The sequence below is a fragment of the Kitasatospora sp. NPDC091276 genome, from assembly GCF_040684355.1.
Taxonomy (GTDB): domain Bacteria; phylum Actinomycetota; class Actinomycetes; order Streptomycetales; family Streptomycetaceae; genus Kitasatospora.
This window is the reverse complement of the sequence record NZ_JBFBFU010000016.1, coordinates 1-114,535: the sequence shown is the minus strand read 5'-3', so window position 1 is coordinate 114,535 and position 114,535 is coordinate 1. Positions and strand designations below refer to the sequence as shown.

98 protein-coding genes, 1 tRNA gene and 2 pseudogenes (1 of these 101 cut by a window edge) are annotated in these 114,535 nt (G+C 71.6%); 37 read left to right on the top strand and 64 right to left on the bottom strand.

The annotated features are described in order from the left end of the window. From AB0O19_RS21350 to AB0O19_RS21265, 18 genes are all read right to left on the bottom strand, one after another. Positions 1-283: the 5' portion of a dipeptide ABC transporter ATP-binding protein gene (locus AB0O19_RS21350; protein ID WP_363621427.1), read on the bottom strand. It extends 929 nt beyond the left edge of the window; only the first 283 of its 1,212 coding nucleotides appear in the window; the start codon lies at positions 281-283; its stop codon lies off the left edge, out of view. After that, entirely contained in the window at positions 273-1,325 is a 1,053-nt protein-coding gene (locus tag AB0O19_RS21345; RefSeq protein ID WP_363621425.1) for an ABC transporter ATP-binding protein, read from the bottom strand. Before AB0O19_RS21345 ends, AB0O19_RS21350 begins: the two co-directional genes overlap by 11 nt. A gap of 16 nt (positions 1,326-1,341) precedes the next feature. Next, positions 1,342-2,256: an ABC transporter permease gene (locus AB0O19_RS21340; protein ID WP_363621502.1), complete on the bottom strand. Its 915-nt coding sequence runs from the start codon at positions 2,254-2,256 to the stop codon at positions 1,342-1,344. Between the two features lie 76 nt (positions 2,257-2,332). Then, positions 2,333-3,259, bottom strand: coding sequence for an ABC transporter permease (locus AB0O19_RS21335; RefSeq protein ID WP_363585423.1), 927 nt, complete (start codon positions 3,257-3,259; stop codon positions 2,333-2,335). Between the two features lie 117 nt (positions 3,260-3,376). Then, positions 3,377-5,002: an ABC transporter substrate-binding protein gene (locus AB0O19_RS21330; RefSeq protein ID WP_363621423.1), complete on the bottom strand. Its 1,626-nt coding sequence runs from the start codon at positions 5,000-5,002 to the stop codon at positions 3,377-3,379. Between the two features lie 172 nt (positions 5,003-5,174). After that, positions 5,175-6,191, bottom strand: coding sequence for a dipeptide ABC transporter ATP-binding protein (locus AB0O19_RS21325; protein ID WP_363621421.1), 1,017 nt, complete (start codon positions 6,189-6,191; stop codon positions 5,175-5,177). Continuing rightward, positions 6,184-7,236 (bottom strand): ABC transporter ATP-binding protein, encoded by a 1,053-nt coding sequence (locus AB0O19_RS21320; RefSeq protein ID WP_363621419.1) that lies wholly within the window; start codon positions 7,234-7,236, stop codon positions 6,184-6,186. Before AB0O19_RS21320 ends, AB0O19_RS21325 begins: the two co-directional genes overlap by 8 nt. A 19-nt stretch (positions 7,237-7,255) precedes the next feature. Further along, positions 7,256-8,200, bottom strand: a complete 945-nt coding sequence (locus tag AB0O19_RS21315) for an ABC transporter permease (protein WP_363621417.1) — start codon at positions 8,198-8,200, stop codon at positions 7,256-7,258. After that, positions 8,193-9,119 (bottom strand): ABC transporter permease, encoded by a 927-nt coding sequence (locus AB0O19_RS21310; protein WP_363372519.1) that lies wholly within the window; start codon positions 9,117-9,119, stop codon positions 8,193-8,195. The genes AB0O19_RS21315 and AB0O19_RS21310 overlap by 8 nt, the downstream gene beginning before the upstream one ends. A gap of 141 nt (positions 9,120-9,260) precedes the next feature. Then, the gene (locus tag AB0O19_RS21305) at positions 9,261-10,898 is read right to left on the bottom strand and encodes an ABC transporter substrate-binding protein (protein ID WP_363621415.1); all 1,638 of its coding nucleotides are present in this window, start codon (positions 10,896-10,898) and stop codon (positions 9,261-9,263) included. 429 nt (positions 10,899-11,327) lie between these two features. Beyond that, a complete protein-coding gene (typA, locus tag AB0O19_RS21300; RefSeq protein WP_350879930.1) occupies positions 11,328-13,232 on the bottom strand; it encodes a translational GTPase TypA in 1,905 nt (634 codons plus the stop codon). Between the two features lie 272 nt (positions 13,233-13,504). After that, positions 13,505-15,340 carry an ABC transporter family substrate-binding protein gene (locus AB0O19_RS21295; protein WP_363621413.1) on the bottom strand — a complete coding sequence of 612 codons (1,836 nt, stop codon included), beginning with the start codon at positions 15,338-15,340 and terminating at the stop codon, positions 13,505-13,507. Between the two features lie 92 nt (positions 15,341-15,432). After that, complete coding sequence (locus AB0O19_RS21290; protein ID WP_363621500.1) at positions 15,433-17,928, bottom strand: SpoIIE family protein phosphatase; 2,496 nt, start codon at positions 17,926-17,928, stop codon at positions 15,433-15,435. A gap of 368 nt (positions 17,929-18,296) precedes the next feature. After that, complete coding sequence (locus AB0O19_RS21285; protein ID WP_363621411.1) at positions 18,297-21,050, bottom strand: SpoIIE family protein phosphatase; 2,754 nt, start codon at positions 21,048-21,050, stop codon at positions 18,297-18,299. A gap of 179 nt (positions 21,051-21,229) precedes the next feature. After that, positions 21,230-21,646: an NUDIX domain-containing protein gene (locus AB0O19_RS21280; RefSeq protein WP_363585429.1), complete on the bottom strand. Its 417-nt coding sequence runs from the start codon at positions 21,644-21,646 to the stop codon at positions 21,230-21,232. A 10-nt stretch (positions 21,647-21,656) separates the two neighbouring features. Then, positions 21,657-21,839, bottom strand: coding sequence for a hypothetical protein (locus AB0O19_RS21275; protein ID WP_363621409.1), 183 nt, complete (start codon positions 21,837-21,839; stop codon positions 21,657-21,659). 162 nt (positions 21,840-22,001) lie between these two features. Further along, on the bottom strand, positions 22,002-23,426 hold the full coding sequence (locus tag AB0O19_RS21270) for a DUF4190 domain-containing protein (RefSeq protein ID WP_363621407.1): 1,425 nt from the start codon (positions 23,424-23,426) through the stop codon (positions 22,002-22,004). A 231-nt stretch (positions 23,427-23,657) separates the two neighbouring features. Further along, complete coding sequence (locus AB0O19_RS21265) at positions 23,658-24,476, bottom strand: methyltransferase domain-containing protein (RefSeq protein ID WP_363621405.1); 819 nt, start codon at positions 24,474-24,476, stop codon at positions 23,658-23,660. A 159-nt stretch (positions 24,477-24,635) separates the two neighbouring features. On the opposite strand from AB0O19_RS21265, the pseudogene AB0O19_RS21260 reads away from it, so the two are divergent. The 3 genes and pseudogenes from AB0O19_RS21260 (at position 24,636) to AB0O19_RS21250 (ending at position 26,840) form a co-directional block, all read left to right on the top strand. Further along, positions 24,636-25,783 (top strand): annotated as a pseudogene (locus AB0O19_RS21260) (dihydrofolate reductase family protein). A gap of 57 nt (positions 25,784-25,840) precedes the next feature. Beyond that, complete coding sequence (locus AB0O19_RS21255; protein WP_363621403.1) at positions 25,841-26,506, top strand: HAD-IA family hydrolase; 666 nt, start codon at positions 25,841-25,843, stop codon at positions 26,504-26,506. A gap of 58 nt (positions 26,507-26,564) precedes the next feature. Further along, positions 26,565-26,840 (top strand): type II toxin-antitoxin system prevent-host-death family antitoxin, encoded by a 276-nt coding sequence (locus tag AB0O19_RS21250; protein WP_363621401.1) that lies wholly within the window; start codon positions 26,565-26,567, stop codon positions 26,838-26,840. Positions 26,841-27,039: 199 nt separating this feature from the next. Here AB0O19_RS21250 and AB0O19_RS21245 read toward each other — a convergent pair whose 3' ends face one another. From AB0O19_RS21245 to AB0O19_RS21220, 6 genes are all read right to left on the bottom strand, one after another. Next, entirely contained in the window at positions 27,040-28,908 is a 1,869-nt protein-coding gene (locus tag AB0O19_RS21245) for a hypothetical protein (RefSeq protein WP_363621399.1), read from the bottom strand. A 228-nt stretch (positions 28,909-29,136) separates the two neighbouring features. Next, a complete protein-coding gene (locus AB0O19_RS21240; RefSeq protein ID WP_363621397.1) occupies positions 29,137-29,535 on the bottom strand; it encodes a hypothetical protein in 399 nt (132 codons plus the stop codon). Positions 29,536-29,682: 147 nt separating this feature from the next. Beyond that, positions 29,683-29,796 carry a DUF4241 domain-containing protein gene (locus AB0O19_RS21235; protein WP_363621396.1) on the bottom strand — a complete coding sequence of 38 codons (114 nt, stop codon included), beginning with the start codon at positions 29,794-29,796 and terminating at the stop codon, positions 29,683-29,685. 1,699 nt (positions 29,797-31,495) lie between these two features. Then, positions 31,496-32,050, bottom strand: a complete 555-nt coding sequence (locus AB0O19_RS21230; protein ID WP_363621394.1) for a peptide deformylase — start codon at positions 32,048-32,050, stop codon at positions 31,496-31,498. Positions 32,051-32,192: 142 nt separating this feature from the next. Continuing rightward, positions 32,193-33,515 carry a hypothetical protein gene (locus AB0O19_RS21225; protein WP_363621392.1) on the bottom strand — a complete coding sequence of 441 codons (1,323 nt, stop codon included), beginning with the start codon at positions 33,513-33,515 and terminating at the stop codon, positions 32,193-32,195. Positions 33,516-33,526: 11 nt separating this feature from the next. Beyond that, complete coding sequence (locus tag AB0O19_RS21220) at positions 33,527-34,288, bottom strand: hypothetical protein (protein ID WP_363621390.1); 762 nt, start codon at positions 34,286-34,288, stop codon at positions 33,527-33,529. 26 nt (positions 34,289-34,314) lie between these two features. On the opposite strand from AB0O19_RS21220, the gene AB0O19_RS21215 reads away from it, so the two are divergent. Continuing rightward, positions 34,315-35,178 (top strand): glycosyltransferase family 2 protein, encoded by an 864-nt coding sequence (locus tag AB0O19_RS21215; protein ID WP_363621388.1) that lies wholly within the window; start codon positions 34,315-34,317, stop codon positions 35,176-35,178. On the opposite strand, the gene AB0O19_RS21210 is transcribed toward AB0O19_RS21215, so the two are convergent. Beyond that, a complete protein-coding gene (locus tag AB0O19_RS21210; protein ID WP_363621387.1) occupies positions 35,175-36,182 on the bottom strand; it encodes an NAD-dependent epimerase/dehydratase family protein in 1,008 nt (335 codons plus the stop codon). The two genes, AB0O19_RS21215 and AB0O19_RS21210, sit on opposite strands and share 4 nt — an antisense overlap. A gap of 41 nt (positions 36,183-36,223) precedes the next feature. Further along, entirely contained in the window at positions 36,224-36,349 is a 126-nt protein-coding gene (locus AB0O19_RS21205; protein WP_363621385.1) for a hypothetical protein, read from the bottom strand. Positions 36,350-36,851: 502 nt separating this feature from the next. Here AB0O19_RS21205 and AB0O19_RS21200 point away from each other — a divergent pair. Beyond that, complete coding sequence (locus AB0O19_RS21200) at positions 36,852-38,258, top strand: hypothetical protein (RefSeq protein ID WP_363621383.1); 1,407 nt, start codon at positions 36,852-36,854, stop codon at positions 38,256-38,258. 23 nt (positions 38,259-38,281) lie between these two features. Beyond that, positions 38,282-38,857, top strand: a complete 576-nt coding sequence (locus AB0O19_RS21195) for a GNAT family protein (protein WP_363621381.1) — start codon at positions 38,282-38,284, stop codon at positions 38,855-38,857. 372 nt (positions 38,858-39,229) lie between these two features. Here AB0O19_RS21195 and AB0O19_RS21190 read toward each other — a convergent pair whose 3' ends face one another. Both AB0O19_RS21190 and AB0O19_RS21185 read right to left on the bottom strand, forming a co-directional pair. Next, positions 39,230-39,895: a hypothetical protein gene (locus AB0O19_RS21190; protein ID WP_363621379.1), complete on the bottom strand. Its 666-nt coding sequence runs from the start codon at positions 39,893-39,895 to the stop codon at positions 39,230-39,232. Positions 39,896-40,394: 499 nt separating this feature from the next. After that, positions 40,395-41,558 carry a DUF3631 domain-containing protein gene (locus AB0O19_RS21185; RefSeq protein WP_363621377.1) on the bottom strand — a complete coding sequence of 388 codons (1,164 nt, stop codon included), beginning with the start codon at positions 41,556-41,558 and terminating at the stop codon, positions 40,395-40,397. Positions 41,559-41,653: 95 nt separating this feature from the next. Here AB0O19_RS21185 and AB0O19_RS21180 point away from each other — a divergent pair, with 95 nt between their 5' ends. Continuing rightward, complete coding sequence (locus AB0O19_RS21180; RefSeq protein WP_363621375.1) at positions 41,654-42,145, top strand: site-specific integrase; 492 nt, start codon at positions 41,654-41,656, stop codon at positions 42,143-42,145. Positions 42,146-42,352: 207 nt separating this feature from the next. On the opposite strand, the gene ychF is transcribed toward AB0O19_RS21180, so the two are convergent. Then, positions 42,353-43,426, bottom strand: a complete 1,074-nt coding sequence (ychF, locus tag AB0O19_RS21175; protein WP_363621373.1) for a redox-regulated ATPase YchF — start codon at positions 43,424-43,426, stop codon at positions 42,353-42,355. A gap of 254 nt (positions 43,427-43,680) precedes the next feature. Between ychF and AB0O19_RS21170 the strand changes: the two genes are divergently transcribed. Next, positions 43,681-44,316, top strand: coding sequence for a DUF6542 domain-containing protein (locus AB0O19_RS21170; RefSeq protein ID WP_363621372.1), 636 nt, complete (start codon positions 43,681-43,683; stop codon positions 44,314-44,316). A gap of 22 nt (positions 44,317-44,338) precedes the next feature. Here the strand turns inward: AB0O19_RS21170 and ppgK are convergent, their stop codons facing one another. Both ppgK and AB0O19_RS21160 read right to left on the bottom strand, forming a co-directional pair. Further along, the gene (ppgK, locus tag AB0O19_RS21165; RefSeq protein WP_363585437.1) at positions 44,339-45,085 is read right to left on the bottom strand and encodes a polyphosphate--glucose phosphotransferase; all 747 of its coding nucleotides are present in this window, start codon (positions 45,083-45,085) and stop codon (positions 44,339-44,341) included. Between the two features lie 167 nt (positions 45,086-45,252). Continuing rightward, positions 45,253-46,227: a 4-hydroxy-3-methylbut-2-enyl diphosphate reductase gene (locus AB0O19_RS21160; RefSeq protein ID WP_363585438.1), complete on the bottom strand. Its 975-nt coding sequence runs from the start codon at positions 46,225-46,227 to the stop codon at positions 45,253-45,255. A gap of 87 nt (positions 46,228-46,314) precedes the next feature. Here AB0O19_RS21160 and AB0O19_RS21155 point away from each other — a divergent pair, with 87 nt between their 5' ends. Both AB0O19_RS21155 and xseA read left to right on the top strand, forming a co-directional pair. Then, a complete protein-coding gene (locus AB0O19_RS21155) occupies positions 46,315-47,679 on the top strand; it encodes an APC family permease (protein ID WP_363621370.1) in 1,365 nt (454 codons plus the stop codon). A 53-nt stretch (positions 47,680-47,732) separates the two neighbouring features. Continuing rightward, complete coding sequence (gene xseA / locus AB0O19_RS21150; protein WP_363621367.1) at positions 47,733-48,953, top strand: exodeoxyribonuclease VII large subunit; 1,221 nt, start codon at positions 47,733-47,735, stop codon at positions 48,951-48,953. Positions 48,954-49,063: 110 nt separating this feature from the next. Here xseA and AB0O19_RS21145 read toward each other — a convergent pair whose 3' ends face one another. Further along, positions 49,064-49,558 (bottom strand): GNAT family N-acetyltransferase, encoded by a 495-nt coding sequence (locus tag AB0O19_RS21145; protein ID WP_363621365.1) that lies wholly within the window; start codon positions 49,556-49,558, stop codon positions 49,064-49,066. 163 nt (positions 49,559-49,721) lie between these two features. Here AB0O19_RS21145 and AB0O19_RS21140 point away from each other — a divergent pair, with 163 nt between their 5' ends. Both AB0O19_RS21140 and AB0O19_RS21135 read left to right on the top strand, forming a co-directional pair. Beyond that, a complete protein-coding gene (locus AB0O19_RS21140) occupies positions 49,722-49,979 on the top strand; it encodes an exodeoxyribonuclease VII small subunit (protein WP_363585442.1) in 258 nt (85 codons plus the stop codon). Positions 49,980-50,092: 113 nt separating this feature from the next. Next, on the top strand, positions 50,093-50,695 hold the full coding sequence (locus AB0O19_RS21135; RefSeq protein ID WP_363585443.1) for a malonic semialdehyde reductase: 603 nt from the start codon (positions 50,093-50,095) through the stop codon (positions 50,693-50,695). Between the two features lie 155 nt (positions 50,696-50,850). Here AB0O19_RS21135 and AB0O19_RS21130 read toward each other — a convergent pair whose 3' ends face one another. After that, positions 50,851-51,366 (bottom strand): DUF4245 domain-containing protein, encoded by a 516-nt coding sequence (locus tag AB0O19_RS21130; protein WP_363621363.1) that lies wholly within the window; start codon positions 51,364-51,366, stop codon positions 50,851-50,853. 236 nt (positions 51,367-51,602) lie between these two features. On the opposite strand from AB0O19_RS21130, the gene glpX reads away from it, so the two are divergent. Continuing rightward, positions 51,603-52,643: a class II fructose-bisphosphatase gene (gene glpX / locus AB0O19_RS21125; protein WP_063347979.1), complete on the top strand. Its 1,041-nt coding sequence runs from the start codon at positions 51,603-51,605 to the stop codon at positions 52,641-52,643. Positions 52,644-52,730: 87 nt separating this feature from the next. On the opposite strand, the gene AB0O19_RS21120 is transcribed toward glpX, so the two are convergent. Continuing rightward, positions 52,731-53,165 (bottom strand): WhiB family transcriptional regulator, encoded by a 435-nt coding sequence (locus tag AB0O19_RS21120; RefSeq protein ID WP_350879949.1) that lies wholly within the window; start codon positions 53,163-53,165, stop codon positions 52,731-52,733. Positions 53,166-53,427: 262 nt separating this feature from the next. Then, positions 53,428-54,213, bottom strand: a complete 786-nt coding sequence (locus AB0O19_RS21115) for a DUF1707 domain-containing protein (protein ID WP_363585444.1) — start codon at positions 54,211-54,213, stop codon at positions 53,428-53,430. A 145-nt stretch (positions 54,214-54,358) separates the two neighbouring features. Here AB0O19_RS21115 and AB0O19_RS21110 point away from each other — a divergent pair, with 145 nt between their 5' ends. Continuing rightward, a complete protein-coding gene (locus AB0O19_RS21110; RefSeq protein WP_063347981.1) occupies positions 54,359-56,026 on the top strand; it encodes a fumarate hydratase in 1,668 nt (555 codons plus the stop codon). A gap of 66 nt (positions 56,027-56,092) precedes the next feature. Here AB0O19_RS21110 and AB0O19_RS21105 read toward each other — a convergent pair whose 3' ends face one another. Further along, entirely contained in the window at positions 56,093-56,851 is a 759-nt protein-coding gene (locus AB0O19_RS21105; protein WP_363585445.1) for a GntR family transcriptional regulator, read from the bottom strand. A 197-nt stretch (positions 56,852-57,048) separates the two neighbouring features. Between AB0O19_RS21105 and AB0O19_RS21100 the strand changes: the two genes are divergently transcribed. Further along, positions 57,049-57,249, top strand: a complete 201-nt coding sequence (locus tag AB0O19_RS21100; protein ID WP_363621361.1) for a hypothetical protein — start codon at positions 57,049-57,051, stop codon at positions 57,247-57,249. 254 nt (positions 57,250-57,503) lie between these two features. Here AB0O19_RS21100 and AB0O19_RS21095 read toward each other — a convergent pair whose 3' ends face one another. Further along, complete coding sequence (locus tag AB0O19_RS21095; RefSeq protein ID WP_363621359.1) at positions 57,504-57,788, bottom strand: hypothetical protein; 285 nt, start codon at positions 57,786-57,788, stop codon at positions 57,504-57,506. A 214-nt stretch (positions 57,789-58,002) separates the two neighbouring features. Here AB0O19_RS21095 and AB0O19_RS21090 point away from each other — a divergent pair, with 214 nt between their 5' ends. From AB0O19_RS21090 to AB0O19_RS21080, 3 genes are all read left to right on the top strand, one after another. After that, a complete protein-coding gene (locus AB0O19_RS21090) occupies positions 58,003-60,966 on the top strand; it encodes a BTAD domain-containing putative transcriptional regulator (protein ID WP_363621357.1) in 2,964 nt (987 codons plus the stop codon). Positions 60,967-61,439: 473 nt separating this feature from the next. Next, the gene (locus AB0O19_RS21085; protein ID WP_363585449.1) at positions 61,440-62,204 is read left to right on the top strand and encodes a class I SAM-dependent methyltransferase; all 765 of its coding nucleotides are present in this window, start codon (positions 61,440-61,442) and stop codon (positions 62,202-62,204) included. A gap of 80 nt (positions 62,205-62,284) precedes the next feature. Beyond that, positions 62,285-64,150 carry an ATP-binding SpoIIE family protein phosphatase gene (locus AB0O19_RS21080; RefSeq protein WP_363621355.1) on the top strand — a complete coding sequence of 622 codons (1,866 nt, stop codon included), beginning with the start codon at positions 62,285-62,287 and terminating at the stop codon, positions 64,148-64,150. Positions 64,151-64,244: 94 nt separating this feature from the next. On the opposite strand, the gene AB0O19_RS21075 is transcribed toward AB0O19_RS21080, so the two are convergent. Then, the gene (locus tag AB0O19_RS21075; protein WP_363621353.1) at positions 64,245-66,425 is read right to left on the bottom strand and encodes an MMPL family transporter; all 2,181 of its coding nucleotides are present in this window, start codon (positions 66,423-66,425) and stop codon (positions 64,245-64,247) included. A 155-nt stretch (positions 66,426-66,580) separates the two neighbouring features. On the opposite strand from AB0O19_RS21075, the gene AB0O19_RS21070 reads away from it, so the two are divergent. Further along, positions 66,581-67,204, top strand: a complete 624-nt coding sequence (locus AB0O19_RS21070; protein WP_363621351.1) for a TetR family transcriptional regulator — start codon at positions 66,581-66,583, stop codon at positions 67,202-67,204. Between the two features lie 28 nt (positions 67,205-67,232). Here the strand turns inward: AB0O19_RS21070 and AB0O19_RS21065 are convergent, their stop codons facing one another. Further along, complete coding sequence (locus AB0O19_RS21065) at positions 67,233-68,258, bottom strand: LysR substrate-binding domain-containing protein (protein ID WP_363585453.1); 1,026 nt, start codon at positions 68,256-68,258, stop codon at positions 67,233-67,235. Positions 68,259-68,375: 117 nt separating this feature from the next. Here AB0O19_RS21065 and AB0O19_RS21060 point away from each other — a divergent pair, with 117 nt between their 5' ends. Together AB0O19_RS21060 and AB0O19_RS21055 are read left to right on the top strand one after the other, a co-directional pair. Further along, positions 68,376-68,927 carry a peroxiredoxin gene (locus tag AB0O19_RS21060; protein WP_063347991.1) on the top strand — a complete coding sequence of 184 codons (552 nt, stop codon included), beginning with the start codon at positions 68,376-68,378 and terminating at the stop codon, positions 68,925-68,927. Between the two features lie 3 nt (positions 68,928-68,930). Further along, positions 68,931-69,473 carry an alkyl hydroperoxide reductase gene (locus AB0O19_RS21055; protein WP_063347992.1) on the top strand — a complete coding sequence of 181 codons (543 nt, stop codon included), beginning with the start codon at positions 68,931-68,933 and terminating at the stop codon, positions 69,471-69,473. A gap of 75 nt (positions 69,474-69,548) precedes the next feature. Here AB0O19_RS21055 and AB0O19_RS21050 read toward each other — a convergent pair whose 3' ends face one another. From AB0O19_RS21050 to AB0O19_RS21035, 4 genes are all read right to left on the bottom strand, one after another. Next, positions 69,549-70,940: an AI-2E family transporter gene (locus AB0O19_RS21050; RefSeq protein ID WP_363585454.1), complete on the bottom strand. Its 1,392-nt coding sequence runs from the start codon at positions 70,938-70,940 to the stop codon at positions 69,549-69,551. A gap of 473 nt (positions 70,941-71,413) precedes the next feature. Continuing rightward, positions 71,414-72,172, bottom strand: coding sequence for a transglycosylase SLT domain-containing protein (locus AB0O19_RS21045; RefSeq protein ID WP_350879965.1), 759 nt, complete (start codon positions 72,170-72,172; stop codon positions 71,414-71,416). Positions 72,173-72,605: 433 nt separating this feature from the next. After that, positions 72,606-73,940: a PhoH family protein gene (locus tag AB0O19_RS21040; protein WP_063347994.1), complete on the bottom strand. Its 1,335-nt coding sequence runs from the start codon at positions 73,938-73,940 to the stop codon at positions 72,606-72,608. A 206-nt stretch (positions 73,941-74,146) separates the two neighbouring features. Then, positions 74,147-74,941 (bottom strand): isoprenyl transferase, encoded by a 795-nt coding sequence (locus AB0O19_RS21035; protein WP_208869076.1) that lies wholly within the window; start codon positions 74,939-74,941, stop codon positions 74,147-74,149. 443 nt (positions 74,942-75,384) lie between these two features. On the opposite strand from AB0O19_RS21035, the gene AB0O19_RS21030 reads away from it, so the two are divergent. Further along, positions 75,385-77,004 (top strand): glycosyl hydrolase family 18 protein, encoded by a 1,620-nt coding sequence (locus AB0O19_RS21030; protein ID WP_363621349.1) that lies wholly within the window; start codon positions 75,385-75,387, stop codon positions 77,002-77,004. A gap of 204 nt (positions 77,005-77,208) precedes the next feature. Here AB0O19_RS21030 and AB0O19_RS21025 read toward each other — a convergent pair whose 3' ends face one another. Next, positions 77,209-77,922, bottom strand: a complete 714-nt coding sequence (locus tag AB0O19_RS21025; RefSeq protein WP_363621347.1) for a prepilin peptidase — start codon at positions 77,920-77,922, stop codon at positions 77,209-77,211. A gap of 96 nt (positions 77,923-78,018) precedes the next feature. Between AB0O19_RS21025 and AB0O19_RS21020 the strand changes: the two genes are divergently transcribed. Next, positions 78,019-78,738 carry a hypothetical protein gene (locus AB0O19_RS21020; protein ID WP_363621346.1) on the top strand — a complete coding sequence of 240 codons (720 nt, stop codon included), beginning with the start codon at positions 78,019-78,021 and terminating at the stop codon, positions 78,736-78,738. 100 nt (positions 78,739-78,838) lie between these two features. Continuing rightward, positions 78,839-80,053: a pyridoxal phosphate-dependent aminotransferase gene (locus AB0O19_RS21015; RefSeq protein ID WP_350879977.1), complete on the top strand. Its 1,215-nt coding sequence runs from the start codon at positions 78,839-78,841 to the stop codon at positions 80,051-80,053. Between the two features lie 196 nt (positions 80,054-80,249). Here the strand turns inward: AB0O19_RS21015 and AB0O19_RS21010 are convergent, their stop codons facing one another. Then, on the bottom strand, positions 80,250-82,076 hold the full coding sequence (locus AB0O19_RS21010) for a phosphoenolpyruvate carboxykinase (GTP) (RefSeq protein WP_363621344.1): 1,827 nt from the start codon (positions 82,074-82,076) through the stop codon (positions 80,250-80,252). A 285-nt stretch (positions 82,077-82,361) separates the two neighbouring features. Between AB0O19_RS21010 and AB0O19_RS21005 the strand changes: the two genes are divergently transcribed. Then, positions 82,362-83,057, top strand: a complete 696-nt coding sequence (locus AB0O19_RS21005) for a hemolysin III family protein (protein ID WP_363621342.1) — start codon at positions 82,362-82,364, stop codon at positions 83,055-83,057. On the opposite strand, the gene AB0O19_RS21000 is transcribed toward AB0O19_RS21005, so the two are convergent. The 3 genes from AB0O19_RS21000 to AB0O19_RS20990 form a co-directional block, all read right to left on the bottom strand. Further along, positions 83,028-83,510, bottom strand: a complete 483-nt coding sequence (locus tag AB0O19_RS21000; protein ID WP_363621340.1) for a hypothetical protein — start codon at positions 83,508-83,510, stop codon at positions 83,028-83,030. The two genes, AB0O19_RS21005 and AB0O19_RS21000, sit on opposite strands and share 30 nt — an antisense overlap. 326 nt (positions 83,511-83,836) lie before the next feature. After that, positions 83,837-84,685, bottom strand: a complete 849-nt coding sequence (locus AB0O19_RS20995) for a hypothetical protein (protein WP_363585459.1) — start codon at positions 84,683-84,685, stop codon at positions 83,837-83,839. Between the two features lie 8 nt (positions 84,686-84,693). After that, positions 84,694-85,368 (bottom strand): papain-like cysteine protease family protein, encoded by a 675-nt coding sequence (locus AB0O19_RS20990; protein WP_350879985.1) that lies wholly within the window; start codon positions 85,366-85,368, stop codon positions 84,694-84,696. A 265-nt stretch (positions 85,369-85,633) separates the two neighbouring features. Here AB0O19_RS20990 and AB0O19_RS20985 point away from each other — a divergent pair, with 265 nt between their 5' ends. Then, positions 85,634-86,566: a hypothetical protein gene (locus tag AB0O19_RS20985; RefSeq protein ID WP_363621499.1), complete on the top strand. Its 933-nt coding sequence runs from the start codon at positions 85,634-85,636 to the stop codon at positions 86,564-86,566. An 11-nt stretch (positions 86,567-86,577) separates the two neighbouring features. Here the strand turns inward: AB0O19_RS20985 and AB0O19_RS20980 are convergent, their stop codons facing one another. Together AB0O19_RS20980 and AB0O19_RS20975 are read right to left on the bottom strand one after the other, a co-directional pair. Next, positions 86,578-87,198: a hypothetical protein gene (locus tag AB0O19_RS20980; RefSeq protein WP_363621338.1), complete on the bottom strand. Its 621-nt coding sequence runs from the start codon at positions 87,196-87,198 to the stop codon at positions 86,578-86,580. Beyond that, positions 87,195-88,874 carry an alpha/beta hydrolase gene (locus AB0O19_RS20975; protein ID WP_363621336.1) on the bottom strand — a complete coding sequence of 560 codons (1,680 nt, stop codon included), beginning with the start codon at positions 88,872-88,874 and terminating at the stop codon, positions 87,195-87,197. The genes AB0O19_RS20980 and AB0O19_RS20975 overlap by 4 nt, the downstream gene beginning before the upstream one ends. A gap of 89 nt (positions 88,875-88,963) precedes the next feature. Here AB0O19_RS20975 and AB0O19_RS20970 point away from each other — a divergent pair, with 89 nt between their 5' ends. Continuing rightward, complete coding sequence (locus tag AB0O19_RS20970) at positions 88,964-89,320, top strand: hypothetical protein (RefSeq protein ID WP_363621335.1); 357 nt, start codon at positions 88,964-88,966, stop codon at positions 89,318-89,320. Here AB0O19_RS20970 and AB0O19_RS20965 read toward each other — a convergent pair. From AB0O19_RS20965 to mca, 4 genes are all read right to left on the bottom strand, one after another. Beyond that, positions 89,311-90,186, bottom strand: a complete 876-nt coding sequence (locus tag AB0O19_RS20965; protein ID WP_363621333.1) for a GNAT family N-acetyltransferase — start codon at positions 90,184-90,186, stop codon at positions 89,311-89,313. The genes AB0O19_RS20970 and AB0O19_RS20965 overlap by 10 nt on opposite strands. 40 nt (positions 90,187-90,226) lie before the next feature. After that, positions 90,227-92,335: a thioredoxin domain-containing protein gene (locus AB0O19_RS20960; RefSeq protein ID WP_363621331.1), complete on the bottom strand. Its 2,109-nt coding sequence runs from the start codon at positions 92,333-92,335 to the stop codon at positions 90,227-90,229. 78 nt (positions 92,336-92,413) lie between these two features. Further along, on the bottom strand, positions 92,414-92,605 hold the full coding sequence (locus AB0O19_RS20955; protein WP_063348010.1) for a hypothetical protein: 192 nt from the start codon (positions 92,603-92,605) through the stop codon (positions 92,414-92,416). 49 nt (positions 92,606-92,654) lie between these two features. Next, positions 92,655-93,560 carry a mycothiol conjugate amidase Mca gene (gene mca / locus AB0O19_RS20950; RefSeq protein ID WP_063351176.1) on the bottom strand — a complete coding sequence of 302 codons (906 nt, stop codon included), beginning with the start codon at positions 93,558-93,560 and terminating at the stop codon, positions 92,655-92,657. A 240-nt stretch (positions 93,561-93,800) separates the two neighbouring features. Between mca and AB0O19_RS20945 the strand changes: the two genes are divergently transcribed. Next, on the top strand, positions 93,801-94,217 hold the full coding sequence (locus AB0O19_RS20945; protein ID WP_363621330.1) for a DUF4307 domain-containing protein: 417 nt from the start codon (positions 93,801-93,803) through the stop codon (positions 94,215-94,217). A 401-nt stretch (positions 94,218-94,618) separates the two neighbouring features. Beyond that, positions 94,619-95,119 (top strand): transcription elongation factor GreA, encoded by a 501-nt coding sequence (gene greA, locus AB0O19_RS20940; RefSeq protein ID WP_363621328.1) that lies wholly within the window; start codon positions 94,619-94,621, stop codon positions 95,117-95,119. A gap of 137 nt (positions 95,120-95,256) precedes the next feature. Here the strand turns inward: greA and AB0O19_RS20935 are convergent, their stop codons facing one another. The 3 genes from AB0O19_RS20935 to ilvA form a co-directional block, all read right to left on the bottom strand. Continuing rightward, positions 95,257-96,114: an ABC transporter permease gene (locus AB0O19_RS20935; RefSeq protein WP_363621326.1), complete on the bottom strand. Its 858-nt coding sequence runs from the start codon at positions 96,112-96,114 to the stop codon at positions 95,257-95,259. A 1-nt stretch (position 96,115) separates the two neighbouring features. Then, positions 96,116-97,192 carry an ATP-binding cassette domain-containing protein gene (locus tag AB0O19_RS20930; RefSeq protein WP_363621325.1) on the bottom strand — a complete coding sequence of 359 codons (1,077 nt, stop codon included), beginning with the start codon at positions 97,190-97,192 and terminating at the stop codon, positions 96,116-96,118. Between the two features lie 303 nt (positions 97,193-97,495). Continuing rightward, positions 97,496-98,707, bottom strand: coding sequence for a threonine ammonia-lyase (gene ilvA, locus AB0O19_RS20925; protein WP_363621323.1), 1,212 nt, complete (start codon positions 98,705-98,707; stop codon positions 97,496-97,498). A 122-nt stretch (positions 98,708-98,829) separates the two neighbouring features. Between ilvA and AB0O19_RS20920 the strand changes: the two genes are divergently transcribed. Both AB0O19_RS20920 and AB0O19_RS20915 read left to right on the top strand, forming a co-directional pair. Then, positions 98,830-99,312: a MarR family transcriptional regulator gene (locus AB0O19_RS20920; protein ID WP_363621321.1), complete on the top strand. Its 483-nt coding sequence runs from the start codon at positions 98,830-98,832 to the stop codon at positions 99,310-99,312. 191 nt (positions 99,313-99,503) lie between these two features. After that, positions 99,504-102,062: a SpaA isopeptide-forming pilin-related protein gene (locus AB0O19_RS20915; protein ID WP_363621319.1), complete on the top strand. Its 2,559-nt coding sequence runs from the start codon at positions 99,504-99,506 to the stop codon at positions 102,060-102,062. A 172-nt stretch (positions 102,063-102,234) separates the two neighbouring features. Here AB0O19_RS20915 and AB0O19_RS20910 read toward each other — a convergent pair whose 3' ends face one another. Next, positions 102,235-103,389: a cystathionine gamma-synthase gene (locus AB0O19_RS20910; protein ID WP_063348017.1), complete on the bottom strand. Its 1,155-nt coding sequence runs from the start codon at positions 103,387-103,389 to the stop codon at positions 102,235-102,237. Positions 103,390-103,560: 171 nt separating this feature from the next. On the opposite strand from AB0O19_RS20910, the gene msrA reads away from it, so the two are divergent. Together msrA and AB0O19_RS20900 are read left to right on the top strand one after the other, a co-directional pair. Further along, a complete protein-coding gene (gene msrA / locus AB0O19_RS20905; protein WP_363621317.1) occupies positions 103,561-104,226 on the top strand; it encodes a peptide-methionine (S)-S-oxide reductase MsrA in 666 nt (221 codons plus the stop codon). A gap of 138 nt (positions 104,227-104,364) precedes the next feature. Next, on the top strand, positions 104,365-104,727 hold the full coding sequence (locus AB0O19_RS20900; protein ID WP_350880013.1) for a cupin domain-containing protein: 363 nt from the start codon (positions 104,365-104,367) through the stop codon (positions 104,725-104,727). Between the two features lie 27 nt (positions 104,728-104,754). Here the strand turns inward: AB0O19_RS20900 and AB0O19_RS20895 are convergent, their stop codons facing one another. The 3 genes from AB0O19_RS20895 to AB0O19_RS20885 form a co-directional block, all read right to left on the bottom strand. After that, positions 104,755-106,050 (bottom strand): Ig-like domain-containing protein, encoded by a 1,296-nt coding sequence (locus AB0O19_RS20895; RefSeq protein ID WP_363621315.1) that lies wholly within the window; start codon positions 106,048-106,050, stop codon positions 104,755-104,757. Between the two features lie 191 nt (positions 106,051-106,241). Continuing rightward, on the bottom strand, positions 106,242-106,577 hold the full coding sequence (locus tag AB0O19_RS20890; protein ID WP_063348021.1) for a hypothetical protein: 336 nt from the start codon (positions 106,575-106,577) through the stop codon (positions 106,242-106,244). Positions 106,578-107,086: 509 nt separating this feature from the next. Continuing rightward, positions 107,087-108,487, bottom strand: coding sequence for a cystathionine beta-synthase (locus tag AB0O19_RS20885; RefSeq protein WP_363585474.1), 1,401 nt, complete (start codon positions 108,485-108,487; stop codon positions 107,087-107,089). A 254-nt stretch (positions 108,488-108,741) separates the two neighbouring features. On the opposite strand from AB0O19_RS20885, the gene AB0O19_RS20880 reads away from it, so the two are divergent. The 3 genes from AB0O19_RS20880 to AB0O19_RS20870 all read left to right on the top strand — a co-directional run bounded on the left by AB0O19_RS20880 (position 108,742) and on the right by AB0O19_RS20870 (position 112,381). Next, the gene (locus AB0O19_RS20880) at positions 108,742-109,824 is read left to right on the top strand and encodes an SGNH/GDSL hydrolase family protein (protein ID WP_363621313.1); all 1,083 of its coding nucleotides are present in this window, start codon (positions 108,742-108,744) and stop codon (positions 109,822-109,824) included. A 62-nt stretch (positions 109,825-109,886) separates the two neighbouring features. Beyond that, a complete protein-coding gene (locus AB0O19_RS20875) occupies positions 109,887-111,107 on the top strand; it encodes an acetyl-CoA C-acetyltransferase (protein ID WP_363621311.1) in 1,221 nt (406 codons plus the stop codon). Positions 111,108-111,397: 290 nt separating this feature from the next. Then, entirely contained in the window at positions 111,398-112,381 is a 984-nt protein-coding gene (locus AB0O19_RS20870) for a hypothetical protein (RefSeq protein WP_363621310.1), read from the top strand. Positions 112,382-112,474: 93 nt separating this feature from the next. Here AB0O19_RS20870 and AB0O19_RS20865 read toward each other — a convergent pair whose 3' ends face one another. The 3 genes from AB0O19_RS20865 to AB0O19_RS20855 form a co-directional block, all read right to left on the bottom strand. Then, the gene (locus AB0O19_RS20865; RefSeq protein ID WP_363621308.1) at positions 112,475-112,843 is read right to left on the bottom strand and encodes a hypothetical protein; all 369 of its coding nucleotides are present in this window, start codon (positions 112,841-112,843) and stop codon (positions 112,475-112,477) included. Positions 112,844-112,923: 80 nt separating this feature from the next. After that, positions 112,924-113,796 carry a Bax inhibitor-1/YccA family protein gene (locus AB0O19_RS20860; RefSeq protein WP_363621306.1) on the bottom strand — a complete coding sequence of 291 codons (873 nt, stop codon included), beginning with the start codon at positions 113,794-113,796 and terminating at the stop codon, positions 112,924-112,926. Between the two features lie 139 nt (positions 113,797-113,935). Beyond that, a tRNA-Leu gene (locus AB0O19_RS20855) sits at positions 113,936-114,017 on the bottom strand. Between the two features lie 393 nt (positions 114,018-114,410). Here AB0O19_RS20855 and AB0O19_RS20850 point away from each other — a divergent pair. Further along, positions 114,411-114,535 (top strand): annotated as a pseudogene (locus AB0O19_RS20850) (ABC transporter ATP-binding protein); the annotation flags it as partial.

The window sequence follows — 114,535 nt, the reverse complement described above, 5'->3', positions numbered from 1 at the left end:
CGGTGGCCGGCTCCAGGTTCATCAGCACCTTGGCCAGCGTGGACTTCCCGCAGCCGGACTCGCCGACGACGCCCAGCGTCTCGCCCTGCCTCAGGTCGAAGGAGACCCCGTCGACGGCCTTCACGGCGCCGACCTGCTTCCTGAACAGCACGCCCTTGGTCAGCGGGAAGTGCTTGACCAGGTCCCGGACTTCGAGGATCGGCTCGCCGCGCGGCACTTCCTGGGCGAAGGCGGCCTCCTCCGGCACCGCGGCACCCAGTGCGGTGGACCCGTTAGCGGCCATGGAGGGTCTCCTTCCAGAAGAAGCAGGCGCTGCCCCGCCCGGCCAGCGGGGCACCGTCGTCCTCGGCGACCGGGTACAGCTCCGGCACCTCGGCCCGGCAGCGGTCCTGCGCCCGCGGGCAGCGCGGGTTGAAGGCGCAGCCCTGGGGGATCCGCAGCAGGTTGGGCGGCAGGCCCTTGATGGCGTAGAGCTCCTGGCCCTTCTGGTCCAGCCGCGGGATGGAGTCCAGCAGGCCGCGGGTGTACGGGTGCGCGGGGCGCGCGTACAGCTCGTGCACCGGGGCGGTCTCGACGATCCGGCCGGCGTACATCACGGCGATCTTGTCCGCGACGTCGGCGACCACGCCGAGGTCGTGGGTGATCAGGATCAGGCCCATGTTGTACTCCGCCTGGAGCTCCGCGAGCAGGTCCATCACCTGCGCCTGGACGGTGACGTCCAGCGCGGTGGTGGGCTCGTCCGCGATGATCAGGTCCGGTTCCAGGGCCAGCGCCATGGCGATCATGATGCGCTGGCGCATGCCGCCGGAGAACTGGTGCGGGTAGTCGTTCACCCGCTGCTTGGCCGCCGGGATCCGCACCCGGTCCATCAGTTCGACGGCCCTGTCCTTGGCCTCCTTGCGGGACGCCCCCCGGTGGGCGCGGAACATCTCGCCGAGCTGGAAGCCCACCGTCAGCACCGGGTTGAGCGAGGACAGCGCGTCCTGGAAGATCATCGCGATCTTCTGGCCGCGGATCCTGCGCCGCTCCTCGTTGCCCATCTTCAGCATGTCCCGACCGCGGAAGCGGATCTCCCCGCGCGGGATCCGGGCCGGCGGCATGTCCAGGATGCCCATGATCGCCTGCGCGGTCACCGACTTGCCCGAACCGGACTCGCCGAGCACCGCGAGCGTCTCCCCCGCCCGGACGCTGTAGTCGACCCCGTTGACCGCCTTGGCCACGCCGTCCCGGGTGACGAACTCGACGTGCAGGTCACGGACGTCGAGCAGCGGCCCCTCGTACGACGCGGCCCGCTCGGACCTGCTGGCGTCCACAGCTGTACTCACGTTGCGCTCCCCTCGCTCAGCGAAGCTTCGGGTCGAGGGCGTCGCGCACCGCGTCGCCCAGCATGATGAAGGCCAGCACGGTGACGGAGAGCGCCACGGCCGGGAAGAACAGCACGTACGGCGCCGTCCGGATCACCTTCTGGGCGGAGGAGATGTCGATGCCCCAGGAGATGGTCGGGTCCTGCAGACCGATGCCGAGGAAGCTCAGCGTCGCCTCGGTGGCGATGTAGCCGCCGAGCGCGATGGTGGCGACGACGATCACGGGGGCGATCGCGTTCGGCAGGATGTGCCGGAACATCAGCCGCCCCGTCCCGGCGCCGAGCGCCCTGCCGGCCACCACGTAGTCGGACTGTTTGACGGTCAGCACGGCGCCGCGCATGACGCGGGCGATCTGGGTCCAGCCGAGGAAGGCCAGCGCGATGACCACGCTCCACACCGTGCGGGTGGTGAAGGCGTTCAGCAGCACCAGGGCGCCGAGCAGCAGTGGGAGGCCGAAGAAGATGTCGGTGATCCGGGAGATCACCGCGTCGACGGCGCCGCCGAAGTAGCCGGCGACCATGCCGGCCAGTCCGCCGAGCACGGTGACCGACAGGGTCACGCAGATGCCGACGGTGATCGAGGCACGGGCGCCGTACACCACCCGGGCGTAGATCGACCGGCCCTGCCCGTCGTAGCCGAACCAGCCGGCGCCGAAGAAGTCCGTCCAGTTCGGCCGCCTGAGGTAGTCGTGCACCAGGTCGGCCTTGCGCGGGTCGGCGTCGGTGAACGCCCAGGGGAAGACCGCCATGACGACCAGCAGCAGGATCAGCACCGCGGAGATCAGGAAGATCGGCCGCCGGCGCAGGTCCCGCCAGGCGTCGCCCCACAGGCTGCGGGCCTCCTCCCGCTTGGCCGGGTCGGACTCGACCAGGGTCTCCTGCTCGACCGCCATGCCCTGCTCCCCGGCGTAGTCGAGGTGCGAGACCCCGGGCTTGGGGCGCGGCTCGTACGAGTTCTCGTCGTGGACGTCAGGCATAGCGGATCCTCGGGTCCAGGACCGCGTAGAGCAGGTCGACGAGCAGGCTGGCGACGAGGTAGACGATCACCAGGACGGTCACGATGCCGACCACGGTGGGGCCTTCCTTCTGGTTGATCGCCCGGTACAGGACGTTGCCGACGCCCTGCACGTTGAAGATGCCCTCGGTGACGATCGCCCCGCCCATCAGGGCGCCGAGGTCGGTGCCGAGGAAGGTGACCACCGGGATCAGCGAGTTGCGCAGCAGGTGACGGGAGATGACGGTCCGCCGGGGCAGCCCCTTGGCGACCGCCGTGCGGATGTAGTCGGCCCGCAGGTTCTCGCCGATGGACGTCCGGGTGAGCCGGGCGACGTACGCGAGCGAGAGCGAGCCCAGCACGATCGCGGGCAGGATCAGCTGGGAGAGGTCGGTGGAGTCCTGCACCGTCGGGGTGACCCAGCCGAGGTTGGTGGCGAAGATCGTCTGCGCGATGTAGGCCAGCACGAAGACCGGGATCGAGATCACCACCAGGGTGAGGATCAGCACCAGGGTGTCCTGGACGCTGCCGCGCCGGAGGCCGGAGGCCATGCCCAGGGCGAGGCCGAGGACCACTTCGAAGACGAAGGCCATCAGCGCGAGCCGGATGGTGACCGGGAAGGCGGTCGCCATGATCTCGGAGACGGGGCGGCCGGTGAAGCTCGTCCCGAAGTCCCCCTGGAAGAGGTTCCCCATGTAGTGCAGGTACTGCTTCCAGACCGGCTGGTCCAGGAAGTACTTGTGCTTGATGCTGGCCACGATGGCCGGGTCGGCGGCCTTCTCGCCGAACAGCGCCGACACCGGGTCGCCCGGCAGCGTGTAGACCATCAGGAAGATCAGCAGCGTGGTGCCAAAGAACACCGGGATCATCTGCAGCACCCGCCGCAGCACGTAACTGCCCATCCGAGCCTCCTTCCTAGACGTGCCCTGGGTGCACGGCCGGCCGGGGACGGTCGGCCGGGAGGGCCGGGCCCCGCCCTCCGTGCGGGAAGGGCGGGGCCGGCGCGAGGGGTCGGGGGATCAGCCCTTGACCTCGACCTGGGTCCAGGCCGGGTTTCCGAAGGAGTCGAACTTCACGTTCTGCACCTTGGTCGAGTAACCCGAGTTGGTGCGGTAGTACCAGAGCGGGATGGCCGGCATCCCGCTCGGCAGCACCGCCTCGGCCTGCTGGTAGCCGGTCACCGTGTCGGCGACGCTGGCGGCCTCGTCGGCCTTGGTGGCCGCCTGGTCGAACTGCGGGTTGCTGTAGCCGAAGTCGTTGGACGCGGCGCCGGTGCGGTACACGTCGGACAGGAAGTTGGCGTTCAGCGGGTAGTCCTGCACCCAGCCGGTGCGGAAGGCGCCGTTGACCTGGTGCCCGGTGATCGCGGCGCGGGCGGTCTTGAAGTCGGGCTTCGGGTCTCCGAGGCACTCGACGCCGGTGCTCTGCCGGATCGAGTTGCAGACCGCGTCGACCCACTCCTTGTGGCCGCCGTCGGAGTTGTAGGTGATCAGCAGCTTGTTGCCGGGGACGCCGCCGCCGTCGCTGATCAGCTGCTTGGCCTTGGCGGGGTCGAACTTGCAGAAGTCGCCGCAGGCGCCGTCCTTGTAGCCCTCGACGCCCTCGGCCACCCAGGCGGTGGCCGGCTTGCGGGAGTTCTGCAGCACCGTCTTGGTGATGGTGTCGCGGTCGATCGCCATGGACAGGCCCTGGCGCACCTTGGCCTTGTCGGGCGCGGCCCAGTCGGCCTGGTAGAGGGTGAAGCCGATGTTCTGGATGGCGCCCTGCGGGGCGTCGATCGCCCGGTCTCCGAGGTCGCTCTTGTACGTCGCCAGCGCGGACGGCGGCACCTGGTCCATCACGTCCAGGTTGCTGGACTGGAGGTCGGCGTAGGCGGCCTCGGACGTGGTGTACATCTTGAAGACGATGCCGCCGTTCTTCGGCTTGTCGACGCCCTGGTAGTCCGGGAAGGCCTTGGTGACGACCTCGGTGTTGTGGTTCCAGCTGACGAACTGGTAGGGGCCGTTGCCCACCGGCTTCTGCCCGTACCCGGTCGGGTCGTTGAAGAAGGCGTCCGGCAGCGGGGAGAAGGCGATGTAGCCGAGCTTGTACTCGAAGTACGAGACCTTGTTGCTGAGCTTGACGGTGAAGTGCAGGTCGTCGACCACGGTCAGGCCGGACATCTTGGTCGCGGTCGGCTGGCCGCTGCCGGGGTGGACGTCCTGGTACCCCTCGATGTCGGAGAACCAGGAGCTGTTGATCTGGTTGTTGCTGGTGGTCGCGCTCCAGTTCCAGGAGTCCACGAAGTTCTTGGCGTGCACCGGCGTGCCGTCGTGGAACTTCCAGCCGTCCTTCAGCGTGACGTCGAAGGTCTGGGAGTCGCTGGTGTCGATCTTGTCGGCGACCTGCATCCGGATCTTGGCGGTGGCGGGGTCGTAGTCGACCAGCCCCTTGAAGAGGTTCTGGATGATGCGACCGCCGCCGACCTCGTTCGCGTTGGCCGGCTGCAGCGGGTTCTGCGGCTCACTGCTCTGGTAGCTGAAGCTCTTGCTGCTGTCCGACGAGCTGTTGCTGCTTCCGCCGCCGCCGCTGCTGCACCCGGTGGCCACCAGGGCCACGGATGTCGCAGCGGCGAGGACCCAGCGAGCACGGGCGGCTACGGGCATGGAGGTCCCTCCTCGTGGTGTGTGTCGCATCACACCCCATGAGAAGCGCGCCCGGACGACGGCGCGAGTCAGGTGCACCCGGACGGGTGCACCGGACGCCCCGTGAGTTGACGGAACGACGGAAGGGCCCGCGGCGCGAAGCCACGGGCCCTTCCGGGGATGCCACGGGGAGTCAGGCGGCGGCCGGCTCCCGGACCTCGGCGAAGTGACAGGCCGACTCGTGCGCGGCCGGGCCCTTCAGCACCGAGGGCACCGCGAGCAGCGGGATCTCCTCGGCGCAGCGGTCCTCCGCCTTCCAGCAGCGGGTGCGGAAGCGGCAGCCGGACGGCGGGTTGGCCGGCGAGGGGATGTCACCGGTCAGGATGATCCGATCGCGGTTCTCGCGCGCCGTCGGGTCCGGCACCGGCACCGCGGAGAGCAGCGCCTGGGTGTACGGGTGGGTGGCGTTGTCGTAGATCTGCTCGTCGGTGCCGATCTCGACCATCTTGCCGAGGTACATCACGCCGACGCGGTCGGAGATGTGCCGGACGATGGAGAGGTCGTGCGCGATGAACATGTACGACAGGCCGAAGTCGCCCTGCAGCTTCTCCAGCAGGTTGATCACCTGCGCCTGGACGGACACGTCCAGGGCGGAGACCGGCTCGTCACAGATGATGATCTCGGGCTTGAGCGCGAGACCGCGGGCGATGCCGATGCGCTGGCGCTGGCCGCCGGAGAACTGGTGCGGGTACCGGTTGATGTACTCCGGGTTCAGACCCACGACGTCCAGCAGGTCCTGGACGGCCTTGCGGCGGTCGCCCTTGGGCGCCACCTCGGGGTGGATCTCGTAGGGCTCCCCGATGATGTCGCCGACCGTCATGCGCGGGTTCAGCGAGGTGTACGGGTCCTGGAACACCATCTGGATGTTGCGGCGGACGGCCTTGAGGGCCTGGCCGGACAGCTTGGAGATGTCCTCGCCCTTGAACAGCACCTGGCCGGAGGTGGCCCGCTCCAGGTTCATCAGCACCTTGGCCAGCGTGGACTTGCCACAGCCGGACTCGCCGACGATGCCGAGCGTCTCGCCCTTCGCCAGCGCGAAGGAGATGCCGTCGACCGCCTTGACCGCGCCGACCTGCTTCTTGAAGAGGATGCCCTGGCTCAGCGGGTAGTGCTTGACCAGGTCCTTGACCTCCAGGATGGGCTCAGCCATGGAGGGTCTCCTTCCAGAGGTGGCACGCGCTGCGGCGGCCGGTGAGCTCCTTGCCGTCCTTGTCGGTCACCTGGTGCAGCGCCGGGATCTCCGTGCGGCACAGGTCGGTGGCGACGTCACAGCGGGGGTTGAACGCGCAGCCGGTCGGGACCTTCAGCAGGTTCGGGGGCAGGCCCTTGATCGCGTACAGCTCCTGGCCCTTCTGGTCCAGGCGCGGGATGGAGCGGAGCAGGCCCTTGGTGTACGGGTGCGCCGGGTTGGCGTACAGGTCGTGCACCGGGGCGGTCTCGACGATCCGGCCGGCGTACATCACAGCGATCTTGTCCGCGACGTCGGCGACCACGCCGAGGTCGTGGGTGATCAGGATCAGGCCCATGTTGTACTCGGCCTGGAGCTCCGCGAGCAGGTCCATCACCTGGGCCTGGACGGTGACGTCCAGGGCGGTGGTGGGCTCGTCCGCGATGATCAGGTCGGGCTGCATCGAGAGCGCCATGGCGATCATGATGCGCTGGCGCATGCCGCCGGAGAACTGGTGCGGGTAGTCGCCGACGCGCTGCCTGGCGGCCGGGATGCGCACCCGGTCCATCAGCTCGATGGCCTTCTCCTTGGCGTCCTTCTTGGAGGCGCCCTGGTGCACCCGGAACATCTCGCCGAGCTGGTAGCCCACGCTGAGCACGGGGTTGAGCGAGGACAGCGCGTCCTGGAAGATCATCGCGATCTTCTGGCCGCGGATCCTGCGCCGCTCCTCGTTGCCCATCTTGAGCATGTCCTGGCCGCGGTACAGGATCTCGCCCTGCGTCACCTTGCCGGGCGGCATGTCCAGGATGCCCATGATGGTCTGGGCGGTCACGGACTTGCCGGAGCCGGACTCTCCGAGCACGGCGAGCGTCTCGCCGGCCGCGACAGAGTAGTTGACGCCGTTCACGGCCTTCGCGATGCCGTCCCGGGTGTGGAACTCCACGTGGAGGTTCTTGACCTCCAGCAGCGGGGTGCCAACTTCGAGTCGGCCGCTCTTCTGGTTGTTGTTCTCGATCACGGTGGTCATCGGGTCGTCACCTCTTCTCTCAGCGGAGCTTCGGGTCGAGGGCGTCGCGCACCGCGTCGCCGAGCATGATGAAGGCCAGAACCGTGAGGCTCAGCATTCCGGCGGGGAAGAACAGGGCGAACGGGGCGGTCCGGATCACCTTCTGGGCGGTGTTGATGTCGATGCCCCAGGAGATGGTCGGGTCCTGCAGACCGATGCCGAGGAAGCTCAGCGTCGCCTCGGTGGCGATGTAGCCGCCGAGCGCGATGGTGGCGACGACGATCACCGGGGCGACCGCGTTCGGCAGGATGTGCTTCCACAGGATCCGGCTGGTGCCTGCGCCGAGCGCCTTGGCGGCCGTCACGAAGTCGGCCTGCTTGACCGTGATGACCGAACCGCGCATGACACGGGTCATCTGGGTCCAGCCCAGGGAGACCAGCGCGAAGACCACGCTCCAGATGGTGCGCGAGGTGAAGGCGTTGAGGATGACCAGGGCGCCGAGCAGCAGCGGGATGCCGAAGAAGATGTCGGTGACCCGGGAGATGATCGTGTCGACCCAGCCACCGAAGTAGCCGGCCAGCATGCCGGTGATGCCACCGAGGATGGTCACACCCGCCGTGACGCAGATGCCGACGACGACCGAGGCGCGGGCGCCGTAGATCACCCGGGCGTAGATGCTGCGGCCCTGGAGGTCGTAGCCGAACCAGTCCGCCTGGAAGAAGTGGCTGTAGTTCGGCTTGGTCAGGTAGTGCAGACGCAGGTCGCCGGCGCGCGGGTCCGCCGAGGTGAACAGCCCGGGGGCGATCGCGATGACGATCAGCAGCAGGATCAGCAGCGCGGAGATCACGAAGATCGGCTTGCGGCGCAGGTCGTGCCAGGCGTCGGAGCCGAGGCTGCGGGCCTTCTCGGGCTTGGCCGCCGGGGTGTCGGCGCCACGCTGGGCCGGGATCTCCTCGGCCGTCTTCTTCTCGGTCAGGTCAGGCATAACGGATCCTCGGGTCCAGGACCGCGTAAAGCAGGTCGACGATCAGGCCGGCGGCCAGGTATACGAGCACCAGGAAGGCCACGAAGCCGGCGACCGTCGGGCCCTCCTTGTGGTTGATCGCCGCGTAGAGCGCGTTGCCGATGCCCTTGACGTTGAAGATGCCCTCGGTCACGATCGCGCCACCCATCAGGGCGCCCAGGTCGGTGCCGAGGAAGGTGACCACCGGGATCATCGAGTTGCGGAGCAGGTGGGTGCCGATCACCTTGCGCCGGGGCAGGCCCTTGGCCACCGCGGTGCGGACGTAGTCGGCCTTGATGTTCTCGGCTATGGAGGTACGGGTGAGACGCGCCACGTACGCCAGCGACAGCGAGCCGAGCACGAACGCCGGCAACACCAGCTGGGTGATGTCGTTGCTGTCCTGGACGGTCGGCGTGACCCACTTCAGGTTCTGCCCGAAGACCGTCTGGAAGATGAAGCCGAGCACCGGAACCGGGATCGAGATCAGCAGCAGGGTCAGGACCAGGGTGCTCTTGTCGAACGCCTTGCCGCGGCGCAGACCGGCGAAGAGGCCGATGGTGACGCCGAGCACGATCTCGATGGCGAACGCGAACAGCGCCAGCCGGGTGGTGACCGGCAGCGCATCGGTGATCACGTCGAGCACCGGCCGCTGGTCCAGGGTGGTTCCGAAGTCACCGGTGAGCAGCTTCCCCATGTAGTCGAGGTACTGCTGGACCAGCGGCTTGTCGAAGCCCATCTGGTGCCTCAGAGCGGCGAGCTGGGCCGGGTCCGGCGCCTTGTCGCCCCACATCGCGGCCACCGGGTCACCCGGCAGCGCGTGCACCATGAAAAAGATGAGCGCGGTCGTTCCGAGGAAGACCGGGATCATCTGGAGCAGTCGCCTTGCGACAAAGCGCCCCATCGTGCCTCCATGTATGACTCTGCCGGGCCCGTCATCCCGGCCAGAGATAAGTCGGCGTGCCAACGGCCGGTGCCAGTCCTCGCCCTTGTGGGGATGGGACGGGCACCGGCCGTTGTCACCGGGTCAGGCGGTGCCGACCGATTACTTCTTCTTGACCTCGACGTCGGTGTAGACCGGGTTGCCGAAGGAGTCGAACTTCACGTTCTGGACGTTGTTGGACCAGCCGGAGCTGGTCTTGTAGTACCAGAGCGGGATGGCCGGCATGTCCTTGGCCAGGACGGCCTCGGCCTGCTGGTAGAGCTCGGTGGTCTTCTCCACCGTGGTGGCCGCGTCGGCCTCCTTGGAGAGCTTGTCGAACTCCGGGCTGGAGTAGCCGGCGTCGTTCGCCGCCGCACCGGTGCCGTAGACGTCGCGCAGGAAGTTGGCGTTCAGCGGGTAGTCCTGCACCCAGCCGGTACGCATCATGCTCGACACCTGACGCTTGGTCACCAGGTCGCGCGAGGTCTTGAAGTCCGGCTTCGGGTCACCGAGGCACTCGACGCCGGTGGCCTGGCGGATCGAGTTGCAGACCGCGTCGACCCACTCCTTGTGACCGCCATCGGAGTTGTACAGGATGGTGATCTTGTTACCGGGGACACCGTTGCCCTCGGCGATCAGCTGCTTGGCCTTCGCCGGGTCGTACTTGCAGGCGTCGCCGCAGCTGCCGGCCTTGAAGCCCATGACGCCGGGCGCCACGAACGCGTCGGCGGGCTGACGCGTGCCGTTCAGCACGGTCTTGGTGATGGTGTCACGGTCGATGGCCATCGACAGGCCCTGGCGGACCTTGGCCTTCTCCGGAGCGCTCCAGTCGGCGTTGTACAGCGCGAAGGAGATGTTCTGGATGGCGCCCTGCGGCTGGTCGACCGCGCGCTTGCCCAGGTCGTCCTTGTACTTGGGCAGGTCGGTCGAGTCGACCTGGTCCAGGACGTCGAGGGTGTCCGACATCAGGTCCTTGTACGCGGCCTCACCGGCGGTGTAGTTCCGGAAGACGATGCCGCCGTTCTTGGCCTTGTTCGTGCCCGCGTACTTGTCGTAGGCGGCCAGGGTGATGGCCTTGTTGTGCTCCCACGACACGAACTTGTACGGGCCGTTGCCGACCGGCTTCTGGCCGTAGCCCGCCGGGTCGGAGAAGAACCCGGTCGGCAGCGGGTAGAAGGCCGAGTAGCCGAGCTTGTACGTGAAGTACGAGACCGGGCTGCTCAGCTCGATGGTGAAGTGCGTGTCGTCGACGACCTTCAGACCGGACATGGTGTCGGCGGTCGGGTCACCCTTCTCCGGGTGAACGGCCTCGTAGCCGACGATGTCGGAGAACCAGTCCGAGTTGATCTGGTTGTTCTTGGTGTTCGCCGACCAGTTCCAGGAGTCCACGAAGGACTTGGCCGTCACCGGGGTGCCGTCGTGGAAGGTCCAACCGGACTTCAGCGTGACGGTGTAGTTCTTGGCGTCAGTGGTCTCGATCTTGTCGGCCACCTGGTTACGCAGGGCGCCGGTGGCGGGGTCGTAGTCGACGAGGCCCTGGAAGAGCTGCTTGACGATGCGGCCGCCCTGGTTCTCCATGGCGTTGGCCGGCTGCAGCGGACGCTGCGGCTCGCCGCTCTGGTAGCTGAACACGCCCTGGGCGTTGACCGCAGCGCCATCGGAGCTGCTCCCACCGGTGGAACCGCCACTGCTACAAGCAGTCGCGGCGAGGGCGACCGCAACAGCTGCGACAACCCACTTGGCCTGGCTCCCACCACGCATCGGTGTGCCTCCTGAATTCGACGTTGCAACGAGGAGGGCACTGCGGACGGGTGTTACCTGGCCCGCTGTGCCGTCCGCGCTCGTGGTTTCGGCGCGCACCCCTGCGCGTCACCCTTGACCCGAGCCTGACTGCACCCACTATCCGTCACGCACGGACACGAAAGTGACCAGTGACGATCTCAATTAGGTCACATGAACAGTCGGTAAGTTTCGAAAACCGGACATAAGAGACATAGCCAGACAGGCACCAAACGGACAGTCGTCATGAATGACGAACTGTCACGTTCGCTCAGCGGACACCTGGGAGTGATGAGCGCTATTCCGTTAATACGCCCGTCGACAACTTGGAGTAGTTGAAAAAGTTCGCCCCCCTCTCCATGGGAAAGGGGGGCGAAGCATTCCGGCCAAAGGCCGGTCAAGCCGTCCGGATCACGCCTTCTTGGCGCGCGAGGCGGTGCGGCCGCGGTCCTTCGCGTCGAGGACGACCTTACGGATGCGAACCGTCTCCGGGGTCACCTCGATGCACTCGTCCTCGCGGCAGAACTCCAGCGACTGCTCCAGCGAGAGCTTGCGCGGCGGGACGATCGACTCGGCCACGTCTGCGTTCGAGGAACGCATGTTGGTGAGCTTCTTCTCCTTGGTGATGTTGACGTCCATGTCGTCGGCGCGCGAGTTCTCGCCGACGATCATGCCCTCGTACACCTCGGTGCCCGGCTCGCAGAAGAGCACGCCGCGCTCCTGGAGGTTGGTCATCGCGAAGGCGGTGACCACGCCGGACCGGTCGGCGACCAGCGAACCGTTGTTGCGGGTGGTCAGGGTGCCGAACCACGGCTCGTGGCCCTCGTGGATCGAGTGCGCGATGCCGGTGCCGCGGGTGCTGGTGAGGAACTCGGTCCGGAAGCCGATCAGACCGCGGGACGGGACGACGAACTCCATCCGGACCCAGCCCGAGCCGTGGTTGGACATGTTGTCCATCCGGCCCTTGCGGACACCCATGAGCTGCGTGACCGCGCCCATGTGCTCCTCCGGCACGTCCACCGTGAGGCGCTCGACCGGCTCGTGGGTCTTGCCGTTGACCTCCTTGGTGACGACCTGCGGCTTGCCGACGGTCAGCTCGAAGCCCTCGCGACGCATGGTCTCGATCAGGATGGCCAGCGCCAGCTCACCGCGGCCCTGCACCTCCCAGGCGTCCGGGCGCTCGGTCTCCAGGACGCGCAGCGAGACGTTACCGATCAGCTCGCGGTCCAGGCGGTCCTTCACCTGGCGGGCGGTGACCTTGCGGTCCACCTTGCCGCTGGACTTCGCGTCCGCGCCCTTGCCGCTGCCGCCACGGCCGACCAGCGGCGAGGTGTTGGTGCCGATGGTCATCGAGATGGCCGGCTCGTCCACCGTGATCAGCGGCAGCGCGATCGGGTTCTCCGGGTCGGCGAGGGTCTCGCCGATCATGATCTCGGAGATGCCGGCGACGGCGCAGATGTCACCCGGGCCCGCCACCTCGGCCGGCTTGCGGGTGAGCGCCTCGGTCATCAGCAGCTCGGAGATGCGGACGCTGGAGATGGTGCCGTCGCGCTTGATCCAGGCCACGGTCTGGCCCTTGCGCAGCTCGCCCTGCTCGACGCGCAGCAGCGCGATGCGGCCGAGGAAGTTGTCGGCGTCGAGGTTGGTGACGTGGGCCTGGAGCGGCGCGTCAGCCTCGTACGTCGGGGCCGGGACGTGCTCCAGCAGGGTGGAGAAGAACGGCTCCAGGCTGGTGCTGTCGGCCGGGACGGTGCCGTTCTCCGGCTTGGTCAGCGAGGCGACGCCGTCACGGGCACAGGCGTAGACGATCGGGAACTCGATCTGGTCCTCGTCGGCGTCCAGGTCCAGGAACAGGTCGTAGGTCTCGTTGATGACCTCGTCGATCCGGGAGTCCGGGCGGTCCGTCTTGTTGATGCAGAGGATGACGGGCAGCCGGGCGGTGAGCGCCTTGCGGAGCACGAAGCGCGTCTGCGGCAGCGGGCCCTCGGAGGCGTCGACCAGCAGGACGACCGCGTCCACCATCGACAGACCGCGCTCGACCTCGCCACCGAAGTCGGCGTGGCCCGGGGTGTCGATGATGTTGATGGTGATGGGCGCGCCACCATCCTTCGGGTGGTACTTGACGGCGGTGTTCTTCGCGAGAATGGTGATGCCCTTCTCGCGCTCCAGGTCGTTGGAGTCCATCATCCGGTCGTCCAGGTGCTGGTGGGCGGCGAAGGCGCCGGCCTGCTTCAGCATGGCGTCGACCAGAGTGGTCTTGCCGTGGTCGACGTGGGCGACGATAGCGACGTTGCGGATGTCGTTGCGCGTGGGCATGCCTAGCGGATTCTCCTGGAATCGTGGGTTACGGCGCCCGGCCGCGAGACGCCGACCAGCGATCCCTCTGGATCGCCGCCGCCCGTTCCGCCTGCTACTACCGGTCCACCCGCCGTGGCAACGGACATGCCCCGGCTTCCTCCTATCGTACGGGGAAGCGCCCAGGTGAGCAGAAACGGGCAGGTCGGGCGGGATCAAGATCACAGGCAGGCCACCCGTTGGTCACCCGGTGTTCGCTCCCCGACCGGCTCCGGCGGGCCCGGGGAACGGGCTCAAGCGCTCCACCCCACGTCCTGGAAGCGCGGCCAGCCGTACCCCCAGACCCCGGCGCCCGCGACGCCCGCCCGGACGCCGACCAGCTCGGGCCGCTGGTAGAGCGGCACCGAGTGGCCGAGCTGCCAGATCCGCACGTCCGCCTCCTGGAGCAGGCGGAGCCGGGCAGCCGGGTCGAGCTCGGCGGTGGCGCGGTCGAAGAGCCGGTCGATCTCCTCGGTTCCGCTGCGGGCGTAGTTGCTGCCGGGGTCGAGGGTGCCGTCGGCGTCGGGCCGGGGCTTGGCGTAGACGGGCCGCTGCTCGCTCGCCGGGCTGGTGCCGGCGGGCCAGGAGAACAGGGCGAGGTCGTACTCCCCGGCGGCCAGCTGGTCCTGGACGAAGGTGTCGGCGGACGCGGTCACGGCCTTCACCTCGACACCGGACTCGCCGAGGTCGGCGGTGAGCGCGTCGGCGGTCCGCTTGGCGGTCGCGGAGCCGGCCGGGACGAGCAGGGTGAGGGTGAGCTCCTTGTCGTCCTTGGTGCGGGTGCCGCCGGTGTCGGGCCGCTTCCAGCCCGCCTCGTCGAACAGCCGGGCGGCGTCGGCCGGGCCGGCGGCCGCACTGTTGTCGCGGTAGCCGTCCTGGTCGCCGGCGAGCAGGTGGCTGCCCAGCGGGGCGCCGGGCAGGCCGAGCGGGGTGAGCGCGGCGTCGGCGATCCGCCGCCGGTCGACGGCGCGGGTCAGGGCGAGCCGCAGGGCCGGATCGGCGAGCGGGCCGTGGGCGGAGTTGAGGGTGAGCTGGGTGAGCGAGGCGCCGACGGCCCGGTGCACGATGACGCCGTGCAGTCCCTCGGCCCGCCGCAGGGCCAGCGCCGCGGCCTCGGGTGCGGCGGGCGGGGGCGCCGCCTCGGCGGTCGGCGTATCGGAGGCGCCCGGGGTGGCGGTGGGCGTGGCGGAGGCGGCCGGGGCGGGGGCGGGCGCGGGCACCGCCTGGTCCACCGCCGCGGTGAGCGGGGCGATGTCCAGCCGGTTCTGGTCGAGCGCGTCCAGCCGGCCCTCCGGCGGCGCGGCGATGAACTCGATCCGGTCGGTCTTCGGCTGGTCCCCCCACCACCGCGGGTTGCGGGCGAGGACGACCTGCCCGCCCGCGGCGTCGTACCCGGAGACGGTGTACGGCCCGGCGCTCAGGTGCTCTCCGCCGGTCAGCGCCCGGTTGAACGCGGCCGGGGTGGCCGTCTCGGCCGCCGGGTAGAGCGGGCCGAACAGCGAGCGCCATTCGGCGTACGGGCGCCGGAAGGTCACCCGGACTTCGTGCGGGTCCGCGCCCTGGGCGATCGCGTCGATGGCGTCGTACCCGGCCGGGCGTCCGCCCTGGTAGGCCGGGTCGAGGCCGGAGAGGGCGGCCCGCTGGGCGGTCAGGTCGGCGGCCGTGATCGGGGTGCCGTCGCTCCAGACCGCGCGCGGGTTGAGCCGGTAGGTGACGACCTGCGGCTGCTGCCCGGGCGGGGTGGACTCGGCGCCGGCCAGGTAGTCCGGGTCGGGGACGAGCCGGCCGTGCCCGTCGGGCCGGAACAGCGAGGGGTAGAGGGCGTGCGCGAGCAGTGCCGAGTCGGCGGTCGCGTCGCCCTGGTAGACGTTGAGCGTGGCCGGGACGCCGTCCACGGCCCAGCGCAGCCTGCCGCCGCCCCGGACGGCGGTGCGGTCCGCGGCCCGGACGTCCCCGGTGCCGGAGGTGGGGTCGGCCGAGGCCGGCGCGGGGCCGGGGGTACGGGCCGGATCCGGGCCGTCGGAGCAGCCGCCGAGGCCGGCGGCGAGCAGCAGCGCGACGGCTGCGGAGGTGAGCTGGCGGACGCGCATGGCGGCCATGGAACGCCGTCCGGGCGCCCGGACGCGGGCCGACACGGCGGACCGCCCGCCGACTGCACCCGGACGGCCGAACCGCGACCGGGCTAGAGGCCCAGCTCGAACCAGACGATCTTGCCCTTGGGCGTCCGCCGGCTGCCCCAGCGCTCGGCCAGCAGGCTGACCAGTTGCAGGCCGCGCCCGCCCTCGTCGGTCTCCTGGGCGCGCCGCTGCCGGGGCTGGGCGTAGCCGTCGTCCCAGACCTCGCAGACCAGGCCGCGATCGCGCAGCAGCCGCAGCCGGATCTCGCCCCGGCCGTGCTTGAGCGCGTTGGTGACCAGTTCGCTGACCAGCAGCTCGGTGGTGTCCACGAGCTCCTCCAGGCCGCGGGTCAGCAGCCAGCTGCAGGCCAGCTCGCGGGCCTTGGCGACGGAGGTGGGCTCGGGCGGCAGGAACCAGTTGCCGACGGCGTCCTCGGGGAAGGCGTGCACCTTGGCCATCAGCAGGGCGATGTCGTCCTCGCCGTGGTGCGGGTTGAGCTCGCCGAGGACGTGCTCGCAGAGTTCTTCGAGGCCCTTGCCCTTGGCCGACAGCGCGGTGCGGAAGCCGCGCAGGCCCTCGTCCAGCTGGTGCTTGCGGCTCTCCACCAGGCCGTCCGTGTAGAGGCCGAGGATGGCGCCGTCCGGGAGGGTCAGCTCGACCTCCTCGAAGGGCTCGCCGCCGACGCCGAGCGGCAGGCCGGGCGGGACGTCGAGCATCCGGGCGGGCTCGCCGGGGCTGAGCAGGACGGGCGGCAGGTGGCCGGCGTTGGCGATCCAGCAGCGCCGGGTGACGGCGTCGTAGACCGCGTAGACGCAGGTGGCCAGGTAGACCTCGCGGGCCTCCTCGTCGGCGGCGGAGGTGAGCCGGCCGTACGGGGTGGGCGGGCCGGCCGGCACGGTGTCGCCGCCGAGGCCGCGGGCGATCTCGTCGAGGGCGGTGAGCACCTCGCCGGGCTCCAGGTCGAGCATGGCGAGGGTGCGGACGGCGGTGCGCAGCTGGCCCATGGCGACGGCGGCGCGCAGGCCGCGACCCATCACGTCGCCGATGACCAGGGCGGTGCGGTTGCCGGGCAGCGGGATGACGTCGAACCAGTCTCCGCCGACCTCGGTGTTGTTGTTGCTGGGCAGGTAGCGGCAGGCGATCTCCAGGCCGCTGGCGGCCGGGTTGCCCGGGGGCAGCAGGCTGCGCTGGAGGATCAGGGCGCGCTCGTGCTCGCGGCGGTAGAGCCGGGCGTTGTCGATGCAGACGGCGGCGCGGGCGACGAGTTCCTCGGCGATGGCGACGTCGCGGGCGTCGAAAGGCTCGCTGCCGATCGCGCGGGAGAGCTGGACGAGGCCGAGCACCTGGTCGCGGGCGACCAGCGGGACGATCAGGGTGGAGCGCAGCAACGGGTCGGGCCCGGGCTCGGGGACGACGCTGCGGCCGGTGCGCAGCGCCCGGGCGTGCGGGGAGCGTCGCGGGTAACAAAGGGTGCCGCCGGCCTCGGCGATGGGCAGGCCGGTGACCGAGCCGAGCACCGAGGAGGCGCCGCCGATGACGCTGGAGACGGCGACCCGGCGCAGTTCGCCGCTGCCGTCGGTGAGCACGGTGTCGCCGAGCCGGCCGGCGCTGGGCACGGTCTCGCCGGAGAGCAGCGCGGTGTACAGGTCGACGGTGGCGAGGTCGCAGAACGGCGGGACGACGACGTCGAGCAGTTCCTTGGCGGTGGTCTCCAGGTCGAGGGTGGAGCCGATGTGCGCGCTGGCCTCGTTGAGCAGGGCGAGGTTGCGGCGGACGCCGTCGGCCTCGCGCTCGGCGACGTGCCGGCTGGTGACGTCGGAGACCTGCCCGGCGACGCCGATCGGCTGTCCGGCCGCGCCGTTGAGGCGGTACAGCGAGACGGCCCAGAGCCGGTTGCCCTCGCGGGTGGGGACGGCGCCGTGGAAACGCAGGTCGAAGACGGGCTCGCCGGTGGCGAGGACCTTGCGCAGGGCGGCGGTGAGGCGGTCGGCCTCGGACGGCGGGAAGAGGTCGTGCGGGGTGAGGCCTTCGAGGTCGGTGGGGGCCAGGCCCATGCCGGAGGCGAAGGCGTCGTTGACCCGCTGGAGGCGCAGCCGGTCGTCGAACAGGATGAAGCCGGTGGGCGTCTGCCCGAAGACGGCCTCGGAGGCGGCGAGGTCGGTCTCGACCCGGCGCAGCCGGCCGAGGTCGACGGCCAGGCAGGTGGCGCCGGCGGTGGGCAGGGCGCTGTCGGGCATCAGGTAGAGCTCGGCGAGGCCCTCGCCGCCGACGGCGTCCCGGTAGGGGGTGGTGCCGACCCACTCCTCGCCGGCCAGGGCGCGTTCCAGCCGGGCGCGTCCGCGCTGCCAGAGCTCGCGGGGGACGAAGGTGGTGATCGGGTCGGCGCCGACGGCGTCGGGGGCGGGGACGCCGAAGAACTCGGCGGCGCGCTCGCTCCACTGGCTGATCCGGCCGTCGGGGCCGATGGTGAAGGTGGCGACCCGGATGTAGTCGTAGATCGACCCGGGGCCGCCCGCGCCCCACGGGTGGTCCGCGGCCCCCGGGTGGTGACCGAGGCCCACGGGGCCGGCGCCGGGCGGGTCCGCCGGCACGGGCAGGTGCGGTGAACCGGCCTGCCCGGGCACGACAGCATGACCGCTGCTGCTCGGCGCGTTCCGCGCCGGGGTGCTGTTCAACGGACCGACCCCTCCAACCCGCGACCGTCCGGATGTCGAGAAGACCGAGTATTCATCATCGAGGGGTACGTTCACACGCCCTCAACATCACAACATCAGATCGGGCGAAGGTTTTTGTCCTACCGCCCGCGCAACCACAATGCCACGTCCGCGCCCCCTTCCGGGCTGCGCGCTCCCCCCGGCCACCTGCTGGCATATGCGGTCCCGCCCTCCTCGCCCCCGCTCGGGCTCGCGCCCCCGACCCGCTGCGCTCCCTATGACTCCTCGGGCTCACTACCCGGCAGCGCCTGCTCGAACCAGACCACCTTGCCGATGCCCTCGGCCCGGGCACCCCAGTGCAGCGCCAGGCGGCGGACCAGTTCCAGGCCCCGGCCGCCCTCGTCGGCCTCGGCCGCGTGCCGCTCCCGGGGCGGCTCGGGCAGCGGGTCGGAGATCTCGACCAGCAGCGTCTCACCGAGCGTCAGCCGCACGCCGATGGGGGCGCTGGCGTACCGGACGGCGTTCGTGACCAGCTCGCTGACCAGCAGCTCCGCGGTGTCGGTGAGCTCCTCGACGCCCCACTCGGCGAGCGTGGAGCGGACCAGCCGGCGGGCCCGGGAGACGGCGGTGGGCTCGGCGGGCAGGGTCCAGCCGGCCGTCGGGGTACCGGCCTGGCCGTGGCCGAGCCGGGCCAGCAGCAGCGCGACGTCGTCCGGCTCGCGGCCCTGCTCCATGGTGTCGAGCACGGCCTCGCAGGCGGCCTGGATCGAGGCGTGCGGCTCCTGGAGCACGGTGACCAGCCGGCCGAGGCCGACGTCGAGGTCCTTGTCCCGGGACTCGACCAGGCCGTCGGTGCAGAGGGCGAGCAGGCTGCCCTCGGGGATCTTCAGCTCGACGGATTCGAACGGGACGCCGCCGACGCCGAGCGGGGCGCCGGAGGGCAGGTCGAGGATCCGGCCGGCGCCGCCGCGCAGCGGGCCGCCGGTCCGGGTCGGTTCCCCGCCCTCCTCGCCCGGCACCACCAGGACGGGCGGGATGTGCCCGGCCTTGGCGACGGTCAGTCTGGCCGTCCCCGGGTCGAACACCGCGTAGACGCAGGTGGCGAGCAGCGCCTCGTCCGGGCCCTGGGCCAGGTCGTCGGCCAGCTCGTGGACGTGCCGCAGCAGGACGTCCGGCGGCAGGTCGAGGGCGGCCAGCACCCGGACGGCGGTGCGCAGCCGGCCCATGGTGGCGGCGGCCCGCAGGCCGTGGCCCATCACGTCGCCGACCACCAGCGCGGTGCGGTCGCCGGGCAGCGGGATGACGTCGAACCAGTCTCCGCCGACCTCGGCGCCGCTGCTGCCGGGCACGTACCGGTAGGCGACCTCGACGCCGGTGGGCTGCGGGACCTGCTGCGGGAGCAGGGTGCGCTGGAGGGTGAGCGCTGCGGTGCGCTCGCGGGCGTACAGCCGGGCGTTGTCCAGCGAGCTGCCGGCCCGGTCGGCCAGCTCGACGGTGAAGGCCAGGTCGTCCCGGTCGAAGCCCTCCCGGTAGCCGCCCCGGCTGACCAGCAGCAGACCGATCACGATGCCGCGGGCGCGCAGCGGGACGACCAGCATGGAGTGCACGCCCAGGTCGTGGGCGGCCTGCGTCTTCGGGTCGCCGGGGTACGTCACGTCGTCGAGCTGGTCCGCGCCGGAGAGCAGTTCGGGGACCCCGGTGCGCAGCACCCGGCCGCAGGCGGAGTCCTCGGCGAAGGTGATCCGGGCGCCGCGGCGGAGCATCACCTCGACCTCGGGGCCGTCCTGGACGGAGGCGGTGCCGAGCTGGAGCAGCGAGGTGCGGCGGTCGTGGCCGTGCCGGGGCAGGTCGTCACCGTGCGCGACGGCCTGCAGCAGGATCACCGCGGAGTGGTCGGTGAGCCGGGGGACGACGGAGCTGGCGAGCTCCTGGGCGATCCGGGCGGCGTCGAGCAGGTCGCCGACCCGGGAGCCGAACTCGTTGAGCAGCGAGAGCCGGCGCCGGGCGTGCTCGACCTTGGCGACGGCGCGGTAGCGCTCGGTCACGTCCATCACGGTGCCGGAGATGCCGAGCACCCGGCCGGAGCGGTCGGTCATCCGGCTGTAGGAGATCGAGCGGTAGCCGGAGCGGGCGGTGACCGGGGAGGCGAGGGTGACGTCGATGACCGGCTCGCCGGTGGCCAGCACCTGGCGCTGGATCGCGGTGACCTCGTCGGCGGCCCGCTCGGGCAGGGTCTCGCCGGTGGTCCGGCCGACGTGGTCCGCCAGGGCGACGCCGTTCATCTCGGCCAGGGTCTGGTTGACGGCGGTGTAGCGCAGCTCGGTGTCCATGATCGCGATGCCCAGCGGGGACTGCTCGAACAGCGCGTCACGGACGGCGAGGTCGCGCTCGACGGCCCGGACGGCGGCCGCCTCGGCCATGTTCACCTGGAGGAACGGGGTGCCGTCGCCGTCCACCAGGAGGGAGATCCGGGCGTCCACCGCGACCGGCACGCCGTCCCGGTCGCGCAGTTCGGCGTTGCCGGCCCAGCGGCCGTGGCGCAGAGTGTCCTGGATCGCGGCCCGGATCCGGCCGACCTGCTCCTGGTCGGGGATCAGCTCGTCGATCCGGCGGCCGACCAGCAGCTCGTTCGGCCAGCCGAGCAGTTCCTCGGCGGCCGGGCTCCAGAGCACCACCCGGCCCGCGGTGTCCAGGATCGCGATGGCGACCTTCAGCATGTCGAGCAGGCTGCCCTCGGCCGGCGCGCCGGGGCCGTACGGGGCGTCGGACGGCCCACCGGGGAACGGCCGGGCGGGCCGGCTGCGCACGCCGGGCTGGGGGCCCGGGTCGGAGACGGGGACGGCCAGGGTCGGCGCCGGCTGGTCGGGCCGCGGGGCTTCGGGGGCATCGGCGGCGTCCCGCCGGCGGCGGCCGGCCGGTGGCTGCGGGGCGGCGGGCCGGGCGCCCCGGCGCAGCCGGGCGCGGGCGGCTGCGCTCCCCGCGGCGCCTGTCCGCGGTGCTCCTCCGCCGCCGTTCCCGGTACTCGACACCGACGGGGCCTCCGGCTCTGGTCGGGATCGGCGTCGCCGGCTGGGACGGCTCACCGATGGTGACGAATAGTGCCGAAAAGTGACATACCCAGCAGAACCCAGGCTATCCCGGCCGCCGGGTCGTCTTGTCTGATTGACCTACCCCGTACCCCGCGCGTCGCACACCGGCTCAGGCCGCCCTATGCATGGAGCAACCGGGCGACGTGCGGCAGGACGTCGCGGTCGTGCTCGATCCAGTCGACGCTGTCCAGCTCGGCCGGACCGAGCCAGCGCAGCTCGTCGTGGTCCTCCAGCGGACGGGGGTCGCCGGCCAGCAGCTCGGCCGCCCAGAAGCGCAGCTCCAGACCCGGCCGGACGCTCCACGCGCCCGGCAGCCGCTCCAGCGCCCGTGCCCGGACGCCCAGCTCCTCCAGCAGCTCCCGCTCCAGCGCCTGCGCCTCGGTCTCCCCGGGTTCGGCCTTCCCGCCCGGGAACTCCCAGCGTCCAGCCACCGCCGCGGGCGCGCTGCGCCGGGCGGCGAGCACCCGGCCCCCGTGGATGAGGGCGCCCCCGACGACGATCCGGGGCTCGACGGGGTTCTCGCTCGCCTTGTCCATGGGCCCGACCTTAGGTCCTGTCCGGCCCCTCGCCGTCCGCAGCGGTGGCCTCGGCCTCGACCCAGTACAGCTGCTTGTGGCCGCGGGCCTCGAACTCGGCCGCCAGCCGCTCCGCCGCGACGCGGTCGAGCCCGGCCGCGACCAGGAAGCGGTTGCCGTTGTCGTCCTGCCGCATCACCCGAAAGGCGCTCATGGCGGGGAGCGTATCCCCGGCCTGCGTGGGGGTCGGGCCGGGGATCCGCCCCCACGACGCTACGGGCGGCTCGCTACCGGCAGGTACGGGTGCGGTTAACGGCGGGTAACCCGGCCGCGCCCGGCGGCCCGGACCCGTCGGCGGCCCGGACCCGTCGGCGGCTCAGACCTGGAGGTCGGGCACCTGCTCGCCGGTGGACAGGCCGAGCCCGCGCCGGATCTCGATGCTGAGCGGCACCGACTTGGTCACCAGCGCCCGGGCCCGCCGGACGTCGCCCTCCAGGTCGTCGCCGGAGGCCGCCGCGTCCCAGGCGGTGGCGGCCGCCTCCTGGGCCGCGGCCAGCTTGCGGACCGCCGGCTTGACCTCGGCCGGCCACGCCACCGACGCCTTGTTCAGCGCCGCGGCCTCCGCGTGGGAGGCGGTGGACATCCGCCGGGCCCAGGTCCGGTACTCGGACGACGCGTCCGCGAAGCCCTTGCTCGGCTGCTCCGCGTAGGCGTCGTTGAAGCCCCGGACGGCCTCCAGGTAGGCCAGCTGGGCGGGGTTCAGGCTGCCCCGGTCGGTGCGGACCGTCCCCAGGTGCTCGCCGTCGCGGTCCTCGAACGCGCAGGTGACGTAGCGGTCGCCGGACCTCCAGTTGCCCCGGGTCGGGTAGAGGTAGACGTCGTCCATGCCGTCCGGGATCGCCCACTGGTCGAGGGCGTAGTCGTCGAGCACCGTGCGGCACAGTTCGGCGGCCCGCAGGCGGACCGTCGCCTCGCCCGGGTAGGACGGGCCGTCGCCCGCCGGGATCCGGGCGGTCCCGGCCACCTCGCCGTGGTGCGGGGCCGAGCACGGCACCCGGCGGACCCAGTAGAGCGTCTCGTCGCCGCCCTCGGGGTCGGCCCGGCTGCCGTTGTCGGGGGTGTTGTAGCAGTCCCCGGACTTCAGCGCGGCCCACGGGACGGACCCGGCCGGAGCCTTCGTGGACTGGCCGAACCGGCCGCCATCGGGGGACTCGAAGGTCGAACCGGCCACGACGAGCGACAGCAGCACCGTGCCGACCACGCCGAGCACCAGACCGGTCACCGCCATGCCGAAGCCGCGCTCCTTGCGGCGGTTGATCTGGACCAGCGCGATGATGCCGAACACCAGGGCCACCGGCGCCGCCACGACCAGGCCGGTCACCAGGGCAGCGACCGCGAAGCCGTTGGTGACGGGGGCGGGCCGGGGGTAGGGGAAGCCGGGCTGGAGGCCGGACTGCGCGGCGGGCGGCACCGACGCCCAGCCGCCGGCGGGCAGCGGCGGGGGCGGGGGCTGCGGCGGGGCCTGCGACCGGGACTGCGACGGCAGGGGCGCGGCCCACGGGTTGGCGGGCGCGGGCGGGAGGGGCGGCACGGGCGGGGCGGGCGCGGACGGGGCGGGCGCGGACGGGGCGACGGGGCCGGGCTGCCCGGCCTGCGCCTGCTGCTCCGGCTGGTCCGCCTGCTCCGACTGCCCCGCCCGCTCGGCCCGCTTCGCCGGCGCGGCCTCGTGGGCCGGTGTGCGGGGATCGGCCGCGGGCGACTCCGACCCCGGCGCGGGCGGCTCGGACGCAGGCTTGGACACGTGGACTCCCCCGGCCCGCCGGTACGGGCATCGACTCGGCAGCTCGACTCGTCGGCTCGCCCCCTCCGGCAACGGGCCGGACGGGCCCGAACGGCCCTGATACGAGCGGACGCGCGACTTTACCCGATCTTTCCGAACGCCCGCGCGACCGTTTCGCCCGCCCCGCCGCCCATCCCGCCGCCCGGCCTCGCCCTCGGCCCGTCGCCGGCCCGTCGCCGGCCCGGCCTCCGGTCAGCCTCGCGCCAGGATCTCGCCGTGCAGCATGGAGAACCAGCCGTCCCCGGCGGCGCTCCACTCCTGCCAGCCGGCCGCGATGCGCGCCAGTTCGGCCTGGTCCGCGAAGCCCCGCTCCACCGCCGTCCGGCCGATGGCGGAGCCGGTCACCCGGTCCGCCCACATCCCGCCCCACCAGGCGCGCTGCTCGGGCGTCGCGTACGTCCAGGTGGTGGCGGTCGCGGCGATGTCGGTGAAGCCCGCCGCCCGCGCCCAGGACAGCAGCCGCCGCCCGGCGTCCGGCTCACCGCCGTTGGCGCGGGCGATCCGCTCGTACAGCTCCAGCCAGCGGTCCAGCGCGGGCGCCTCGGGGAACCAGGTCATCGACGCGTAGTCGACGTCCCGGGCCGCGACCACACCGCCCGGCGCCGCGACCCGGCGCATCTCGCGCAGCGCGGCCACCGGGTCGGCCACGTGCTGCAACACCTGGTGAGCGTGCACCACGTCGAACTCACCCTCTCGATAGGGCAGTTCGTGGACATCGGCGACCTCGAACACGACATTGGACAGGCCCCGGCCGGCCACGTACGCGGCGGCCTGCTCCAGCACCTCGGCGGAGGTGTCCACGGCCACCACGCGACCGCCCGGGCCGACCAGCTCGGCCAGGTCGGCGGTGATCGTGCCGGGCCCGCAGCCGATGTCCAGCAGCGCCTGCCCGGGGCGCAGTTCGGGCAGCAGGTAGGCGGCCGAGTCGGCCGCCGTCCGGGAGCGGTGCGAGCGCAGCACGGCCTCCTGGTAGCCGTGGGTGTAGACGGTGGCGGGCTGCTGTCCGGTCATGGTGTCCCCCTGGGGAGTGGTCGGTTTCCGCGACGCCTTCGACGCTAATGGACGTTCCGCATTCCGAGAAGATTCGTCTCACCTGTCGATCACCCCGCGACCGCACCACCCCCGGCGGCCGTACCGTGGGGCGCACCCGAGAGAACGGTCTCCCCGCCCATGCCCGGCCAGCGCCCCTTCGTCCTGCTGAGCGCCGCGATGTCCCTCGACGGCCACCTCGACGACGCCTCCCCCGACCGCCTGCTGCTCTCCAACCGGGCCGACTTCGACCGGGTCGACGCCGAACGCGCGGCCGCCGACGCCGTCCTGGTCGGCGGCAACACGCTGCGCGCCGACAATCCGCGCCTGCTGGTCAACGACCCCGCACGCCGGGCCGCCCGGCTCGCGGACGGCCGCGCCGAGTACCCGCTGAAGGTGACGCTCAGCGCGAGCGGCGCGCTCGACGCCGACCTCCGCTTCTGGCACACCGGCGGCGCCCGGCTCGCCTACACCACGGACGCCGGCGCGACCGTGCTGCGGCCCCGCCTGGACGGGCTGGCCGAGGTGGTCGCGCTCGGCGGCGCGGTGGACCTCGGCGCGGTGCTGGACGACCTGGGCGCGCGCGGGGTGCGCCGGCTGATGGTCGAGGGCGGCGGCGGCGTGCACACCCAGTTCCTGGCCCAGGGTCTGGCGGACGAGCTCCAACTGGCGGTCGCCCCGCTGCTGGTCGGCCAGGCCGAGGCGCCGCGGTTCGTCCGCCCGGCCGCGTTCCCGGGTGGCCCGGCCCGGCGGATGCGCCTGCTGGAGGCACGTACGGTGGACGACGTCGTCCTGCTCAGGTACGCCCCGAAGGAGCCCGCCCCGTGACCGGAGTCCGTCCCGTGACCGCCGACCTCGGCCACCTGCGCCGGGCCGTCGAACTCTCCCGCCGCTGCCCGCCGTCCGCGACGGCCTTCTCGGTCGGCGCGGTGATCGTCGGCGCCGACGGCGAGGTGCTGGCGGAGGGCTACAGCCGGGAGGGCGACGCGCACGACCACGCCGAGGAGGCGGCCCTCGGCAAGCTGCCGACCGGCGACCCGCGGCTGCGCGGGGCGACCGTCTACAGCTCGCTCGAACCGTGCGGACAGCGCGCCTCGCGGCCGGCGCCGTGCGCCCGGCTGCTGATCGCGGCGGGCGTGCCGCGGGTGGTGGTGGCCTGGCGCGAGCCGGACCTGTTCGTCACCGACTGCCAGGGCACGGCCCTGCTGGCGGCGGCCGGGGTCGAGGTGGTGGAGCTGCCGGAGCTCGCCGAGGCGGCCCGCGCGGTCAACGCCCACCTGCTCGGCTGATCTTTTGTATCATCGGGGAACAAAGAGCTCGTCCTTCCTTGCCCGAGGAGCAGCCCCATGCCCGCCACACCCCTCCAGCTGACCGCTCGCGCCCTCCTCCTGGACATGGACGGCACCCTGGTCAACTCCGACGCCGTGGTGGAGCGCTGCTGGCACCGCTGGGCCGAGCAACACGGACTCGACCCCGTCGCCGTGCTGGCCGTCGCCCACGGCCGCCAGGGCCACGCGACGATGGCCGAACTGCTGCCCGACCGCCCGGTGGAACTCAACCTCGCCGACAACCGGCGGATGCTCGCCGCCGAGCGCGCCGACACCGACGGCGTCGTCCCGATCGCCGGCGCCGGCGCCTTCCTCGCCGCCCTGGACGGCCTGCCGCACGCCCTGGTCACCTCCGCCGACGAACCGCTCGCCCGGGTCCGGATGGGCGCCGCCGGCCTGCCGATGCCGCCCGTCCTGGTGACCGCCGAGTCCGTCGGCGCCAGCAAGCCCGACCCGGAGGGCTTCCTCAAGGGCGCCGCCGCCCTCGGCTTCGCCCCCGCCGACTGCCTCGCCTTCGAGGACTCCGACGCCGGCATCACGGCCGCCCGCGCCGCCGGCATCCGCGTCGTCGGCATCGGCCCCCGCGCCGCCGCCCACCGGCCGGACGCCCACGCCGACACCCTCGACGACATCACCGTGACCACCGCACCGGACGGCACCCTGACCGTCACCGTCCGCCCCTGACCGGGGCGGCGACCCGGTCACCCTTGTCACCGCACGAGTCAGATGTAGGAGTCGAGCCATGAAGACGACGACCTACTCGGACTCCCGCGCGCGCTACGCCGAGGTGCTGAACGCGGTCACGGACGACCGCGAGGAGATCGTGATCACTCGCGCCGGACACGAACCGGTGGTCATAGCCTCACTGGAGGACCACCAGCCCCTCAAGGAGACCGCCTACCTGCTGCGCAGCCGCACGGTGACACGGAAGGGGCCGGGCTCGACAGAGCCCGGCCCCTTCCGGTCCGCACATTCGACCAACCGGTCAACTCGCGGCAAGCAGACGGCTAGACGTTGAAGCGGAACGCTTGATAGCCGATCCTGACCTGCGGCGGAACGCCGATCACGCTGCTGACCAGGGACTTCTTGGTTGGCCGGCGATGACCCGCGACGGTCGCGATCGGGCGTCCTGCGGACTGCCTGCGGACCGACTTGCGTCTTGATCACCGCGGAGACGGTGCATGGTGCGCTTCTCCAGGCTTCTCTGTCGGCTGGCGTCAGACTGGTTTCGGTGGACTCACAAAGGAGTGCTGGACAGGACAGTCTGCCCTGCTGCATGCGGCATGATCACAGGCGCGGACGTTGGCCAATGCGAGTCGGGCACCAATGAGGGCAGGGTCCTCACGATCGGGATGTCCGTAAAGGAAGCGAGACATCGCATCAAGAGGCGTGTGGGCGTTACGTACGTCCGTGAGCAGCTCAAAGATGAGTTGTGGGTCGAGGCGGTCGTCATAGGCAGCTCGCGCCCAGGCCACGAGAACGTCGTGTGCCTGGTCACGCACCTCATGCTGGGAGAGCGTCACCCGCCAACCTTCAATGAGGAAATCGCGGTACTGGGGTTCAGAGCGCGCGAGAGTAAGCAGGTTGGGAAGGACACTGTGCTGCGGCTCGGGGTCGGCCAAGGCCAGGAATGCCCGAGCACTGGTAGGGCTCTGAGCGTAGCGATCAAGCCAGGTATCGACCGTGTTGACCACATGAACGAGGCCTGTGCCGCTTGCGGATCCATGCATGATCACGGCCTGGGCAGCGGTACGGGCGGGCGCATCGTCATAGGCCAGGAGATGCCGCAGCCGGGTGAAGGCGCTGTGCGGCCAGGTCTGGCGGTAGCTGCCGCTGCAGACGTCCGCTACTACGGCCCGCCGACTCTCCGTCGATGCCTTCGCCCAGTCCAGCAGAGTCTTATGGGCCTTGCGGGCAAGTTCGGGTGTGCTGGCCGCCCTCGCCATCAAGCCCGAGACGATGGCGCTCCGGTCGGCGTCATCGATGCCCGCCCATGCCTCCACGATGGGGAAGAACGGCCCATCAATAGCCGTGCGTGACAGTTCCAGCAACCGGTCGCCGATCTGCTGGGCCCACTTGGCAGCGACCGCTCCAGGAGCAGTGATCTTAAGAAGCCACTCTCGGGTGGTGCTCCGTTCATCTGCCCAGTGGTGCCAGTCCATACGGATGGCGGCCATCGCCAGGCCCGGATGCCGATCGAAGACCGCTCGGTCGTCATCGGAGACATCAACACCGACATCCTGCATTCGACGGCGCGGGCTGCGGCCCTCACGGAAGCGGCGAGCTGCCCCTTCATCACGGTCTCCGAAGGCGTTTGCCACCTTGATACACAACTCGACGGGGCCGTTCTCCAGATAAGAACCAGCGAGGAGCATGACGCGGTCCTGGCCACGAGTGCCGGCTTCGGTCAGGACACGCTCCAGGAAGACCGACCATTCCCGGACTTCGTCCTGAATGGCCTGGAGCTGTTGCTTACTCGCATCTTGAGCGCTCTGCTTGTCACGCGCGTGCTGCAGGGCTCGCTCAAGGCGTTCAGGGGTAACCCGGTGCAGCCGTTCCGCCATCGCCACTGCGTCGGTTGGCCTGACCCCCCGGGTGATCAGACCGGAAAAGACTCCGGCAGCCAGGTTGGCCGTGCCGCCGAACAGGCCGCTCCGGGCCGGCTTGGGGTCGGCTTCGAGCCACTCGGCCTGGTCGGGGCTACCGAGCTCGAAATGAAGATGATTGCGGGCAACCTGTACGGCATCCGGGCGCACTGCCGCGATGGCCAGACCTGGATCGCCCGACCAGTCGCTAGGCCTGCCGATGATGACCACGCAGCTGCCTTGAGCATGGAGCCTTTCAGCCCAGGAGATGAGGGCGTGGACGGTGTCAGCAGGTAGCGAGCGCAGCGTAGTGTCGAGAAGGTAACCGCGCCCGGCTGCCGGGTCGGGGAGGATCTCCTGGTCCGGGGTCTCGTCGTCGTCCCAGTCTTGGGCGACATGAAATAGTTCTGCTGGCTTTGGGGCGCTGGGCAAGTGCAGCTCAATCGCCCGGATCGCAGAGACACCGCGGCCTGTTCCCGGCTCACCCGTGATGACTGCCAAGCCCCTCGTGGACAGCACATTGGCGACACGCTGCGGCGTCGGTGTGTGGGCCCAAAGAGGCTCGGCGGCAGCTCGGCGTTCTCGCGCCGAAACGGGGACCGTCGGCAGCTTCGGGCGCCGGGTAATGCTGATGGGCCCGGAGTTCGGCCCTGCCACCTGTACCACTGGGCCTGTGTTGCCGGAGGCCGACTGGGAAGTGGGACCTTGCGGAAATCCGGCGGTCACCGTTCAGCGCCTTTCAGTATTCAGACTGCCGAAGTTGTCCCGGCCAACCTGAATCACTGGCCCACTGTTGCCTGTCGCGGTCTGGCTGATCCCGGTCAGCGGAGACTCCGAAGCTCGACTCGCCAGGAGCGCCAGATCCTTTGCGGCCTCCGGGTAGTCCTCAGCCAACGTAAGCAGCCGCCGACGCCACCGCTCCTCGACCTCGGTTCGGTCCAGTTCCCCGATCTGTGCCTGATCGGCATCGAGCCTTGCGAGCTGCCGCTCCTCCTCGGTCTGGCCAGCTCGGTGGAACAGCCTCATCGCCAACTCTCTCGCGCCAGCCCAACTGTCCTTAACCATCTCGGTCACAAGGGCAACCGCAGCAGCACTGGCCACTGCAGCCAGCTGCACTTCCTCACCCACTGGCCCCACCACTCCCTCCGTACGGCAGCCACATAGTGGCGTCAGACCTGGCACAGAGTCGCAGATTCGACAGCCCCAACGAGTAGCTTCACTCGAAGTCGTCTCAATACATACTGCGAAGACCAGTTCGATCGTAGCTACCAGCTGTCAAGCTGTACCTCTGACCTCACCACCAACACTTTGGCCGCCCCAGGTCGAGTAGCACCCGTCACCCGAGCCCGAAGGAAACGCGACGAAGTTGTATCCGTTCTCGATCAGCAAACGCGCCCGCTAGCCGATGGCCCAGGAGGCCAATGCCCAAGTGCACGAGAGCCTCCTACGCCCACCACCGCTGGGCTAGACTGCCCCCATCGGCGGGTACGCACGCCGAACTCCGGCCCAGGCACATCTCCCGCTTTTGCCTCGGCTGCGACGGACAAGGGCCTCCGGCTCGCGTAAGCCATCGTCGTTCCCTGCGAGGGGCCGGCGCGGGCGGGAGCGCGCCTCCGCCCCCGGAGGACGGCATGGTTCAGAACAGTGCACGCAAGCGTGCGGTACGACACGCGGCCTCATTGAGCGGTTCCAAATACACCACTGCTCTGCGTGGGGTTGAAGCAGAACGTCGGCAGTCACAGTCCACTACGTCTCAGGTGCAACATCGGCAGGCCAGTCGGACTCGCCAAAAGGCGGCCTCCGTACGGCGCAGGTATACCGGGGAGAGCTACACCGCTGCGTTGGCAGGAGTCGGAGCATCAGGTGACCTGGGTCTGGACTCGCCAAGGCCAGAACAGCAAGAATTCCGTGCCCTCCTCGCACTGGCACTTCTCAATAAGGGGCAGATTTCCCCAGCAGGCATGGGGTGGGAGTGCAGCACACTCAGTGCCTACGATCCAGTCATCTCATCTCGTGACGACGCGTTGGTCGTCAGTGACTCACGAGCTCCCGATAATGTCACGGCGTGGATCCTGCCGACACGCTCTCCGGGTGCACCGCTGCGCATCCCTGGCCTGCGCCTAGCGTCGACCCATGAGTCCGACCATCGAACCTACGTAATGCAGCACCTCCCGACAGGGGCACGTCTGGTCGTCACTTCCAGCCCGGCTGGAGAAGTGCCTTCAAGCGCAGGAGACGCAAGCCCTTGGCGCGATCACCTGACGCTCGACGATGAGCTGACAATGCGAGAGCAGCACGCACTCGACGCAATCCCGAAGATGACTAGCAGCGCCCGAGCACTGTTGGCAGGCTTGGTAACGCGCTACACCATGGAAGATCCCAAAGGGAAATGGGCCACCAGCTGGGATTGGGACCCGCTGGATCGGCCGGGAGATCGCAGAGAAGAAAGGCTCCCACTCAGGGAAGGCGTGCAACGAAGGCTATGGGGAGAGGGAAAGTCCTGGGAACTGCAGTGGACGGGATATCCCTACCCAAAGGATCTCGCAATTGCCTTGACTCATCCACTGGTAGGCATCAGTGGCGCCCGGCTGAGTCGACACCGCGACACGTATGAGGTGACTTTGGGGGACGCCTTGCTTGAGCTGCGGGCCTGGAGGGCATGACATGGAATTGGGAGCGCTCTCCGCAGCCTGCGCTGCACTCGTGGTAGGTCTGCTGACGTGGACCCAGTCCCGCTCTTCAAACCGCCGAGCTGATTTCATCGCGATCACAGACCGGCTCGACCGAGAACTAGAGAGCGAGAGAGAACAACGGCGGCTCTTGATGGGCTTCGTCCTGGACCTGCTCCAGTGGGCCCGTGCCGTGGAATCGGACCCACAAGCCGGCCCACCACCGTCCCCTCCAACCGGACTCGACCTCAAACCCTGGCTGCGGTAATGATGGAGCGTTTTTGCCAGCGATCCCCCCTGCAGACTGGCCGGCTCCAACAAGCTGGGAGTTCATGGTACGGGGAGCCTATTCCTGCCGGCGGCTTCCGCGCCGGGTATCTGCCTGTGATCGTCGAATGTCGCCCAACAACGGTTCGCCCTCAATAGGCCCAGGTCGAACCCGTGCCCCGGTATTCCTCGACCGGAATCGGGTGGACGTCAGGGCACATGCGGTCGGTATAGAGGAGACCATCGAGGTGGTCGACCTCGTGGGCGATGAGGCGGGCGACGCCGAACTCGTAGGTGACGGTGGTGATGGTCCCGTGAAGGGTGGTGGAGGTGACGTCCATGCGGAGGGGACGGGGGACCATGCCGCGGACGTCGAAGAAGCTGAGGCAGCCCTCGTACTGTTCATCGGTCTCGTCGGAGACCGCTGTGGCCTTGGGGTTGAGCAGGATGATCGGCTCGGCGCCCGCGGTCGGGGGCAGGACGAGGGCGGCAGCACGGGGGATGCCGATCTGCGGGGCGGCGAGGCCCATGCCCTTGGCGAAGGAGTGAACGCGTCCGATCCGGTCGACGGCGGTGAACAACTCGTCGGTCACTGCCTGGACGGCGGCTCGTTCGGCCGGGAGGTCGAAGGGCTCGGCCGGGTGACTGAGGATAGAGGCACCCTGCTGGACGACACCGAGGGACTGCAACTGCTGGCTGGGACGCACCTTGATCACCTGTTCCCTTGGTCTATGGCTGGCTTGGGGCGACGCGGACGGGAAGGCGGGGCAGGGGTGGCCCAGGTGAAGTGCTGGGCCACCGTTCGGAGCGGCGGCTTACGGCAAAGCCAAGCAGGACTCTGATCCCACGCTACCGGCGGTGCCCCACTGCCTTCCCCGTTTCGTCCCTGCGCATAGCGGTCATCGACAACTCGGCGAGTCGCGGGAGGAATTTCACGTCGAGCTGCTCGACCGGGTGCAGGAGACCCCTCTCGCAGATCTCGGCGACCCACACCACGCAGTTGGCGCGCGGGTAGGCCGGGTTGATCCCGATCTCGCCCTTCGGGAAGGTGCCGTTGAAGGGTGCCGGGATGCCCTCGGTGTTCCAGTAGGCCCATGCTTCCAGGGCCTTGGCCTGTTCGAAAGCGAGGTAGAGCTGCGGGTAGCGGTCGATGACCCGCAGTTCACGGAAGACAAGCTGCCCCATCAGTCCCGGCGCTGTTTCAGCGAGAACGTCGAACTCCGAGCGATGGAAGGAGAAGGACGTCGCGTCCTGGCTCGGGGCGAGCGCTACGGCAGCGAACAGATGTGACAGGCGCTCCCGCACGTAGTAAGCGACTCCGGCGGTCAGCCCGGTCTCGATCTGGCCGATGAGCTCAAGGAGGTGGTCGTGTCCTGGGTTGAAGCGGGACAGGTCGAAGAGCTTGTCCATGCCCTGGACGGCGGAGAAGGCGAGCTGCTTGTAGAGGCGGTTGTTCATCTCGCCGAGCTGTGCGTAGGCCTTGGTCTCGTGGCTGGTGGAGTGGAGCATCAGGTACTCGGAGAGCACCTCGAAGTAGAGGTAACCGAGGAACGGGAACGCCGGAACGGTGGCAGCGAGCTGGTCGATGAAGTCGGTGTCCGGCGTTGGTGTTCCGGTGGCGTTGGCGAGGAGGGTGTCGAGGAAAAGGGCCGCGGCCTCGATGCGTCGCAGGGCCGTCTGGCGGAGCTGGGCGTCTTCGTACTCGGTGAGGAAGCTGCGGTGGGTGAGGTAGGTCCGCAGGTGGACGGTGCCAAGGCGGAGGTAGTCGATGCCCTTGGGCGGGACCGGGGCGTCGGGGGTGATCTCGAAGACGAGGGTGCGGGTGTGCTTCTTGGTCTCCAGTAGGTAGGAGCCGAGGTTGTGAGGGCGCAGGCCGGTGAGCTCCGGCGTGAGGGGCGCGCAGTAGAGGGCGGCGACGAGGCAGCCGGTGGAGGCGTAGAGGTGGCCGCTGGCGCGGATGGCGTCGAGGGCGACGGTGGTGTGCATCAGGTGGATGGGGCGGCCGGAGACGAGGGACTCGGTCGTGGCGTTGGCGCGCAGGAGCCAGCCGTTGGGGGTCTCGTGTTCGAGGTGGGAGCGCCAGTCGGCTTCGGTCTCGGTGAGGCCGGCGGGTCCAGGGCGGGTGGGGTTGGTGGTGTGGTCGGTGTGGGCGTTGTCCCACTCGGCATGCACGGGCTGGCCTCCTACTGCGCGGGGTCGGTGATCTGGCGGGCGTGGATGAGCGCTCGGTGGTTGCTGGCGCCGTCGAGGCGGGCCTGTTCGCTGCGGACGACCAGGTCGTGGGCGGTGGCGTGGAGCCAGTCGGGCGGCACGAGCCGCAGGTGGGACGGGTCGGGCCACCAGCGGGCGAGGGGGAGCCGGTAGCGGTCCAGGCAGTCGGCGACCTTGAGCAGGTCGATCAGGTGCGGTGCTCGCTGGTAGCGCTGGTTCTGCTGCACGGTGAAGCGCTCGTACGGCACGTCGTGGAGGCTGATCGCGGTGGCGGCCTGCGCGAGGACGTCCTGCGGCAGCTCCCGCCCGATCATGCCGGTGACGGCGGCGTGGTTGCGGGTGAACCAGGCCGTTGCCCGCCGGCCGTGGCCGGGGTCGTCGCGGTCGTTGTGGCGCTGGCAGTCGTGGACGGCCGCAGCGGCGCACAGCGCGGCCCTGTGGTCGCGGTCGAGCCCGTACTCCAGGGCAAGGATCGACGAGAGCAGCGAGACGCGGGCGTTGTGCCGGACGCCGTGGATGGAATCGACGCACCGGGGCTGCGCGAACCAGGTGGCTTCCGGTACCAGCATGAGCGGCAGGTGTGGCAGGGTGGGCGGCGCGGCGGCGACCTCGGGCCGCATCTCGGCGATCCAGTCCAGGGTGGGCTGGTCCATGACCTGGTGGTCCGGAAGCATCCGGTTCTCGGCGAGTCCTCTGAGCGACGCGGCGCCCGAGCGATGCGTTTGTTGGGTCATGTCTGCTTCCTCGAAGGGATGGTGCGGTGGACGTCAAGCTGGGCGTGGCGGTCCTGACCATGGGCACGCGGCCGAAGGAACTGACCGAGCTGCTGGCCTCGGTGGAAATGCAGACCGTCCCGGCCGCGAAGGTCGTGGTGGTCGCCCAGGGCTGCCCGCTGCCGGAACTGCCGGCGTGGGTGGAGGGCGTCGAGCTGGCTGAGAACCTCGGGGTGACCGGCGGCCGGAACGTTGCGCTGGAGCATCTGCGTGACGTGGACGTGGTGATCGACCTGGACGACGACGGTCTGCTGGTCGCCGACGACGTGTTCGCGAGGATCGAGGCCCTGTACGAGGCCAACCCCCGGCTGGGCATCGTGTCCTTCCGGATCGCCGACGAGACCGGGCTGACCCAGCGCCGCCACGTTCCCCGACTGCGGGCCGGCGACCCGATGCGCGGTGGCGAGGTGACCAGCTTCCTCGGCGGCGGCCATGGACTGTCGACGAAGATGCTGCAGCAGGTCGGGGACTGGCCGGACGCATTCTTCTTCGCGCACGAGGAGACCGACATGGCCTGGCGGGCGCTCGACGCCGGCTGGCGGGTGCTGTACGCCCCGGAGCTGCTGCTGCAGCACCCGCGGACCAGCCCGACCCGCCACTCGTTCTTCTACCGGGTGAACGCCCGCAACCGCGTGTACCTCGCGCGCCGCCACCTGCCCGCTGTGCTGGTGCCGGTCTACCTCGGCGTGTGGGTGGCGCTCACTGTCGCCCGCACCAGGAACGCCGCTGGGTTGAAGGCCTGGTTCTCGGGCTTCGCCGAGGGCTGGCGCACACCGTGCGGTCGGCGCAAGCCGATGCGCTGGCGCACGGTGTGGACCATGACCCGGCTCGGCCGGCCCCCGATCATCTAGGCCGCAGCCGCCCGGCGCATCCACTCCGGGATCGCGCTGGGGTTCGCCCGCAGCCAGGCCACGTAGCGGGCGACGCCCTCCTCGATGCTGGTGGTCGGCCGCCAGCCCAGCAGTTCCTCCATCCGCTCGACGGAGGCGTACCCGCCTTCGGGGTCGCCGAGTGGCATCGGCGTCTCGACCAGCTGGGCGTCGGGGTAGTGGGCGCGGACCAGTTCGGCGACCTGCCGGATCGACGTGCCAGTTCCCGTACCGATGTTCACCGTCTCGTTGTGCGCACGGGGCGAGGTCAGCGCGTGCAGGGTGCCGGTGGCGATGTCGTCGACGTGGACCAGGTCACGGACCTGGCGGCCGCCGCCGTTGAGCTGCAGCGGGAGGCCGAGTGTGGCCCGCATGGCGAACCAGGCGACCACCCAGGAGTGGCTGTTCTCCTTCACAACCTGCGGTTCACCGTAGACCGAGAAGTACCGCACGATCGCGTAGGAGCGGTCAGCCTCCCCGAGCATGGCGGCGGTCTGGTACTCGCCCCAGACCTTGCTGTTCCCGTACACCGACACCGGCGCGACTGCCGCGTCCTCGACGAACTGCGGGCTGCCGTTGCCGTAGACGCTGGCCGAGGAGACGAACACCATGCGCTGGACCCGGGGGGAGGAGGCGACGGCGTCGAGGACGTGCTGGGTACCGATGATGTTGGAGTCGATGGCGTCCAGCGGCAGACGCGTGCAGGCGGCCACGTCGGCCAGGGCGGCGGCGTGGATCACGTAGTCGCATTCGGCGATCACTCGGTTCATCAGGCCCGGTTCGGCGATGTCGCCGACGATGAAGTCCGGGTTGAAGGTGTCGATGCCGAAGCGCTCGCGGTACACCTCGGGCGGGTAGGCGTCGAGCTTGCACACCGAGATGGCGCGTGCGCCGAGCTGGCGGAGCTGGGCCGTGATGCGGCTGCCGATCAGGCCGCCGGCCCCGGTGACCAGGACGGTCTTTCCGGCAAGCTGTTCAAGGGACATGAGGTGTTCCCCTCCTGTGGTGAGCGTGGAGTGTTGGCGGATCAGTTAGCGCGGTGCCGCGGGCAGGCGCACTCGGGCCAGACCTCGATCCGGGCGACGTACTCGTCGGGGCCTGGGTTGGCGGCGATCACGCCGGAGTCGTCGTAGCGGGTGCCGTCCTGCGCCACCTTGAACGTCCGGATGGTCAGACCCGGACGGCGCCTGGCGCGAGTGGCGCGGCCCTCTCCAGCAGTTGTGCCCGCCTCGCTGTCCGAGGGGGACCGGGATTCCGCAGCGCGTCGGGTCGTGGCCTCGTCCATCGGATCCCTCCCATTGCCGGCCACGGGTCGGTGTTCCCGCGGCGCTGGACGGGGTGATCGGCAGGTGCTGCAAGCCACCCCGATCTCACGCTTCGCTGTCATCCGTGTGCGGATTGCGAAGTGCCGCCAGCATGGCGGCGGGCGGCTACGCATCGATACGACGTCGCTGCCGTCATGGCCACGTCGTCGCCGGACGCTGGTTGGCGTGGTCGACGATGTCGTGCGTCATGACCGCCGTCATGGCTGCCGTCATCTGGCCCGAGAGCCCTCCGGACGCGTTTCCTGCGGACCGGCCATGGCTATCGTCAGAGCAGACGAACGGGGACGGAGAGGATCCGCAGTGGCCGAAACTCCCACGCTCTTAAGGGCCTTGACACTGCAGCGCCACTGGCAGGTCTACGAGACCTTCCGCCTCCGGTTCGAGGCGACGGCGAACTCGGCCGCCGAGCAGGAAAACGACCCCCGGCTACGGGGCCTGTCGGTCTCCAAGCGGCAGTTCGAGCGCTGGTACGGCGGCGCGGTGAAGACTCGCCCCTACCCGGACCAGTGCCGGGTCCTGGAGGCGATGTTCGGCGTCAGCGTCGACGCGCTCCTCGCGCCCGCACCGGCCCCGTCCCTGCCGGCGCCTGCGGTCGCTGGCTCGTTCGTCGTCCCGCCACCACGGCCGGTCCCTGTCCTTCTCCCGTCCGAGCAGGCAGCGGTACTGCCTGCCGGTGGCCCGTCCAACAGCGAGACCCGCTTCGACGCGGGCACCCCGGAATTGGAAAGGCAGGTCGCAATGGCGGCTCGTCGCGCACTTCGGTTCACCGCGATGGCGGAGGGCAACAGCATCGGCCCGGAGACCCTGGGCCAGATCCACGACGAGGTGCGGCGACTGACCGTCGCCTACCCCAGGCTGGCGCTGCCGACCCTGCTCGGCGACCTGGTCGAGGTCCAGGACCTCACCTTCCGCCTTCTCGAACACGGCCGCGTCAAGCCCCTGCAAGCCCGCGACCTGTACCTGCTCGCCGGGATCACCTCCGGCATGCTCGCCAAGGCCAGCCACGACCTGGGCAACCCGAGCGCCGCGATGATGCAGGCCCGCACCGCCTTCGTCTGCGCCGACAACGCCGACCACCACGCCATGCGCGCCTGGGTCCGCTCGCTCCAGTCGCTCATCTCCTACTGGGCAGGCCGCCCCGGCGAGGCCGCCGACTACGCCGCCCTCGGGCAGAGCGCGGTCGGCGACGTCCGCGGCACCACCAGCGTCTGGCTCGCCTGTCTCTCCGCCCGCGCCCACTCCCTCCTCGGCGACGGCGAGGCCACCCGCACCGCCATCCAGCAGGCCGAGGACGCCCGCGCGGCCGCTGAACCGGACGACCTCGACGCCTTCGGCGGCATCATGACCTTCCCCGCGCCCCGACAGCTCTACTACGTCGCCGAGGCCACCGTGCAGCTCGGCGAGGACGCCGCACTCGGCGAGAGCCAGTCCGAAACCGCCGTCGCCGCCTACCGCGACGCCTCCGAAGACGAGTGGGCCTTCGGTGACGAGGCCGGCGCCCAGACCGACCTCGCCCTCGCCCGCATCGCCCGATGCGAGGTCGAAGGTGCCGCCGAGGCCGTCCGCCCGGTGCTCGACCTCCCCATCGAGCAGCGGAACTTCGGCATCGTCAGCAGCGCCCAGCGCGTCCACGCCGCCCTGCATGGCGTCGGCCGCCGCAGCGTCGGTGCGGCGGCCGACCTGCGCGAGGAGATCGAGGCCTTCACCGCCACCCCGACCTCAGTCCTCGTCCGGTGACCCCACGGATAGGCTCCGCAGCCATGACCCCAGTCCACCTGGCCGGCCCCCGCCTGGCACTGCGCGAAGTCGAACCCGAGGACACCGACGCCCTCCTCACCATCTACGGCGGCCCCGAGGCCACCCGGCACCTCAGCTTCGAACCCCGTACCCGCGAGCAGGTCCAGGCGATCACCGCCCGCTCCATCGCCTCCGCGAACGCCACCCCGCGCACCGAGTACTGCCTCGCCATCACCCGGCTCGGCGAGCACCAGCTGATCGGCTACGCGCGCCTGGCCACCGAGCCGCAGCAGGCCGCCACCATCGGCTTCGCTCTCCACCCGGCCGAGTGGGGCAAGGGCCTCGGCACGGAGACCGTCCACCTGCTGTGCGCCCTCGGCTTCAACGTCCTCGGCCTGCACCGCATCTGGGCCGCCCGCTCCCCGCTCAACGAGGCCTCCGCGCGCACCCTGTTGCGGGCCGGCATGACGGAGGACGGGCGGATCCGCGACCACGTCTTCGTCCACGGTGCCTGGCGAGACTCGATCACCTACTCGATCCTGGAGCACGAGTGGTCGCCGAACGGTGTGCTAGGGATCGCCGCCGAGCACGAGAGCTGAGTCCCGGGCCTACGGGCCTGGCAACGCAGCACCTCCGTTCCCTTCCCGCTGGCCTTGGCTCCAGGGCCTGCCCTCGCACCCTGGGCGAGGGCGGCCGTGTTCGGCGGCCAGCAGGACTGTCCTGCGGGGCAACATGCTCCGACAGGAGCAGGCCAGGGGGTAAGGACTCCTTACCCCACAACTTGCTCCCCTTGCTCCCCTTGGGGTGAACCGGGGTAAGCAGTGCTTACCTCACAACTTGCTCTGCCTGGGGCTCGTTCCGGAAATCCCGGCATCGACATGTGGAGTTCCGGAACGAGCGGTTCGCGCCGACTGTGTGCCGCTCGCCCGGTTCCGGATACGGAACCGGGCGAGCGGCATGTCGAGGCAGAGTCAGGCGACGATGGCGTGCGCCGAAACCGCTTCGGGCTGGTCGGTCTGCTCGCTCCTCACGAGCTCCAGCAGTTTGCCGACCCGATCGTTGCTGATCGATAGGCCAGCGCCGCGCACTGCTTCCTTGATCACTGCATGGGTGGCACCCCTCTCTGTGCCGGCAGGCCCAACCACCTCAAGCAGTTCGTCCATGCTGGCCGCTGGCTTGCGGCCTGTGCGCTTGCGGGAAGCGGCAGGCTCCTGGCTCGCAGACGGGGGTCGACTGGTAGAGGCCGGCTGGGCCTCTTCGGCTTCTGCCGCCGAGGCAGGAGCCAGCACCTGATCCGGCTCAGCGTCGCCCTCGTTACCGGCGGAAGGATCGCCCGGCTCGGACTTGGCGGGGCCCGCCTCCTCCACTCGAGTGGTGGAGGCGGACGAGGTATGAAGCTGGCGAAGGAGGGCTGGGCCGACGACTCCCCAGCCGAGGAGAAGTAGAGGCGCAACGGCGTCGAGAGTGGCCCGTCCGCAGTGTCCAGCAAGGATGGGTTCGGCGGTGTTGAGGGCGAGGGTGAGCACGCCACACAGATGCATCAGCCGGGTGGCGGAGCGCAGTTGGGAGGGGTCCATACCAATGGCGGAGAGGTGGTGCAGGGCCACCAGGAGGCCGAGCACGGACAGGTCGACCATGGGGGCGATGAGCCGGGGCAACGGGGTGCGGGACGCCTAGGCGCAGGGCGAGGGCCCACACGTTGCCGAAGGAGAAGCCGAAGGCGAGGCCGGCGATGGCCGTCATCACGAGGGTGATCGTGGTGCGGGCGATGGTTCCGGAGCCGGTCGGTTGGGTGTCCGGCTGGGTGGTGGACATACGAGCGTGTCCTTGCGGTGGAGGGGTGTTCGAGAGAAATCCGTCTTTGCCGTCTTGCCGTTGCATCTGCGGGCCAGGGCGGTACGACAAGGTCCAAGCGCGGCTTGGCCGATGGCGTCCGGTGCGGGAGCTCTTCCGTCTTGGGACGGTGAACCGTCCCAGCAGAAGGGCATTTGACCTGCACTTTTACGGCAGGGACGGCTGGGACGGCACGAGACGGGTGCGCTTCCCGTCCCGGGCCCGGCCCGCCGCCCGCACTCGGGTCCGTGCGGCGGCGGGCCAGTCGCCGTCCTGTTCGGTCTGCCGTCTTGGCCTGACAGGTCAGCTCACGCCGCCGACCGGGGCGATCGGATAGACGGCAGGGCAGTACCGCCGCCAAGCGTCGGTGAACTTGTGCCGCATGTAGCCCTTGCGCTGTGTGCCGTCGCCGGTGCGGACGTTGCCCGAGGAGATGCCGAACTCACGCAGCATCGAGCCGAGACCGCGCGGAGTCAGGCCGCCTCGACCCCACTCCACCCACGGCGCCTCATGGTCACCGTTGAGGGCAAGCAACAGCTGGTCGGTGGTGATGCTGTCGGGGTCGCCGGCCGCGTGGAAGGTCCGCCGGATGTCGGCCAGGATCTTGGCCCCGCCGGGGTTGTCCTCCTCAGCCTGCTGCACCTCGGCGTCGACCATGCGCTTGCATGCCTGCCGGGCGAGCCTGGGCCAGGAGCCACCCGCCAGGTCGGCAACTATCACCAGGGGTTCCCAGGTGTCGGCGGCCCGATCCTCGACCGGCATGTCCGGTTCCAGGTGCAGAGCCGGCTCGGCGAGCGGCGCCGACCAGCGGGCGATCCGGTCCCGGATCTCGTGAAACCCGGGCCCGTCGCGCTCGGAGCGGTACGGCGAGACCGTCTCGCCCTCGGCACGCCTGCGCATCCGGATCACGATCGACCGGTCCATGATCGTGTCCGGAAGGTCGCCGATGCCGGCGATGGCCGCCATCGCGAAGGTGTGGAATCGGCCCGGGGTGTGGTCCTTGCCGACGACCCGCAGCACGTACCGGTCGCGCTGGTGTCCGGCGTTGAGCAGACCGCGCATCTCCTCGTTCTTCTCCGCCACCTTCGGGCTGCCGAAGATCGTGTCCGCCTCGTCCACCAGCAGCGTCGGCGGGTTCTCGGTGATCGAGCGGAACACGGCGGCCGGAGACGAGTTGACCGTGAGGAGCGCCTGGTGGACGGTCTCGGTGAGCACGTCCAGCAGGCGCGATTTGCCGCACCGCTTCGCCGGGCCGACCACCGCCAGGCGCGGCGCGTGCTGCCACGACCTCTGCAGGTGCGTCGCCGCCCCGCACAGCGTGGTGGCGTCCAGCGCTTCCTCGGAGGGCAGGATCACGAACCGCGCGATCCGGGCCTTCAGCTGCGCGAGCAGTTCGGCACCCTCACTCGCCTCGGCGTCCGGGATCAGGTCGATCCCGTCCGGGACGGCAGGCCCCGCGGGTGCCACCCCTGCTGGCCGCCCACCAGCTGTAGACAACTCGGCCTCGTACCGCCGATCCGGCTGGCCCGGTATCGCGACAGGCGGCCACGACGCATTCGGGGGTGCGTCATTGGACTGGGGAGACGCAGGGTTCAACGTGCACTCTCCGGCCGGGCGAGCTCTTCGGGCTCCAGCTCCGGCACGTCGACTTGCTGCACGCCACCGTCACCGTGGAACAGCAGGTCCAGCAGACGGCCAAGCACGGCGTCTACGCCGGGCCGCCGAAAACCACCCGGTCCTACCGGACCGTTCCCCTCCCGAAGATGGCCGTCCAGGCGATAGCCGCGCACCTGCGGGACTTCCCGGTTACCGACCCCGAAGGCTGGCTCTTCACCGCTCCCGAGGGCGGCCCGGTCGTCTACACCAGCTTCATGGACGGCTCGTGGCGGCCCGCCTGCCAGCGGGTCGGCATACCGAAGGGCACCGGCCCGCACGCGCTCCGGCACCACTACGCGAGCCTGCTGATCAAGCACGGCGAGTCGGTGAAGACCGTCTCCGAGCGGCTCGGGCACACCAGCCCCGCAATGACGCTGAACATCTACACCCACCTCTGACCCGGCTCCGAGGAGCGGACCAGGGCCGCCGTCGACCGCGCGTACGCCGACGACGGCGGCGCGGACCGAGGCGACCTCCCGGGCACCGAAGCGGCGTAGCCGACACCGGTTGCGTTGGCCGGAGTTGGCAGCCTCGCGGACTCCCTGCGGACCGAAAGGCCGCCCAACCCGCTCCGCCGCAGGTCAGACGGCCTTTCCGCAGTTCGACTAGACGTTGAAGCGGAACTCCACCACGTCGCCGTCCTGCATGATGTATTCCTTGCCCTCGATGCGGGCCTTGCCCTTGGAGCGGGCCTCGGCGATGGAGCCGGTCTCGACCAGGTCGGCGAAGGAGATCACCTCGGCCTTGATGAAGCCCTTCTGGAAGTCGGTGTGGATGACTCCGGCGGCCTCGGGGGCGGTGGCGCCCTTCTTGATGGTCCAGGCGCGGGTCTCCTTGGGGCCTGCGGTGAGGTAGGTCTGCAGGCCGAGGGTGTCGAAGCCGACCCGGGCGAGGGTGGCGAGGCCGGGCTCCTCCTGGCCCATCGACTGGAGCAGTTCCAGGGCCTCGGCGTCGTCGAGCTCGATCAGCTCGGACTCGATCTTGGCGTTGAGGAAGATCGCCTCGGCCGGGGCGACCAGCTCGCGCTGGACGTTCTTGAAGTCCTCGTCGGCCAGCTCGGCCTCGTCCACGTTGAAGACGTAGAGGAAGGGCTTCGCGGTCAGCAGGTGGAGGTCGCGGATCGGGGTGGTGTCGAAGCCGGCCTCGAAGAGGGTCTTGCCGGTCTCCAGGACCGCCTGCGCGGCCTCGGCGGCGGCCAGCACGGGGGCGGTCTCCTTCTTCAGGCGCGCCTCCTTCTGGAGCCGCGGCAGGACCTTCTCGACGGTCTGGAGGTCGGCCAGGATCAGCTCGGTGTGGATGGTCTCGATGTCGTCCTTGGGCGACACCTTGCCGTCCACGTGCACCACGTCCGGGTCGGTGAAGGCGCGCACGACCTGGCAGATCGCGTCCGACTCGCGGATGTTGGCGAGGAACTTGTTGCCCAGTCCCTCGCCCTCGCTGGCGCCGCGCACGATGCCGGCGATGTCGACGAAGTCGACGGTGGCCGGGAGGATCCGCTGGGAGCCGAAGATCTCGGCGAGCTTGGCCAGCCGCGTGTCCGGGACGCCGACGACGCCGACGTTCGGCTCGATGGTGGCGAACGGGTAGTTGGCCGCCAGCACGTCGTTCTTGGTCAGGGCGTTGAACAGGGTCGACTTGCCGACGTTCGGCAGGCCGACGATTCCGATCGTGAGCGACATGAAGCGCAGTCCCGTGGGCTTGGAGGAGTTGGGTCGGCACCGTGCGGGCCGACCCCCAAGTCTACGGGCAGCGCCTCACGCCCCGGTCGCCGCCGGGAGGGGCGCCAGGAACTCCGGTCGGCCGCCCGGGCGGCTGGGCCGGACAGGTCAGGCCGCTGAACGACGATCACATCAGCACTCCGCCAGGAGACACGGGGCAAGACCTGAACGGTCCATTACACAGTGTGGCGATGATCGGACCGTACGTTGGGCGGGTGGAGCAGAGCATCCGTACCCAGCCGCCAGGGCCCAGACGCCGACCGCCGAACGGCGCGGCCGGGGCCGCCGTCCCCGGGCCCGGCCGGGCTCCCGAGACCGCCGGAGCCCCCGCCGCCGCCCCCGCAGCCCGGCTACGCCCGGTAGCCGGGCCGCCCGCCGCCACCACCGCCCGCCCGGCCACCCCCAGGCTGCGGTTGCGGCTGCCGCTGCGCGGACGCGCCGAGGCCCCGCTGTACGGGCGGCGCCGGACCGGACGGCCGACCCGGCTGACCGCCATCGGCACGGGCGTGGCCGCCGTGCTGGCGACCCTCGCCGTCGCGGGCCTGGACCGGCTGCTGTTCGACGGCCTCGGCTGGCTGTTCGGCCTCGGCTACCTGGCCGTCTGCTTCCAGCTGGCCGTCCGGGTGCGCTACGTCGACCTGCTGGCCGCACCGATCAGCGGGCCGATCGCCTTCGCGCTGGCGCTGCTGCTGCTCGGGCCGGTCACCTCCTCGGGCGTCACCGCCCAGGTGGTGGCGCTGGCGACCGGGCTGGCGCTGCGGGCCGGCTGGCTGTTCTCCGGCACCGGGCTGGCCGCGCTGATCGTGCTCGCCCGGTTCGTGGCCCAGCGCCGGATCCAGCGCTCCCGCTGAGCGGCGCCTCGGGCGGGCGGCCTCAGCCCGCCGCCCGGGCCGCCGCCATGGCGGCGCCGACGATGCCCGCGTCGTTGCGCAGCTCGGCCGGCACCACCCGCGCCTCCCGCTCCCGCAGCAGCGGCAGGAACTTCTCGTGCTTGCGGCTCACCCCGCCGCCGATCACGACCAGCTGCGGCGAGAACAGCATCTCGACCAGGTCCAGGTACTCGTCGACCCGCCCGGCCCACTGCTCCCAGGTCAGCCCGTGCCGTTCCTTGGCGGCCGAGGAGGCCCGGCGCTCGGCGTCCTTGCCGCGCAGTTCCAGGTGGCCCAGCTCGGTGTTGGGCACCAGCACGCCGTCCACGAAGAGCGCGCTGCCGATGCCGGTGCCGAAGGTGAGCACCAGCACCACGCCCGACTGGTCGCGCCCGGCGCCGTGCACGGTCTCGGCGAGCCCGGCCGCGTCGGCGTCGTTGAGCACGGTCGCGGGCAGGTCGAGCGCCTCGCGGAACAGGCCCGCGGCGTCCAGGCCGATCCAGCCCTTGTCCACGTTGGCGGCGGTTCTGGTCCGGCCGCCGACCACCACGCCGGGGAAGGTCAGCCCGACCGGGCCCTGGTGGTCGAACTGGCGGACCACCTCGCGGACGGCGGCGACCACGGCCTCGGGGGCGGACGGCTGCGGGGTGAGCACCTTGTACCGCTCCTGGGCCAGCACGCCCCGGGCGAGGTCGACCGGGGCGCCCTTGATGCCCGAACCGCCGATGTCCACGCCGAATACCGCCGCCATCACGTCCACCCTCCGCCGGGGCTGCGGACCGCTTGTCCACAGCCTGTGCACAAAACTACGAGAGGGCACGGGTGGACGCACAGCAGAAAACCCGGCAACCCCGAGGGGGTGCCGGGCTCTGCGCGAAAGGACCCGGGAGCGGTCCGGGAGCGGTCCCGGGACCGGCCCTACAGCTTGCCCGCCGCCTCGGCGCGCAGGTCGCGGCGCAGTTCCTTGGGCAGCGAGAAGGTCAGGTGCTCCTCGGCGGTCTTGACCGTCTCGACCGTGTCGTAGCCGCGCGCGGCCAGCCACTCCAGCACGCCCTCGACCAGGATCTCCGGGACGGAGGCGCCGCTGGTCAGGCCGACCGTGCCGACGCCCTCCAGCCAGGCCTCCTGGAGCTCCTCGGCGAAGTCCACCAGGTGGGCGGCCTTGGCGCCGTACTCCAGGCCGACCTCGACCAGGCGGACGGAGTTGGAGGAGTTCTTGGAGCCGACCACGATCAGCAGGTCGGTCTCGGGGGCCATCTGCTTGACCGCGACCTGGCGGTTCTGGGTGGCGTAGCAGATGTCGTCGCTGGGCGGGCTGACCAGCGCCGGGAAGCGCTTCTTCAGCTCGCCGACGGTGGCCATGGTCTCGTCCACCGACAGGGTGGTCTGGGACAGCCAGACGACCCTGGACTCGTCCCGGACCCGCACGTTGGCGACGTCCTCGGCGCCGTCCACCAGGTGGATCCGGTCCGGGGCCTCGCCCATCGTCCCGACGACCTCCTCGTGGCCCTCGTGGCCCACCAGCAGGATGTCGAAGCCCTCGTCGGCGAAGCGCACGGCCTCCTTGTGCACCTTGGTGACCAGCGGGCAGGTGGCGTCGATGGTGGCCAGCCGGCCGGCCTTCGCCTCGTCGTGGACGGACGGCGCGACGCCGTGCGCGGAGAAGACCACGATCGAGCCCTCGGGCACCTCCTCCGTCTCGTCGACGAAGATCGCGCCCTTCTTCTCCAGGGTCTGCACCACGTACTTGTTGTGGACGATCTGCTTGCGGACGTAGATGGGCGCCCCGTACTGCTCCAGGGCCTTCTCCACGGCGATCACGGCGCGGTCTACACCCGCGCAGTAGCCCCGGGGGGCGGCGAGCAGGACACGGCGCGGCGCGGTGTTGGACATGGCTCCATCGTACGGGCGGCGCCGAGCCGCGCCGACGGGAGGCGCTTTCCGGACAGACCCGGTCGCCGGTGCTCAAATGTGGTGTCTATGAGCTCTGCGAACGGGCAAACGGAACCGGGCGGCCTGCGCCGCAGCCTGAGCGTCCGCGACCTGATGGTCTACGGCCTGCTGTTCATCGCTCCGATGGCGCCGGTCGGCGTGTTCGGCGTCCTGGACGCCAGGAGCCACGGCGCCGTCGCCACCGTCTACCTGGCCGCGACCGTCGCGATGGGCTTCACCGCCTTCTCGTACGCCCAGATGGTGCGCGCGGTGCCGCAGACCGGCTCGGTGTTCGCCTACGCGCGGGCCGGGCTGGGCGAGGGGCCCGGGTTCATCGCCGGCTGGATGGCGATGCTCGACTACCTGCTGATCCCGGCGGTCGCCTACCTGTTCTCCGGGATCGCGCTGAACTCGCTGGTGCCCGGGGTCTCCCGCTGGGTCTGGACGGCGCTCGCGGTGGTGCTGACCACCGCGCTCAACCTGATCGGCGTACGGACGGCGGCCGTGGTCGGCTTCGCGGTGCTCGCCCTGGAGATTGCGGTGCTGGCGGTGTTCGTCGCCGCAGCCGTGGTGGCGCTGGTCCAGGGCGGCGCCCGGCGCGGCTGGGACACCCCGTTCACCGCCGTCGGCGCCTTCTCGCTGACCGCGGTGATCTCGGCCGTGTCCGTCGCGGTGCTCTCCTACCTGGGCTTCGACGCGATCGCCACCTTCGTCGAGGAGGCGGTCGGCGCCTCGGCGGCGGTGGCCCGGGCCGTGCTCTGGTGCCTGGCACTGGCCGGGGTGCTGTTCGTCGCCCAGACCTACCTGGCGGCGCTGCTGGAGCCGCTGGGCCCGCAGCAGCTGGCGGCCGACCCGGCGGCGCAGGGCTCGGCCTTCTACGACACGGTGGAGAGCGGGGTCGGGCACTGGCTGCACGTCCTGGTGGCGGCCAGCAAGGCGATCGGCGCGGCCTTCGCGGCGCTGGCCGGGCAGGCGGCGGCCGGGCGGCTGGTCTACGCGATGGGCCGGGAGGGGCGGCTGCCGCGCGTCCTCGGCACGGTCGACCCGGCCACCGCGGTGCCGCGCCGGGCGCTGCTGGCGGCCGCGGTGATCACGCTGGCCGCGGCGGTCTGGGCGGCCGACCGGGACGACGGGCTGGACCAGCTGACCTCGGTGGTCAACGTCGGCGCGCTGACCGCCTTCGCGCTGCTGCACGCCTCGGTGATCGGCTGGTACACGGTGCGGCACGGCTCCCGGGACCGGGTGCGGCACCTGCTCGTCCCGGCCCTGGGGATCGCGGTGATCGCGGCGGTGGTCTACGAGGCCTCGACGACCGCGCAGCTCGTCGGGCTGATCTGGCTGGCGGTCGGGCTGGTGGTGCTGGGCGTCCAGGGCTCCCCCACTCCGGGCGGCCCTGTCGGCGGGCGCCGCTAGCCTCGCGCACACGGCCGGCACCAGCTCCCCGGACAGGCCCTAACCTCGTACGCATGGCCAACACCAGCTCCCCCGAAGCCCCGATCCCGGTCGGCAAGGTCTCCGCGCTGATCGGCGGCTGGATCGACCGGCTCGGCGCGGTCTGGGTGGAGGGGCAGATCACCCAGCTCAGCCGCCGGCCGGGGGCGGGCGTGGTGTTCCTGACCCTGCGCGACCCGCAGGCGGACGTGTCGCTCACGGTGACCTGCTTCCGCTCGGTGTTCGACCAGGTCGCGGAGGTGGTGCAGGAGGGCGCGAGGGTCGTCGTGCACGCCAAGCCGGAGTGGTACGCGGCGCGCGGGCAGCTGTCGCTGCGGGCCTCTGAGATCCGGCCGGTCGGGCTGGGCGAGCTGCTGGCCCGGCTGGAGCAGCTGAAGCGGCGGCTCGCCGGGGAGGGCCTGTTCGCGGCCGAGCGCAAGCGCCCGCTGCCGTTCCTGCCGCAGTGCGTCGGGCTGGTCACCGGGCGCGGCTCGGCGGCCGAGCGGGACGTGCTGGAGAACGCCCGGCGGCGCTGGCCGGCCGTCCGCTTCGAGGTGCGCAACGTCCCGGTGCAGGGGGTCAGCGCGGTGGAGCGGGTGAGCGCGGCCGTCCGGGAGCTGGACGAGCACCCCGAGGTGGACGTGATCATCGTGGCCCGCGGCGGCGGCAGCGTCGAGGACCTGCTGCCGTTCTCGGACGAGGGGCTGGTGCGGCTGGTCGCGGCCGCCCGTACGCCGGTGGTCAGCGCGATCGGCCACGAGCCGGACCAGCCGCTGCTGGACTTCGTCGCCGACCTGCGCGCCTCCACCCCGACCGACGCCGCCAAACGGGTGGTTCCGGACGTCGGCGAGGAGCTGGCCAAGGTCCGCCTGCTGCGGGACCGTGCCCGGCGGCACGTCCTCGGCCGGGTCGAGCGCGAGCAGCACGGGCTGGACGGCGTGCGCAGCCGCCCCGCGCTGGCCGCTCCGCACCGGATGCTGGACGGGCGCGGCCAGGAGGTCACCGCGCTGTTGGAGCGGGCCCGGCGCACCCTGCGGCACCGGCTGGACCACGCGCAGAGCGATCTCGGGCACACCCTCGCCCGGGTGGTCGCGCTGTCCCCGGCGGCCACCCTGGAGCGCGGCTACGCGGTGCTCCAGCGGACGGACGGCACGGTGGTGACCGACCCGGCGCAGGTCACGGCCGGCGAGGGGCTGCGCGCCCGGGTCGCGGGCGGGGCCTTCGACGTCGCGGTGGCGGACGGCCAAGGCTCGTAGGAACGCCCGGCAACGCGGTGGCGGACGGCCAGGCCTCGTAGGAACGCCCGGCAACGCGGTGGCGGACGGCCAGGGCTCGTAGGAACGCCCGGCGTCGCGATGGACGACGGTCAGGCCTCGTAGGAGCGCTGCCGGGAGAGCGCGCGGGAGTGCTCGCCGAAGCCGAGGCTGCGGTAGAGCGCCTCGCCGCCACTGCTGGCGTGCAGGTCGATCCGGCCGACCCGCTGGTCGTCGAACCAGTCCAGCAGCGCCTCGGTGCAGGCCCGGGCGTAGCCGCGCAGCCGGTGGCCGGGGTCGGTGCAGATGTTGAAGACGAAGCCGAACCGGCCGTCCGGGTTTCCCGGCGCGGGCAGCCGGTGCTCCAGCGTGCCGACCGCGCAGGCGGCGAGCCGGCCGGGCCGCCGCGGATCGTCCACCACGAAGGACGGCATGGTCAGTTCCCCGGCCGGGGCGGCGAGGCGCTCGCGCAGTATCCGCTCGGCGGTGGCCTGCCAGGGCCCCGGCCCGGTCAGGCCGGCCATGCCGGGCATCGCCTCGAACATCAGGTTGCGCAGCCGGACGAGCTCGGGGGCGTCGGTCGGAGCGGCGGGTCGGACCGTGATCATGCGGCGGAGGGTAGCGCCGCCGGCCGGCCGGTTGCATCCGATTTCGCCGCTGCCTCCACCGCTGCCTCCACCCGCCGCCTTCGCCCTGCCGCTTTCACCCCGCCACGGCCGTTGCGTCGGTGCTGCGCGGGCGCTGTCGGCTCCAGCCCCTACGCTGGCACGCATGGCAGAGCAGCAGGAGCAGCAGGACGCGGCGGCACCGACCCCGGACGACGCGCTGGGCTACGAGCACGCCCGGGACGCGCTGCTGGAGGTGGTCCGGCAGCTGGAGAACGGCGGGACGTCGCTGGAGGAGTCGCTGGCGCTGTGGGAGCGCGGCGAGCAGCTGGCGAAGGTGTGCCAGCGCTGGCTGGACGGCGCCCGGGCCCGGCTGGACGCGGCGCTGGCCGCCGAGGAGGACGGGGCCGCGGGCGGGCAGTGACGCGGCTCACAGTAGGCCGGGGAATCGTTGAAACTTCATCCATGTTGAGATGGTGTGACCGGCCACGGCCGGTCAATCCGACGAACCCCCTCCCGCATGAGGTGCAGACAAGCATGACCACCGACGCCCTGGTACTCGACGCCGCCGCTCAGGACCTGCTGTTCCGCGAGGCCCGCACCGCGAACACCTTCACCGACGAGCCGGTGACCGAGGAGCAGGTCCAGGCCATCTACGAGCTGGTCAAGTACGGCCCGACCGCCTTCAACCAGCAGCCGCTGCGCGTCGTCCTGGTCCGCTCGACCGAGGGTCGCGAGCGCCTCGTCCAGCACCTGGCGGACGGCAACAAGGCCAAGACCAGCACCGCCCCGCTGGTCGCCATCCTCGCCGCGGACAACGAGTTCCACGAGGAGCTGCCGACCCAGTTCCCGCACTTCCCGCAGGCCAAGGACGTGTTCTTCTCCGAGCGCACCGTCCGCGAGCGCTCCGCCTCGCTGAACGGCGCGCTGCAGGCCGCCTACTTCATCATCGGCGTGCGCGCCGCCGGCCTGGCCGCCGGCCCGATGACCGGCTACGACGCCGAGGGCATCAACAAGGAGTTCTTCGGCGACGGCGAGCACTCGGTGCTGGCCGTGGTCAACATCGGCAAGCCGGGCGACGACGCGTGGTTCCCGCGCTCGCCGCGCCTGGAGTACGACCAGGTCGTCACCACGGTCTGATCCGCCGCACGCGCGAGGGCCCGCACCGGTTCGTCCGGTGCGGGCCCTCTCCGTATGCGCACGGGGGCGTTCGGGGTCGTACGGGCGCGTCCGCGGGGCGTTCGCGGGGGCGTACGGAGCCGTTCCCCCCCCGGGGGTGACCCGGGGGGCACGGGCTACTTGAGCGCCTGGGCCAGCTCGGCCAGTTCCTCGTAGGAGGCGGTGCCGGTGAGCACGGTGGTCGCGTCACCGGTCTGCACGGTCAGGGCGCGGGACTTCTCGCCCTGCACCCGCTCCCAGGTGCGCCCGGCGACCTCCGAGGTGCCGTCCGGCTTGCCGCCCGCGATCTTGTCGGCCAGCAGCGCGTCGCGCGGGACGTCGCTCTGCTCGACCGCCGCGTACTGGCCGGACGGCGTGACGAAGCCCAGGTGCCAGGCGTTGCCCTTGCCCTTGCTGATCGCGGCCGGCTGGTAGCCGACGGAGGTGGCCCGCCACCGGTCGGACAGCCCGTCCGGGGAGAGCAGCGGGTACGGCGCGCCGCGCTTCGCGGAGGCCGCCGCCACCTTGTACTCGACCACGTGCACCGGGTCGCTGTTCGCGTCGTGCGGAAGGAACAGGTACCCGATCCAGACCACGGCGCCGACCGCCAGCATCGACAGGACCATGTCCCGTACGGTCTCCCGGCCCCTCATGCGTTTGCTCTCTCCAGCCACCCCCACATGGTGACTCATCCCTACGGCGGTACGGCCACCCGGGGTGCCCGCGTACGGGTGAAGCGGGACGAACCGACCTGGTCGGGCGCCGGGTGGCGACCCGCGCCACAGACAGTCATCTCATAGGCAGATACGATCGCAGGACCCTCACCACGGCGTTCGACCAGGCAGTAGTCGGGCGCTTACTGGCCGTCGCGTACAGAGAGGTAACGACGATGACCACGCAGTACCCGAACCACCTTCCCAGCGCCCTGGAGGTCGCGCCCGAGGCTCCGGACCGGAACCTCGCGCTCGAACTCGTCCGGGTCACCGAGGCGGCCGCGATGGCCGCCGGCCGGTGGGTCGGCCGTGGCGACAAGAACGGCGCGGACGGCGCCGCCGTCAAGGCGATGCGCACCCTCGTCTCGACCGTCTCGATGAACGGCGTGGTCGTCATCGGGGAGGGCGAGAAGGACGAAGCCCCGATGCTCTACAACGGCGAGCGGGTCGGCGACGGCACCGGCGCCGAGTGCGACGTCGCGGTCGACCCGGTCGACGGCACCACGCTCACCGCCAAGGGCATGAACAACGCCGTCGCCGTCCTGGCCGTCGCCGACCGCGGCACCATGTTCGACCCCAGCGCCGTGTTCTACATGGACAAGCTGGTGGCCGGCCCCGAGGCCGCCGAGTTCGTCGACATCACCGCCCCCGCGGCCGTCAACATCCGCCGGGTCGCCAAGGCCAAGGGCAGCGCCGTCGAGGACGTCACCGTCGTCGTCCTCGACCGCCCGCGCCACGACGGCCTGGTCCGGGAGATCCGCGAAGCGGGCGCCCGGATCAAGTTCATCTCCGACGGCGACGTGGCCGGCGCCATCATGGCCGCCCGCGAGGGCACCGGCGTCGACCTGCTGATGGGCATCGGCGGCACCCCCGAGGGCATCATCGCGGCCTGCGCCATGAAGTGCATGGGCGGCGTCATCCAGGGCCGGCTGTGGCCCAAGGACGACGCCGAGCGGCAGAAGGCCCTCGACGCAGGCCACGACCTGGACCGGGTGCTCACCACCGACGACCTGGTCAGCGGCGAGAACGTGTTCTTCGTCGCCACCGGCATCACCGACGGCGAGCTGCTGCGCGGCGTGCACTACCGCCAGGAGACCGCCACCACCAGCTCGCTGGTGATGCGCTCCAAGAGCGGCACGATCCGCGAGATCAACTCCGTCCACAAGCTGTCGAAGCTGCGGGCCTACAGCGCGATCGACTTCGACCGCGCCAACTGACACCGGGCGACCGCACCCGCGGCCTCGGCGGAATCCCCCTCCGCCGAGGCCGCGGCGCGTCCGGCCCGGGGCGCACCAGGAGCCCCGTCAGCCCGCTATCCGCCGCTGCCCCGCGACCACCCGGGTCGCCTCGCGCAGCTCCGACTCCCGGCGGCGGCGACGGGCCAGCACCACCCGGCGCTCGGCGGCCGTCAGCCCGCCCCAGACCCCGTACGGCTCCGGCTGCGCCAGCGCGTGCTCGCGGCACTCCAGCAGCACCGGACACCGGGCGCACACCTGCTTCGCCTGCTCCTCGCGCGACAGCCGGGCCGCCGTCGGCTCCTTCGAGGGCGCGAAGAACAGCCCCACCTCGTCCCGCCGGCAGGCCGCGCCGGTGTGCCAGGGGCTGTCCTCGCCCGAGGACGCGCCCTGGGCGGCGGTCTGGGGGCCCTGGCCGCCCGGGGGGTGCGGCTGCGGACTGCGCTCCAGCAACTGCGCGGCGGCGACGGGCGAGGTGGTGCGGGACTCGATCGGATGCAGCACGGCCGTACTCCTGACGAGACTCTCGGACACGGGGAAGCTCGCTCCCCTGCCCGGCTGCGAGCCCCCGCTGTCCAACCCCGAGTCGGCCGCTGGGCCGCCTCCGGTGCGCAGCCGTACAAGAAGCGATGTGCGGAAGGAACTACCCCGCCCGCCCGCGATTCATGCACACTGCACGCAATCGACTACGGAGCGCACCGGAGACAACGCGGAACGCCCGGCCGGGAGTTGATCCCCGGCCGGGCGTTCGACCCGCCAACCCCGACTACTCGGTGCCGAGTTGCTTGCGCACCCACTCCTTGAGCTTCTTGCCCCGGCGCGGCTTGGCCTCGCAACCGCCGAACACCGCGACGCCCTTGACCCGGACCACCGGCGCGTACGGGTCCGCCGCCGTCTGCTCCTTGACGTCGAATCCGCCGAAGATGCCGACGCCGCCGCCGTGCAGGCTCACGTTCTCCGGCACCCGGATCTCGACGCCGCCGAACAGCGCCGTCACCTCGATCTCCACCTCGGGCGACTCGAAGACGGCGTCGGTCAGGTCGATCTCCACCCCGCCGAACGCCGCGAACGCCTTCAGGTGCGACCCCACCCGCCAACGGCCCTTGCGGGACGAGCCGCCGAAGATCGCCACCATCGACGGCGACTCCTGGCGCGCGGGCGGCAGCGCCGGCGTCACCGCACGCGGCGCCGGGGCCTCCAGCGGCGGCTTCTCGAACGACAGCGGCCGGTGGCCCGGCAGGTCCCTGGTCAGCGGCACCAGATCGCCGAAGGTCTTGGCGGCGTACGCGGCCCCGATCCGGTCCGCGTGCTCGTCCGCGTCCAACCGGCCCTCGGCGTAGGCGTCCCGCAGCAGCTCCGCGATCCGCTCGCGGTCGGCGTCCGACACCCGCATCTCCGCCTGCGCCACCGGGGCGTGCGACGGCTGGGTCTGCTGCTCCGGCAGCGGCCGGAGTTGCGGCTGCGGCTCGGGCCGGCTCTCGGGCTTGGTCATCGGTACGGGCGCCGGCACGGACGGCTGCCCCGGATCGTCCTGCGACGGCGAGTTGTCCACGGCCCAAGACTAGTCGCTCGTACGTGCGGCCGAGTGAGCCCGGTCACGCAGGCTGCCCTGTCCGCGTGCGACGCGGAGCCGGGTCCTACCCTTGAGGGTGCTTCGCCGACGCAGCCGGACCACTGGAAACCTAAGGACCGCCCCCATGGCTCCCACGCCAGACTTCGAGTACAGCGACCTGCTCCCCCTGGGCGCTGACCCGACCCCGTACCGCAAGCTGACCTCCGAGGGTGTCTCCACCTTCGAGGCCGGCGGTCGCACCTTCCTCCAGGTCGAGCCCGAGGCGCTGCGGCTGCTCACCGCCGAGGCGATGCACGACATCTCGCACTACCTGCGCCCCGCCCACCTCGCCCAGCTGCGCCGCATCCTGGACGACCCGGAGGCCAGCCCGAACGACCGCTTCGTCGCGCTCGACCTGCTGAAGAACGTCAACATCTCGGCCGGCGGCATCCTGCCGATGTGCCAGGACACCGGCACCGCCATCGTCATGGGCAAGCGCGGCCAGAACGTGCTCACCGAGGGCGGCGACGAGTCGGCCATCGCGCGCGGCGTCTTCGACGCGTACACCAAGCTCAACCTGCGCTACTCCCAGATGGCCCCGGTGACCATGTGGGACGAGAAGAACACCGGCAACAACCTGCCGGCCCAGATCGAGCTGTACGCCACCGACGGCGGCGCGTACAAGTTCCTCTTCATGGCCAAGGGCGGCGGCTCCGCCAACAAGTCGTACCTGTACCAGGAGACCAAGGCCATCCTGAACGAGGCGAGCATGCTCTCGTTCCTGGAGCAGAAGATCCGCTCCCTCGGCACCGCCGCCTGCCCGCCGTACCACCTGGCGATCGTGATCGGCGGCACCAGCGCCGAGTTCGCGCTCAAGACCGCCAAGTACGCGTCCGCGCACTACCTGGACAACCTGCCGACCTCCGGCGACGCCAAGACCGGCCACGGCTTCCGCGACCTGGAGCTGGAGGCGAAGGTCACCGAGCTGACCCAGAAGATCGGCATCGGCGCCCAGTTCGGCGGCAAGTACTTCTGCCACGACGTGCGGGTCGTCCGCCTGCCGCGCCACGGCGCCTCGCTGCCGGTCGCCATGGCCGTCTCCTGCTCCGCCGACCGCCAGGCGCTCGGCAAGATCACCGCCGAGGGCGTCTTCCTGGAGCAGTTGGAGACCGACCCGGCCAAGTACCTGCCGGACACCACCGACGAGCACCTGGACGACGACGTCGTGCGCGTCGACCTCGACCAGCCGATGTCCGCGATCCGCGCCGAGCTGTCCAAGTACCCGGTCAAGACCCGGCTCTCGCTCACCGGCACCCTGGTCGTCGCCCGCGACATCGCCCACGCCAAGATCAAGGAGCGCCTGGACGCCGGCGAGGGCATGCCCAAGTACCTCCAGGACCACCCCGTCTACTACGCCGGCCCGGCCAAGACCCCCGAGGGCTACGCCTCCGGCTCCTTCGGCCCCACCACCGCCGGCCGGATGGACTCCTACGTCGACCAGTTCCAGGCCGCCGGCGGCTCCATGGTCATGCTCGCCAAGGGCAACCGCAGCAAGCAGGTCACCGACGCCTGCGCCGCCCACGGCGGCTTCTACCTCGGCTCCATCGGCGGCCCCGCCGCCCGTCTCGCCCAGGACTGCATCAAGAAGGTCGAGGTCCTGGAGTACGCCGAGCTCGGCATGGAGGCCGTCTGGCGCATCGAGGTCGAGGACTTCCCGGCCTTCATCGTGGTCGACGACAAGGGCAACGACTTCTTCCGCGAGACCACCGAGGGCCCGCTGATCACCAGCCTCCGGGTCCGCTCCAAGGAGTAGCCGCGCCGCGCTCGTCGACCGCCCCGGCCGCGTCCGTCGCGACCGGGGCGGCCGCGTTGCGCGTGCTCACGCGTCGAAGTCGTACTCCAGGACGTAGGAGGCGGCGTCGAGGATCATCTCGTTGAGCTCGACGACCTGGCCGTCGTCGGCGAAGGCGGTGCGGCAGATCAGGATGACCGGGGTGCCCGCCGACAGCTCCAGGCGGGCGGCCTCGTCCGCGCCGGGCATCCGGGAGCGGACCTCCTCGCGGAAGTGGACGGGCTTCGCGCCGATCTCGGCCAGCCGGGCGTAGGTGCCGCCCGGGCCGGTGTCCTCGCGGGTGATGGCCGTACCGGCGACCAGGCCGGCCGGCAGGTAGGAGGTCGACAGCAGCACCGGCTTGCCGTCCAGCACGAAGCGGCGGTGCCGTACGCACATCGACGCGCCCGGATCCACTCCCAGCACCCGGGCGACGTGCTCCGGCGCGCCCCGTTCGGTGACGGACACCTGGTCGACCACCAGCAGGCGGTTGTCGATGTCCGCCGACCATATGGACCGGCCCGAGCCCCACTGCCCCTGCGCCAGCCGCTGGATCCCGCGCCGGCGCAGCGGCCGGAAGTCCCGGACGAAGACCCCCGCTCCCCGGCGCGCCTCGGCGATGCCCTCGCTCTGCAGCACGCCGAGCGCCTGACGGGCGGTCATCCGGGCCACGCCGTACTCGTCCATGAGGTCGTTCTCGCCCGGCAGCCGGTCACCCGCGCGGTACCGGCCGTCGTCGATGGCCGCCTTCAGCGTGTCGGCGATCCGTTGGTACTTGGGCTGTTTGTCGCCACTGCTGCCGGTCATCGCCGCTCCCTCTCCCTCGGACAAATCGTAGGCGCGCCCACGGCCGACGGTAAGCCGATACGACCATTGACATCTCTAGAGATATTAGCTTCTCTAGAGATGCTGGGTAGTCGCCGAGCACCACACACACGGACAGCGACCAGGGCGCGGCCCCCACCCGGCGCCGCACCCGCACCAGAACAGCGAGGAGCAGTGCGGTGAGCACCCGTCAGCGCGACTCCGCGGCCTACCGGCCGCACGTGGGTGAACTCGTCCTCGACCGGAGGACCGGACGCACCGGCATCTACATGGACACCATCGGCGGGGAGCACTACCTGCGCCCCGAGGGCGGCGGCCGCGAATGGACCACCGAACCGGGACACGTCGCCCCCGCCCCCGACACCCCGCGATTCACCTGAATGCGATCAGGCCGGTAATTGCGGCAAAACCCACGCAAACCACGATATTCGGGGCCGGCAATCCCTCCGGGTGAATCCGGAATTCCGGAACGCGCCGGGCCCGCCGCCGGGCACGTTACGGATATCACCGGTCACCATGCGTGCACCACGGGCGCGAATCGGCCACCGGCGGACCCGCACACGAATTGGCGCGCGCCTCACCAGCAGCACCCCCGTACCCGGACGGGGCACGGGGGACGCTCGGCCGGAAGGACTTACGGGTGGCCCCAGACAATGCTCTCCGGCTCGTACTTCCCGCCCGGCTTGCCGGTGCCCGGTGCGGCCGGCTCCGGCAGTTGGCCAGCCTCGTCACCGAACTCGCCGTTCTCGATCGCCGCCTTCTCCGCGTCGGACGGCGGGATGTAGCCGGTGGAGTTCGAGGACGCGGCCACCGCGCCCTCGACAGCCTTGCCCGCCTCCACAGCGGCGTCCGGGGTGTCGGTCTGCGTCGCGCTCTCGGGCGTCACCGGCACCGGGGTCTCGCTCTGGTCGTTGGCCATGGGGCGGCCGCCTTTCGGTCATCAAATGTGTTCAGCCCGACCTCCGTGGCGCGGGCGCGCGCACAGTATCGTAAGGTTGATTAAATGTCCGATAAACATCGTGCGGCTTGTGGTGCCGTCCGGCAGAGTCGGGCGTCCGCCTAAGCTGAAGCACCACGGCGGACCGCCGAGCGCCCTTTCACGAAATCGACACCACAGGCCATCGGGGGACTTCATGGAATTTCGGGAGACGCCGCAGACCCCTGCGCTGCGCTTCCAAGTCCTCGGTCCGGTCCAGGCCTGGCTCGACGGCAAGCCCCTATCCCTCGGATCGCCCCAGCAGCAAGCCGTTCTGACCACCCTTCTGCTGCACTCCGGACGCCCGGTCACCACGCAGGACCTGGTCGACGCACTCTGGGGCGAGCGGCCCCCGACCCAGGCGGTGGCCGCGCTCCGCACGTACGTCTCCCGCCTGCGCTCCGTCATCGAGCCCCGGCGGGAGGTGCGCCGACCCGCCGAACTGCTGGTCTCGGTCGCCGACGGCTACGCGCTGCGCATCCCGGGCGGGGCCCTCGACCTGACAGTCTTCGAGCGGCTGTCCGCCGAGGCCGCCGCCGCCCGGACCGCGGGCGACAAGCACGAGGCGCACCGGCTGCTGGTGCAGGCGCTGGACCTGTTCAGCGGCCGTCCGCTCACCGGCATCCCCGGCCCCTACGCCGAAACCCAGCGGCTGCGGCTCGCCGAGCGCCAGGTGGCCGCCGCCGAGGAGCTGTGCGCCGCGGCCCTCGATGTCGGCCTGCACGCCGAGATCGTCGGCGAGCTCAACGGTCTGACGGCCGAACACCCGCTGCGCGAGCGGCTGCGCGAGCTGCTGATGCTGGCGCTGTACCGCTGCGGACGCCAGGCCGAGGCGCTCGGCGTCTACACCGACACCCGCAAGCTGCTGATCGAGGAGCTCGGAGTCGAACCGGGCGCGGGCCTGTCCGCGATGCACAACCGCATCCTCGCGGCCGACCCGGCACTCACCCTCCCCGCCGCACCCGCCCACTCCATCCGCGAGGACGGTCCGGCCACTCCTCCGGCCCCGGCCCAACTCCCGGCCGACGTATCGGACTTCAGCGGGCGCTCGGAACTGGTGGACGACCTCTCGGCGATCCTGATGGACGCCACCGGCCAAGCCGTGGTGGTGACCTCGCTGGCCGGCATCGGCGGGGTCGGAAAGACCACCCTCGCGGTGCACGTCGCCCATCGCGTCCGCACCGAGTTCCCGGACGGGCAGCTGTACGTCGACCTGCGCGGAGCCGGCGCCTCGCCCGCCGACCCGGTGGTCGTGCTGGGCGACTTCCTGCACGCGCTCGGCGTCACCGAGAACCCCGACTCGCTGGAACAGCGCGCCGCGCTGTACCGCTCGCTGCTCGCCAACCGGCGGATGCTCATCCTGCTCGACAACGCGCGCGACGCCGACCAGATCCGGACCCTCATCCCCGGCGTCTCCGGCTGCGCGGTGCTCGCCACGAGCCGGTCCCGGCTGGCGGGGATCCCCGGCGCCCAGCTGTTCGACGTCGAGGAACTGACCCCGGACGAGGCGCTGGCGCTCTTCTCGGCCATCGTCGGCGAGGAGCGGGTCGCCGCCGAACCGGAGGCGGCCATGAAGGTGGTCACCTCCTGCGGCTTCCTGCCGTTGGCCGTCCGCATCGCCGCCGCCCGGCTGGCCAGCCGCCCACGGTGGAGCGTCTCCGACCTGGCCAGACGGTTAGCCGACCAACGACGGCGGCTGGACGAACTCCAGCTCGGCAACCTCGCCGTGGAGACCACCATCGGGCTCGGCTACGGGCAGCTCTCCACGGACGAGGCCCGCGCCTTTCGGCTGCTCGCCCTGATCGACTCCCCGGACATCCCGCTGCCCGCCGCCGCGGCGCTGCTCGGCGTGGACGAGTACACCGCCGAGGACCTCGCCGAGGCACTGGTCGAGGCGAACATGCTGGAGTGTTTCACCCCCGGCCGTTACCGCTACCACGACCTGCTCCGGCTCTACGCCCAGCGGAAGAACGAGCGGATCGGAGACACTGGGGAGCAGGAGCAGGCGGTACTACGGCTGCTCGACCTGCTGATCCCGACCGTGCGTAACGCCGCCCAGGTCATCGAACCGGACGACCCGCTGCCCGAACTGCTGACCCCGCTCACCTCGTCGGGGCTCGATCTGCCGACAAGCGGCACCGCACAGGACTGGCTCCGGACCGAGGGCGCCCTGCTGCTCAGCGCCGTCGAGGCCTCCGCGGGCAGCCCCGGCGCCCCGCAGCGCGCAGCCGTCGACCTGCTGAACAACCTCTTCAGCATCGACCCGGACCCGACCCGGAGCCCGCGCATGCTCCGAGCCCTGGAGGTCATCGGCCACGACGCGGAGCTGCGTCGCGACCCGTCCGAACTCGCCTTGGCGTACTTCGCACTGGGCACCCTGCAGTCCCGCACCAGCGACTTCCAGGGCGCCGAGCAATCCCTTCGCCGGAGCCTCGGCCACCAAGCGCCGGACGACTCAACCGTCCTGCTCCTGGGTACGGCGAACACGCTGGGAGTGATCCTGAGCCTGAGCAACCGTCCGGCCGAGGCGCTGCCGCTCCTCGAACAGGCTCGGGCCACCAGCCAGGCCGTCGGTGCGCCGGTCGCCGAGGCGCGGATCGTCAGCAACATGGCCCGGGTGCAGAACCGGCTCGGCATGACCGAGACGGCGATCAAGTCGGCCCGCGACGGTGTCACAGCCGCCCGGACGTCCAAGAACGGCCCGCTGCTGGCGCAGACGCTCTACCAGCTGGGCGTGGTGCTTCCCGGCGGCGAGGCCGTCCCGCACCTGCGGGAGGCGCAGCGGCTCTACCAATCCCAGCAGAACCCCCTTTGGGAGGGTTACACCCTGGCCCGCCTCGCCTCCGCGCTGCTCGTCGCCGAGCAGCACGCCGACGCCGCGTCGGCGGCCGGTGAGTCACTGGCGATCGCCCAGGAGCTGGACTCCGCCTACTGCCAGGGCCTGGCCAACGCCGCGCTGGGCGAGTCGCTGCTCGCCCTGGCCCAGCCGGCCCGCGGACTCGCCTGCCTGCGCGAGGCGCACGCGATCTTCACGCGGCTCGGTGTGCCGGAGGCCTCCCCCGTGGCGGACCTCATCTCCCAACAGCACACCGAGCCTCCCCCATCTTCCCCAGCGCCGTAGGTCTCCGCCCCCCCCGGCAGAGCCCCTACCCCCGTTGTGCGCGTCGGCGCCCCCGCAGCCCCCCGGCTGCGGGAGCGCCCTCAACGCTTCCCCGGCGCTGGACTCCACTCTGCACCCCGGCGATTGACGTTCGATAAACGCCCGACGGCCGGCCCTCGCCCCGGCGAAACCGCAGGTCAGCCGTTCCACCACGGCGCGCCATGCGGCGCGCGGAGCCCGCGCGCACCACCCCCGCCCGCACCGTCGTGCTTCCGCAACCCCGTCCACACCGGCCCAAGCATGACGAGTTGGCTGGAAAGGGACCCCATGGCGCAGAGATCACGCATATTCTCAGATGCCAGTACACACACGAGTGTCTGCCGGCAACGTGTGGGCCGGCGAGGCAGGACGGGCGCCGGGGCGGACGGCATCCCGCTCCCGTGCGGCCGCGTGCAGCCGGCCGGAGGCCACGGGTGGAAGGGTGCCTCTCAATCGTGACGACCGGACAGATATCCGACTCGTTCCCCGTCGACGAGGACGCGGGAGACGACGGGCCCGACGTGCGGCGGCGCCGGGCGGCGCGTGCCCTGCAAGCCGTCGCCTTCGACACCATCGGCGCCGGGTACGGCGAGGCGTTCCCGGCCAAGGACGGGCAGCTGGCCTGCGGACGGCAGCTGCTGGCCGAGCTCGAACCCGGCGCGCGGGTGCTGGACGTGGGCTGCGGCACCGGGGACCCGACGGTCCGGCAGCTGGTCGCGGGCGGGCTGCGGGTGACCGGGATAGACCTCTCGGACGTGATGCTCTCGCTGGCCCGGCAGGCCCGGTTCCCGGGCGAACACCCGCCGGAGTTCCATCGGATCGACCTGTTCGATCTGGCCACCGAGCGCGCCGGGCAGGTCTGGAACGCCCCCGGGCTGGGGCCGCTGGGCAAGGACGGGTTCGCCGCCGTCACCGCGTTCTTCTCGCTGATCCTGCTGCCGCAGGACGAGATCCCGACCGTGCTCGCGCGGCTGCGCGAACTCCTCCGGCCGGGCGGACTGCTGGCGCTCGGTATGGTCGAGGCGGATCTGGATCACGTTCCGCTTCCGTTCCTTGGCAGAGAGCTGCGGATCAGTGGGTATCTGAGGGAGGATCTGGAGCGGGTTCTAGTCACGGCGGGCTTCGCCGTCGAGGAGTGCTCGGGGCATCCGTACGCGCCGGCCAGCACCACGCTGCCGCCGGAGGAACAGCTGTTCCTGTGCTGTCGACGCGTCGGCTGACCCACCGCACGGCAGCAGGGCCCGCCAGCAGGACACCGCAGACCACCACAGAGACCACACCGAATCCAGGACAGGCAGCCGTGCGCGACCAGCTCAAGACCGAGGCCGGACAGCCGCCTGCCGTCCCGGGCCAGCGCGGCCTGCCCCTGGCACCGGCACCGGCACCGGCGCACCAACCGACCGCGCGCCCGGAGCGCGAGGACGTGGCGGGCCGGCTCGGCTACCTCGACCTGGCCACCCGGCGGATCAACAGCGCGCTCGACCTGTCCGCGACGCTGCGCAACATCGGCCGGGTGCTCGTCCCCACGCTGGCCGACGCCGCCGTGGTCCACCTGCGCGATCCGCTGCCCAACGTCGAGCGCGAGCCCGGCTTCCCGGACGAGCTGCGGATCCACCACAGCACCGGCACCCGGATCGGGCGACGCGGCCGGCCGAGCGGCGCGGACGACCGGCACCGCTCCCGGTACGGCTCCCGCTCCACCGCCGACACCGGCCCCGCCACCCCGGTGACCCGCGGCGGGGCGCTCGCGCACGCCCTGCTGAGCCGCCGTCCCGCCGAGTCCGCGGTGCTCGGCACGCCCGGCGCCGAACGCACCGAGGCGCTGCTGCGCGAGCTGTACGGCACCCGCGGGCTGGCCCGCCTGGCCGCGGGCACGTCGGTGCTGGCCCTGCCGCTGCGCGGCCGCAAGGCCGTGCTCGGCCTGCTGGTGCTGATCCGCCGCCCTCCTGAACGCACCGGCCGGCCCGCCTTCGACGCCGCCGACACCGCGACCGCCGCGCACCTCGCCACCCAGGCGGGGCTGGCGGTGGACACCGCCCTGCGGTACGCCCGCGAGTGGGAGATAGCCAACGAACTCCAGCGCAGCATGCTGCCGTTGCGCCTGCCGCAGCCGCACGGCGTCCGCCTCGCCCAGCGCTACCTGCCGGGCGAGCGCGGCGCGCAGGTCGGCGGCGACTGGTACGACGCCGTGCCGCTGCCCGGCAACCGGGTCGCCCTGATCGTCGGCGACGTGATGGGCCACTCGCTCACCTCGGCCGCCATCATGGGCCAGCTGCGCACCAGCGCCCAGACCTTGGCCGCCCTCGACCTGCCGCCGCACGAGGTGCTCTACCACCTGGACGAGCAGGCCCAACGGCTCGGCCGCGAACAGCACCTGGCGACCTGCGTGTACGCGGTGTACGACCCGATCGCCAACCGGGTGGTGCTGGCCAACGCCGGGCACGTCCCGCCCGTCCTGGTCCGGCCGGACGGCACCGCCGAGTTGGTGGAGCTGGACTCCGGGGCCCCGATCGGGGTCGGCGGGGTGGACTTCAACTCGGTCGAACTTCCCGCCCCGCCCGGCTCGGCCCTGCTGCTGTTCACCGACGGCCTGGTGGAGACCCGCAGCCGCCCGATCAGCGACGGCCTGGAGGTCCTCCGCGCCCGGATCGCCGCCGCCCGCTGGCAGTCCCCCGAGCAGCTGTGCCAGGAGGCGCTGCGGATCCTGCCGCCCGGCGACCGCGGCGACGACATCGCCCTGCTGGGCGCGTGCTTCGACGGCATCCCGGCCGGGGACGTCGCGCACTGGTACCTCCAGCCGCGCAACGAGACGCCCGGCCGGGCCCGCCGGCTGGCCGCCCACACGCTGCGCCGCTGGGGGCTCGGCGAGCTCAGCGAGGCGACCGAGCTGATGATCAGCGAGCTGGTGACCAACGCCGTCCAGCACGCGACCCGCCCGGTCACCCTGAGCCTGGTGCGCACCACTCGGCTGCGCTGCGAGGTCGGCGACGACAGCCCGCTGCTGCCGCGGCCGCGCCGTACCGGGCCGGAGGACGAACGCGGTCGCGGCCTGCAGATAGTGGCCCGGTGCGCGGACCGCTGGGGCGCCACCCGGCTGGGCACCGGCAAGGTGGTCTGGTTCGAGCAGCGACTGCCCCAACCGCCCGTCGAGCAACGGCTACCGTAACCGCCCGCAACCACCCGCAGCCGCCCGTCGAGCAACGGCTGCCGCGGCACGCGGGCGCCCGACGGGACCGGCCCGCCGAGCGCCCGGGAGCGGTTCAGACCCCGGCCGGCTCCTTCGCCGGCTGCTGCTCCAGCCGCGCGATCAGCTGCTCGCCCTCCATGTCGACCCGCGGCACGACCTTCTCCAGCCTCTTCGGGAACCACCAGGCGGCCTTGCCGAACAGCGCCATCGCGGCCGGCACCAGCGCCATCCGCACCACGAAGGCGTCCACCAGCACGCCCACCGCGAGGGCGAAGCCGATCGGCTGCACGATCGGGTCGTGGCCGAAGACGAACGAGCCGAACACCGACACCATGATCAGCGCCGCCGCCGTGACCACCCGGGCGCCGCCGCGCACCCCGGCCACCACGGCGTCCCGCGGCGCCTTCCCGTGGACGTACTGCTCCTTCATCCCGGAGACCAGGAACAGCTCGTAGTCCATCGCCAGCCCGAACAGCACGCCGATCAGCAGGATCGGCACGAAGCTCACCACCGGCCCGACCTTCGGCACGTCGATCAGGCCGTCCAGCCAGCCCCACTGGTAGACCGCGACCACCGCACCGAGCGAGGCGGTGATGCTGAGCAGGAAGCCGGCCACCGCCTTGAGCGGGACGAGCACCGAGCGGAACGCCAGCGCCAGCAGTACCACCGCGATGCCGACGATCACCGCGAGGAACGGCGGCAGTGCCTGGCCGAGCTTGGTGGAGACGTCGATGTTGGCGGCGGTGGTGCCGGTGACGGCGATGTCCGCGCCGGTCGAGGTCTTGAGCGGCGCGCGCTGGTCTCGGATCTCGTTGACCAGTGTCCTGGTGCCGGCGTCGTCCGGTCCGGTCCGCGGGATGACGGTGAGCAGGGCGGTGCGCCCGGCCTGGTCGACGGCCGGGGGCAGCAGTGTCCGCACGCCCGGCAGGGTCTGCAGCCCGGCCGCCACCCCCTGCACCGCCTGCTCCGGCTGCGGCACGCCCCCGGCGTCCACGACGACCACCAGTGGCGCGTTGAAGCCCGGCCCGAAGCTCTCGCCGACCAGGTCGTAGGCCTTGCGCGCATCGGTGCCGGCGGCCTGCGAGCCGCCGCCCGGCAGGCCGAGCCGGAGGCTCGCGGCGGGCACCGCGAGCAGGCCCAGTCCGGCCAGTCCGACGAGCAGCACGGCCAGCGGGCGGCGGACCACGAAGCGGCCCCAGCGCTCGCCCAGGGTGGTGCGGCTGCCGGTGCGCAGCGCCCGCTTCCAGACCGGCAGCCGGTCGATGGCGCGGCCGGCGAAGCCGAGCAGCGCGGGCAGCAGCGTGATCGCGACCAGGACGGCCACCACGACGGCGCCGGAGGCGGCCAGGCCCATCACGGTCAGGAAGGGGACGCCGGCGACGGCGAGCCCGGCGAGCGCCACGACCACGGTGAGGCCGGCGAAGACGACGGCGCTGCCGGCGGTGGCGGTGGCGCGGGCGGCGGCCTCGTCCGGCTCCAGGCCCTCGTCCAGGTGGCGGCGGTGCCGGGAGAGGATGAACAGCGCGTAGTCGATGCCGACGGCGAGACCGACCATCAGGGCCAGCACCGGCGCGGTGGTGATGATCTCGAACGAGCCGGACAGCGCCATGATCGCGGCCATCGCCACACCGACCCCGACCAGCGCGGTCAGCAGCGGCAGCCCGGCGGCGACCAACGAGCCGAGGGTGATCACCAGGACCACCCCGGCGACGGCCAGACCGATCGCCTCGCCGCCGTCGACCTGCGCCATCCGGTTGTACGCGTCACCGCCGAAGGCGACGTCCAGCCCGGCCGCGCGGGCCGGTTCGGCGGCGGCCTTGACGGCCTCGCGCTGCTGGTCGGTGACGTCGGCGAGCTTGTGGTCGAAGGAGACCAGGGCGATCGCGACCCGGCCGTCCGGTGAGACGGCGTGGGTGGCGTACGGGTCGGGCACGGCGGCCACGCCGGGGACGGCGGTGATCCGGGCGACCGCCTCGCTGACCGCCCTGCCCGCCTCGGGCGTGGTGGCGCCGCCGGGCGCGGGGGCCGCGAAGACGACCTGGGCGGAGCCGTGGCCCTGCTCCGGGAAGGTGTCCTTGATCCGGTCCAGGGTGGTCTGCGCCTCGGTGCCCGGCACCTTGAACTCGTCGCTGGTCTTGCCGGCGAAGGCACCCGCGGCCCCACCGATCGCGATCAGCACCGCGATCCAGACCGCCAGCACCGCCCGCCGTCTCCGGAAGCAGTAGCGGCCCAGTCGGTAGAGGTGCGTGGCCATGGGTGACCCCTCGGTCAGGTCGTCGGGCAGGCAGGTGCCTGAACAGGTCGCGGTCCACCGTACGCGCAATATTGTCAGGCGACAAAGTTGGTCGACAGAATCAAGTGACGGAATCATTCGACGCAGTTATCCGACCATGGCGATACCCTGGCTGGATGGCTCATGTCCCCGCCTCCGAACGCCGACCGCAACTGGTCCAGGCCGCCCTCGACCTGATGACCCGGGAGGGGGTCGCCGCCGGCAGCACCCGGGCGATCGCGGCCGAGCTGGGCGTGGCGCAGGCGACGGTGCACTACACCTTCGGCACCAAGAAGGACCTCTACCGGGCCGTCGTCGAGCAGCTGACCGCCGAGTTCATCGGCCACGTCCGCGCCGCCTACCCGGGCGACGGCTCCTTCGGCGAACAGGTCGCCACGCTGGTCCACGCGCTCTGGGAGAGCTCGACCGGCACGGACGGGCGCTGCGCGCTGCTGGGCGAGTTCGCGGCGCTGGCGATGCGCGACCCGGACCTACAGGAGATCATGCGGGCGCTCCAGCACGGGATCGAACGCACCGCGGCGGAGATGCTCACGACCCTCGCCGAGGCGCACGGCCTCGAACTGGCCATGCCCGCCGAGGAGATCGCCGTCCACTTCCTCACCGGCTTCGACGGTCTCACCGACCGCTACCTGGCCCTGCGCGCGCCCGGCGAGCAGCCCGACCACGGCACCCTGCGGGCCCTGGACCTGCTGGTGGCCACCACGGTCGGGCTCTGCCTCGGCGCCCCGGCGAAGCCGTGAGGCCGTGAGGCCGTAGGACCGCAGGCCGCTAGGAGGCGATCCGGACCGGGAGTTCGGCCAGCACCTCGCGCAGCGCGGCCGCGAAGCGCTCGTACTCGGTGCTGCGGGCCGAGCCCGGGCGGGTGGCCAGCCCGATCCGGCGGCCGGGGGCCGGGGCGGCGAAGCGGACGGCGGCCAGCCGGTCGGTGCGGCCGGCCTCGACGTCCAGCGCGGTGGCGGGCAGCAGCGTCACCCCGAGGCCGCCGGCGACCAGTTGGACCAGGGTGGACAGGCCGGCCGCGCGGGTGGTGGAGCCCCCGGGATCGGCACCGACCTCACGGCAGATGTCGAGGGCCTGGTCGCGCAGGCAGTGGCCCTCCTCCAGCAGCAGCACGTCCAGGTCGAGCAGCACGTCGCGCGGGACGTCGATGCGCCCGGCGAGCGGGTGCTCGGGCGGGGTGACCAGGACGAAGTCCTCGTCGAACAGGGGGATGTCGCGGGTCGGCGAGGTACCGCCGGCCGGGAGCGCGAGCAGCAGGACGTCCAGCCGCCCGGCGGCCAGCCCCTCCAGCAGCGCGGGGGTGCGCTCCTCGTGGACGTGCAGCTCCAGCTCCGGGAAGCGGTCTCGGACCAGCCGCAGCACGGTGGGCAGCAGGTAGGGCGCGACGGTCGGGATGACGCCGAGGTGCAGCGGCCCGGTGAACGGGCGGCGGGCGGCCTCGACCTCCTCGGTGAGGGCTTGCAGCGAGGCGAGCACCCGGCGTGCGTGCTCACGCACGCGCTCACCCAGGGGGGTGATAATCACCCTGCGCGTCGTACGCTCGACCAGCTGCGCGCCCAGCGACTCCTCCAGTGCCGCGACCGCCCCGGACAGGGCCGGCTGGCTGGTCCCGGTGGCGGCGGCGGCCTCCCGGAAGTGCCGGTGCTCGGCGACCGCGAGGAAGGCCTTGAGCTGGGCGACGGTCGGCGCCCGGGGGCTGCGGACTGTGGCGCTCGCCACAGCGGCCTCGGGTTTGGCGGCGGCGACCCTGCGGGGGCGGGGCCGCGACGTGGGCGGTTCGGTACTGATAGCCATCTCCGATCAGACACATCAAGTGTAGCTATTTCCCTGATCAGTCCACGATGTGGAAACGTAGGGCGTGTCCGGAATCCGGACAAAACTCCCCTCAGTCTCACTTCAGGAGAAGCGAACGTGCTCACGATCGGTGACAAGTTCCCCGAGTTCGAACTCAACGCCTGCGTCGACCTGGACGCCGCGAACGCCTTCGCCGAGATCAACCACAAGTCCTACGAGGGCAAGTGGAAGATCGTCTTCTTCTGGCCGATGGACTTCACCTTCGTCTGCCCGACCGAGATCGCCGCGTTCGGCAAGCTGAACGACGAGTTCGCGGACCGCGACGCCCAGATCCTCGGCGTCTCCGGCGACTCCGAGTTCGTGCACCACGCCTGGCGCAAGGACCACAAGGACCTGCGCGACCTGCCCTTCCCGATGCTGGCCGACGTCAAGCACGACCTGATGCGCGCCTGCGGCGTCGAGGGCGCCGACGGCACCGCCCAGCGCGCGGTGTTCATCGTCGACCCGAACAACGAGATCCAGTTCGTCATGGTGACCGCCGGCTCCGTCGGCCGTAACCCCAAGGAGGTCCTGCGGGTGCTGGACGCCCTGCAGACCGACGAGCTGTGCCCGTGCAACTGGACCAAGGGCGAGGACACCCTCGACGCCCAGGCCCTGCTGGCGGGCTGACCCATGGCCCTCGACGACCTGAAGGCCGCCCTCCCGGACTACGCCAAGGACCTCAAGCTCAACCTGGGCTCGGTCATCGGCAACTCCGACCTCCCCGCCCAGCAGCTCTGGGGCACCGTGCTGTCCTGCGCGATGGCCACCCGCAGCGCCGCCGTGCTGCGTGAGCTGGAGCCCGAGGCCAAGGCCAACCTCTCCCCGGAGGCGTACACCGCCGCCAAGGGCGCGGCCGCGATCATGGGGATGAACAACGTCTACTACCGGACGCTGCACCTGCTCTCCGACAAGGAGTACAGCACGATGCGGGCCGGTCTGCGGATGAACATCATCGGCACCCCGGGCGTCGAGAAGGTCGACTTCGAGCTCTGGTGCTTCGCCGTCTCGGCCATCAACGGCTGCGGCCAGTGCCTCGACTCGCACGAGGCCGTGCTGCGCAAGGCCGGCGTCGAGCGCGAGGTCGTCCAGGCCTCGATGAAGATCGCCGCCGTCCTCCAGGCCGTGGCGGGCGTCCTCGACTCCGAGGCCGCCCTCGCCGCCGCCGGCGCCTGACGGACCCCGCACCAACGCCGACGGGCCCTCCCGGACACCACGTCCGGGAGGGCCCGTCGGCGTTGCGCTGCGGCCTCAGCCGTCCCCGGCCGGGGCGGCGGAGGTCCGGCCCGCGGCCTCGCGGGCGGCCTCCATGGCGGTGAAGACGGCCTGTCCGGCCTCGTTGCGGCGGCGCAGGTGGGTGATCACGGTGTTGGTGACGGCGATCAGCGGGACGGCCACCACCGCACCGCCGATGCCGCCGATGATGCCGCCGGCCGCGACGCCGAGGACGACGCCCAGCGGGTGCACCCGGACGGCCCGGCCGAGGATCAGCGGCTGCAGGATGTGGCTCTCGATCTGCATCACCGCGACCAGCACGATCAGCACCATCAGCGCCGTCCACGGCCCCTCGGTGACCAGGGCGATCAGCATCGCGACCGTGCCGGTGACGAGTGCGCCGACCAGCGGGACGAAGGCGCCCAGGAAGATGATCACGGCCAGCGGCATCGCCATCGGCACGCCCAGCAGGTCGATGCCGATGCCGATGCAGACCGCGTCGATGAAGGCCACGCAGACGGTGCCGCGCACGTACGCGGTGAGCGTCGCCCAGGCCTTCGGGCCGGCTCCGGCCATGGCGAAGCGGGAGTGCCGGGGCAGTCCGCGCAACGCCCAGTTCCAGATCCGCGCGCCGTCGTAGAGGAAGAAGAAGGTGGTGAAGAAGGCCAGCGCCACGGCGGTCAGCACCTCGACGGCGATCTGCGCGCCGGTCAGGCTGGCCGAGGTGATCTGGTCGGTGTTGGTGGTGATCGCCTTGCCGATCTGGTCGGCGTAGTCGTTGATCTGCTGCTGGGTCAGGTGCAGCGGCCCGGTGCTCAGCCAGTCCCGCAGCTGGTCCACGCCGTCCTTCACCTTGCTGGTGACCGTCGACAGGTTGGTGGACACCTGCCAGACCACGAACCAGCCGACCAGCCCGATTCCGGCCAGACCGCTCAGGAACACCCCGCCCGCCGCCAGCGAGCGCGGCACCCCGTGCCGGCGCAGCCAGGAGACCGTCGGCTCCAGCAGCGCGGAGATCAGCAGCGAGGCCAGCACCGCGAAGGCGACCAGCCGCAGCATGTCGACGATGTAGAAGACGACGTAGAGCGCGCCGCCGAGCAGCAGCAACCGCCAGGTCGACTCGGCGGCCACCCGCAGCCCCCAGGGCACGGCCTCGGCCGGGGTGGCGGGCCGGCCGGGGTGGTACTCCCGCGCCAGGCCGGGCGGTGCGGCCGGCGCGGGGGCCGCCGGGGCGGCGGCCGGCACCGCGGCGGGTTCGACCCGCGGGGCCGGCACCGGATCGGGCGCCTCGGCCAGCGCGGGGACGGCGAGCTCGTGCGGGTCGGCCGCCATCGCGGCACGTCGGCGCCGTTCGATCACGGCGGCCGCGCTCGCCACCACGGCCATGCCCTTGGCCACGGCCTTGAAGGCCTTTCCGCCCCGCGCCATCCTCGCTACCACCGCTCCCCTGCTGAGCCGCCGTGCCCGGCGGTACGCCGTGGGTCCCGCCACGGCCGTCAGGGATGACGCTACCCGGCGGCGGCCCGGCGAGTCCGGCCCCCGCCGGGTTCGGCTCGAACAACCTCGCCATCAAACCGGGGCAAAACGTCAGGTTTCAGATGGTTTCGGACCGAGATCGCTGGGGAGGAGTCGAAACGAGGCCCCCGGGGAGAGCGAGGCCTCGGACCACGGACCAACTGTCGGCGGACCGGCCGGTGCGGGAAGCGACCAGGACCCCTTCCCGCGCCCCGCGTCCGCACCGGGTCCGCACCGCCCGCAGGCGCACTGGTCAGCGCAGCCCGGGCGGCGCGGCCCGACCCGGCTCCCGGCGGGCGGGAACGCGACGGCCCCCGGTCGCTCGTCGGGCGGGACGAGCGACCGGGGGCCGTACGGGAGAGTCCACCGCCGGGCGGTGGCGGCTCCTAGTACCAGTTGTGGGACTGCCAGAACGACCAGGCGCCACAGGGGCTGCCGTAGCGGCTGTTCATGTAGCCCAGACCCCACTTGATCTGGGTGGCCGGGTTGGTGCGCCAGTCGGCACCGGCCGAGGCCATCTTGGTGCCGGGCAGCGCCTGGACCAGGCCGTACGCGCCGGAGCTCCGGTTGGTCGCGGTGTAGTCCCAGCCGCTCTCGCGCTTCACGATCTGACTGAAGCACTGGAACTGGGCGTCGTCACCGACGACCTGCCGGGCGATGTCCTGGACGGATCCGGGGCTGACCGAGACCGGCGGGGCGCTGTTGTCGGTGGCGGCCATCGCCGAACGCGCCTTGGAGCGGTTGGCAGCGGCCTCGTCGGCCTTGCGCTTGTCCTCGGCGGCCTTGGCAGCCTTGTCCGCGTCGGCCTTGGCCTGGGCATCGGCCTTCGCCTGGGCGTCCGCGGCGGCCTTCTGGCGCGCGGCCTCCTCGGCGGCCTTCTGCTCGGCGGCGGCCTTGGCCGCGGCGTCGGCGGAGGCCTGCTGGGCGGATGCCTGCTGGCCGATGTTGTCACTGATGGTCTGCGCCTGGGCGCCAGAGGGGACTTCGGCAAGCAGGGTCGCGCCCGCGACGTCGACCGTCTGCGTCGTCTTGCCCTCGCTGCCCGAGGCCACACCCACGACGGCACCGACAGCGGTGACGGCGGTGGCGGAGGCCACAGCGACTCCCCGGACCGAGATCCGAGTCACATGGATTCCTTCCAGCATCGCCCACGCGTGACCGTGCGGGCGCAACATGCCCCTTGGCACTGACCTCCGCAGGTGCTCTGGTCACGGGAGGTGCTGGCCCGGCGTCCGGCCGAGGTGAGGCGACCGGGCGTTGGAATCGGGCGGCGTACGGCTCATCGGTCTTCAATTGTGCGTCCACCGACCGGAGTTGGTGGACCATCCGGGCCCGGACTCGTGGAGTCCGGAAGCCCTGCCACGCCGTACGCGGGGCCTGACAGAACCCTCACCATGCCGCACCGGACGCTGTCGACGCAATTCCCGTTCGCGTGGCGCACGTCACATTCACCGCACGGGAGTTCCCCGGGCGGAAAGCACTCGATGTGATGAAAGGGGTGAGGGCCCGCCCCGTCAGGAGCGGGCCCCGCACCAAGAGTTGACCGTATTGTCCGACTATGTCCTGGTCAGGGACGAATCACGGGTGGATGTCCTCCAGCATCTCCGTGACCAGCGCCGCGATCGGCGAACGCTCCGAGCGGGTGAGCGTGATGTGCGCGAAGAGCGGATGCCCCTTCAGCTTCTCCACCACCGCCACCACGCCGTCGTACCGGCCCACCCGGAGGTTGTCGCGCTGCGCCACGTCGTGGGTGAGCACCACCCGCGAACCCTGGCCGATCCGGGACAGCACCGTCAGCAGGACGTTCCGCTCCAGCGACTGGGCCTCGTCCACGATCACGAAGGCGTCGTGCAGCGAGCGGCCCCGGATGTGGGTCAGCGGCAGCACCTCCAGCATCCCCCGGGAGATCACCTCCTCGATCACGTCCGGGGTGGTGACGGCGGAGAGGGTGTCGAAGACGGCCTGCGCCCAGGGGCTCATCTTCTCCGTCTCGGAGCCCGGCAGGTAGCCGAGCTCCTGCCCGCCGACCGCGTACAGCGGCCGGAAGACCATCACCTTGCGGTGCTGCCCCCGCTCCAGCACCGCCTCCAGCCCCGCGCACAGCGCCAGCGCGGACTTGCCGGTGCCCGCCCGGCCGCCCATCGAGACGATGCCGACGTCCGGATCGAGCAGCAGGTCCAGCGCCACCCGCTGCTCGGCGCTGCGCCCGCGCAGTCCGAACGCCTCGCGCTCGCCGCGCACCAGCCGGACCCGGCCGTCGCCGGTCACCCGGCCGAGCGCCCGACCGCGCTCCGAGGTGAGCACCAGCCCGGTGTGCACGGGCAGCTCGTCCGCCCCCTCGACGTCCACCGCGGCGTCGTGGCCGGCCGCGAACAGCGCGTCCACCTGCTCCGCCGGGACGTGCAGCTCGGACATCCCCGTCCAGCCGGAGGTGATGGCGAGCTCGGCCCGGTACTCCTCGGCGAGCAGGCCCACCGAGCTGGCCTTGATCCGCAGCGGCAGGTCCTTGGAGACGACCGTGACGTCGTACCCCTCGGCCTGGAGGTTCCGGGCGACCGCGAGGATCCGCGAGTCCGCCTCGCCGCCGCCGACCCGGTAGCCGGCCGGCAGTATCGACAGGTCGGAGTGGTTGAGCTCGACCCTGATGGTGCCGCCGAGCTCGCCGACCGGGATCGGCTCGTCGAGCCGGCCGTGGCGGATGCGGTAGTCGTCGAGCAGTCGCAGCGCCTGGCGGGCGAAGTAGCCCAGCTCCGGGTGGTGCCGCTTGGCCTCCAGCTCGGTGACGACCACCACCGGCAGGACGACCTCGTGCTCCTCGAAGCGGGTCATGGCGAGCGGGTCCGCCAGGAGCACGCTGGTGTCGAGAACGTACGTGCGCCGGTCTGGCGTCCGGCGGCTCTTGGAACTGACCACTAGGCCTCCAGAGCGGATGACCCTGCGTCATCCGCGGCAAGCCGGCCCCCGCTGCCCCGGTGGCCTCGGGACCGGACTGCCTGGAGTATTCCCAGGCGAGGGGCGGTGCATTCGCGCCCCCGGCGAACTGACGGATCATTGCCGGTGAACGTTTGGCCTCACGAGGGCTCCGGGTAGGCCAGCCCTACGGCGGTCACTTCACCCGTTCAGAGGCCCAGTCGCCGGTTGCGCTGCTCGAACGCCCGCAGCGCCCGCAGGAAGTCGACCTTGCGGAAGGCCGGCCAGTACGCCTCGCAGAAGTAGAACTCGCTGTGCGCGCTCTGCCAGAGCAGGAAACCGGACAGGCGCTGCTCGCCCGAGGTGCGGATGATCAGGTCCGGGTCGGGCTGGTTGCGGGTGTAGAGGTGCTCGGCGATGTGCTCGACGTCGAGGATCTCGGCCAGTTCCTCGATCGAGGTGCCGCGCCCGGCGTGCTCCTGGAGCAGCGAGCGGACGGCGTCGGCGATCTCGTGCCGGCCCCCGTAGCCGACCGCGACGTTGACCGTGATGCCGTCGATGTCGGCGGTCTCCTCGGCGGCCCGCTTGAGCACGTCGGCGGTGTGCTGCGGGAGCAGGTCCAGTGCGCCGACCGGGTGGACCTTCCAGCGGCGGGCGGCGGCCAGCCCGGTGACGGCGTCCTCGATGATGCCCAGCAGCGGGACCAGCTCGTCGGCGGGGCGGTCGAGGTTGTCGGTGGAGAGCATCCAGAGGGTGACGACCTTGACGTGGGTCTCGTCGCACCAGCCGAGGAACTCGCTGATCTTGTCGGCGCCGCGCTGGTGGCCGTACACGGTGGTGCCCCCGGCGGCCTTCGCCCAGCGGCGGTTGCCGTCCAGGATCACGCCGATGTGGTGCGGGGTGCGGGCGAGGTGGACCTCGACCCGGCGGCCGTAGAGCCCGTACATCCCGCCCAGCAGGGTACGCAGACCCGGCGTCCGTTCGGCGACATCGCGCAGACCCATGATTCCCGGCCCCTCCGTGCTCGTTCAGCTGGTGCGTCAACGCCCCGGCGCAGCCTACTCCGGCGGGCAGGCGCACGGTAAAGCCGCAGGTAGCGGTCTGGTCACGGTCCTGTACGGAGTCCGTCCCGGCGGGCGTGTCGCGGGCCTTGCCCGACGGCTCCGACGGCGGACACGGAACGGTCTCCGAATCCTTAAAGAATCCGTAAGCCGACTGTCCAATGCTTGACGACCGGCAATGGTCTAGTCCAGCTTTTGATCCAAGGCGGAACGAACCCCACGGCCCCGCCCCACCCCCACGCACCACCGTGCACCACCATGCACCGCCGCGGTCGCCCACCCCCACGTACGACGACCCCACGCACCACGACGGACCTCCCCTCCCCCACACGCGGCCGCCGCGCCCCCCACCGCGGCGGCCGCTCCCTCCCCAGGAGCGTCACCCCATGGCCCGTACGCTGAACCAGCCCGCGCACAAGCGCCGGCGCAGCCCCCTCCCGGCCGTCGCGGCCGGCGCCACCGCCCTCGCCCTGGCCGGCGGCGGCCTGGCCCTCTTCGCCGGCGGCGCCAGCGCGGCCGTCGGCAACCTGGTCACCAACGGCGGCTTCGACAGCGGGCTGGGCGGCTGGAACTGCGCCGGCGCGGCGACCACCGTCTCCTCCCCGGCCCACTCCGGCACCGGCGCGCTGCAGGCCACCCCGGGCGCCGGCGACACCGCCGAGTGCACCCAGACCATCAGCGTGCTGCCCAACACCAGCTACACGCTGAGCGCCTGGGTCCAGGGCCCGTACGTCTACCTCGGTGCGCGCGGCACCGGCGGCACCGACCCGTCCACCTGGTCGAACCAGAACAGCTGGAACCAGCTGTCCTCCACCTTCACCACCGGCGCGAACGCCACCAGCGTCACCGTCTACCTGCACGGCTGGTACGGCCAGAGCGCCTACCTCGCCGACGACGTGAGCCTGATCGGCCCCGGCGGCCCCTCCACCCCGAGCCCGACCGCCACCGCCACCCCGTCGCCGACCGCCACGGCCACCGCGACCTCCTCCCCCACCGCGACCGGCACGCCGACGGCCACCGCGACCCCGACCGCCACCGCGACCGCGACCCCGACCGCGACGCCGACCCCCACGGCCACCGCGACCGCCACCACCCCGCCGGTCACCGGCCTGCCCGCGCACGCGGTCACCGGCTACTGGCAGAACTTCGACAACGGCTCGACCCCGCAGCGCCTCGGCGACGTGCAGAGCGCCTACGACATCATCGCGGTGTCCTTCGCCGACGCCGTGCCCACCCAGACCGGCGCGATCAGCTTCACCCTCGACCCCGGCCTGTCCAAGGCCCTCGGCGGCTACAGCGACGCGCAGTTCCGCGCCGACATCAAGGCCAAGCAGGCGGCCGGCAAGAAGGTCGTCCTCTCCATCGGCGGCCAGAACGGCGCGATCACCGTCGGCGACGCCACCGCCGGCAACAACTTCGCCAACAGCGCCTACGCGATCATCAAGGACTACGGCTTCGACGGCATCGACGTCGACCTGGAGAACGGCGTCCAGGCCGGCCCGCTCGGCAACGCGCTGCACACCCTCCAGGCCAAGGTCGGCCCCGGCTTCATCCTGACCATGGCGCCCGAGACGATCGGGATGTACAGCACCGCCGGCGCCTACTTCCAGCTCGCGCTGAACACCAAGGACATCCTCACCGTCGTCAACACCCAGTTCTACAACTCGGGCGGCATGAACGGCTGCGACGGCAAGGTCTACAACCAGGGCACCATCGACTTCATCACCTCGCAGGTCTGCACCCACATCCAGGGCGGCCTGCGGCCCGACCAGGTCGGCATCGGCGTCCCCGCCTCCGCCAAGGCGGCCGGCGGCGGCTACGTCTCACCGACCGTGGTGAACAACGCGCTGGACTGCCTGGCCACCGGCAACAACTGCGGCAGCTTCGTCCCGCCGGCCAAGTGGCCGACCATCCGCGGCGCGATGACCTGGTCCACCAACTGGGACGCCAACAACGGCAACGCGTTCTCCAACGCGGTCGGCCCGTTCGTCCACAAGATGCCGTAACCCCCCACCGCCAATCCCCCACCGGCGCGCCGCTCCTTGAGGGTGGGGCCTGCGCGCCGGCGGCGGGGCCCGCCGTACCCGACCCGGTACGGCGGGCCCTCCCGCGTCCGGGCCCGGGAGCGCCAGGTCCGGTCCGGCCCCGGGCCCAGGCACCACCTGCGGCGTCGCGGTGGCCCGGGAAGTCCGGCCTCCCGGGCCCGGGGGCTACCGGGCCAGCACCGCCAGCAGCGCGCCGAGCAGCAGGAACGGTCCGACCGGGACGTCGAGCCCGCGCACCGGGCGCCGGCGGGCCAGCGCGACGGCGGCCCGCAGGATCGCCCAGAGCCCGGCGAGCACCACCGCGGCGAACAACCCGGCGACCGCCACCGGCCAGCCGTACCAGCCGAGCAGCCCGCCCAGGGCGAACCCCAGCGGCGAGTCACCCGGGCCCAACGCGCCGATCCAGACCGCCAGTTCGAGCAGGGCCCCGACCGTGAGGGCCACCAGCAGACAGCGCAGCAGCACCCCCGGGCGCCCTGCGGCCAGCGCCGCCACCGCCAGCAGGGGGGCCACCCCGCCGACCAGCGGCAGGGTCAGCCGGTACGGCAGCCGGCGCACCCGGGCGTCGACGAAGCCGAGCACCACGCCGAGCCCGGCCGCCCAGCCCAGCGCCGCGGCCGACGGCCCGTCCGCCGCGTACGCCAGCCCGGCGGCGACCACGGCCGCCACCAGCTCCACCGACCAGGCGCCCGCGCCCAACCGCTCCCGGCAGCCCGGACAGCGCCCGGTGGGCGGCAGCAGTCGCACCTCGCGCCCGCACAACGGGCAGGCACCGCACCAGGGTTCGCCCTCCGGCACGGCGAACCGGGCGACCAGCCCGCGCAGCAGCGGAGCCACCAGAAATGCGGCCAGCACCGCGCCGACTGCGGCTAGCATCACCGGCGCACCCCCTTTTCGATCAACGCCCGCACGCCCGTGCGGCACCCGGGAACCGGGCGGGGCGCACCGACCACATCATCCAACGGGGGAACGACCATGACGAAGACCCAGTCCATCCGGAGAATCGCGGCCGGCCTGCCGGCGGCGGCGCTCGTCCTGGCGCTGTCGGCCTGCGGGCCGGACAACGCCGACCCGGCGGCCGTCCCGAGCGCCCCGGCCGCGCCGCCCACCGGCGCCGCCGGGGCCTCCACGGCTCCCGGCACCCCGACCGGCACCCCGACCGGCTCCGCGGCCCCGACCGTCCCGGCCACCCCGACCGCCCCGACCGGACCGCAGCCGTCCGTCACCGCCGGCGGCAACAACGTCACCCAGGTCAGCTACGACCGCCCGCTGCCGCTCGGCAGCGCCGGCCGCTACGTCGGCAAGAGCTCGGTGGTGGACGCCGCCGCGGTCTCGATCGTCAAGGGCACCGTCGCGGAGATCGCCCCGCTCAACCTCCCGTCGACGAGCACCAGCGGCAAGACGCCGTACTACGTCACCGTCTCCTTCACCAACCGCACCGGCGCCCCGCTGGCCGAGGACGCCTACATGATGCGGGTCTGGGTGAAGCCCAAGGACCACTCGGCGGGCGCGCTGCCGGCCGCGACCCTGCAGAAGGCGATCCCGCAGTGCGACACCCGGTCGCTGGTCACGCTCGCGGACGGGCAGTCCGTCAAGCTGTGTGCCGTCTATCTCGTCCCGAACGAGACCCCGCCCAGCTTCCTCACGTACGGGAACATCCTGGACACCGCGCCCCTGGTTTGGAAGGTCGGCTGACACCCCCGCCTGCCGATCCAAGGAGGCCGCTCCGGGCGGTTCGGTGCGCGTCCCGGGACGCGCACCGAAGTGCCCGGAGGTGCCCCTAAAGTAGGCAGGCATGCAGGTCATCCAGTCCAGCAAGCTCGCCAATGTCTGCTACGACATCCGCGGCCCGGTACTCGACGAGGCGATGCGGCTGGAGGAACAGGGCCACCGCATCCTCAAGCTCAACACCGGCAACCCCGCCGTCTTCGGCTTCGAGGCGCCGCCGGAGATCCTCCAGGACATCCTGCGCAACCTCTCGACCGCGCACGGGTACGGCGACTCCAAGGGCCTGCTCGCCGCCCGCCGCGCGGTGGTCATGCACTACGAGGACCGCGGCCTGCACGGGCTGAGCGTCGAGGACGTCTTCCTCGGCAACGGCGTCTCCGAGCTGATCCAGCTGGCCATGACCGCGCTGCTGGACGACGGCGACGAGGTGCTCGTCCCGGCGCCCGACTACCCGCTGTGGACCGCCTCGGTCTCGCTGGCCGGCGGCACCGCGGTGCACTACCGCTGCGACGAGCAGGCCGAGTGGTACCCGGACCTCGCCGACATCGAGGCCAAGGTCACCGACCGGACCCGGGCCATCGTGGTGATCAACCCGAACAACCCGACCGGCGCGGTCTACCCGCGCGAGGTGCTGGAGGGCATCGTCGAGATCGCCCGCCGGCACCGGCTGGTGGTCTACGCGGACGAGATCTACGACAAGATCCTCTACGACGACGCCGAGCACGTCCCGCTGGCCACCCTGGCGCCCGACCTCTTCTGCGTCACCTTCAACGGCCTGTCCAAGGCGTACCGGGTCGCGGGTTTCCGCTCCGGCTGGATGGTGCTCTCCGGCGACCGGCAGCGGGCCCACAGCTATATCGAGGGCCTGGCCGTGCTGGCCTCGATGCGGCTGTGCGCCAACATGCCCGCCCAGCACGCGGTGGCCGCCGCGCTCGGCGGCCGGCAGTCGATCCGCGACCTGGTGCTGCCCGGCGGGCGGCTGCTCGCCTCGCGCGACGCGGCGTACCGGCTGCTCAACGAGATCCCGGGGGTCAGCTGCGTCAAGCCCAAGGGCGCGCTGTACGCGTTCCCGCGGCTGGATCCGAAGGTCTACAAGATCAAGGACGACGCCCAGATGGTGCTGGACCTGCTGCGCTCCCAGCGCATCCTGCTGGTCCAGGGCACCGGCTTCAACTGGCCCGAGCCGGACCACTTCCGGCTGGTCACGCTGCCCCGGGCGGAGGAGATCACCGACGCGGTGACCAGGATCGGCGACTTCCTGAGCGGCTACACCCAGCCGTAGCCCGGAACGGCCGCACCCAGCCGTGGCCCCCGCGCCCGGCACCCGGCACCCGGGGAAAGCACTACGGCCGGAGTCCCGGCCCGGGCGGTCTCCTTGGTCGGGGAAAGACCGCCCGGGGGAACTCCGGCCGTCCTGTCACTCGGCGGGCGCGCGGTTCGTGCCGCGCGACCGCCTCTCGCTCTGCTGAGGCTCAGGCTCAGCCGAGGCGCGCGACGAGGCTCCGGTACTCGTCCCACAGCTCCTTCGGGGTGTGGTCGCCGAACAGCTCCAGGTGGGCCGGCACCAGCGCGGCCTCCTGGCGCCAGATGTCGGCGTCCACGGTGAAGAGCAGGTCGAGGTCCTCCTGGGACAGCTTCAGGTCGCCGAGGTCGAAGCCGTCGACGGTCGGCAGCACGCCGATCGGGGTCTCGACGCCCTCGCCGGTGCCCTCCAGGCGCTCGACGATCCACTTGAGGACGCGGCTGTTCTCGCCGTAGCCCGGCCAGACGAACGCGCCCTCGGCGTTCTTGCGGAACCAGTTGACGTAGTAGATCTTCGGCAGCTTCGCGGCGTCCGCCCGGGCGCCGACCTTCAGCCAGTGGGCGAAGTAGTCGCCCATGTTGTAGCCGCAGAACGGCAGCATCGCGAACGGGTCGCGGCGCAGCTCGCCGACGGTGCCCTCGGCGGCGGCGGTCTTCTCGGACGCGATGTTGGCGCCGAGGAAGACGCCGTGCTGCCAGGTGAAGGACTCGGTCACCAGCGGGACGGCGGTGGCGCGGCGGCCGCCGAACAGGATCGCCGAGATCGGCACGCCCGACTGGTCCTCCCACTCGGGGGCGATGGTCGGGCACTGCGCGGCCGGGACGGCGAAGCGGGCGTTCGGGTGGGCGGCCGGGGTGCCGGACTCGGGGGTCCAGTCGTTGCCGCGCCAGTCGGTGAGGTGCGCCGGGGGCTCCTCGGTCAGGCCCTCCCACCACACGTCGCCGTCGTCGGTCAGCGCGACGTTGGTGAAGACCGTGTTGCCCCACAGGGTGTCGATGGCGTTGGCGTTGGTGTCCACGCCGGTGCCGGGGGCGACACCGAAGAAACCGGCCTCGGGGTTGATCGCGTAGAGCTGGCCGTCGGCGCCGAAGCGCATCCAGGCGATGTCGTCGCCGATCGTCTCGACCTTCCAGCCCGGGACGGTCGGCTGGAGCATGGCCAGGTTGGTCTTGCCGCAGGCCGACGGGAAGGCGGCGGCGACGTACTTGACCTCGCCGGACGGCGGGGTGAGCTTCAGGATCAGCATGTGCTCGGCCAGCCAGCCCTCGTCACGGGCCATGGTCGAGGCGATGCGCAGCGCGTAGCACTTCTTGCCGAGCAGGGCGTTACCGCCGTAGCCGGAGCCGAAGGACCAGATCTCCCGGGTCTCCGGGAAGTGCGAGATGTACTTGGTGCTGTTGCACGGCCACGGCACGTCCGCCTGGCCCTCGGCCAGCGGGGCGCCGACGGTGTGCACGGCCTTGACGAAGTCGCCGTCCTCGCCGAGCTGGTCCAGCACCGCCTTGCCCATGCGGGTCATCACGCGCATCGACACGGCGACGTAGGCGGAGTCGGTGATCTCGACGCCGTACGCGGCCAGCGGGGAACCGACCGGGCCCATCGAGAAGGGCACGACGTACATCGTGCGGCCCTTCATCGCGCCGCGGAACAGTCCCTTCTCGCCCTGGAAGACCTCCCGCATCTCGGCCGGGGCCTTCCAGTTGTTGGTCGGACCGGCGTCCTTCTCCTGCTCGGAGCAGATGTAGGTGCGGTCCTCCACGCGCGCCACGTCCGTCGGGTCCGAGGCGGCGTAGTAGGAGTTGGGGCGCTTTTCCTCGTTGAGCTTCTTGAAGGTGCCCTGAGCCACCAGCAGGTCCGCGAGGCGCTGGTACTCCTCGTCGGAGCCGTCGCACCACTCGACGCGGTCCGGCTGGGTGAGCTCGGCGATCTCGTTCACCCACGCGAGCAGGCGCTGGTGGCGGGTGGGCGCGGAGGCGCTGAGAGCAGAGATCTCGTACGACACGATCGCTCCGTTTCACACCATCTCGGCGAGGAGGTGGCGTAGCGGGGGTCTGAGGGTGCTTGCAGCGTAGCTCCGGCTCCAACGCCAAACTGCGGCACAGCGTCGAAATTGACTTATCTTTTACTACAGTAAGTACGATTACCGGCCAGTAATAGGTCGTCCACATCCCGGCCCGGACACCCCCGCGGGCACCTCGAACACTCCAAAACGTCCAAGAGTGATGATCACCACTTTCCTACGCGTCAGTAACCTACGGCCCCGTAGGTAACGGGTAGCATGCTGCGCATGACTGCTGAGCTCGTCGAGAGCACGGAGAACGAGGGCACGGAGAACGGGGCCTCGGGACGCAAGCCGAAGTGGCGCGGCTGGCTGCACGCCGGGATGTTCCCCGCCACCGTCGCCGCCGGGATCGTGCTGATCTGCCTGGCCGACTCCACCCCCGCCAAGATCGCCTGCGCGATCTACTCGATCAGCGCCTGGCTGCTGTTCGGGGTCAGCGCGGTCTACCACCGCTTCGACTGGGGCCCGCGCGGGGACGCCGTGCTGCGGCGGCTGGACCACGCGAACATCTTCCTGATCATCGCGGGCACCTACACGCCGTTCACGATCCTGCTGCTCAAGGGCGCCGACCAGCAGGTGCTGCTCTGGGTGGCCTGGGGCGGCGCGCTGGCCGGAATAGCGTTCCGGGTGTTCTGGGTCGGCGCGCCGCGCTGGCTGTACACACCGGTGTACATCGCGCTCGGCTGGGCCGCCGCCTTCTTCCTGCCGGACTTCCTGCACGCCGGCGGCGTCGCCGTCCTGGTGCTGATGATCGTCGGCGGGGTGCTCTACAGCATCGGCGGCGTGGTGTACGGGCTCAAGCGGCCCGATCCGTCACCGCGCTGGTTCGGCTTCCACGAGGTGTTCCACGCCTTCACCCTGGGCGCGTTCATCGTGCAGTACGTCGGGGTCTCACTGGTGGCGTACAGCGCGGCCGGCTGAACCCGGCGCGCCACGGCGGGCGGCCGCGCGGTCCACGGACCGGGCGACCGCCCGCTCCGCCGTCCAGGGGCGCTCGTACGGCGCCCGGCCCTGCGGGCGGCGCGGGTACGGCAGGTGGTCCGCCGCGTCGGCCTCCGGCCACGGCTCCACCGCCGGCCCGGCGGTGCGGCCGCGCGCCTGCCGGGCGTCCAGCGCCTCGCGGGCCCGGCGGCAGCGCTCGCAGTGCGCGGCGTCCGGGGTGACGGCCGACGGCCGGTGCCCCCGCGGGGCGGTCGGCCGGCGGAGCGCCCGCCAGCGGCGGCCCACGTAGACCATGAGCAGCAGCACCTCGACCCCGGCGACGACCAGGACCAGCATCGCCCCGTTGATCAGGTAGGCCGCGACCACGGCGAGCGCGGACGCCACCACCACCGCCGCACCCCACACCTGGGCGTTCGACTCCCTGCCGGCCATTCGACTCCCCTTTCCCGGCGCCGGGCTCGTGGTCGGCTCCGGCCGCCCCACCCCTTCTCCGCTCTCGGCACGCGTCAGTCAGCACTGACCGATTGCCACATGGTATCTACCGTCCGTCACCCAGGGCTGCCCCCGGGCGGCGAACGACAGATCAACGTTGCGTCAATTCCTTGTGCGGAAGCATTACTTCCAGGACACATCACGCAGCGCGCCCGCTCGACTACGGATCGGCGTGCCGGGGTCGCACGCAGCACGGCGGGGCCCGGCTGTGTCAGCCGGACCCCGCCGCATCCCACGTGTGGCGCGCACGTCGCGCCCGAGAGGCCCTACCCCCGTCGGACACCCGCCCTGCGCCGCACGGCCGCACCCGCGCCCACGAGCGCGGTGACGCCCAGGGCCGCGGCCGCAGTCACGGCCGGCAGCGCCGAACCGCCGCCCGCCGCCCGTTCCCGGTCGGCCGCCAGCTGGTAGCCGCCGCCCTTGCCCTCCCGGTCGTACGCCGAGCCGGGCAGCTTGTCCCCGTACCGCTGGTGCACCAGCTTCTGGTACGCGGCCAGCGACACCCCGCCCGCGCCCACCGAGCGCCGGGCCTCGTCGTCCAGCGGCAGCACCCGGCCGTCGCGCAGCACGTACCAGGCGTTCACCTGCGGCTCGCGGAACGCCGTACCGCCACCGCCGCCGGCCGCCTTCGCCGCGTAGTCGCTCTCGTCACCGCCGGAGGCGATGTTGACCACCCGCCAGGAGTCACCCTGCCGGATCGTCCACACCGAGGCCGTCTGCCCGTCCGCCGCGACCACCTTGCTCGCGGTGAACTCGGCCGTCGCCACCGGCGCACCCGGGGCGCCGGCCACGAAACCCGCGTCCAGGGTGTACACCGGCACGGTGTCGCCGGCCAGCCGCGGCGCGGCCGCGCTCGCCGCCTGCGCCTCCTGCGCCGCACCGATGGTCAGCTGCTGGGTCGGCGGGACGCCCTTGCGGGCGAAGAAGTGGCCCACCTTGTCGAGGACGGCCTGGTCCTGGACCACGCCACGGGCCTTCGCCAGATCCGCGACGGGCACCGGCACCGGGGCGCCGGCCGGCCCGTCCGCGTGCGCGGCCGGGGCCAGCGCCAGCCCGAGGCCGGCGGCGAGCAGGGCGGTGACGGCGGCCCGACGGGCCTTTCCGAGGTCAGTCATGGTCGCCCTCACGCGCCGATCCGGTACAGGGAGTGGGTCCACGAGAACGTGTTGTTGTTCACGTAGTAGTTGTAGTCCGCCCAGTTGTAGCGGTAGTTGGACGGCCACGGGTCGCCCCAGTACACCCAGTTGCTGCTGGTGTCGTAGCCGTAGACGACGTGCATGTGTCCGCCGCCGGAACTCCACTGGATCCGGGTCTCGATCGGCCGGTTCGCGTCCACCTCGGTCTGCACGGTGTTGTAGCGCAGGTAGCCGGTGACGTACGAACCCGGGTTGATGCCGACCCAGTCCAGCCCGTTCTGCACATCGGCCAGCGAGGCCTGGCTGTTGGGGCAGCTGGAGTTGACCGAACGGCCGAACGCGGCGTTGCAGAACTGGTTCTGGCTGTAGTTGTAGCCGAACCAGGTGGCGATGGTGTTCCCGCTCGCCGCCCAGCACCAGTTGGTCTGCTGTTGCTGCTGCATGGTGATGTTGAGCTTCTTGAACGTGCCGGCCAGATCGGCCGTGCTGCCGGGCGCGGCAGCCTGGCGAACCTGCGCCGGGGCACGGTCCTGGACGGGAGCGAGATCCTGGGCGGGGGCGGCGAGCGCCGGAGTGGCCGCCACCGCGGTCAACGCCGGGCCCAGCACGCCGAGGGCGAGCAGCGAGACCGCGCGGCGCAGCCGTATCCGTGGAACTGGCATGGGGGAAATGCCTCCTTGCACAAGCGGAGCGAGGTGCTGTGTGGGGGCGCGGTCCGGATCGCGCCATGAGCATCCCGCCACCCCCGGAAGCCGGTCAACGGCCCCCAGGACCACCACAGTTCAGGTGTGAACGACCGGCCGCGGGTGTGAACGCCACCCCGAAAACCCCCGCGTGGCACGCCAGGCCCGGTGACAAACCGCCGCCCTGATGTGAATATTCACGGTCAAACACGGTCTGCCCGCACCCGTCCCCCAGGAGGCCGTCATCCACCGCACCGACCAGGCCGACCTCACCGCCGCCCTCCGCACCGGCCCCTTCCACCTCGCCCTGCGCACCGCCATCGCCACCCGCGGCCTCGCCCTCCACCGCATCCGCCGCCACCTCGCCCTGCGCGGCGTCCACGTCGGCCTCACCAGCCTCAGCTACTGGCAACAAGGCCGCCGCCGCCCCGAACGCCCCGAATCCCTCCGCGCCGTCGCCGCCCTCGAAGACGTCCTCGACCTCCCCGAACACTCCCTCACCCGCCTGCTCGGCCCCCGCCGCGCCGCCGACACCACCCCCGCCGGCCCACCCGTACGCCCCTACCGCGACCTCATCTCCCCCGCCACCGCCGTCGACGACCTGCTCGCCACCATCGCCGGCCCCCGCGACACCGGCCTGCACACCATCACCCACATCGAACGCATCCGCCTCGGCCCCGACCGCCAACTCGACCGCCGCGACTCCCAACACGCCCTCCGCGCCCACCGCGACGGCATCGACCGCTACCTCGCCCTCTACCAGGGCGACCCCGGCAGCGACATCACCCGCGTCGGCGTCCGCGCCGAAGAGAACTGCCGCCCCGGCCGCATCCGCCGCGACCAGACCCACCACCTGCTCGTCGCCGAACTCCTCCTCGACCGCCGCCTACGCGCCGGCGACACCCACCTCCTCGGCTACGGCTTCGACGACGCCCCCTCCCCCGACCCCAGCTGCGAATACGTCCGCGGCTTCAACTCCGGCGCCGGCCAGTACGTCCTCCAGATCACCTTCCACTCCGCCGCCCTCCCCGTCCGCTGCCACCGCTTCGCCCTCCACTCCCCGGGCGAAGCCCCCTACGAGACGGAGGAACTGACCCTGGACGGCCACCACTGCGTCCACCTGGTCGCGACGGCACTGCGGCCGTGCCTGCTGGGAATCAGGTGGGACTGGGAGTGACGGGCGCGGCGTCAGTGCGACCAGTACGGGTCGTCGACGTCGGGTGCGCCCTCGTGACCGGTCAGGCGGGGGCCGACGGGGCTGGCGCCGTAGTCCTTCTCGGGCTGGTAGCGGACCGTGTCCACCCGAGCGCTCAGGTGCACCCCAAAGGTCGATCCATCCGCCGAACTGACCACTGACAGCTGGAAGTACGACTCGCCGCGCCCTGGGCACGACAGATCTGTGTAGTGCGTCGCCGCATAGCCGACGGTGGTGTCGTCCTGCCTGCACCGATCACCCCAGAGCTGCTTCATCTGGTTCAGCAAGACCGGGATCCTCGCCGGGCCGACCTTCGTCCGGAGCGAGACCGAGGCCATGACACCGGACAGCAGACTCGGTTCGCCGTCCGCGTGCTCCGGCAGGCGGTCCACGACGTAGACACCGCCGAAGTAGGCCGCTGGTGGGGAGATCGCACCGGTGGCCGCCCGCAGGGTGTCGTCGAGTTGCCCCTTCGCCTCGCGCGGGCTCAGCTGAGGGGCTCCCCGATCCTTCAGGGCCATCGGCCCGTAGCCGTTGTAGAACAGCCCCACCCCGGCGGCCAGCACGGCTACTGCCGCAGCTGAATACCCCAGAGCCCGGCGCGGCCGCTTCATCGCCCGCCCGTCCGTTTGACGTCCCCGCTGCCGGTGACGATGGCCGCGACGTTGTCCAGCGAGGGCCCACCACGACCCGTCAGGTACTTGGTGTGCGCGTCGATGGGGTTGCCCCTGCTCCAGTCGTCGACGGCGAAGCGGTTCGCGTCGAAGTGCTTGCTCGCCGGGTCCCGCCCGTACCAGCGTTCGTCCGGGTCGATGCTGAACTTGGACGGAACGTGCGTCACGACGTCGTTGTCGGCCGCGCCGACCCAGACGTGGCCGGGCGGCAGCTTGAGGTCGGAGGCCTTGTCCACTCCTACGCCCGGGCTGCCGAGGAAGACCACGTCGTCCGGGGGCGCGTAGTGCGACCCGGGCTGGGTGGCGAGCTTGGTGGCCTGGCCCACCAGGTACGAGCCGTAACTGTGTCCGATCGCAGTGATGTGCGGCGGCTGAGCGCCTTCGTGGTTCGCCCGCACTCCGCTCAGGAACTTCGCGTACGCCGGAGCGCCGTCCTTGCCCGCCTTGGTCGAGGCGGCCCCCAGGTCGGCTCCCGGCGGGTCGTACCCGAGCCAGACGATCGAGGCGACCGAATGGCCTGCCGGAGCCTTCTTGCTCGCGCTGCGATAGAGGCTCAGCGCGTTCTCCGCCTCGTTGGTGCCGTCGTGGACGTTCCCTGCCACCCCCAGGCTGCCGGTGTCGGTGGTGATCCCCGGCACGTAGGCGGAGATGTCGGTGGCGGTGTCCGGGTTCCCGTACGAGAGGACCACGCGGCCTTTTCCCTCGTCGCCGAGGCCGAGCAGATAGATCGGCGGGTCTCCCTTGCTCTCCGCGAGACGGGCGGCGACGGGTCCGTAGCGGGCGAGAACAGCCTTCTCACTGGAGTCCAGCGGCAGGCCCGCCTCCGCCTTGTCGCTGGCGGATTTCATGAGGGCCCTCAGGTGCGCCCGGTTCACCTGGTCCCGTACCTCTGCCGGCACCCCGTCGAGGTTGCCGAGCGATTCCGGATGGTGGCTGAGGAACCACTGCTGCCCGTCCGCTCCGAGACCCTTCCACCAGGCGTTGACGTCCGTCGGGGTGGCTTCCTTGCCCGGCATGTTCAGCTTCCAGAGCGGATTGGCCGCCTCGCCGAACTGCAGCAGGTAGACGTCCGCGCTCGCAGTCCTGGCGTCCAGGCCGCTCTTGTCGGTGGCGTGGCCCGTGTACTTCTTGAGTTCTTCGGCCAGCCCCTGGTCGACCCGGGTGGCCTCCGACAGCGCCGCGCCGATCCGCTGGGAGATCTCCTCGGCGGCCGCTTTCTGCTTGGCCTCCCAATCCGTGCTCTGGAAGGGACTGCTCGCCGGGGGCCAGCTCACCGACCCGCCGTCGTCGACCGACATGCCTTTGGCCTGGGCGTCGACGAGCGCCTTGCGGAGCTTGCCCTGGGCGAGCGTGAGGGAGTCGGCGCAGTCCCGCACCTCGGCGCCGATGCAGTGCAGTTCGGTCGCCGCCGCACGCAGCTTGTCGGTGATGCCGTCCAGGACCGGAATCGCGGCGGCGGCCGCCGGTCCGCTCCACCCGGACCCGTGGACCCGGTCCGCGGTGCCGCTCTTCCAGTCGGCGGCGTGCTGGCCGCACGCCTTGCACAACGCGTCGTAGGCATCCGCCACCGCGTACAAGTCCGCAGGCTTGGCGTTCTTCAGGCTTGCGAGGTCCATCCCCCAGTCCCCCCGTTACCCATAGGCGCCCCCGGAGCACTCAGGGATACCATAACTCCCGCTATCGATACGGAGATCGGGGGAACATCGTGCCGAGCGACCCAGGATTCACCGTCAAACCGGGCGAGTTGACCGCAGCCGGGAACAGCGCGCTGACCGTCGCCGGGAAAGTGCCCGACGAGACCGCGAAGTTGGCCGAGCCGAGCGCCAAGGCGGCTGCGAGTCTGGCGGGTTGGCGGAGCGGGGCGGCGTTGCAGGGGTGCGGGGCGGCCTGGAAGGCGCTGCTGGACGGCCTGGCCGGTGACATGAAGTCGGCCGGCGGCAATCTGCTGACCTGCGCGCAGACGTACGTGAACGCGGACCACCTGCCGGCACCCGCCGCGACTGCGGCCGTCGACCCCTTCGACACGAAGGTGGTCGGCGGCCGCCCGGTCGACTACGCGTAATTTCCGCCCTGCGTCGTGAAGTCCAGGGTCAGGCAGTCCTCGACCGGCCGGTAGCCGATCTGCTGGTAGATGGAGTTGCTGGTCGGGTTGGCGAGGTCGGTGTAGAGCAGGACCTCGGCCGCCCCCTGGGCGAGGGCGTGGGCGGAGGCGGCGGCGGTGACGGCGCTGGCGTAGCCGCGTCCGCGCTGGCCGGTCGGGGTGTAGACGGGGCCGATGCGGGACATGCCGGCGATCACCGGGCTACTGCCGGCCAGGGCGACGGGGTGGCCGCCGTCCTCCCACAGGTGGAGGCCGCCGGTGGCGATCCGGTCGTCGACGGCCTGGGGGACGTTGGGCAGGTCGACCCCGGCTTCGACGAGGAACTCCTCGTACCAGCGGATCGCCAGTTCGCGGTCGGCCGGGGCGGCGGGCCGGTGGCGGCCGGCGGGCGGGCGGGGCGGGTCGGTCAACTCGCCGAGCCGGTAGAGCCGTTCGTTGAAGCGGACGGACTGGCCGGCACCGGTGGCGGCGGTCCAGGCCGCGGCGAAGGCCCGGACCGCGTCCGCGCCTCCGCCGACGCCGGACACCTCGGTGAACTCGCTCCCGGCGGCGGCCAGTTCGACCGCCAGCTCGGCTGCCGCCGCCGGTGTGCAGGAGAGCCGGGGGCCGAACGGCGGCGTCTGGAGGAAGGCTCCTTCGACCGGACCGCCGTCCGCCGGGCGCCACCAGCCGAAGACCGGTGGCCGCTGCCCGAACACGTCCAGGCCGCGTTCGGCCAGCCGGTGTACGACCGTGAGCAGGACGGTGCTCTCGGCCGGGCGGGTGGCGAGGAACTCTTCCGCGTGGCGCCGGAAGTCGTCGAACGAACTGCTCAAGGTCCAGGTCATGGCCCATTCTGGCCCGGCCACACCCCCTCCCACCAGCGTTTTATTCGACGGCGACGCCCAGCCGCTCGCCGAGGACCGCCGGGTCGGTGGTCGGCGCTTCGCAGGCGAAGTGCCGGCAGACGTAGGCGGCGGGCGCTCCGCCGACCAGCGGCCGACCCGCCAGCAGCGGCACCTCCGCGCCGCCGTCCTCCACCGAACCGTCCGCCGAACCATCCGCCGGGTTCTTCACCGAACCATCCGCCGGGCCCGTCGGCGCGCCCACCGCGACGACCGCCCCGGGCGCGGTCCCGAGCAGCGCGGCCCGGCGCAGTGCGGCGGTGGCCGGGTCGCCGGCCGGGCCGACGACGGCGACTTCGCGCGGCCCGTCGAGCAGCGCCTCGGCGACGGCGAGGCCCCAGCCGATGAACCGGGGGGCCCGGGACGCGAGCGCGCCGACGATGCCGAGGGCCCGTTCGGCGGCCGTCCGGTGCCGGTCGGAGCCGGTGTAGGCGGCGTAGGTGAGCAGGGCGCCGGCGGCGGCGGTCCAGCCGGACGGGGTGGCGTTGTCGGTGGGGTCCTGGGGGCGCCGGATGAGTTCCTCGGCGTCGTCGGCGGTGTCGTAGAGCGCACCGGAGGCCTCGTCGGTGAAGTGCTTGAGCACGGTGTCGAGGAGTCCGCCGGCCAGTTGCAGCCAGGCGGCGTCGCCGGTGACGGCGTACAGGGACAGGAAGCCCTCGGCGGTGTCGGCGTAGTCCTCCAGGACGCCCGCGTTGGTGCCGGCCCGGCCGTCGCGGGAGGTGCGCAGCAGCCGGCCCTCGGGGGTGAGGTGGACGGCGAGCAGCAGGTCGGCGGCGCGTTCGGCGGCCTCGACGAGGTCGGGGCGCTCCAGGAGGGCGCCGGTCTCGGCGAGGGCGGCGATGACGAGGCCGTTCCAGGCGGCGACGACCTTGTCGTCGCGGGCGGGGGCGGGCCGCCGGGCGCGGGCCTCGAACAACCGGGCGCGGATGGTCTCGTACTCGGCGAAGTCCTCGGGATCGGCGAGGAGTTGGAGAACGGAGGTGCCGTGTTCGAAGGTTCCGCCGGCGGTGACGGTGAACAGCCGGGCGGCGGTGGCCGCGTCGGCGGGGCCGAGCAGGTCGACCAACTGGCCGGGTTCCCACACGTAGTAGGCGCCTTCGGTGGACTGCCCGGTCTCCTCGTCGAGGCTGTCGGCGTCCAGTGCGGACGCGAACGCGCCTTCGGGGGTGCGCAGTTCGCGCAACAGGAAGTCGGCGGTGGTCAGCGCGGTCCGACGGGCCAGCGGGGAGCCGGTGGCCCGCCACAGGTGCAGGTAGGCGCGCAGCAGCAGGGCGTTGTCGTACAGCATCTTCTCGAAGTGCGGCACGACCCAGCCGGCGTCGACCGCGTACCGGGCGAAGCCGCCGCCGAGTTGGTCATGGATGCCGCCGCGGGCCATCGCCTCGCCGGTGCGGACGGCCATCTCCAGGGCCGCCTCGGAGCCGGTGCGAGCGTGGTGGCGCAGCAGGAACTCGACGACCATGGCCGGCGGGAACTTGGGCGCGCCCCCGAAGCCCCCGTGCCGGTCGTCGAACTCCCGGCTGAGGGCGACCAGCGCCTGGTGCAGATCTGCGCCGGCGGGCGGATGGTGGGCACCGGCCGAGTAGACGGCGGCGCGCTCGGCGAGGTCGGCCCGGATCCGCCCGGCGACCTCCGCGACCTCCTGCCGCCGGCCCCGCCAGGCGGCGTCGACGCCTTCCAGCACCTGGCGGAAGGACGGCATGCCGTGCCGGGGCTCCGGCGGGAAGTAGGTGCCGAAGTAGAACGGCTCCTTGTCGGGCGTGAGGAACACCGTCATCGGCCAGCCGCCCTGCCCGGTGGCGGCCTGCACGGCCTCCATGTAGACGGCATCGACGTCGGGCCGCTCCTCCCGGTCCACCTTGACCGCGACGAACCGCTCGTTCAGGTAGCCGGCGACCCCGGCGTCCTCGAAGCTCTCGTGGGCCATCACGTGACACCAGTGGCACGCCGCGTACCCGACGCTGAGCAGCACCGGGACCCCCCGCCGCTCCGCCTCCGCGAAGGCCTCCGGCCCCCAGGGCCACCAGTCGACCGGGTTCTCGGCATGCTGCAGCAGGTACGGCGAGGTCGCGTCCGCGAGACGGTTCGGCATGCCCCCCATCCTCGCGCATCGGGGGCCGGGCGCCGGGACACCGGCTGCGGCGAGCCGGGCCCCGCGCGCGCCCGCGCGCTACTCCTTGGGGGCTTCCGGCTCCTCCGCGAAGTCGACCTTCTTGAACTGCCGGTTCATGGACTTGGCCAGGAACCAGGTGGCCACGCCGAGGGCGGCGAAGACGACGAAGCCGAGGAGTCCGGGGGTGACCTTGGCGTCGTCGACGGCGAGGTCGGCGGCGAGGTTGACGAGGTTCACGGGGGCGCTCATATCTCTATGGTGGCCCGGCTCACGGGGAGCCGGGCCATCGGGGGGTGGTTCAGTCGCGCGTGTCGGCGGCCTCGACGGCCAGGGTGGGGGTGCGCAGGCCGGCGAACAGGTCGTCCTCCGGCAGGTCCACGTCGATCAGGGTACGGGCGAGTTCGTAGTCCTCGGTGGGCCAGACCTCGCGCTGGACGTCCAGCGGGACGCGGAACCACGGCCCGTCGGGGTCGATCTGGGTGGCGTGGGCGATCAGCGCGCGGTCGCGGGTCTCGAACCAGTCGCCGCAGCTCACCCGGGTGGTGATCTCGCGCTCCTGGCGGCCGCTCTTCTCCCAGCCCGCGATCCACTCCCCGTACGGCGAGTCGTGGCCGTGCTCGGTGAGGTACTGGTGCAGGGCGCGGATGCGGCCCATCGGGAAGCCGTGGTTGTAGTAGACCTTCAGCGGCTGCCAGGGCTCGCCGGCCTCCGGGTAGGCGTCCGGATCTCCGGCGGCGTCGAAGGCCAGCATGGTGATCTTGTGGGTCATGATGTGGTCGGGGTGCGGGTAGCCGCCGTTCTCGTCGTAGGTCGTGATGACCTGCGGCTTGAACTCCCGGATCAACCGGACCAGCGGTTCGGCCGCCTCCTTCACGTCCTCCAGGGCGAAGCAGCCCTCGGGCAGCGGGGGCAGCGGGTCGCCCTCGGGCAGGCCGGAGTCGACGAAGCCGAGCCAGGCCTGCTTGACGCCCAGGATCGCCCGGGCCTCGTCCATCTCCTTGCGGCGCACCTCGTGGATGTTCTCCTCGATGTACGGGTCCCCCTGGAGCTTGGGGTTGAGAACCGACCCGCGTTCGCCCCCGGTGCAGGTGGCCACGAGCACGTCCACTCCCTGCTCGACGTACATGGCCATGGTGGCCGCGCCCTTGCTGGACTCGTCGTCCGGGTGGGCGTGCACCGCCATCAGTCGCAACTGCTCAGTCAACGCCTTGCGTTCCTTCCACATATCGGGCGTTCCGCGAAGTCCGGTCCGCCCACCGTACGAGCCGCTCACGTCGGGGCCGCGTCGCCGCGGGACCGGCCGCGGACGAACCCCGGCCCGGTCGAGCCCCGCCCCCGCCGGACCGGCCGCGGGCGTGCCCCTCCTATAGTGACGGACTGGAGGAGCGTCGCATTCCCCCGCACCACCCGCGCGGCCCCTCCCGTCAGGAGAGGACTGGGTCCGATGAACGCGAGCACCACCACCCCGCAGCTGCCCGAGGGGCGCTACGGCCGGCGCGGCGACCGCGATTCGGACCGCCGCCTGAAGGTGGTCGGCGCGGTCTGCGGCGTGCTGGGCCTGGGCCTGGTGGCCTGGCTGGGCGGCTCCTACCTGCTGCGCGAGACCACGATCAACGGCTCGGTGCCGACCTTCCAGGCGGTCTCGGACTCCGAGGTCGAGCTGCACCTGGCGGTGCGCAAGAGCGGCGGGACGGCCGGCAGCTGCACGGTCCGCTCGCAGGGTTCGGACGGCTCGGTGGTCGGGGTGGCCGACTTCCCGGTGCCGGCCGACGGCTCCAGCTACGACGCCGTGGTCACGCTGCGGACCACCGCCCGTGGCACCACCGCCGAACTGCTGGGCTGCACGCCGGCGAAGAAGTAAGCCCCCGAAGGAGCGCGGAGGAGGAGGCCCGGCCGCCGAGTCGCACCGGCAGCGCGCCCCGCTCACCGGTACTCTGCCGGGCACCACCGGTACTCTGCCGGGCACCGGCGCATAACCGATCGGGAGAACGGGCATCCGTAGGAAGTCCCGCACCCGGCCCGGCACGCACCGCCCCCGTACACCGTGGCGCATTCGCTGTACACCGTGGCGCAACGCCGACGTCAATGGCGCGCCAACAACCCTTCTGCTTGTCGGCAGGACTTGTTAGGCTCGTGGTTTCGCCCCTTCCGCACCGGATGGTACGGGAGCGGGCGTTGCTTTGTAGTTACGACCGATATCACCACCAACCCTGCTGACGACTCACACCCTCAGCACAGCCCCAGCACCTACGAGGAGCACCCGTGACCCAGACCAGTGAGAACGTGACCTGGCTCACTCAGGCCGGCTACGACCAGCTGAAGGCCGAGCTGGATCACCTGACCGGGCCCTGGCGCATCGAGATCGCCCAGAAGATCGAGGCGGCGCGCGAGGAGGGCGACCTCAAGGAGAACGCCGGCTATCACGCGGCCAAGGAGGAGCAGGGCAAGTACGAGCTGCGCATCCGCCAGCTGACCCAGCTGCTGGAGCGCGCCAAGGTCGGCGAGGCCCCGGCCGACTCGGGTGTGGTGGCCCCGGGCATGGTCGTCACGGTCGCCTTCGACGGCGACGAGGACGACACCATGGAGTTCCTGCTCGCCTCGCGCGAGGTCGCCGGCGCCGACACCATGGACGTCTACTCGCCGCAGTCGCCGCTGGGCCGCGCGATCGACGGCAAGCAGATCGGCGACGAGGCGACCTACGAGCTGCCGAACGGCAAGCCCGCCATGGTGAAGATCGTCAAGGTCGTGCCGCACGCCGGCTGACCAGGCCTGATCCAACGTGATCCGGCGTGATCCGGCGTGATCCGGCGTGATCCGACCTAGCCAGGCCTGACCGGCCGACGAGGGCGGCCGCGGAGTCCAGGACTCCGCGGCCGCCCTCGCGGCGTACCGGGCGCGGTTCAGCCCACGGCCGAGCGGTACTTGCGCACCGACAGCCAGGAGAACACCGCGGTGATCAGTACCGACCAGAGCACCGACACCAGCGCGGCGTGCTGCATCGGCCAGGTGGCGTCCACCGGGCCGACCTGGTTGCCGAACAGGTCTCGGCAGGCCTGCACGGTGGCGCTGAACGGGTTCCAGTACGCGACCGCCTGCAGCCAGCCCGGCATCGAGCTGACCGGCACGAAGGCGTTGGAGACGAAGGTCAGCGGGAACAGCCAGATCAGGCCGGCCGAGGTGGCCGCCTCGGGGCTGCGCACCGAGAGGCCGATCAGCGCGCCGATCCAGGAGAACGCGTAGCCGAGCAGGAGCAGAAGGCCGAAGGCGCCGAGTGCGTTGAGCACGCCGTCGTGGATCCGCCAGCCGACCAGCAGCGCGACCAGGGCCAGCACGACCACGGTGAACGCGGTCTGGCACAGGTCGGCCAGGGTGCGGCCGACCAGCACGGCCGAGCGGGCCATCGGCAGCGAGCGGAAGCGGTCCACCAGGCCCTTGGTCATGTCCTCCGCGATCCCGGCGGAGGCGCCGGCGACGGCGAAGGTGACGGTCTGGGCGAAGATGCCGGCCATCAGGAACTGGATGTACGAGTCGGAGCTGGAGCTCGCCCCGGGGATCTTGATCGCCCCGCCCATCACGTACGAGAACAGCAGCACGAACATGACCGGCTGCATCAGCCCGAAGACCACGATCTCGGGGATCCTGGTCATCCGGCGCAGGTTGCGCTTGGCGACCACCCAGGAGTCGTGCAGGGTGGCGGCGACGCCGCGGCGCTGCCTGGGCATCGCCTCGCCGATGGCGTGCTCGGTGGCGGTGCTCATCTCAGCGCTCCGTTCCGGCCGCGACGGCCCGCTTGTCCGGTCCCTGGCCGTCGGAGCCGTCCGGCCCCTCGGCGGACGGCCCGCCCTTGCCCCGACCGCCCCGGCCGCGGCCGCCGGAGCCGTTCTCCTCCTCCACCGCCTCGGCGACGTGGCCGGTGAGGGTGAGGAACACGTCGTCCAGGGTCGGGCGGCGCAGGCCGATGTCGTCGATCTCGATGCCGCGGGCGTCCAGTTCGCGGATGACGTCGGCGAGCACCCGGGCGCCGCCGCTGACCGGCACGGTGATCCGGCGGGTGTTCTTCTCCACCGCCGGCTCGCCCAGCGCGTACCCGGACAGCGCCGCGACCGCGTCGGTGACCAGGCCCGGCTCGTGCACCACGACCTCTATCCGCTCGCCGCCGATCTGGGCCTTGAGCTGGTCGGCGGTGCCGCGGGCGATCACCCGGCCGTGGTCGACGACGGCGATGTCGTGCGCCAGCCGGTCGGCCTCCTCCAGGTACTGGGTGGTGAGCAGCAGCGTGGTGCCCTGCTCGACCAGGGTCTCGATGACCTCCCAGAGCGCGAGCCGGTTTCGCGGGTCGAGGCCGGTGGTCGGCTCGTCGAGGAACATCACCGGCGGCCGGACGACCAGCGCGGCGGCGAGGTCGAGGCGGCGGCGCATGCCGCCGGAGTAGGTCTTGGCGGTGCGGTCCTTGGCCTCGGTGAGGTTGAACCACTCCAGCAGCTCCAGCGCCCGGGCCTTCGCCTGACGGGCGCTCATCTGGTAGAGCTCGCCGACCATCTGGAGGTTCTCGAAGCCGGTGAGGTACTCGTCGACCGCCGCGTACTGGCCGGACAGGCCGATCAGGCTGCGGACCTTGTTGGGGTGCTTGAGCACGTCGACGCCGGCGACCACCGCGCGGCCCGAGTCGGGACGCAGCAGGGTGGTGAGGACCCGCACGGTGGTGGTCTTGCCGGCGCCGTTCGGGCCGAGCAGCCCGAGCACCGTGCCCTCGGGGACGTCGAGGCTCACGCCGTCCAGGGCTCGTACGTCGCCGAAGGTCTTGACCAGGTTCTCGGCTTGGATGGCTGGCGCCATGGCCTGCCTCATCTCCTCGGACGAATATGGGCGATCTGTCACACTCTGCCCCTTTTTCGGGCATGCGGGCGACTCGGTTTTCGCCTACCGGCACACAGAACGCGATGTATCGCGAGTCTGGCAGTACGCGATATATCGCGTCAAGGCATAGGGCTCCGCCATAGTGACAGGGACCACTGACATCCACCGAGATCCGCTGAGGCCCGCCCCGCACCATCCGGCGCCCGAGACGCCAGGCCCCCCAAGCCCCCCAAGCGCCTCAGGCTCCTTATGCTCCTCAGGCTCCTCAGGCACCTTCGGGACTCAGCTGGAAACGACGTACCCCGAGTCCCGCAGCTCGCCGACCACGGCCGCGCAGTGCTCCGGCCCCTTGGTCTCCAGGTGCAGGTCCACCTCGACCTCGGTCAGCCCCAGCCGCGGGTCGATCCGCACGTGCGCGACGTCCAGCACGTTGGCGTCCAGCCCGGTCAGCACCCCCAGCAGGTCGGCCAGCGAGCCCGGCTTGTCCGCCAGCCGCACCCGCAGAGACAGGTACCGGCCGGCCGCCGCCAGCCCGTGCCGCAGCACCCGCTGCATCAGCTGCGGGTCGATGTTGCCGCCGGACAGCACGGCCACCACCGGCCCCTCGAAGGAGTCCGGCTGCTCCAGCAGCGCCGCGATCGGGGCCGCCCCGGCCGGTTCGACCACCAGCTTCAACCGCTCCAGGCCCAGCAGCAGGGCCCGCGACAGCGCGTCCTCGGAGACCGTCCGGACGCCGTCCGCCAGCGAGTTGACCACCTCGAACGGGATGTCCCCGGGCCGGCCGACCATGATCCCGTCGGCCATCGTGGCGTAGTGCTCCAGCGACACCGGCCGCCCGGCCGCCAGCGAGGGCGGGTACGCGGCCGCGCCCGCCGCCTGCACCCCCACCACCCGGACGTCCGGCCGCAACGGCTTGACCGCCGCCGCGATCCCGGCCAGCAGGCCGCCGCCGCCCACCCCGGCCAGGATGGTCCGCACCTCGGGGCACTGCTCCAGGATCTCCAGCCCGACGGTCGCCTGGCCGGTGACCACGTCCCAGTGGTCGAAGGGGTGGATGAACACGGCGCCGGTCGCCTCCGAGTACCGCTGCGCGGCCTGCAACGCCTCGTCCACCGTGGCACCGTGCAGCCGCACCTGCGCGCCGTACTCCCGGGTCGCCGCGACCTTGGGCAGCGGTGCCGCGACCGGCATGAAAACGGTCGAGTGCACCCCCAGCAGCGAGGCCGCCAGCGCCACCCCCTGCGCGTGGTTGCCCGCGCTCGCCGCCACCACCCCGCCGGCCCGCTGCACCGGCGAGAGCCCGGCGATCCGCACGTACGCGCCGCGCAGCTTGAACGAACCGGTGCGCTGGAGGTTCTCGCACTTCAGGTGGACCGGCGCGCCGATCAGCCCGGACAGGTACCGGCTGCCCTCCATCGGCGTCACCCGGGCGATCCCGGCGAGCATCTTCTGGGCGCCGCGGACGTCGTCGAGGGTGACCGGCCAGTTGTGCATAACGCCAGCCTACGGTGGTCGACACCGGCAATCCGGGATGCCGGGGCTGTTCCCGGGCCCGCCCCGCCCGCGTACGCTGCTGCTTCTGAGCCTCCCTCACCGCACGACGATCGTGAGCCGCGATGACGACGACCTCGCCCCAGGCCACCGACCGCACCGACCCCGTGCACGCCCGACTCCAGTACCAGCTGGCGGTGTTCGCCCGCCGGATGGACCAGGTCCGGACCACCGGCGGCGGTCTCGGCGCGCTGGACCGGGCCGCCTACCTGCTGCTCGACCGCCTGGAGCGGCACGGGCCCGCCAACGTCAAGGCACTGGCCGAGTCGCTCGGCGTCGACTCCTCCACGGTGACCCGGCAGGTCGCCCCGCTGGTCGCCGGCGGGTTGGTCGGCCGGGTCCAGGACCCGGCCGACCGCCGCGCCGTACGCCTCGCGCTGACCCCGGTCGGCTCCGGCCGACTGGTCGAAGTCCGCGACGGGCGGGCCGAGTTGACCCGCCGCCTGACAGCCGACTGGCCGCCCGAGGAACAGCAGGCGTTCTGCGCCCTGCTGGCCCGCTTCAACCACGCGATGGAGTCGTACACCGCGGACCAGCAGGGCCAGTGACCGCCGACGGCCAGTGACCGCCGACGGCCGGAGGCCGTCCCCCGCGCCCGGACCGATCGCCCGTCGACACACAGCCGAACGGGTGCATTAACACGATTTTCAGATGACAACACCAGCGAGTCACGATGCTCGGCCCTCCAGCCCGGAACACTCCGAGGGCCCCATTGTGTCCACATGGTGAGAGGACTGAGGTGAAGCCCAGTCAGAACCCGGTGACCACCGTCACCTGGAGACGCCGACTCGGCAGGACGGTGGGTTCCGTCCTGGCCCTGACGCTCGTGCCCTTCGGCATGTCACTCGTCGCACCGCCGGCCGCGTACGCGGCCGGTCTTCCGGGCGGCCTCGGGCCGTGCCTGGGTGCGGACTGTCCCGCGACGTTCCCCCCGGTCAACAACGGTCCCTTCGCAGGCCGCGACGACGGCGTGAACATCTTCGTCGGCGGCGACTTCAACGTCGGCGGTTCCGCCGCGGAGGCCGAGGGGCACGTGGTGACCCTCGGCAACTTCGACCTGAACAAAGCCCCGGGAGGCAGCTCCGTCTACAACATCGGCATCGTCGGCGTCGGCTCACGGGTCCCCCCGCCGAACGGCGCCGACTTCCTCACCGCCGGAGGCAACGTCACGGTGGCCCCGGGGCAGAGGCTCCTGGCGGAGGGCGGCGTCGTCCGCTACGCGGGCACGGCCACGGGCACCATCGTCGGCACGAAGGTCCAGGAAGCACAGGCCGTGGCCGCCTACACGCCGCTGCGCGGTCAGCTGCAGACGGCGAGCGAGTGCTACGCCGGGGTCGGCACACCCCGCCCCGCCACCGGAACCGCGGTCAACCAGGGGTACCAGACCCTGTTCACCGGTGACGGCACCTCCGCACTCCAGGTCTTCAACGTCGACTTCGACATCGCCGGGAACGGAGGCTCCACTCAGGGCATCGCGTTCGCCGGCATCCCCGCGAACGCGACGGTACTCGTCAACCTCGTGGGCGGCGCCCGCACCATCAACACCTACAGCGGGAGCCTCCAGGACACCGATCCCTGGAACCAGCTGCGCGAGCGCCTCCTGTGGAACTTCCCCGCCGCGACGTCCGTCACGCTCAAGGGATCGGGGCAGTTCCAGGGCAGTGTGCTGGTCGGCAACCCGGCCAGCACCGCCACCATGAGCCTGCCCGGTCTGAACGGACGGTTCTTCACCACCGGTTCGCTGCTCCAGAACTCCGGCTCGGGGATGACCGGGACCGAGTTCCACGCCTATCCCTTCAACGGCGACCTTCCGGCGTGCGGAAGTCCCGCTCCCACCGCCTCGACCAGCGTGACCAAGGTCGATTCCGTCACGGGGCAGCCCCTGGCGGGGGCCACCTTCCAGCTGTGGCGTGAGACCAACGGCGTCCCCGGCCTCCAGACCTCGGGGGGCACCCCGGACACCGAGGTGGGCGCCCCCTGCACGACCGGGGCGAACGGCGTCTGCTCCACGACAGGTCTCCCGTTGGGCACCTACTACTGGCAGGAGACCGCCGCTCCCCCCGGCTACGACCTGCCGGAACTCAACGTCACCACCGTCGTCCTCGACACCAACGGACAGAACGTCCCGATCACCGTCCAGGACACCAAAGCCACCGCCCCGACCGGCTCCACCACGGTCACCAAGGTCGACTCCGCCACCGGGCAACCGCTGGCCGACGCCACCTTCCAACTCTGGCACGAGACCAACGGCACCCCCGGCCTCCAAACCACCGGAACCAACCCCGACACCCCCGTCGGCTCCCCCTGCACCACCGGAGCGAACGGCACCTGCTCCGCAAACGGCCTCCCCCTCGGCACCTACTACTGGCAAGAAGTATCGGCACCCAACGGCTACGACCTGCCGGAACTCAACGTCACCACCGTCGTCCTCGACACCAACGGACAGAACGTCCCGATCACCGTCCAGGACACCAAGACCATCGCCCCGACCGGCTCCACCACGGTCACCAAGGTCGACTCCGCCACCGGGCAACCACTGGCCGGCGCCACCTTCCAACTCTGGCACGAGACCAACGGCGTCCCCGGCCTCCAAACCACCGGAACCAACCCCGACACCCCCGTCGGCTCCCCCTGCACCACCGGGGCGAACGGCGTCTGCTCCACGACAGGTCTCCCGTTGGGCACCTACTACTGGCAGGAGACCGCCGCTCCGCCCGGCTACGACCTGCCGCAGCCCGCGGTGACGACCGTGGTCCTCGACACCGACGGACAGAGCATCCCCGTCACCGTCCAGGACACCAAGACCACCACCCCGATCGGCTCCACCACGGTCACCAAGGTCGACTCCGCCACCGGGCAACCGCTGGCCGGCGCCACCTTCCAGCTGTGGCACGAGACCAACGGCACCCCCGGCCTCCAAACCACCGGAACCAACCCCGACACCCCCGTCGGCTCCCCCTGCACCACCGGAGCGAACGGCGTCTGCTCCGCGGACAACCTTCCGTTCGGCACCTACTACTGGCAGGAAACCGCCGCTCCCCCCGGCTACGAACTGCCCCAGACCGCGGTGACCACGGTCGAACTGACCGTGGACTGCCCGTGTGTGACGATCACGGTCGAGGACGAGAAGTGCCCGCCGAAGCCGTGTCCGCGCCCCCCTCACCCGCCGCACTCATGGGCCTCAGCGGACTCATGGACCATGTGGGGCGGACGGAACCTCTGGGACCTGGTACGCGGTGAGTCCGGTCCGAACGAGGACTGCGCTGCCGCGTCGCCCACTTCCTGGAAGCGCTCCTGAAGGACCGCTCCGGCGCGAGCGCGTGAGGGCATGACGCGACGGACCGGCCGGAGGAGCCCGCAGGGGCTCCTCCGGCCGAGTGCGCCGACAGCGCGGCAGGTGACCACCGCGGTCCCCAGCCGGCTCATCGAGGCCGAAGATCCTCAACAGAATCCGGGCCTCTGAACGCGTCCTAGCCCAGTGCCTGCTTGAGGTCGGCGAGCAGGTCGTCGATCGACTCGATGCCGACCGAGACGCGCACCAGGTCGGCGGGCACCTCCAGCGCCGAACCGGCCACCGAGGCGTGGGTCATCCGGCCCGGGTGCTCGATCAGCGACTCCACGCCGCCGAGCGACTCGCCGAGGGTGAACAGCTGCGCACGGTTGCAGACCTCGACCGCCGCCTCCTCGCCGCCCTGGACCCGGAACGAGACCATGCCGCCGAAGGCCTTCATCTGCTTGGCGGCGATCTCGTGGCCGGGGTGCTCGGGCAGGCCCGGGTACAGCACCTGGCTGACCTTCGGGTGGCTCGCCAGCAGCTCGGCGACCTTCTCCGCGTTGGCGCTGTGCCGGTCCATCCGGACACCCAGCGTCTTGATGCCGCGCAGCACCAGCCAGGCGTCGAACGGCCCGGAGACGGCGCCCATCGCGTTCTGGTGGTACGCCACCTCCTCGCCCAGGCTCGCGTCGGCCAGCACCAGCGCACCGCCGACCACGTCCGAGTGGCCGCCCATGTACTTGGTGGTGGAGTGCACGACCGCGTCCGCGCCGAGCGCGATCGGCTGCTGCAGGTACGGGCTGGCGAAGGTGTTGTCGACCACCAGCAGCGCGCCGGCGCCGTGCGCGACCTCGGCGAGCGCGGCCAGGTCGGTGATGCCCAGCAGCGGGTTGGACGGGGTCTCCACCCAGACCGCGCGGGTGTTGGGGCGCAGCGCGGCCCGGACGGTGGCCAGGTCCTGGGTGTTGGCGACGGAGAACTCGACGCCCCAGCGGGTCAGCACCTTGGCGAACAGCCGGAAGGTGCCGCCGTAGGCGTCGTTGGGGATCACGATGTGGTCGCCCGGCTTGAGGATGGTGCGCAGCAGGGTGTCCTCGGCGGCCAGGCCGGAGGCGAAGGCGAGGCCTCGGGCGCCGCCCTCCAGCGCCGCGAGGCACTCCTCCAGCGCGGTGCGGGTCGGGTTGGCGCTGCGGCTGTACTCGTAGCCGCCCCGCAGGCCGCCCACCCCGTCCTGCTTGTAGGTGGACACCTGGTAGATCGGCGTGACGACGGCCCCGGTCTGGGGGTCTGCTTCCTGACCCGCGTGGATGGCGAGGGTCTCGAAGCCCTGGGGAAGCTGGTGCTCGGTCATGGGTCGAGCCTAGTGGCCGTGCGGCCCGGCGCCCTCCGGAACGTCCCAGCCCGCCGTGAACCGGGCCGGCTGCGAAGCGGGGCTGCGGCGGAATCCGGGCGGCGCCGGAATCCGGGGGCGGCCCGCCGCGTTGAATCCTGCGCAACCCTCCCTACCCCGCAGGAGCAGGCCGTGCTGTTCAACCGCCACAAGACCTCGCTCGTTCCCGCCGACCAGGCGCTGCCCGGCCGGGAGTCGCCGGGCTTCGCACTGCGCGAGCCGCACACCGTGCTCGGCCACCCGCTCACCGGGCCGTACCCGGACGGCCTGGAGGTGGCCGACTTCGGGCTGGGCTGCTTCTGGGGCGCCGAGCGGACGTTCTGGCGCCTGCCCGGCGTCTGGACGACGCTGGTCGGCTACCAGGGCGGCTACACCCCCCACCCGACGTACGAGGAGGTGTGCAGCGGGCTGACCGGGCACACCGAGGCGGTCCGGGTGGTGTTCGACCCCTCGGTGATCTCCTACGAGCGGCTGCTGAAGACCTTCTGGGAGGCACACGACCCGACCCAGGGCAACCGCCAGGGCAACGACGTCGGCACCCAGTACCGCTCCGCCGTCTACACCCACTCCCCCGCCCAGGCCGCCGCCGCGGCCGCCGGCCGGGACGCCTTCCAGCCGGCCCTGACGGCGCTCGGCTACGGCCCGATCACCACCGAGATCGCCCCGGCGGGCCCGTTCTACCCGGCCGAGCCGTACCACCAGCAGTACCTGTCCGACGCCAAGAATCCGAACGGCTACTGCGGCCTCGGCGGCACCGGCGCCTCCTGCCCGATCGGCGTGGCCCGCACGCAGGGCTGACCGTCCGTGACCGTTCCGGCGGGCCGGCCACCCGAGGTGACCGCCCGCCGGTCGGGGCGCAGACTGGAAGGGCCAGCAGACGGGCCTGCCTCCTCTCCGCGCGGGCGGCCGGGCCGTCCGCGCGGAGAGGAGTGCGCCATGTCCGGTCTCGTCCGCATGAACTTCGACGCCCCCGAGGAGGTCCGCCCCTTCGAGGAGGGCACGGGGGAGCTGCGCCTGGTCAACCTGGACGCCGGCCCGGTGGGCCGGGCCGTGTTCCACCCGGGTTGGCAGTGGTCCAAGCACGTGAAGCCGATCGCCAGGACCGACAGCTGCCGGGCCGCCCACACGGGGTACGTGGTCTCGGGCCGGATGAGGATCGTCATGGACGACGGTCAGGAGACCGAGTTCGGCCCCGGCGACCTGATGATCTGCCCGCCCGGGCACGACGCCTGGATCGTCGGCGACGAGCCCTGCGTCATCGTCGACTGGCAGGGCTTCGCCGACTACGCCAAGCGCTGACCGGCGGGCTCCCGGCGGCTCCCGGCGTCAGACCGCGCTGCCGGCCTTCCAGGCGGCCCAGCCGAGGTTCCAGCCGTTCAGGCCGTTGTCCGGCGCGACGGTCTTGTCGCCGGAGTTCACGACCTCGACCACGTCGCCGACCATGGAGCTCTTGTAGAACTTGTAGCCGTCCGTGCTGCCGTCCTGCGCGCCCTTGGCGTCCTGGAGGCCGATGCAGCCGTGGCTGGTGTTCTGGCCGCCGAAGATCGACGACGAGGACCAGTAGTTGCCGTGGATGAAGGTGCCCGAGGTGGTGAGCCGCTGGGCGTGCGGCACGTCCGCGATGTCGTACTCGCTGCCGAGGTTGACGGTCTGCGAGTTCATCCGGGTCTGCTGGAACTGCTCGGAGATCACCATCTTGCCGCCCCAGGTGCGGTGCTCGGGCGACCCGCCGGAGATCTTGTAGACGGCGCTGACCTGGCCGTCGGTGGTGACGGTGAGCTTCTTGGCGCCGAGGTCGGCGACGCTGGTCTGGGCGCGGCCGATGGTGAAGCGGACGTCCTTGGACTGGGTGCCGTAGACGCCCTTGGCGCCCTCGACGTCCTTGAGCCGGAGCTTGAGGGTGACCTTGGTGCCCTTGGCCCAGTACTCCTGCGGCCGGAAGTCGAGGCGGGTGCTGGAGAACCAGTACCCGACGATCTCGACGCCCGGCTCGGCTATCACGGTGATCGCCTGCTGGACGGCCTTGCGGTCGGTGATCGGCTTGCTGAAGGTGATCGAGACGGGCATGCCGACGCCGACGACCGAGCCGTCCTCGGGCGTGAAGTAGCCGACGAAGGTGTTGGCCGGGGTGGCCGTGGTGAAGGTGGCGTTGGCGTCCGCCTCCAGCTTGTCCTTGTCGAGGGCGGTGGCGGCCACGGTGTACTTGGTGCCGCTGGCGGGGGCGGCGGCCGAGGTCCAGCTGGCGCCGTCGGAGGCGAGCTGGCCGGCCAGTTCCTTGCCCGTGGAGTCGGTGACCTTGACGGTGCCCAGGGTGCCGTTGCTGACGGTGACCTTGACCGGCTCGCTGAAGCTGGCGGAGGCGGCACCGTCCGCAGGAGTGACGGTGATGACGGCGGTCGAGGTCTTCGGCGCGCTGCTGGTCCCGCCGGAGCCGCTGCCGGTGCCCGGGGTTCCACCGGAACCGCCCGAGCCGCCCGAGCCGCCCGAGCCGTTGGCGTCGGCGCTCTTGGTGTCGTTGCAGGCCGCGAGCAGCAGGACCGGCGCCCCGATCAGGCCCGCGAGCACTCCGCGCCGGCTCCAGTTGCCTCCGCCTGCCCGCCCCTGACCGTCCCGTGCCGTCACGTCGCGTCTCCCTGCTGATCATCCCGGGCATTTACGGATACAGAAACGCAATCCGCCCGTGCACGGTTCCACCTCCGAAGGGTAAGCGATCGTATGAGATGACCCAACTTCCCGGTGAACAGGGAAAAACGCCCGGCCTGCGGGGCAGACCGGGCGTTCACGAGCGGTGACGAGCCAGCGGAGCGAGGCCGCTACTCGGCGGACTCGTCCACCACGTACTCGTCCCACCCCTCGTTCTCGGGGTCGAACTCGGTCTGCGCCGACTCCCAGGTCGCCGAGGCCAGCTCGACACCCGGCACGTCGCCGAGCAGCGCCACCGGGTCGATGAAGTGGGCGAGCGAACCCGACGGGTCCACCTCGATGGCGTCGACGGACTGGGCGCGCTCGTCGTCGTCGAGGTACTCGTCCTCGGTCACCTGCTTCAGGGCGGCCGCCTTGAGCGCGCCCTCGTCGGTGATCTCCGCGATGAGCTCGATCTTGAGCCGGACGTAGCGCGGCTCGTCCTGGGTGGTTTCAGTGCTGGTCATGCGTGTGAGCGTACGGGAAGGGCCGGTCCCTCGGAGAAGGACCGGCCCTGCCGTTCTCCGCCTCGGTTCCCCCACCCGGGAACCGCGGAGACGCGCCGTGCGGCGCGAGGTGCCGCGGGAGCCGCCGCACCCTGTCGACCGGCCGCAGCCGGGCAGGGGCGGGACGACGGCGCCTCCCGCGGAGGCCCCTCTCCCCCGTTGCCGGGCTGGAGGGCGGACACGGCGGGCCGGGTCAGGACCGCCCGACGTGTCCGGAGCCGACCGCGTCCGCCGGGGAGCCGCTCCCGGACGGTTGCCGTCGTCTCGCTCGGCGTCTTGCCGTTGACCACCACGATGCCGGACCGTTGTTAACCGCGTGCTGCGGGCAGGTGACGCCGGTGTACCACTTCGCCCGTGGGCGAACCGCGGGCGAAGCGTGGGCGAACCCTCGTCCGCCCCGCCGACCGGGGCCGGCGGCGGGATCGGGGCCGGCGGCGGGGCCGGTCAGGGCCGGGGCCTGGGCCGACGGGTCAGTGCGCGGCGCGGCCGGCGAGGAAGCCCAGCAGGTCCTGGCGGGTGACGATGCCCTGCGGCTTGCCCTCCACCAGCACCACCGCGGCGTCGGCCTTCTCCAGCACGGTCATCAGGTTGGTGACCGTCTCGCCCGCACCGACGACCGGCAGCGGCTTGGACATCACCCGGTCCAGCGTGTCGGTCAGCTCGATCTCCTTCGCGAAGACGCCCTCCAGCAGCAGCTTCTCCGCCACCGAGCCGATCACCTCGCCGGCCATGATGTCCGGGTGGCCGGCACCCGGGGAGACCACCGGCATCTGCGAGACGCCGTACTCGCGCAGCACCCGGACCGCCTCGGCGACCGTCTCGTTCGGGTGCATGTGGACGAACTGCGGGATGCCCTCGTGCTCGATGGCGTCCTTGCGGGCCAGCACCTCGCCGATGTGCGCCTCGTCGGTGGCCGAGGGCAGGAAGCCGTAGTCGGCCATCCAGTCGTCGTTGAAGATCTTGGACAGGTAGCCGCGGCCGCCGTCCGGCAGCAGCACCACCACGACGTCGTCCGGGCCCAGGTCCTTGGCCACCTCCAGCGCGGCCACCACGGCCATGCCGCAGGAGCCGCCGACGAGCAGGCCCTCCTCCTTGGCCAGGCGGCGGGTCATCTGGAAGGAGTCCTTGTCGGAGACGGCGACGATGCCGTCGGCGACGTCACGGTCGTAGGCGGTCGGCCAGAAGTCCTCGCCCACGCCCTCGACCAGGTACGGCCGGCCGGTGCCGCCCGAGTAGACCGAGCCCTCCGGGTCGGCGCCGATCACCTTGACCTTGCCGCCCGAGACCTCCTTCAGGTAGTTACCGGTGCCGGAGATGGTGCCGCCGGTGCCGACGCCCGCCACGAAGTGGGTGATCCGGCCCTCGGTCTGCTCCCACAGCTCCGGACCGGTGGAGTGGTAGTGCGAGGCCGGGTTGTCCGGGTTGGAGTACTGGTCCGGCTTCCAGGCGTTCGGGGTCTCCCGGACGAGCCGGTCGGAGACGTTGTAGTACGAGTCCGGGTGCTCGGGGGCCACGGCGGTGGGACAGACGACCACCTCGGCGCCGTACGCGCGCAGGGTGTTGATCTTGTCGGTGGACACCTTGTCCGGACAGACGAAGATGCACTTGTAGCCCTTCTGCTGGGCCACGATCGCCAGGCCGACACCGGTGTTGCCGGAGGTCGGCTCGACGATGGTGCCGCCCGGCTTCAGGGCGCCCGAGGCCTCGGCGGCCTCGATCATGCGCATCGCGATGCGGTCCTTCACCGAACCGCCGGGGTTGAAGTACTCGACCTTCGCCAGCACTGTCGCGCTGATGCCCTCGGCGACCTTGTTCAGCTTGACCAGCGGCGTGTTGCCGACGAGGTCGATGATCGAGTTGTGGTACCGCACGGGGGTCCTCCCGGTTGTGGGCATGCGAGTGCTTTCGGTACTGCAAAGCCTAGGCCGTGCCGCCCGCCCCAGCCCGCCCTTCCGCCCCACCCGCCTCTCGCCCCGCCCCGGCCCCGCGCGGCGGCCCCCACCCGCCCTCCTCCCCCAATGGCCCAGCCCCGCAGGTAGCCCCGGCCCCCGCGCGGGTAGGAGGGGGGTGCAGGCATCGCCATGGCCCCGGAGGGGGCGGCACGAGGACGCGAAGGGGGCATCGGATGCCAGGGGCACAGGACTCGCGGGCCCGGGTGGCCCGCCGGATCGCCACCGCGGCGGCGTACGGCGGCGGCGGGCTCGGCCTGCTGGGCGTGGGCCTGGTGGGCGTGCTGCTCACCGAGAGCAAGCTGGCGATCCAGGCCATCGGCGTGCTGGAGGGCGATCCGCCCAAGGCCGACGGCGTCTACGGCGAGGCCTTCGCCGACAGCTCCGCCGCCACGCAGCCGCCGCTGGTGCTGGCCGTCCTCGGCGACTCCACCGGCGCCGGCCTCGGTGTGCTGCGGGCCCGGGAGACCCCGGGCGCGCTGCTGGCCGCGGGCCTGGCCTCGGTGGCCGAACGCCCGGTCCGGCTGGTCAACGTGGCCCGCACCGGCGGCCGTTCCGCCCACCTCTCGGGCCAGCTGGAGCAGGCGCTGCCGCACCACCCGAACGTCGCCGTGCTCATGATCGGCGCCAACGACGTGACCCGGCACAGCCCGGCCCAGCTGGCCGTCCGCCAGCTCGGCGAGGCGGTCGCGGCGCTGCGGGCGAACGGCTGCGAGGTGGTGGTCGGCACCTGCCCGGACCTCGGGACGATCAAGCCGGTGCGCCCGCCGCTGCGCTGGGTGGCCCGCCGGCTGAGCCGGCAGCTGGCGGCCGCGCAGACCATCGCGGTCGTGGAGGCCGGCGGCCGGACGGTCTCGCTGGGCTCGCTGCTGGGCCCGGAGTTCGCGGCGCGCCCGGAGATGTTCGCCGCCGACCGCTACCACCCGTCCGCCCAGGGCTACGCGACGGCCGCGATGGCCGTGCTGCCCTCGGTGTGCGCCGCGCTCGGCCTCTGGCCGGAGGAGGAGCGCCCGGCCACACCCGTGCCGGGCGGGACGGTGCTGCCGGTGGCGATGGCCGCCGCCGCCGCGGCCGGGCGTTCGGGCACCGAGGTCGCGGCCGTCGAGGCGGAGGGCACCGGCCGCCGCTGGGCGTTGCTGCGCCACCGGCTGCGGGTCGGGCTGCCCGGCTCGTGGGCGCCCGAGGAGGCCGGGGAAGGAGCCGTTCCAGAGGCCGGCGACACGTCGGCCAGCTCACACGCCGGGACGGGTGACGCCTGATCTACCAGGCGGTAACTTTCCTCCCGGACGCCAGTCCGCCGTCACCCAGCGAGGAGCCCGCCATGCCCGAAGCCGTCATCGTCAGCGCCACCCGTTCGCCGATCGGCCGGGCCTTCAAGGGCTCGCTCAAGGACGTCCGCCCCGACGACCTGACCGCCCACGTCATCCAGGCCGCCCTGGCCAAGGTCCCGCAGCTCGACCCGCGCGAGATCGACGACCTGATGCTCGGCTGCGGCCTGCCCGGCGGCGAGCAGGGCCACAACCTGGCCCGCATCGTGGCCGTCCAGATGGGCATGGACTACCTGCCCGGCGCCACCATCACCCGCTACTGCTCGTCCTCGCTGCAGACCACGCGGATGGCACTGCACGCGATCAGGGCCGGCGAGGGCGACGTCTTCCTCTCGGCCGGCGTGGAGACCGTCTCGCGCAGCGTGAACGGGACCTCGGACGGCATGCCGGGCACCACGAACCCGGTCTTCGACGAGGCCCAGGCCCGCACCGCCAAGCGCGCCGAGGAGGGCGGCGGGGAGTGGCACGACCCGCGCGAGGACGGCCTGCTGCCGGACGCCTACATCGCGATGGGCCAGACCGCCGAGAACCTGGCCGTGCTCAAGGGGATCACCCGCGCCGAGCAGGACGAGTTCGGCGTCCGCTCGCAGAACCTCGCCGAGGCCGCCATCAAGGCCGGCTTCTGGGAGCGCGAGATCACCCCGGTGACGCTCCCGGACGGCACCGTGGTGAGCAAGGACGACGGCCCGCGCGCCGGCGTCACGCTGGAGGGCGTCTCCGGCCTGAAGCCGGTGTTCCGGCCGGACGGCACCGTGACCGCCGGTAACTGCTGCCCGCTGAACGACGGCGCCGCCGCGCTGGTCATCATGTCCGACACCAAGGCCCGGGAGCTGGGCATCACCCCGCTCGCCCGGGTGGTCTCCACCGGCGTCAGCGCGCTCTCCCCCGAGATCATGGGCTACGGCCCGGTCGAGGCCTCCCGGCAGGCGCTGCGGCGGGCCGGCCTGACCATCGACGACATCGACCTGGTCGAGATCAACGAGGCCTTCGCCGCCCAGGTGATCCCGTCCTACCGGGATCTCGGCATCGACCTGGACAAGCTGAACGTCAACGGCGGCGCGATCGCCGTCGGCCACCCGTTCGGCATGACCGGCGCCCGGATCACCACCACCCTGATCAACTCCCTGCAGTGGCACGACAAGCAGTTCGGCCTGGAGACCATGTGCGTCGGCGGCGGCCAGGGCATGGCGATGGTGATCGAGCGCCTCAGCTGACCCGCCGGGCCGCCCCGAAAGGGTCTGGACCACCCATTTGGAGTGACCGTGAGTAATTGAGGGCCGGATCACATCGCGAGGTCGATCCGGCCCTCTTTTCGCTCGTTTTCAGCTCGGAAATCGACACTGCGGAGCGGATCAACTCCACTGCGTAGAACGGTGTTACCTAACAATTTGGGGACAAGAGCGAAAGTCCCCCACAAATTAGACATTCGCCACTGCGGCAACAGCCCCGGATGCGGCAGTGTGGACACGTAACCCCGTTCCGCTCCTCGCTAGGAGTACGTTCCGTGAGCGCCGTCTACACCATCCTGCTGCTGATCCTGATCACCGTGTCGACCGCCGTGCTGCTCCACCTCCGGGGACTCTCCCGCCGGCTGGACGCGCGGGCCGCGGCCCAGGCCGCACCCGCCCCGGTGGACCAGGCCGCGATACGCCAGGCCGTCACCGAGGCACTCGCCGCCGACCGCGAGCGGGAGATCACCGAGGCCCGGGCGTTCTGGGCCGAGCAGGAGGCCCGTGCGGCCGAGGACGCGCCACTGTTCGACTCCCCGTACACCGGCCCGTTCGCCAGCACCGACGAGTGGCCGCTGTTCTTCCCCCGCCCCACCGGCCCGCAGGACGCCGTCGACAACGCCGGCACCATGGACCCGGAGTTCGGCGAGGCGCTGCGCTCCGCGCTGGAGGACCTGATCAACGAGGGTCCCGCCGAGCCCGGACCCGAGGGCGGCTCGTCGCTGTTCCCCGGCCAGGGCACCGGCACCTTCTCCGCCGGCACCTCCTCCACCGGCACCTCCTCCACCGGCTCCGCCGAACCCACCGGGGACGCCCGCGCCCGCCGCGAGGCCGACCTGCTGGCCACCGGTCTGGAGGCCGGGCTGCTGGACGCCGACCAGGCCGTCGAGGACGCCCCGGTCGCCGCGCCCGACCCGCGCCGCCACCCCTCCCACCCCGACTTCGTGCCCAGCCAGGCGCCGTCCCGCGAGTGGACCGACACCCGGCTGGCCACCCTCGCCGACGAGGCCGTCGCCCTGATCGACGTCCGCCCGGGCCCGCTGGGCACCCTGGACGTGTACGCCTTCGCCGACGGCACCACGCTCTGCGTGGCCCCGGGCGACCGGGAGGCCGCCTACCGGCTGATCGACGCGGTCCGTGCCGGTGAGCACGTCCGGCTGCTCGGCGGCTCGCGCTTCTCCGGCTCGTACTCGCTGACCTTCTCCACCGACGAGGAGGCCGTCTACGTCCTCGCCGACCGGGTGGTCGCCAGCATCTGACGCCGCCCCAGCAGCGCGGCACACCACAGCACGCCGAAGGCCGGCCGGGTCAAGGGGTTACCGACCCGGCCGGCCTTCGGCGTGTCCGGACGTCTATCCGCAGAGCGCCGCCGTCTCCCGCACCGCGGCCAGCGCCCCGGCCAGCACCTCCGCGGCCGCCACCGGCCCGCCCGGCAGGGCGAGCGCGTCGCCCTCCGGCAGCGCCGCCAGCGCGGCCGCCAGGTCGTGCCCGGCGACGGCCAGTTGGTCCCCCGCCGCGAAGGCCCCGGCGTCCGGGAACTCCCGATCCGGCCCGCTCTCCGCCGCCAGCGCCAGGGCCGCCAGCCGCCGGGCCAACGCCAGCGCGGCCGCCGCCCGGGACTCGTACCCGGGCACGGCGCCCAGCAGTTTGCTCTGCGGCAGCGAGCGGAAACGATCCGCCAAGGAGTCGACGGCTTCGACCAGGAGCTGTACGTCATGCATGACAGGGAGCCTAAACGCCGCCGGGCCCCCGGAGCGTTTCGCTCCGGGGGCCCGGCGGCAGTGGCACGGCGGGAACGCGATTAGTCGTCGCCGCGCAGGATCGCGATCAGGCGCAGCATCTCGACGTAGATCCAGACCAGCGACAGGGTGAGCCCGAAGGCGGCCCGCCAGGCCTCCTTCTGCGGCGCGCCCTGGGCGATGCCCTCTTCGATCGCCGCGAAGTCCAGCGACAGGAAGAAGGCGCCGAGGGCGATGCCGATCAGGCCGACCACGATGCCCAGCGGGCCTGAACGCAGCCCCATGTCGGCGCCGAACGCCATCGCGATCATGTTGACCAGCATCAGCAGCACGAAGCCCATGGCAATCGCGATGCCGATCCGGGTGTAGCGCGCGGTGACCCGGATCCGGCCGCTCTTGTAGGCGAACAGCATCGCCGCGAAGACCGCCGCCGTACCCAGCACCGCCTGGATCGCGATGCCGTTGATGACGGTGTTGAGCGCGTGCGTGACCGCGCCGAGCGCGAAGCCCTCAAGAGCCGCGTAGGTCAGGATCAGCGGCGGACTGACGCTGCGCTTGAAGGAGACCACCAGGCCGACGACCATGGCCACCAGGCTGGCGCCGATCGCGAAGCCGAAGTTCTCGAACGGCAGCACGAACCAGGCCACCGCGCCGGCGGCGACCAGGGTCAGCAGCGTCATGGCCGTGCGCGCGACCACGTCGTCGAGCGTCATCCGCCCGGTGGCGGCGGGGCCGGCCGACGGCCCGTTGTACATCTCGTACAGCTGCTCGTCGGTCAGCGGGCCCTGCGCCTGCGGCTGCTGGGCGTAAGGGGTCCCCGCGTAGGGGTTGTTGCTGTACTGGCCCCCGGCCTGCGTGGTGGTACCGAACCCCGCGTAGCCGGGCTCGCGGGTGAAGGACCCCTCCCGCGAGAAGACCGGGTTGCTGCTTCTCATTGCACATTCCCTCCGTGGCGGCACTGCACCGCCCAGCCACCAGGGTAATGGCTTGGCAAAAATATCGGGATACGCCGCGAGGAGGATCACTGAACGACTCCCGGCGGGGACGCCGTCGGCGCCCCCGCGAGTCGAGCGGTGCCCGGAGCCGGACTCGAACCGGCACGGCCTCGCGGCCAAGCAGTTTTAAGCTGCCCGTGTCTGCGTTCCACCATCCGGGCGTCCTGAGGACGGACCCCTCCATCGGCCGGAGAAGAAGCGCTCCACCCCCGGTGCGGGCCACCCCAGAGCCTAGTCGCCCGCCTCACCCTTTCGCATGTTCCCAGCCAGGGAAGTTGTCATGTTTCCTTGCGATCTGACGAACAGTCCGCAATTCGGCCACGAAGTGTACGAGTTCCGGCCACCGCCCAGCGCTCAGGGTCGGCGTCATACCCCAGGAGGAGGGCGTCACCTGGCCGTACGCCCAGCGATGGTCAGGCCAACCGTCCGGCGGAGCGACGAGAACTCGTGATCACACGGCGGAGCATGGAGGTACGGCCGGGCGCCCCTGGCGGCCCGGCCGTCCAGGCGCCCAGCGCGTCTCCCGCAGCCCGCGACCACCAAGGAGCACCCCCGTGACCACGTCGACCGCAACCGCCGTCCGGACCGGCCTGGCGGCCGCCCGCGCCACCGGCCTCAACAAGGTCTACGGGGACGGGGAGACCCGCGTCGTGGCCCTCGACAACGTCAGCGTCGACTT

What these genes read in the sequence shown, in the direction of transcription:
- AB0O19_RS21340 (WP_363621502.1), bottom strand. Translation starts at nt 2,256, where the DNA reads ATGGCGGTCGAGCAGGAGACCCTGGTCGAGTCCGACCCGGCCAAGCGG.
- AB0O19_RS21335 (WP_363585423.1), bottom strand. Translation starts at nt 3,259, where the DNA reads ATGGGCAGTTACGTGCTGCGGCGGGTGCTGCAGATGATCCCGGTGTTC.
- AB0O19_RS21330 (WP_363621423.1), bottom strand. Translation starts at nt 5,002, where the DNA reads ATGCCCGTAGCCGCCCGTGCTCGCTGGGTCCTCGCCGCTGCGACATCC.
- AB0O19_RS21325 (WP_363621421.1), bottom strand. Translation starts at nt 6,191, where the DNA reads ATGGCTGAGCCCATCCTGGAGGTCAAGGACCTGGTCAAGCACTACCCG.
- AB0O19_RS21320 (WP_363621419.1), bottom strand. Translation starts at nt 7,236, where the DNA reads ATGACCACCGTGATCGAGAACAACAACCAGAAGAGCGGCCGACTCGAA.
- AB0O19_RS21315 (WP_363621417.1), bottom strand. Translation starts at nt 8,200, where the DNA reads ATGCCTGACCTGACCGAGAAGAAGACGGCCGAGGAGATCCCGGCCCAG.
- AB0O19_RS21310 (WP_363372519.1), bottom strand. Translation starts at nt 9,119, where the DNA reads ATGGGGCGCTTTGTCGCAAGGCGACTGCTCCAGATGATCCCGGTCTTC.
- AB0O19_RS21305 (WP_363621415.1), bottom strand. Translation starts at nt 10,898, where the DNA reads ATGCGTGGTGGGAGCCAGGCCAAGTGGGTTGTCGCAGCTGTTGCGGTC.
- typA (WP_350879930.1), bottom strand. Translation starts at nt 13,232, where the DNA reads ATGCCCACGCGCAACGACATCCGCAACGTCGCTATCGTCGCCCACGTC.
- AB0O19_RS21295 (WP_363621413.1), bottom strand. Translation starts at nt 15,340, where the DNA reads ATGCGCGTCCGCCAGCTCACCTCCGCAGCCGTCGCGCTGCTGCTCGCC.
- AB0O19_RS21280 (WP_363585429.1), bottom strand. Translation starts at nt 21,646, where the DNA reads ATGGACAAGGCGAGCGAGAACCCCGTCGAGCCCCGGATCGTCGTCGGG.
- AB0O19_RS21275 (WP_363621409.1), bottom strand. Translation starts at nt 21,839, where the DNA reads ATGAGCGCCTTTCGGGTGATGCGGCAGGACGACAACGGCAACCGCTTC.
- AB0O19_RS21265 (WP_363621405.1), bottom strand. Translation starts at nt 24,476, where the DNA reads ATGACCGGACAGCAGCCCGCCACCGTCTACACCCACGGCTACCAGGAG.
- AB0O19_RS21255 (WP_363621403.1), top strand. Translation starts at nt 25,841, where the DNA reads ATGCCCGCCACACCCCTCCAGCTGACCGCTCGCGCCCTCCTCCTGGAC.
- AB0O19_RS21250 (WP_363621401.1), top strand. Translation starts at nt 26,565, where the DNA reads ATGAAGACGACGACCTACTCGGACTCCCGCGCGCGCTACGCCGAGGTG.
- AB0O19_RS21220 (WP_363621390.1), bottom strand. Translation starts at nt 34,288, where the DNA reads ATGACCCAACAAACGCATCGCTCGGGCGCCGCGTCGCTCAGAGGACTC.
- AB0O19_RS21210 (WP_363621387.1), bottom strand. Translation starts at nt 36,182, where the DNA reads ATGTCCCTTGAACAGCTTGCCGGAAAGACCGTCCTGGTCACCGGGGCC.
- AB0O19_RS21195 (WP_363621381.1), top strand. Translation starts at nt 38,282, where the DNA reads ATGACCCCAGTCCACCTGGCCGGCCCCCGCCTGGCACTGCGCGAAGTC.
- AB0O19_RS21190 (WP_363621379.1), bottom strand. Translation starts at nt 39,895, where the DNA reads ATGGTCGACCTGTCCGTGCTCGGCCTCCTGGTGGCCCTGCACCACCTC.
- ychF (WP_363621373.1), bottom strand. Translation starts at nt 43,426, where the DNA reads ATGTCGCTCACGATCGGAATCGTCGGCCTGCCGAACGTCGGCAAGTCG.
- ppgK (WP_363585437.1), bottom strand. Translation starts at nt 45,085, where the DNA reads ATGGCGGCGGTATTCGGCGTGGACATCGGCGGTTCGGGCATCAAGGGC.
- AB0O19_RS21160 (WP_363585438.1), bottom strand. Translation starts at nt 46,227, where the DNA reads ATGTCCAACACCGCGCCGCGCCGTGTCCTGCTCGCCGCCCCCCGGGGC.
- AB0O19_RS21155 (WP_363621370.1), top strand. Translation starts at nt 46,315, where the DNA reads ATGAGCTCTGCGAACGGGCAAACGGAACCGGGCGGCCTGCGCCGCAGC.
- xseA (WP_363621367.1), top strand. Translation starts at nt 47,733, where the DNA reads ATGGCCAACACCAGCTCCCCCGAAGCCCCGATCCCGGTCGGCAAGGTC.
- AB0O19_RS21145 (WP_363621365.1), bottom strand. Translation starts at nt 49,558, where the DNA reads ATGATCACGGTCCGACCCGCCGCTCCGACCGACGCCCCCGAGCTCGTC.
- AB0O19_RS21140 (WP_363585442.1), top strand. Translation starts at nt 49,722, where the DNA reads ATGGCAGAGCAGCAGGAGCAGCAGGACGCGGCGGCACCGACCCCGGAC.
- AB0O19_RS21135 (WP_363585443.1), top strand. Translation starts at nt 50,093, where the DNA reads ATGACCACCGACGCCCTGGTACTCGACGCCGCCGCTCAGGACCTGCTG.
- AB0O19_RS21130 (WP_363621363.1), bottom strand. Translation starts at nt 51,366, where the DNA reads ATGAGGGGCCGGGAGACCGTACGGGACATGGTCCTGTCGATGCTGGCG.
- glpX (WP_063347979.1), top strand. Translation starts at nt 51,603, where the DNA reads ATGACCACGCAGTACCCGAACCACCTTCCCAGCGCCCTGGAGGTCGCG.
- AB0O19_RS21110 (WP_063347981.1), top strand. Translation starts at nt 54,359, where the DNA reads ATGGCTCCCACGCCAGACTTCGAGTACAGCGACCTGCTCCCCCTGGGC.
- AB0O19_RS21105 (WP_363585445.1), bottom strand. Translation starts at nt 56,851, where the DNA reads ATGACCGGCAGCAGTGGCGACAAACAGCCCAAGTACCAACGGATCGCC.
- AB0O19_RS21095 (WP_363621359.1), bottom strand. Translation starts at nt 57,788, where the DNA reads ATGGCCAACGACCAGAGCGAGACCCCGGTGCCGGTGACGCCCGAGAGC.
- AB0O19_RS21090 (WP_363621357.1), top strand. Translation starts at nt 58,003, where the DNA reads ATGGAATTTCGGGAGACGCCGCAGACCCCTGCGCTGCGCTTCCAAGTC.
- AB0O19_RS21075 (WP_363621353.1), bottom strand. Translation starts at nt 66,425, where the DNA reads ATGGCCACGCACCTCTACCGACTGGGCCGCTACTGCTTCCGGAGACGG.
- AB0O19_RS21070 (WP_363621351.1), top strand. Translation starts at nt 66,581, where the DNA reads ATGGCTCATGTCCCCGCCTCCGAACGCCGACCGCAACTGGTCCAGGCC.
- AB0O19_RS21065 (WP_363585453.1), bottom strand. Translation starts at nt 68,258, where the DNA reads ATGGCTATCAGTACCGAACCGCCCACGTCGCGGCCCCGCCCCCGCAGG.
- AB0O19_RS21055 (WP_063347992.1), top strand. Translation starts at nt 68,931, where the DNA reads ATGGCCCTCGACGACCTGAAGGCCGCCCTCCCGGACTACGCCAAGGAC.
- AB0O19_RS21050 (WP_363585454.1), bottom strand. Translation starts at nt 70,940, where the DNA reads ATGGCGCGGGGCGGAAAGGCCTTCAAGGCCGTGGCCAAGGGCATGGCC.
- AB0O19_RS21045 (WP_350879965.1), bottom strand. Translation starts at nt 72,172, where the DNA reads ATGCTGGAAGGAATCCATGTGACTCGGATCTCGGTCCGGGGAGTCGCT.
- AB0O19_RS21035 (WP_208869076.1), bottom strand. Translation starts at nt 74,941, where the DNA reads ATGGGTCTGCGCGATGTCGCCGAACGGACGCCGGGTCTGCGTACCCTG.
- AB0O19_RS21030 (WP_363621349.1), top strand. Translation starts at nt 75,385, where the DNA reads ATGGCCCGTACGCTGAACCAGCCCGCGCACAAGCGCCGGCGCAGCCCC.
- AB0O19_RS21020 (WP_363621346.1), top strand. Translation starts at nt 78,019, where the DNA reads ATGACGAAGACCCAGTCCATCCGGAGAATCGCGGCCGGCCTGCCGGCG.
- AB0O19_RS21015 (WP_350879977.1), top strand. Translation starts at nt 78,839, where the DNA reads ATGCAGGTCATCCAGTCCAGCAAGCTCGCCAATGTCTGCTACGACATC.
- AB0O19_RS21005 (WP_363621342.1), top strand. Translation starts at nt 82,362, where the DNA reads ATGACTGCTGAGCTCGTCGAGAGCACGGAGAACGAGGGCACGGAGAAC.
- AB0O19_RS21000 (WP_363621340.1), bottom strand. Translation starts at nt 83,510, where the DNA reads ATGGCCGGCAGGGAGTCGAACGCCCAGGTGTGGGGTGCGGCGGTGGTG.
- AB0O19_RS20995 (WP_363585459.1), bottom strand. Translation starts at nt 84,685, where the DNA reads ATGACTGACCTCGGAAAGGCCCGTCGGGCCGCCGTCACCGCCCTGCTC.
- AB0O19_RS20990 (WP_350879985.1), bottom strand. Translation starts at nt 85,368, where the DNA reads ATGCCAGTTCCACGGATACGGCTGCGCCGCGCGGTCTCGCTGCTCGCC.
- AB0O19_RS20980 (WP_363621338.1), bottom strand. Translation starts at nt 87,198, where the DNA reads ATGAAGCGGCCGCGCCGGGCTCTGGGGTATTCAGCTGCGGCAGTAGCC.
- AB0O19_RS20975 (WP_363621336.1), bottom strand. Translation starts at nt 88,874, where the DNA reads ATGGACCTCGCAAGCCTGAAGAACGCCAAGCCTGCGGACTTGTACGCG.
- AB0O19_RS20965 (WP_363621333.1), bottom strand. Translation starts at nt 90,186, where the DNA reads ATGACCTGGACCTTGAGCAGTTCGTTCGACGACTTCCGGCGCCACGCG.
- AB0O19_RS20960 (WP_363621331.1), bottom strand. Translation starts at nt 92,335, where the DNA reads ATGCCGAACCGTCTCGCGGACGCGACCTCGCCGTACCTGCTGCAGCAT.
- AB0O19_RS20955 (WP_063348010.1), bottom strand. Translation starts at nt 92,605, where the DNA reads ATGAGCGCCCCCGTGAACCTCGTCAACCTCGCCGCCGACCTCGCCGTC.
- AB0O19_RS20945 (WP_363621330.1), top strand. Translation starts at nt 93,801, where the DNA reads ATGAACGCGAGCACCACCACCCCGCAGCTGCCCGAGGGGCGCTACGGC.
- AB0O19_RS20935 (WP_363621326.1), bottom strand. Translation starts at nt 96,114, where the DNA reads ATGAGCACCGCCACCGAGCACGCCATCGGCGAGGCGATGCCCAGGCAG.
- AB0O19_RS20930 (WP_363621325.1), bottom strand. Translation starts at nt 97,192, where the DNA reads ATGGCGCCAGCCATCCAAGCCGAGAACCTGGTCAAGACCTTCGGCGAC.
- ilvA (WP_363621323.1), bottom strand. Translation starts at nt 98,707, where the DNA reads ATGCACAACTGGCCGGTCACCCTCGACGACGTCCGCGGCGCCCAGAAG.
- AB0O19_RS20920 (WP_363621321.1), top strand. Translation starts at nt 98,830, where the DNA reads ATGACGACGACCTCGCCCCAGGCCACCGACCGCACCGACCCCGTGCAC.
- AB0O19_RS20910 (WP_063348017.1), bottom strand. Translation starts at nt 103,389, where the DNA reads ATGACCGAGCACCAGCTTCCCCAGGGCTTCGAGACCCTCGCCATCCAC.
- AB0O19_RS20900 (WP_350880013.1), top strand. Translation starts at nt 104,365, where the DNA reads ATGTCCGGTCTCGTCCGCATGAACTTCGACGCCCCCGAGGAGGTCCGC.
- AB0O19_RS20890 (WP_063348021.1), bottom strand. Translation starts at nt 106,577, where the DNA reads ATGACCAGCACTGAAACCACCCAGGACGAGCCGCGCTACGTCCGGCTC.
- AB0O19_RS20880 (WP_363621313.1), top strand. Translation starts at nt 108,742, where the DNA reads ATGCCAGGGGCACAGGACTCGCGGGCCCGGGTGGCCCGCCGGATCGCC.
- AB0O19_RS20875 (WP_363621311.1), top strand. Translation starts at nt 109,887, where the DNA reads ATGCCCGAAGCCGTCATCGTCAGCGCCACCCGTTCGCCGATCGGCCGG.
- AB0O19_RS20865 (WP_363621308.1), bottom strand. Translation starts at nt 112,843, where the DNA reads ATGCATGACGTACAGCTCCTGGTCGAAGCCGTCGACTCCTTGGCGGAT.
- AB0O19_RS20860 (WP_363621306.1), bottom strand. Translation starts at nt 113,796, where the DNA reads ATGAGAAGCAGCAACCCGGTCTTCTCGCGGGAGGGGTCCTTCACCCGC.